At 71.0% G+C, this 115,343-nt stretch carries 92 protein-coding genes and 1 pseudogene (1 of these 93 running past the window's edge); 41 read left to right on the forward strand and 52 right to left on the reverse strand.

What is annotated here, in order from left to right; genetic code table 11:
* Window positions 1-107: 107 nt before the first annotated feature.
* Genes ACFW5B_RS17095 through ACFW5B_RS17115 form a run of 5 tightly spaced genes read right to left on the reverse strand, consistent with a single transcriptional unit; the run spans window position 108 to window position 13,890 of the window.
* Complete coding sequence (locus ACFW5B_RS17095) at window positions 108-1,034, reverse strand: ornithine carbamoyltransferase (RefSeq protein WP_386439650.1); 927 nt, start codon at window positions 1,032-1,034, stop codon at window positions 108-110.
* Between the two features lie 5 nt (window positions 1,035-1,039).
* The gene (locus tag ACFW5B_RS17100) at window positions 1,040-8,275 is read right to left on the reverse strand and encodes an amino acid adenylation domain-containing protein (protein ID WP_386439652.1); all 7,236 of its coding nucleotides are present in this window, start codon (window positions 8,273-8,275) and stop codon (window positions 1,040-1,042) included.
* Between the two features lie 17 nt (window positions 8,276-8,292).
* A complete protein-coding gene (locus ACFW5B_RS17105) occupies window positions 8,293-13,284 on the reverse strand; it encodes an amino acid adenylation domain-containing protein (RefSeq protein WP_386439654.1) in 4,992 nt (1,663 codons plus the stop codon).
* A gap of 23 nt (window positions 13,285-13,307) precedes the next feature.
* The gene (locus ACFW5B_RS17110; protein ID WP_386439656.1) at window positions 13,308-13,511 is read right to left on the reverse strand and encodes an MbtH family protein; all 204 of its coding nucleotides are present in this window, start codon (window positions 13,509-13,511) and stop codon (window positions 13,308-13,310) included.
* A gap of 31 nt (window positions 13,512-13,542) precedes the next feature.
* The gene (locus tag ACFW5B_RS17115; protein ID WP_386439658.1) at window positions 13,543-13,890 is read right to left on the reverse strand and encodes a hypothetical protein; all 348 of its coding nucleotides are present in this window, start codon (window positions 13,888-13,890) and stop codon (window positions 13,543-13,545) included.
* Between the two features lie 437 nt (window positions 13,891-14,327).
* Between ACFW5B_RS17115 and ACFW5B_RS17120 the strand changes: the two genes are divergently transcribed.
* The 5 genes from ACFW5B_RS17120 to ACFW5B_RS17140 all read left to right on the forward strand — a co-directional run bounded on the left by ACFW5B_RS17120 (window position 14,328) and on the right by ACFW5B_RS17140 (window position 19,150).
* The gene (locus tag ACFW5B_RS17120) at window positions 14,328-14,828 is read left to right on the forward strand and encodes a hypothetical protein (RefSeq protein WP_386439660.1); all 501 of its coding nucleotides are present in this window, start codon (window positions 14,328-14,330) and stop codon (window positions 14,826-14,828) included.
* A gap of 39 nt (window positions 14,829-14,867) precedes the next feature.
* Window positions 14,868-15,977: a DegT/DnrJ/EryC1/StrS family aminotransferase gene (locus ACFW5B_RS17125; protein WP_386439662.1), complete on the forward strand. Its 1,110-nt coding sequence runs from the start codon at window positions 14,868-14,870 to the stop codon at window positions 15,975-15,977.
* Window positions 15,978-16,061: 84 nt separating this feature from the next.
* Entirely contained in the window at window positions 16,062-17,456 is a 1,395-nt protein-coding gene (locus ACFW5B_RS17130) for an NDP-hexose 2,3-dehydratase family protein (RefSeq protein WP_386439664.1), read from the forward strand.
* Window positions 17,457-17,523: 67 nt separating this feature from the next.
* Window positions 17,524-18,108, forward strand: a complete 585-nt coding sequence (locus ACFW5B_RS17135; RefSeq protein WP_386439666.1) for a dTDP-4-dehydrorhamnose 3,5-epimerase family protein — start codon at window positions 17,524-17,526, stop codon at window positions 18,106-18,108.
* A gap of 49 nt (window positions 18,109-18,157) precedes the next feature.
* The gene (locus tag ACFW5B_RS17140; protein WP_386439668.1) at window positions 18,158-19,150 is read left to right on the forward strand and encodes a Gfo/Idh/MocA family protein; all 993 of its coding nucleotides are present in this window, start codon (window positions 18,158-18,160) and stop codon (window positions 19,148-19,150) included.
* A 105-nt stretch (window positions 19,151-19,255) separates the two neighbouring features.
* On the opposite strand, the gene ACFW5B_RS17145 is transcribed toward ACFW5B_RS17140, so the two are convergent.
* Entirely contained in the window at window positions 19,256-20,752 is a 1,497-nt protein-coding gene (locus ACFW5B_RS17145; RefSeq protein ID WP_386439670.1) for an SDR family oxidoreductase, read from the reverse strand.
* Window positions 20,753-20,880: 128 nt separating this feature from the next.
* Between ACFW5B_RS17145 and ACFW5B_RS17150 the strand changes: the two genes are divergently transcribed.
* The 3 genes from ACFW5B_RS17150 to ACFW5B_RS17160 are packed head-to-tail and all read left to right on the forward strand — an operon-like array spanning window position 20,881 to window position 24,209.
* Entirely contained in the window at window positions 20,881-21,594 is a 714-nt protein-coding gene (locus ACFW5B_RS17150; RefSeq protein ID WP_386439671.1) for a class I SAM-dependent DNA methyltransferase, read from the forward strand.
* Window positions 21,595-21,644: 50 nt separating this feature from the next.
* Entirely contained in the window at window positions 21,645-22,955 is a 1,311-nt protein-coding gene (locus ACFW5B_RS17155) for an activator-dependent family glycosyltransferase (RefSeq protein ID WP_386439673.1), read from the forward strand.
* A 9-nt stretch (window positions 22,956-22,964) separates the two neighbouring features.
* Complete coding sequence (locus tag ACFW5B_RS17160; protein ID WP_386439675.1) at window positions 22,965-24,209, forward strand: flavin-dependent oxidoreductase; 1,245 nt, start codon at window positions 22,965-22,967, stop codon at window positions 24,207-24,209.
* A 122-nt stretch (window positions 24,210-24,331) separates the two neighbouring features.
* Here ACFW5B_RS17160 and ACFW5B_RS17165 read toward each other — a convergent pair whose 3' ends face one another.
* From ACFW5B_RS17165 to ACFW5B_RS17180, 4 genes are all read right to left on the reverse strand, one after another.
* Entirely contained in the window at window positions 24,332-26,152 is a 1,821-nt protein-coding gene (locus ACFW5B_RS17165) for an ABC transporter ATP-binding protein (protein ID WP_386439677.1), read from the reverse strand.
* Entirely contained in the window at window positions 26,149-27,693 is a 1,545-nt protein-coding gene (locus tag ACFW5B_RS17170; RefSeq protein ID WP_386439679.1) for an aromatic amino acid lyase, read from the reverse strand. Before ACFW5B_RS17170 ends, ACFW5B_RS17165 begins: the two co-directional genes overlap by 4 nt.
* Complete coding sequence (locus ACFW5B_RS17175) at window positions 27,690-28,823, reverse strand: hypothetical protein (protein ID WP_386439681.1); 1,134 nt, start codon at window positions 28,821-28,823, stop codon at window positions 27,690-27,692. The genes ACFW5B_RS17170 and ACFW5B_RS17175 overlap by 4 nt, the downstream gene beginning before the upstream one ends.
* 247 nt (window positions 28,824-29,070) lie before the next feature.
* Entirely contained in the window at window positions 29,071-29,562 is a 492-nt protein-coding gene (locus ACFW5B_RS17180) for a GNAT family N-acetyltransferase (protein WP_386439683.1), read from the reverse strand.
* Between the two features lie 97 nt (window positions 29,563-29,659).
* On the opposite strand from ACFW5B_RS17180, the gene ACFW5B_RS17185 reads away from it, so the two are divergent.
* Window positions 29,660-30,157 (forward strand): PH domain-containing protein, encoded by a 498-nt coding sequence (locus ACFW5B_RS17185; RefSeq protein ID WP_386439685.1) that lies wholly within the window; start codon window positions 29,660-29,662, stop codon window positions 30,155-30,157.
* A 28-nt stretch (window positions 30,158-30,185) separates the two neighbouring features.
* Here ACFW5B_RS17185 and rfbA read toward each other — a convergent pair whose 3' ends face one another.
* The 11 genes from rfbA to ACFW5B_RS17240 all read right to left on the reverse strand — a co-directional run bounded on the left by rfbA (window position 30,186) and on the right by ACFW5B_RS17240 (window position 44,469).
* Complete coding sequence (gene rfbA, locus ACFW5B_RS17190; RefSeq protein WP_386439687.1) at window positions 30,186-31,058, reverse strand: glucose-1-phosphate thymidylyltransferase RfbA; 873 nt, start codon at window positions 31,056-31,058, stop codon at window positions 30,186-30,188.
* Between the two features lie 21 nt (window positions 31,059-31,079).
* Window positions 31,080-32,456 (reverse strand): cation:proton antiporter, encoded by a 1,377-nt coding sequence (locus ACFW5B_RS17195; RefSeq protein WP_386439689.1) that lies wholly within the window; start codon window positions 32,454-32,456, stop codon window positions 31,080-31,082.
* Window positions 32,453-33,031: a flavin reductase family protein gene (locus tag ACFW5B_RS17200; protein WP_386439691.1), complete on the reverse strand. Its 579-nt coding sequence runs from the start codon at window positions 33,029-33,031 to the stop codon at window positions 32,453-32,455. The genes ACFW5B_RS17195 and ACFW5B_RS17200 overlap by 4 nt, the downstream gene beginning before the upstream one ends.
* Before the next feature lie 44 nt (window positions 33,032-33,075).
* A complete protein-coding gene (locus tag ACFW5B_RS17205) occupies window positions 33,076-34,614 on the reverse strand; it encodes a tryptophan halogenase family protein (protein WP_386439693.1) in 1,539 nt (512 codons plus the stop codon).
* Between the two features lie 103 nt (window positions 34,615-34,717).
* Entirely contained in the window at window positions 34,718-35,947 is a 1,230-nt protein-coding gene (locus tag ACFW5B_RS17210; RefSeq protein ID WP_386439695.1) for a methyltransferase domain-containing protein, read from the reverse strand.
* A 165-nt stretch (window positions 35,948-36,112) separates the two neighbouring features.
* Complete coding sequence (locus ACFW5B_RS17215) at window positions 36,113-36,724, reverse strand: dTDP-4-dehydrorhamnose 3,5-epimerase family protein (RefSeq protein ID WP_386439697.1); 612 nt, start codon at window positions 36,722-36,724, stop codon at window positions 36,113-36,115.
* 208 nt (window positions 36,725-36,932) lie between these two features.
* The gene (locus ACFW5B_RS17220; protein WP_386439699.1) at window positions 36,933-38,774 is read right to left on the reverse strand and encodes a BTAD domain-containing putative transcriptional regulator; all 1,842 of its coding nucleotides are present in this window, start codon (window positions 38,772-38,774) and stop codon (window positions 36,933-36,935) included.
* 405 nt (window positions 38,775-39,179) lie between these two features.
* A complete protein-coding gene (locus ACFW5B_RS17225) occupies window positions 39,180-39,695 on the reverse strand; it encodes an O-acetyl-ADP-ribose deacetylase (protein WP_386439701.1) in 516 nt (171 codons plus the stop codon).
* 193 nt (window positions 39,696-39,888) lie between these two features.
* A complete protein-coding gene (locus tag ACFW5B_RS17230) occupies window positions 39,889-41,301 on the reverse strand; it encodes a phytoene desaturase family protein (protein ID WP_386439703.1) in 1,413 nt (470 codons plus the stop codon).
* A 49-nt stretch (window positions 41,302-41,350) separates the two neighbouring features.
* On the reverse strand, window positions 41,351-42,295 hold the full coding sequence (locus ACFW5B_RS17235) for an inositol monophosphatase family protein (RefSeq protein WP_386439705.1): 945 nt from the start codon (window positions 42,293-42,295) through the stop codon (window positions 41,351-41,353).
* 254 nt (window positions 42,296-42,549) lie between these two features.
* Entirely contained in the window at window positions 42,550-44,469 is a 1,920-nt protein-coding gene (locus tag ACFW5B_RS17240; protein WP_386439707.1) for a gamma-glutamyltransferase family protein, read from the reverse strand.
* Between the two features lie 325 nt (window positions 44,470-44,794).
* Here ACFW5B_RS17240 and ACFW5B_RS17245 point away from each other — a divergent pair, with 325 nt between their 5' ends.
* On the forward strand, window positions 44,795-45,565 hold the full coding sequence (locus ACFW5B_RS17245) for an NAD-dependent deacetylase (protein ID WP_386439709.1): 771 nt from the start codon (window positions 44,795-44,797) through the stop codon (window positions 45,563-45,565).
* A 56-nt stretch (window positions 45,566-45,621) separates the two neighbouring features.
* Here the strand turns inward: ACFW5B_RS17245 and ACFW5B_RS17250 are convergent, their stop codons facing one another.
* On the reverse strand, window positions 45,622-46,797 hold the full coding sequence (locus ACFW5B_RS17250; RefSeq protein ID WP_386439711.1) for a protein-L-isoaspartate(D-aspartate) O-methyltransferase: 1,176 nt from the start codon (window positions 46,795-46,797) through the stop codon (window positions 45,622-45,624).
* A 1,011-nt stretch (window positions 46,798-47,808) separates the two neighbouring features.
* Between ACFW5B_RS17250 and ACFW5B_RS17255 the strand changes: the two genes are divergently transcribed.
* Together ACFW5B_RS17255 and ACFW5B_RS17260 are read left to right on the forward strand one after the other, a co-directional pair.
* A complete protein-coding gene (locus ACFW5B_RS17255; RefSeq protein WP_386439713.1) occupies window positions 47,809-48,489 on the forward strand; it encodes a DUF5753 domain-containing protein in 681 nt (226 codons plus the stop codon).
* Window positions 48,486-48,695: a DUF397 domain-containing protein gene (locus tag ACFW5B_RS17260; protein WP_386439715.1), complete on the forward strand. Its 210-nt coding sequence runs from the start codon at window positions 48,486-48,488 to the stop codon at window positions 48,693-48,695. Before ACFW5B_RS17255 ends, ACFW5B_RS17260 begins: the two co-directional genes overlap by 4 nt.
* 101 nt (window positions 48,696-48,796) lie before the next feature.
* On the opposite strand, the gene ACFW5B_RS17265 is transcribed toward ACFW5B_RS17260, so the two are convergent.
* Window positions 48,797-49,798 (reverse strand): TIGR03842 family LLM class F420-dependent oxidoreductase, encoded by a 1,002-nt coding sequence (locus ACFW5B_RS17265; RefSeq protein ID WP_386439717.1) that lies wholly within the window; start codon window positions 49,796-49,798, stop codon window positions 48,797-48,799.
* A 676-nt stretch (window positions 49,799-50,474) separates the two neighbouring features.
* Window positions 50,475-51,329 carry a LysR family transcriptional regulator gene (locus tag ACFW5B_RS17270; RefSeq protein WP_386439719.1) on the reverse strand — a complete coding sequence of 285 codons (855 nt, stop codon included), beginning with the start codon at window positions 51,327-51,329 and terminating at the stop codon, window positions 50,475-50,477.
* A gap of 560 nt (window positions 51,330-51,889) precedes the next feature.
* Here ACFW5B_RS17270 and ACFW5B_RS17275 point away from each other — a divergent pair.
* The 10 genes from ACFW5B_RS17275 to ACFW5B_RS17320 all read left to right on the forward strand — a co-directional run bounded on the left by ACFW5B_RS17275 (window position 51,890) and on the right by ACFW5B_RS17320 (window position 60,633).
* Window positions 51,890-52,663 carry an alpha/beta fold hydrolase gene (locus tag ACFW5B_RS17275; RefSeq protein WP_386439722.1) on the forward strand — a complete coding sequence of 258 codons (774 nt, stop codon included), beginning with the start codon at window positions 51,890-51,892 and terminating at the stop codon, window positions 52,661-52,663.
* Window positions 52,660-54,222 (forward strand): amino acid adenylation domain-containing protein, encoded by a 1,563-nt coding sequence (locus ACFW5B_RS17280; RefSeq protein ID WP_386439724.1) that lies wholly within the window; start codon window positions 52,660-52,662, stop codon window positions 54,220-54,222. The genes ACFW5B_RS17275 and ACFW5B_RS17280 overlap by 4 nt, the downstream gene beginning before the upstream one ends.
* Window positions 54,219-54,491, forward strand: a complete 273-nt coding sequence (locus ACFW5B_RS17285) for an acyl carrier protein (RefSeq protein ID WP_386439726.1) — start codon at window positions 54,219-54,221, stop codon at window positions 54,489-54,491. Before ACFW5B_RS17280 ends, ACFW5B_RS17285 begins: the two co-directional genes overlap by 4 nt.
* Window positions 54,488-55,648, forward strand: a complete 1,161-nt coding sequence (locus tag ACFW5B_RS17290) for an acyl-CoA dehydrogenase family protein (protein WP_386439728.1) — start codon at window positions 54,488-54,490, stop codon at window positions 55,646-55,648. The genes ACFW5B_RS17285 and ACFW5B_RS17290 overlap by 4 nt, the downstream gene beginning before the upstream one ends.
* A gap of 43 nt (window positions 55,649-55,691) precedes the next feature.
* Window positions 55,692-56,882 carry an acyl-CoA dehydrogenase family protein gene (locus ACFW5B_RS17295; protein ID WP_386439730.1) on the forward strand — a complete coding sequence of 397 codons (1,191 nt, stop codon included), beginning with the start codon at window positions 55,692-55,694 and terminating at the stop codon, window positions 56,880-56,882.
* Window positions 56,876-57,394, forward strand: a complete 519-nt coding sequence (locus tag ACFW5B_RS17300) for a flavin reductase family protein (protein WP_386439732.1) — start codon at window positions 56,876-56,878, stop codon at window positions 57,392-57,394. Before ACFW5B_RS17295 ends, ACFW5B_RS17300 begins: the two co-directional genes overlap by 7 nt.
* Before the next feature lie 67 nt (window positions 57,395-57,461).
* Window positions 57,462-57,878 carry an aspartate 1-decarboxylase gene (gene panD / locus ACFW5B_RS17305; RefSeq protein ID WP_386439734.1) on the forward strand — a complete coding sequence of 139 codons (417 nt, stop codon included), beginning with the start codon at window positions 57,462-57,464 and terminating at the stop codon, window positions 57,876-57,878.
* Window positions 57,879-57,909: 31 nt separating this feature from the next.
* Window positions 57,910-58,644 (forward strand): SDR family NAD(P)-dependent oxidoreductase, encoded by a 735-nt coding sequence (locus ACFW5B_RS17310; protein WP_386439736.1) that lies wholly within the window; start codon window positions 57,910-57,912, stop codon window positions 58,642-58,644.
* A gap of 70 nt (window positions 58,645-58,714) precedes the next feature.
* On the forward strand, window positions 58,715-59,527 hold the full coding sequence (locus ACFW5B_RS17315) for a phytanoyl-CoA dioxygenase family protein (protein WP_386439738.1): 813 nt from the start codon (window positions 58,715-58,717) through the stop codon (window positions 59,525-59,527).
* Window positions 59,524-60,633, forward strand: coding sequence for a zinc-binding dehydrogenase (locus ACFW5B_RS17320; RefSeq protein WP_386439740.1), 1,110 nt, complete (start codon window positions 59,524-59,526; stop codon window positions 60,631-60,633). Before ACFW5B_RS17315 ends, ACFW5B_RS17320 begins: the two co-directional genes overlap by 4 nt.
* 186 nt (window positions 60,634-60,819) lie before the next feature.
* On the opposite strand, the gene ACFW5B_RS17325 is transcribed toward ACFW5B_RS17320, so the two are convergent.
* Entirely contained in the window at window positions 60,820-61,641 is an 822-nt protein-coding gene (locus ACFW5B_RS17325) for a helix-turn-helix domain-containing protein (RefSeq protein ID WP_386439742.1), read from the reverse strand.
* A gap of 158 nt (window positions 61,642-61,799) precedes the next feature.
* On the opposite strand from ACFW5B_RS17325, the gene ACFW5B_RS17330 reads away from it, so the two are divergent.
* Window positions 61,800-63,014 (forward strand): MFS transporter, encoded by a 1,215-nt coding sequence (locus ACFW5B_RS17330; RefSeq protein ID WP_386439744.1) that lies wholly within the window; start codon window positions 61,800-61,802, stop codon window positions 63,012-63,014.
* A 39-nt stretch (window positions 63,015-63,053) separates the two neighbouring features.
* Here the strand turns inward: ACFW5B_RS17330 and ACFW5B_RS17335 are convergent, their stop codons facing one another.
* Both ACFW5B_RS17335 and hydA read right to left on the reverse strand, forming a co-directional pair.
* Window positions 63,054-64,139: a TIGR03842 family LLM class F420-dependent oxidoreductase gene (locus ACFW5B_RS17335; protein ID WP_386439746.1), complete on the reverse strand. Its 1,086-nt coding sequence runs from the start codon at window positions 64,137-64,139 to the stop codon at window positions 63,054-63,056.
* Between the two features lie 21 nt (window positions 64,140-64,160).
* Window positions 64,161-65,552, reverse strand: a complete 1,392-nt coding sequence (gene hydA, locus ACFW5B_RS17340) for a dihydropyrimidinase (protein WP_386439748.1) — start codon at window positions 65,550-65,552, stop codon at window positions 64,161-64,163.
* A 422-nt stretch (window positions 65,553-65,974) separates the two neighbouring features.
* On the opposite strand from hydA, the gene ACFW5B_RS17345 reads away from it, so the two are divergent.
* A complete protein-coding gene (locus ACFW5B_RS17345; protein ID WP_386439750.1) occupies window positions 65,975-66,859 on the forward strand; it encodes an ABC transporter substrate-binding protein in 885 nt (294 codons plus the stop codon).
* A 70-nt stretch (window positions 66,860-66,929) separates the two neighbouring features.
* Here ACFW5B_RS17345 and ACFW5B_RS17350 read toward each other — a convergent pair whose 3' ends face one another.
* Together ACFW5B_RS17350 and ACFW5B_RS17355 are read right to left on the reverse strand one after the other, a co-directional pair.
* A complete protein-coding gene (locus tag ACFW5B_RS17350; RefSeq protein ID WP_386439752.1) occupies window positions 66,930-68,243 on the reverse strand; it encodes an aspartate aminotransferase family protein in 1,314 nt (437 codons plus the stop codon).
* The gene (locus ACFW5B_RS17355; protein WP_386439754.1) at window positions 68,240-69,082 is read right to left on the reverse strand and encodes a nitrilase-related carbon-nitrogen hydrolase; all 843 of its coding nucleotides are present in this window, start codon (window positions 69,080-69,082) and stop codon (window positions 68,240-68,242) included. Before ACFW5B_RS17355 ends, ACFW5B_RS17350 begins: the two co-directional genes overlap by 4 nt.
* A gap of 181 nt (window positions 69,083-69,263) precedes the next feature.
* Between ACFW5B_RS17355 and ACFW5B_RS17360 the strand changes: the two are divergent.
* Together ACFW5B_RS17360 and ACFW5B_RS17365 are read left to right on the forward strand one after the other, a co-directional pair.
* Window positions 69,264-69,588, forward strand: a pseudogene (locus ACFW5B_RS17360) (MFS transporter); the annotation flags it as partial.
* Window positions 69,589-69,693: 105 nt separating this feature from the next.
* Entirely contained in the window at window positions 69,694-70,248 is a 555-nt protein-coding gene (locus tag ACFW5B_RS17365; protein ID WP_386439756.1) for an isochorismatase family protein, read from the forward strand.
* Between the two features lie 7 nt (window positions 70,249-70,255).
* Here the strand turns inward: ACFW5B_RS17365 and ACFW5B_RS17370 are convergent, their stop codons facing one another.
* A complete protein-coding gene (locus ACFW5B_RS17370; RefSeq protein ID WP_386439758.1) occupies window positions 70,256-71,740 on the reverse strand; it encodes an amidase in 1,485 nt (494 codons plus the stop codon).
* 172 nt (window positions 71,741-71,912) lie between these two features.
* The gene (ggt, locus tag ACFW5B_RS17375) at window positions 71,913-73,748 is read right to left on the reverse strand and encodes a gamma-glutamyltransferase (protein WP_386439760.1); all 1,836 of its coding nucleotides are present in this window, start codon (window positions 73,746-73,748) and stop codon (window positions 71,913-71,915) included.
* 231 nt (window positions 73,749-73,979) lie between these two features.
* Between ggt and ACFW5B_RS17380 the strand changes: the two genes are divergently transcribed.
* On the forward strand, window positions 73,980-74,723 hold the full coding sequence (locus ACFW5B_RS17380; RefSeq protein WP_386439762.1) for a hypothetical protein: 744 nt from the start codon (window positions 73,980-73,982) through the stop codon (window positions 74,721-74,723).
* A 310-nt stretch (window positions 74,724-75,033) separates the two neighbouring features.
* On the opposite strand, the gene ACFW5B_RS17385 is transcribed toward ACFW5B_RS17380, so the two are convergent.
* On the reverse strand, window positions 75,034-75,771 hold the full coding sequence (locus ACFW5B_RS17385; protein WP_386439764.1) for an SDR family NAD(P)-dependent oxidoreductase: 738 nt from the start codon (window positions 75,769-75,771) through the stop codon (window positions 75,034-75,036).
* 249 nt (window positions 75,772-76,020) lie between these two features.
* The gene (locus ACFW5B_RS17390) at window positions 76,021-77,331 is read right to left on the reverse strand and encodes an alpha/beta hydrolase family protein (RefSeq protein WP_386439766.1); all 1,311 of its coding nucleotides are present in this window, start codon (window positions 77,329-77,331) and stop codon (window positions 76,021-76,023) included.
* A gap of 636 nt (window positions 77,332-77,967) precedes the next feature.
* Here ACFW5B_RS17390 and ACFW5B_RS17395 point away from each other — a divergent pair.
* The 5 genes from ACFW5B_RS17395 (at window position 77,968) to ACFW5B_RS17415 (ending at window position 84,596) form a co-directional block, all read left to right on the forward strand.
* Entirely contained in the window at window positions 77,968-79,386 is a 1,419-nt protein-coding gene (locus tag ACFW5B_RS17395) for an arylsulfotransferase family protein (protein WP_386439768.1), read from the forward strand.
* A gap of 157 nt (window positions 79,387-79,543) precedes the next feature.
* The gene (locus ACFW5B_RS17400) at window positions 79,544-81,859 is read left to right on the forward strand and encodes an MMPL family transporter (protein WP_386439770.1); all 2,316 of its coding nucleotides are present in this window, start codon (window positions 79,544-79,546) and stop codon (window positions 81,857-81,859) included.
* A 71-nt stretch (window positions 81,860-81,930) separates the two neighbouring features.
* On the forward strand, window positions 81,931-82,902 hold the full coding sequence (ligD, locus tag ACFW5B_RS17405; RefSeq protein ID WP_386439772.1) for a non-homologous end-joining DNA ligase: 972 nt from the start codon (window positions 81,931-81,933) through the stop codon (window positions 82,900-82,902).
* 122 nt (window positions 82,903-83,024) lie between these two features.
* Window positions 83,025-84,173 (forward strand): glutathione S-transferase family protein, encoded by a 1,149-nt coding sequence (locus tag ACFW5B_RS17410; RefSeq protein ID WP_386439774.1) that lies wholly within the window; start codon window positions 83,025-83,027, stop codon window positions 84,171-84,173.
* 123 nt (window positions 84,174-84,296) lie between these two features.
* Window positions 84,297-84,596, forward strand: coding sequence for a hypothetical protein (locus ACFW5B_RS17415; protein WP_386439776.1), 300 nt, complete (start codon window positions 84,297-84,299; stop codon window positions 84,594-84,596).
* A 30-nt stretch (window positions 84,597-84,626) separates the two neighbouring features.
* On the opposite strand, the gene ACFW5B_RS17420 is transcribed toward ACFW5B_RS17415, so the two are convergent.
* Window positions 84,627-85,955: a PLP-dependent aminotransferase family protein gene (locus ACFW5B_RS17420; protein ID WP_386439778.1), complete on the reverse strand. Its 1,329-nt coding sequence runs from the start codon at window positions 85,953-85,955 to the stop codon at window positions 84,627-84,629.
* Between the two features lie 164 nt (window positions 85,956-86,119).
* On the opposite strand from ACFW5B_RS17420, the gene ACFW5B_RS17425 reads away from it, so the two are divergent.
* On the forward strand, window positions 86,120-86,977 hold the full coding sequence (locus ACFW5B_RS17425; RefSeq protein ID WP_386439780.1) for an alpha/beta fold hydrolase: 858 nt from the start codon (window positions 86,120-86,122) through the stop codon (window positions 86,975-86,977).
* On the opposite strand, the gene ACFW5B_RS17430 is transcribed toward ACFW5B_RS17425, so the two are convergent.
* On the reverse strand, window positions 86,955-88,100 hold the full coding sequence (locus ACFW5B_RS17430) for an RNA polymerase sigma factor (protein WP_386439884.1): 1,146 nt from the start codon (window positions 88,098-88,100) through the stop codon (window positions 86,955-86,957). The genes ACFW5B_RS17425 and ACFW5B_RS17430 overlap by 23 nt on opposite strands.
* A 5-nt stretch (window positions 88,101-88,105) precedes the next feature.
* Window positions 88,106-88,525, reverse strand: a complete 420-nt coding sequence (locus ACFW5B_RS17435) for a YciI family protein (protein ID WP_386439782.1) — start codon at window positions 88,523-88,525, stop codon at window positions 88,106-88,108.
* Window positions 88,526-88,891: 366 nt separating this feature from the next.
* Here ACFW5B_RS17435 and ACFW5B_RS17440 point away from each other — a divergent pair, with 366 nt between their 5' ends.
* A complete protein-coding gene (locus tag ACFW5B_RS17440) occupies window positions 88,892-90,499 on the forward strand; it encodes an alpha/beta fold hydrolase (RefSeq protein WP_386439784.1) in 1,608 nt (535 codons plus the stop codon).
* A 76-nt stretch (window positions 90,500-90,575) separates the two neighbouring features.
* Here the strand turns inward: ACFW5B_RS17440 and ACFW5B_RS17445 are convergent, their stop codons facing one another.
* The 5 genes from ACFW5B_RS17445 to ACFW5B_RS17465 form a co-directional block, all read right to left on the reverse strand.
* On the reverse strand, window positions 90,576-91,439 hold the full coding sequence (locus ACFW5B_RS17445) for an amino acid ABC transporter permease (protein ID WP_386439786.1): 864 nt from the start codon (window positions 91,437-91,439) through the stop codon (window positions 90,576-90,578).
* Entirely contained in the window at window positions 91,436-92,080 is a 645-nt protein-coding gene (locus tag ACFW5B_RS17450) for an amino acid ABC transporter permease (RefSeq protein ID WP_386439788.1), read from the reverse strand. Before ACFW5B_RS17450 ends, ACFW5B_RS17445 begins: the two co-directional genes overlap by 4 nt.
* Before the next feature lie 19 nt (window positions 92,081-92,099).
* Complete coding sequence (locus tag ACFW5B_RS17455) at window positions 92,100-93,029, reverse strand: glutamate ABC transporter substrate-binding protein (RefSeq protein WP_386439790.1); 930 nt, start codon at window positions 93,027-93,029, stop codon at window positions 92,100-92,102.
* Window positions 93,030-93,043: 14 nt separating this feature from the next.
* Entirely contained in the window at window positions 93,044-93,787 is a 744-nt protein-coding gene (locus ACFW5B_RS17460) for an amino acid ABC transporter ATP-binding protein (RefSeq protein ID WP_386439792.1), read from the reverse strand.
* A gap of 172 nt (window positions 93,788-93,959) precedes the next feature.
* On the reverse strand, window positions 93,960-94,400 hold the full coding sequence (locus ACFW5B_RS17465) for a DUF6278 family protein (RefSeq protein WP_386439794.1): 441 nt from the start codon (window positions 94,398-94,400) through the stop codon (window positions 93,960-93,962).
* A gap of 215 nt (window positions 94,401-94,615) precedes the next feature.
* Between ACFW5B_RS17465 and ACFW5B_RS17470 the strand changes: the two genes are divergently transcribed.
* On the forward strand, window positions 94,616-96,433 hold the full coding sequence (locus tag ACFW5B_RS17470) for an SGNH/GDSL hydrolase family protein (RefSeq protein ID WP_386439796.1): 1,818 nt from the start codon (window positions 94,616-94,618) through the stop codon (window positions 96,431-96,433).
* A 138-nt stretch (window positions 96,434-96,571) separates the two neighbouring features.
* On the opposite strand, the gene ACFW5B_RS17475 is transcribed toward ACFW5B_RS17470, so the two are convergent.
* The 5 genes from ACFW5B_RS17475 to ACFW5B_RS17495 form a co-directional block, all read right to left on the reverse strand.
* Window positions 96,572-97,357: an exodeoxyribonuclease III gene (locus ACFW5B_RS17475; protein ID WP_386439798.1), complete on the reverse strand. Its 786-nt coding sequence runs from the start codon at window positions 97,355-97,357 to the stop codon at window positions 96,572-96,574.
* 39 nt (window positions 97,358-97,396) lie between these two features.
* Complete coding sequence (locus ACFW5B_RS17480; RefSeq protein WP_386439800.1) at window positions 97,397-98,038, reverse strand: MBL fold metallo-hydrolase; 642 nt, start codon at window positions 98,036-98,038, stop codon at window positions 97,397-97,399.
* Window positions 98,039-98,059: 21 nt separating this feature from the next.
* Window positions 98,060-99,343: a 4-carboxymuconolactone decarboxylase gene (gene pcaC / locus ACFW5B_RS17485; RefSeq protein ID WP_386439802.1), complete on the reverse strand. Its 1,284-nt coding sequence runs from the start codon at window positions 99,341-99,343 to the stop codon at window positions 98,060-98,062.
* A 667-nt stretch (window positions 99,344-100,010) separates the two neighbouring features.
* Window positions 100,011-101,246, reverse strand: a complete 1,236-nt coding sequence (locus tag ACFW5B_RS17490) for a hypothetical protein (RefSeq protein WP_386439804.1) — start codon at window positions 101,244-101,246, stop codon at window positions 100,011-100,013.
* Between the two features lie 555 nt (window positions 101,247-101,801).
* A complete protein-coding gene (locus ACFW5B_RS17495; RefSeq protein WP_386439806.1) occupies window positions 101,802-102,821 on the reverse strand; it encodes an NAD(P)/FAD-dependent oxidoreductase in 1,020 nt (339 codons plus the stop codon).
* 11 nt (window positions 102,822-102,832) lie between these two features.
* Here ACFW5B_RS17495 and ACFW5B_RS17500 point away from each other — a divergent pair, with 11 nt between their 5' ends.
* From ACFW5B_RS17500 to ACFW5B_RS17510, 3 genes are all read left to right on the forward strand, one after another.
* The gene (locus ACFW5B_RS17500) at window positions 102,833-103,204 is read left to right on the forward strand and encodes an amidohydrolase family protein (protein ID WP_386439808.1); all 372 of its coding nucleotides are present in this window, start codon (window positions 102,833-102,835) and stop codon (window positions 103,202-103,204) included.
* Window positions 103,205-103,353: 149 nt separating this feature from the next.
* Window positions 103,354-104,439 (forward strand): CaiB/BaiF CoA transferase family protein, encoded by a 1,086-nt coding sequence (locus ACFW5B_RS17505; protein ID WP_386439810.1) that lies wholly within the window; start codon window positions 103,354-103,356, stop codon window positions 104,437-104,439.
* 627 nt (window positions 104,440-105,066) lie between these two features.
* The gene (locus ACFW5B_RS17510) at window positions 105,067-105,831 is read left to right on the forward strand and encodes a GNAT family N-acetyltransferase (RefSeq protein ID WP_386439886.1); all 765 of its coding nucleotides are present in this window, start codon (window positions 105,067-105,069) and stop codon (window positions 105,829-105,831) included.
* A 48-nt stretch (window positions 105,832-105,879) separates the two neighbouring features.
* Here ACFW5B_RS17510 and ACFW5B_RS17515 read toward each other — a convergent pair whose 3' ends face one another.
* Entirely contained in the window at window positions 105,880-106,047 is a 168-nt protein-coding gene (locus ACFW5B_RS17515) for a hypothetical protein (protein WP_386439812.1), read from the reverse strand.
* A 677-nt stretch (window positions 106,048-106,724) separates the two neighbouring features.
* Complete coding sequence (locus ACFW5B_RS17520; protein WP_386439814.1) at window positions 106,725-107,333, reverse strand: hypothetical protein; 609 nt, start codon at window positions 107,331-107,333, stop codon at window positions 106,725-106,727.
* A 1,186-nt stretch (window positions 107,334-108,519) separates the two neighbouring features.
* On the opposite strand from ACFW5B_RS17520, the gene ACFW5B_RS17525 reads away from it, so the two are divergent.
* The gene (locus ACFW5B_RS17525; protein ID WP_386439817.1) at window positions 108,520-109,362 is read left to right on the forward strand and encodes a MerR family transcriptional regulator; all 843 of its coding nucleotides are present in this window, start codon (window positions 108,520-108,522) and stop codon (window positions 109,360-109,362) included.
* 861 nt (window positions 109,363-110,223) lie between these two features.
* Here ACFW5B_RS17525 and ACFW5B_RS17530 read toward each other — a convergent pair.
* The 3 genes from ACFW5B_RS17530 to ACFW5B_RS17540 all read right to left on the reverse strand — a co-directional run bounded on the left by ACFW5B_RS17530 (window position 110,224) and on the right by ACFW5B_RS17540 (window position 112,981).
* A complete protein-coding gene (locus tag ACFW5B_RS17530; protein WP_386439819.1) occupies window positions 110,224-111,480 on the reverse strand; it encodes a protein-glutamine gamma-glutamyltransferase in 1,257 nt (418 codons plus the stop codon).
* Between the two features lie 244 nt (window positions 111,481-111,724).
* Window positions 111,725-111,982, reverse strand: coding sequence for a hypothetical protein (locus ACFW5B_RS17535; RefSeq protein WP_386439821.1), 258 nt, complete (start codon window positions 111,980-111,982; stop codon window positions 111,725-111,727).
* Between the two features lie 855 nt (window positions 111,983-112,837).
* The gene (locus ACFW5B_RS17540; RefSeq protein ID WP_386439822.1) at window positions 112,838-112,981 is read right to left on the reverse strand and encodes a hypothetical protein; all 144 of its coding nucleotides are present in this window, start codon (window positions 112,979-112,981) and stop codon (window positions 112,838-112,840) included.
* Window positions 112,982-113,118: 137 nt separating this feature from the next.
* On the opposite strand from ACFW5B_RS17540, the gene ACFW5B_RS17545 reads away from it, so the two are divergent.
* Window positions 113,119-113,493, forward strand: a complete 375-nt coding sequence (locus tag ACFW5B_RS17545) for a VOC family protein (RefSeq protein WP_386439824.1) — start codon at window positions 113,119-113,121, stop codon at window positions 113,491-113,493.
* Between the two features lie 454 nt (window positions 113,494-113,947).
* Here the strand turns inward: ACFW5B_RS17545 and ACFW5B_RS17550 are convergent, their stop codons facing one another.
* Window positions 113,948-114,847 (reverse strand): LysR family transcriptional regulator, encoded by a 900-nt coding sequence (locus ACFW5B_RS17550; RefSeq protein WP_386439826.1) that lies wholly within the window; start codon window positions 114,845-114,847, stop codon window positions 113,948-113,950.
* A 243-nt stretch (window positions 114,848-115,090) separates the two neighbouring features.
* On the opposite strand from ACFW5B_RS17550, the gene ACFW5B_RS17555 reads away from it, so the two are divergent.
* On the forward strand, window positions 115,091-115,343 hold the 5' portion of the coding sequence (locus ACFW5B_RS17555) for an ATP-binding protein (protein WP_386439828.1). The gene runs 194 nt beyond the window's last position; only the first 253 of its 447 coding nucleotides appear in the window; its start codon is at window positions 115,091-115,093; its stop codon lies off the right edge, out of view.

The raw sequence follows: 115,343 nt of genomic DNA on the forward strand, positions 1-115,343 counted from the left end.
AACCCGTTCCTCAGGTGTTTGGGGTTGTGTTTTTTTTTTTTTCCCGCCGGGGGGGGGGCGGGCCCCCCCGCCCCCCCCCCCCCGGCCCCCCCCGGCCCCCGCTCGGGTCACTGTCCCAGGCACCACTCCAGCACCGCCGTGGCGCTGTGCAGTTTGTACTGCGCCTGCTCGAAGGCGATGCTCAGCGGCCCGTCCAGGACCTCGGCGGTGACCTCCTGACCACGGTGCGCGGGCAGGTCGTGCATGAACAGTGCGTCCGGACACCGGGCCATCACCGCGGCGTTGACCTGGAACGGCTCGAACACCCGCTGCCAGGCCGGATCGGACTTGCTGGTGCCGGTGGTCTGCCAGCGGGTGGTGTAGACGACGTCCGCCCCCTCGGGCAGCGACTCCATGTCATGCCGCTCGCTGACACGGCTGCCGGAGCGGGCGGCGAGGGCCTGTGCCTCGGCCAGTACGGCCGGTTCCAGGCCGTACCCCGGCGGTGTGCGGAATTCGAGCTCCACGGCGGAGAAGCGCGGCAGTGCCAGCGCCAGCGCCGCCGCCGTGTTGTTGCCCTCCCCGGCGTAGAGCAGTTTCAGGCCGTCGAGCCTGCCCAGCCGGCTCCACAGCGTGGTGAGGTCCGCCAGCGCCTGGGTGGGGTGCTCATCGGCGCTCATCGCGTTGACCACGGCCGGACAGTGTTCGGCGAACCGGCGCAGCTCCTCCGGCGCCCCGGCGGTGCGGATCACCAGCCCGTCCAGCATCCCGCCCAGCACCCGGGCCGTGTCCGCCAGGGTCTCCCCCGTGTTGAGCTGGAGATCCCCCGGCCCGAAGGTGACCACCCGGGCGCCGAGCCGCAGCGCCCCGGCGGTGAACGAGGTCCGGGTGCGCGTGGAGGTCTTGCTGAAGTACACCCCGATCACCCGCCCCCGCAGCGGTTCCTTCCGTACGGCCGGGTCCTCGGCGGCGATCTCCCGGCCACGCCGTACGATCCGGTCGAGGTCGGCATCGGTGAGGTCGCGCAGCGAGATCAGATGACGGGTGTCGGCCATGGTCTTCACTCCTCGGCACTGTCGGGGCGGTCGATGATGGCGGCCAGGCGGGCCGCCAGGGTGGAGACATGGGGCGGGAAGAGCGCGCTGCGGTGGTCGCCCGGGATGCGTGCGGAGCGGACTCCGCCGCGTGCCAGCCGCCGCCATTGATCGAGGTAGCGGTCGAAGTCCTGGCCGACGATGTCCTGGTATCCGCCCTCGGCCAGTTCGTCGCAGACCAGCACATCGACCGGGCCCGGGTACTCGGGGAAGCGGTAGTGCAGCCGCAGTTCGGCCATCTCCCGCCAGGACCGCAGCCGGTCGGTCCAGCCGTGGATGAGGTCGGCGTCCCGGGTGCCGTCCGCCCCGTCCCCGAACACCGCATCGCCGTCGTCGACGATGGTGCCCAGCACGTCCCGCAGCTCGGCCCGTGCCCGGTCGCGCTCCGTACCTTCGGGCAGCTCCCGCAGCATCGTCAGGAGGGCTTCCGCGCGGCGCAGTTGGGCCACGTTCTGCGCGAGCGGGTTGACGTCGGTGGAGGGGTACTCGATCGGGTCGATCAGGATCAGCCGGGTGTCGTCTCCGCCGGCCCGCAGCTCCCGTGCCATCTCCCAGGCGATACCGCTGGAGCCGCACCAGCCGAGGATGTGGTACGGGCCCTGTGGCCGCGCCTGCTTCAGCTCGGCCACATAGACCGCCGCCACCTCCGCCAGACCGGCCGGTGCCGGGGCGTCGCCGTGCAGCCCCGGCCATTCGAAGGCGCCCAGCGGACGTTCCCGGGTGTAGACCTCGGCGAGATGCCGGTACCAGTGGGCGCTGCCGCCGCCGGGGTGCACACAGAACAGCGGTGTGCCCTCGCCGGTCTCCCCGAGCCAGAGCAGCGAGGAGGAGTCCCGGTCCGCCGAGGCCCGGCTCGCCAGCCCGCGGACCGTGCGGTGCCGCAGGAAGTCCTGGAAGGTCAGCTCGATGGCGTGCCGGCGCGCCAGCTGGGCGGTGATCCGCATGGTGAGCAGCGAATGGCCGCCCAGCGCGTAGAAGTCGTCGTCCCGGCCCACCCGGTCGACGCCGAACACCTCGGCCCAGACCCCGGCGATCGCCTCCTCGACCGGGCCCTGTGGCCGCGCGTACTCCGCGAGGCCCATCGAGCGTCCGCCGTCGGGTTCCGGCAGCGCGGTGCGGTCGACCTTTCCGTTGGCCAGCCGGGGGAAGGCGGGCAGGGAGACGAAGTGGGTCGGCACCATGTGGCCGGGCAGGGTGCGCCCGGCGTACTGCGCCAGCTCACGTGCCGGAATGTCTTCCTGACGGGGGATGACATACGCGGCGAGCTGCTTCGCCCCCTGCGGGCCGTCGACCGGATGCACCACCGCGGCCCGGACCCCCGGATGGGAGGTGAGCACCGCCTCGATCTCGCCCGGCTCCACCCGGAAACCTCGGATCTTCAGCTGGTGGTCCCGTCGGCCGAGGATCTCGATCCGGCCGTCTTCCAGCCGCCGTCCGATGTCACCGGTCGCGTACATCCGGCTGCCGGGCGCGGTAGCGAAGGGGTCCGGCAGGAATGTGTGGGCGGTGCCCGCGGGCCGGCCGAGGTAGCCGCGGGCCAGTCCGTCACCGCCGACGTGGATCTCGCCGGTGGTCCCGAACGGCACCGGCTCCAGCCGCTCGTCGAGCAGATACGAGGTGGTGTTGGCCGCGGGGACCCAGGCGGGGGCCGTGTCGGCGGTGTAGCGGCTGCCGAAGCAGAACATGGTGGCCTCCGCCGGGCCGTACATGTCCCACACTCCGGCCTCGGTGGCTCCCAGGCGCCCGGTCATCGTGGCGCCCAGGGCCTCCCCGCCGGACACCCGGTGGAAGCCCGGCGGCGGGGTCCAGCCCGACTCGTCGAGCATCCGCCAGGTCGTCGGCGACGCCTGCATCAGCGAGGCGCCGGAGGAGCGGAGCAGCGCGGCCAGTGCGAGCGGGTCCCGGGCGTCGTCGTTCCCGGCGAGGATCAGCCGGCAGCCGTTGGCCAGCGCGACGAAGACATCCATCTGCCAGACGTCGGTGACCACCGGCACCACGGTGACCACGGCGTCCTCCGTGGTCAGGGCCATGTCCCGGGCCATGGAGCACACCCGGTCCGACAGGGCGGCGTGCCGCACCATCACGCCCTTGGGGCGGCCGCTGGAACCGGAGGTGTGCACCACGTAGATCAGGTCCTCGGGGTGCACCGGCCGGGCCGGCTCCGCGGAATCGGTTTCCGGCAGCTGGTCCGCGAGGACCACCTGGGGCAGTCCGGCCGCGGTCTCCGGGCCGGCGATCACCGCGCGCACCCCGGCCCCGGTCAGGATCGCCGCGTTCCGCTCGGGCGCATGCGCCGGATCGACCGGTGCGTAGGCGGCCCCGAGGTTCACGACGCCGAGGACGGCCGCGACCAGGTCCACCTCTCGGGGCAGGCACACCCCGACCAGGTCTCCGGCCCGGACGCCGAGCCCCCGCAGACGGTCCGACCAGGAGCGGGCGCGCTGCCACAGCGCGTGGTAGGTCAGCCGCTCCCCGGCGGCCTCGACCGCCACCGCCTGCGGGCGCATCCGCGCCTGGTCGGCGATGAGTTGGTGCAGCGCGCGCTCCGGCCGGGCCGCCCCGGTGTCGTTCCCCTCGGCCAGCAGCCGGCGGCGTTCGGCCGGGGGCAGCAGGGAGACCCGGGCGTCGCCGTCCGGGTCGGCGGCCATCCGCTCCAGCACCGACCGGTACATCTCGGCGAGCATCGCGGTGTGCCGTTCCGCGATCCAGGCGGACTTGGCCGCGAGGACCAGGTCCCCGGCCTCGGTCAGCGCACACAGCGGGAACTCGTTGAGGCTGATGTCGGTGGTGTCGGAGGTGTCCACCGCGTCACGGTCGAGCACATGGAAGTCGAGGTAGTTGAAGGCCACGTCGAGCAGCCGGCCGTCCTGGGCGAACTCGTGCTGGAGCTGGGGCATCGGGAACCGGCGGTGCGGCCACAGTTCCACCTCGCGGTCGAAGACGCCCCGGACCAGCTCGCGCCAGGTACGCGCACCCGTGGGGGCCACCAGCGGCACCGGGTTGAGGAACATCCCGCGTACCTGGTCACCGCCTTCGGCCTCGGCGCGGCCGTTGGACACCAGACCGGAGAAGAACAGGTCGCCCTCGGCGAAGGTCCGCCACACGGCGAGATGCGCCGCCAGCAGCACGCTCTTCAGCGAGGCCCCGGCCAGAGCGGCCAGATGCCGCAGTTCCGGCTCCAGATGCCGGTAGGGAACCCGGAGGTGGTAGTCGGCGGGGCCGTCCGGATCGGCCCAGGACGGCGGAATCGTCAGCCGGACCGTGTTCTCCAGGCGGCCGAACCAGAAGGCGCGGTCCTCCGGGCCGTGCAGGCTGCGCTGTTCCTGGGCGATGAAGTCGGCGAAGCGGACCCCGGGCGACGGAGCGGCCGGCGGCCGTCCGTTCGTCCTGATGGCCCGGTAGCCCTGGATCACCTCGGAGATGACCGAGTTGTGGCTCCAGCCGTCCAGCACCGCGTGGTGTTCGGTGAGCGACAGGTAGAAGCGGTCGTCGGCGATGCGGTGGGCGTGCATCCGGATCAGCGGCGCCGCCCCGGGCGGGAACAGCCGCCCGCGCTCCGACTCCCGGAAGGCGTCCATGGCGGACCGGCGTGCGTCGGCGGAGTGGTCCCGCAGATCCGTGTGGCCGAACCCGGCCCGCGCCGCGGCGTGCACGAGCTGGAGCGGCTCGGAGAAGGTTCCCAGGTCGAAGGAGGTCCGCAGCACCTCGTGGCGGGCCACGACCGCGTCCACCGCCGCGGCCAGCGCCGCGGCGTCGAAGGGACCGTCGTCACGGATCAGATAGCTGGTGATGTTGTGGTACAGGTTCCGGCCCGAGTCGGCGAGCATCTCGTAGACCATGCCGGCCTGCACACGGGCGAGCGGGTAGGCGTCCACCACCCCCTCCGGCACCTTCGCCCGGTCCTCGGTACCGATCAGCGCGAACGGACGGGTGCTTGCCTCCTCACCGTGGGAGGCGCCGCGGGTGGCGGCCAGTTCGGCGATGCTCTGATGGCGGAACAGGTCCTGCACGGAGTGGTCGAAGCCCTGAGCGCGCAGCTTTCCGACCAGGCGCACCGCGTGGATCGAGTCCCCTCCGAAGGCGAAGAAGTTGTCGTGCACCCCGACCTGCGGCACCTCCAGCACCTCGGCCCAGATGGCGGCCATGGCCTGCTCGGTGGCCGTCCGCGGTTCCACGAAGGTCTCCGGCCGGTCCCGTTGGGCGCGGTCCGGGGCGGGCAGGGCACGGCGGTCCAGCTTGCCGTTGACGGTGAGCGGGAGCTTCGGGACGACCATGAAGATCCCCGGGACCATGTAGCCGGGCAGCCGTTCGGCCACGTAGGCGCGCAGGTCGGCCACGAGGACGGTGGCGCCGTCCTCCGGCACCACATAGGCGACGAGTTCGCGGGCGCCCGGGGTGGGTTCGTGCACGGTGAGGACGGCGGCCCGGAGGTCCGGGTGGCCGGTCAGGCAGTACTGGATCTCGCTGAGCTCGACCCGGAACCCACGGATCTTCACCTGGTCGTCGAACCGGCCGAGGAATCCGATGTCCCCGTTGGCGAGCAGGCGCGCCTTGTCGCCGGAACGGTAGAGCCGCGCACCCGGCGGACCGAACGGGTCCGGTACGAACCGTTCCGCGGTGAGGGCGGGCCGTCCGAGGTACCCGCGGGTGACCCCCGGCCCACCGACATAGATCTCCCCGGGCACCCCGACCGGCACCGGCCGCATCCACGGGTCGAGGAGGTGCAGGGTGAGGTCGGGCATCGGCGGTCCGATGGGGCTGCGGTCGCCGGAGAGGTCGGACCGTCCCAGCGGCCGGCGGGTGACGTGCACCGTGGTCTCGGTGATGCCGTACATGTTGACCAGCAAGGGAACCCGGTCACCGAACCGGTTCCACCACGGCACGAGCATGTCCAGGTCGAGCATCTCGCCCGCGAAGATCACCAGGCGCAGCCGCAGCTCGTCGAGCGCCGGTTCGCCCCGGGCGGCCAGATCCACCAGGCCCCGGAACGCGGACGGGGTCTGGTTCAGCACCGTCACCCGCTCGTCCGCCAGCAGCCGGGCGAAGTCCCAGGGCGAGCGCGTCACGGCATGCGGGACGACCACGAGCCGCCCGCCGTGCAGGAACGCGCCCCAGATCTCCCAGACCGAGATGTCGAAGGCGGCGGAGTGGAAGAGCGACCAGACGTCGTCGCTGCCGAAGCCGTACAGGTCCTGGTTCGTGCCGAGCAGCCGGACCACGTTGGCGTGGGTGACCTGGACGCCCTTGGGACGGCCGGTCGATCCCGAGGTGTGGATGACGTAGGCGAGATCGTCCGGATGGGCGCCGGTCACCGGGGCGTCGTCCGGGAACGTGGCGAGCAGCTCCCGCTCGGCCGGATCGTCCAGCACGATCAGCCCGCCGGGCGCCCCGGCGGTCGCGAGCTGCCCGGTCAGGGTGCGGTCCGTGACGACCAGGTGTGCGCGGGCGTCGTGGATGAGGAATTCGGTCCGTTCGGCGGGGTGCGCGGGGTCGAGCGGCAGGTAGGCGGCCCCCGCCTTGAGCGTGGCCAGCACCGTGACGATCAGGTCGATTCCGCGGTGCAGACAGATGCCGACCAGGTGTTCACGGCCGGCGCCGGCGGCGCGGAGCCGGTGTGCCAGCCGGTTGGCGCGGGCGTCCAGCTCGGCGTAGGTCAGCTCCTGGCCGTCGGAGGTCAGGGCTACGGCCCCGGGCCGCAGCGCGGCCTGCTCGGCGAACCGCTCGTGCAGGCAGGCTCCGGCGTCGGCCGGCCGGGCGGCGGGGCGGGTCAGCCGGGCGGCCTCGGCCTCGCTCATCAGCGGTAGTGCGCTGATCCGGGTGTCCGGCCCGGTGGCGGCCGCGGTCAGCAGACAGACGAAGTGCTCGCTCATGCGCCGCGCGGTCGCCTCGTCCAGCAGCGCATGGGGGTAGGTCACCGAGCCCGTCACCGAGCCGTCCGGCCGCTCCTCCAGCGACCAGGTGAGGTCGAACTGCGCCTGCCGCTGCTCCACTTGGATCACTTCACCGGTGACCGCACCCGCCTCGAACCGGAACGGCTCGTAGTTCTGGAGGACGAAGTTCACGCCCACCAGCGGGTGGACGGACAGATCGCGGTCGACCGCCAGCGCATCGACGACGCGCTCGAACGGCACCTCCTGGTGCTCGTAGGCGTCGATCGCGGTGCCCTTGGCGCGCCGCAGCAGCTCGGTGAAAACGGGGTCGCCGGACAGGTCGGCGCGCAGCACCAGGGTGTTGAGGAACAGGCCGATCAGGTCCTGGGTGTCGGGGTGGGTCCGGCCCGCTATCGGGGACCCGACGGCGAAGTCGGTCTGTCCGGTGTACCTGTGCAGCAGGGTCCAGAACGCCGCCAGATAGACCATGAACGTCGTGGCCTGGTGCGTCGCGGCCAGTGCGGCGACCCGGCCGGCCACCTCGGCCGGGATGCCGAACGTGACGGTCGCGCCCGCGGGTTCCCAGACCGCGGGGCGGGGCCGGTCGGTCGGCAGTTCCAGCGCGGGCAGTTCGCGCAGCTGCCGCTGCCAGTACTCCAGCTCGTGGGCCAGCCGCTCGTCGGAGGCGTGCGCACGCTGCCAGGCCGCGTAGTCCGCGTACTGCACCTCGGGTTCCGGCAGGCCCTCCCCGGCGCAGAGGGTGGCCAGTTCGTGCGCGAGCCGGCTGCCCGACCAGCCGTCCACCGCGATGTGGTGCATCACGAGCGCGAGGACGTGCTCCTCGGTGGCCAGCCGGATCAGCCGGGCCCGCAGCACCGGGCCGGTGGCCAGGTCGAACGGGCGGCTGTTGTCGGCGTGCAGCAGGGCGTCCAGCTCTTCGGGGCGGGCGCCGGTGAGGTCGGTGCAGCACAGCTCGATGCCGGAGGGCGGGTCGATGGTCTGCACCGGTTCGCCGTCGGCGTCGACGGTGTAGCGGGTGCGGAGGATCTCCTGGCGGCGCACCAGCTCGTTCAGCGCGCGCCGGACGTCCACCCCGGACAGGTCGCCCTTCAGGCGGAACACCAGCGGTACCAGGTACTCGGTGCCGCCGGGGCGGAGCTGGTCCAGCATCCACAGCCGGCGCTGAGCGAAGGAGAGCGGTAACGCTCCGTCCCGTGGAACCACGGGGAGGGCGGGCTTCCGCGAGGCCGGTCCCCCGGAACGCTGACGCAGCCGGTCGCGGAGCAGCTCCGCGCCGCGGCCCGGCGCACGCTTCGGCATGTCAGAGCTCATGATTCTCTTCCCTGGGTTCAAGTGACGGCATGGTGGTCCGCGGCCGGTTCGGCGTCGGCGAGCCGCTCCAGCGCGGCCGCCTGCGCGCGGACGGTGGTCGCCTCGAACAGCACCCGCAGCGGGATCTCGATCCCGAACAGGTCGCGCAGTCCGGCGCCGAGCCGGGTGGCGAGCAGCGAGTGCCCGCCGAGGTCGAAGAACTCGTGCTCCACGCCCACGCGGGCGATCCCGAGCACCTCGGCCCACGCTCCGGCGATGGCCTCCTCGATCTCGTCGCGCGGGGCCACGTAGTTCTCGTCGTTCCCGTCGTTCCCGTCGGCGGTCTCCGCGTCGGGCGCCGGCAGCGCGCCCCGGTCCAGCTTCCGGCCGGCGGCGAGCGGCAGTTCGGCGAGGGTCAGGAAGGCCGCGGGCACCATGTACTCGGGGAGCCGGGCCCGCAGGAACGCCCGCAGCTCGGTGGGCGTCGGGGCCGGCGCGTCCGGCTCCGGCACCACATAGCCGATCAGCCGCGGGTCCCGGCCCGCGACGCTCCGCAGGGCCGCGGCGGCCGTCCGCACCCGCGGGTGCCGCGCCAAAGCCGCCTCGACCTCCCCCAGCTCGACCCGGAAGCCGCGGATCTTCACCTGGGCGTCCAGCCGGCCGAGGAACTCGACGGTCCCGTCGGCGCGGTAGCGGCCCCGGTCCCCGGTCCGGTAGAGGCGCTCACCGGGCCGGTCCCCGTAGGGATCGGGGACGAAGCGGTCGGCGGTGTGGCGCGGCTGCCGCAGATAGCCCCGGGCGAGCCGGAGCCCGCCGAGGTACACCTCGCCGGCCACTCCGACCGGCACCGGCTCCATCCGGTCGTCCAGCACATGGACGCGGGCATCGGGCAGCGGACGGCCGAGGGGGAGGCCGGTGTCCGACGGGCCGGTCCGCAGGTCCTCTTCGGCCACCCGGTGGCTCAGCACCGCGACGGTGGCCTCGGTCGGCCCGTAGACGCAGACGAACCCGGCGTCCAGCCCGGTGGCGAACCAGCGCCGGGCGTCGTCGTGGACGACCACGTCCCCGGCGACGACGAAGGTGCGCACGGTGGCCAGCCGGGGGTCGCGACGGCCGGTACTCCCGGCCATCTCCCGGTAGTAGTGGGGCGTGGTCGCCAGCTGTGTCACCCCGGTCCGGGCGATCAGTGCGGGCAGCTCCGCGGGGGGCAGCAGGCCCGGATCGCTGACCACCACGGTCGCTCCCAGCAGGAGCGGTGCGAGGATCTGCTCCATCGCGGGGTCGAAGTGCGGTGGCGCCAGGAGCAGCACCCGGTCGTCGGCGCGGTAGCCGAGCTGCCGGGCGATCACCCGCGCGTGGTGGGTGAACGACCGATGCGTGATCATGACCGCTTTCGGGCGGCCGGTCGACCCCGAGGTGTGAATGATGTACGCCAGGCGGCCCGGGTCGCCGGGCGGCGGCTCCGCCGGCGGGGCGGTGGCCGGTTCGTCGATCAGTACCGCCGGAGCGGGCAGTTCGCCCAGCCGGGACAGGGTCGCGCGGTCGCTGAGGACGACCGCGGGCCGGAGGTCGTCGATCATCCGGGCCAGGCGCGCGGCCGGCTGGTCGAGGTCCAGCGGGGCGTAGGCGCCGCCGGCCTGAAGTACCGCCAGCAGGACCGGGACCAGGGCCGGGGACCGGTCGAGCAGCACGGCCACCGGGTCCTCCGGGCGGACGCCGGCCGCGATCAGCCGGCGCGCCAAGGCGTCCGCGCGCGCGGCGACTTCGGCGTAGCTGAGCTGTTCCCCGTCGCCGGTCACCGCGAGCGCTCCGGGCGTGCGCACGGCCTGGGCGGCGAAGGCCTCGTGGGCGCACTCGGGTGTGTCCGGCCGGCGGGGCGGGTTCCAGCCGTGCAGCAGCTGTTCCCGCTCCGGCCGCTCCAGCAGGGGCAACCGGCTGACCGGGACCCCGGGCCGGGCCGCCATGACCGTGGCGAGGGTGCGGAAGTGGCCGGCCAGCCGGCGCACCGTCGCCTCGTCGAACAGCTCGGTCGCGTACTCCAGCTCCATCCGGTAACCGCCGTCGGGCTCGGCGGAGAGGATCACGGTCAGGTCGAACTTGGCGGTGGCGGGCCCGGTTTCGACCGGCCGTACGTCGAGTCCGGCCAGCCGCAGCGGGTGCGGCGGCGTCTCGCGCACGCCGAAGGTGACATCGGCCAGCGGGGAGCGGGCGAGGTCCCGTTGCGGGGCCAGTTCCTCCACCACGCGGTCGAACGGGATCCCGTCATGGGCGAAGCCGTCGAGGGCGCAGTCGCGTACCCGGGCGATCAGCTGCTCCGGCGTCGGGTCGTCGGAGAGGTCGACGCGGAGCACGACGGTGTTGACGAAGCAGCCGAGGGCCTCCTCCAGCTTCGGGTGCCCGCGCCCGGCGACCACCGTGCCGACCGCCAGGTCCGCCGCCCCGGTGTAACGGCCGAGGAGCGCGTAGAACACGCTCAGGAAGGTCATGAACGGGGTGGCGCCCCGGTCGCGGCCCAGGCGCAGCAGCGGCTGGGCCACCTCGGCGGGCAGTTTGGCCCGTACGGTCGCGCCGCGCCCGGACCGTACGGGCGGCCGGGGCCGGTCGGTGGGCAGCGCCGGCGGCTCCAGTCCGCTCAACCGCGTGCGCCAGTGGTCGAGTTCGGCGTCCAGGGCCGGGCCGGACCGGTGGGTGCGCTGCCACACCGCGTAGTCCGCGTACTGGAGGGCGGGCGGCTCCAATACGGGCGGGAGCCCGGTGACATGGGCCCGGTAGAGCTCGGACAGTTCGCGCGCCATCACGTCCGTCGACCAGTCGTCCGTGACGATGTGGTGCATCACCAGCAGGAAGACGTGGTCCGCCGCCCCGGTCCGGATCAGATGCGCGGCGAGGGGTCCCCCCGCCGACAGGTCGAACGGCCGGTCCACCAGCGCACGGATCAGCCGTGGCAGCCGCTCTCCGTCGGGGAGTTCGGTCAGCTGGAGGGGGAACGGTCCCGCCGGGGCGATCTCCTGGACAGGAGCGCCGTCCGGGCCGGTCACATAGCGGGTCCGCAGCACCTCGTGGCGGGCGACCAGAGCGTGCAGCGCCGCCTCCAGCGCCCCGGTGTCCAGTGCGCCGGTCAGCCGGAAGGCCCAGCTCACCTGGTAGCCGAGGCCACCGGGGTCGAGCTGGTCGAGGAACCACAGCCGCTGCTGGGTGAAGGAGAGCGGCACCGGCACGGACGGCTCCCGGGCGGGCAGCACCGCCAGGTCGGTCACGGCGTCCTCGGTGAGCGCGGTCAGCCGCGCGGCCAGCCCGGCCACGGTACGGGCCTCGAACACCATCCGTACGGAGACGGCGACGCCGAGGGCGGCGCGGAGCTTGCCCGCGACCCGGATCGCGAGCAGCGAGTGTCCGCCCAGCTCGATGAAGTCGTCGTCGGCACCGACCGCGTCGAGCCCGAGTACCTCCGCCATGACCGCGGCGACGGTCTTCTCCTCCGGGGTCCGCGGCTCCGGGGTACCCGGCGGCAGGGCGCCGGCCGGGCGGGCCCGCGGCGGTTCCGGCAGGGCGGCACGGTCGGTCTTTCCGCTGCTGGTCACCGGCAGCTCGGCCAGGGTGGCGAAGAGCGAGGGCACATACGCCTCGGGCAGTTTGCTCAGCAGATGGGCGCGGAGGTCCTGGTGGGCGGGCGGCTCGGCGCGGGGCACCACATAGCCGACGAGCCACGGCCGGCCGTCCGGCCCCGGACGCGGCACGACCGCCGCGGCGGCCACGCCGGGGTGCTGTGTCAGCACGGTCTCCACCTCGCCCGGTTCGACCCTGATCCCACGGATCTTCACCTGGTGGTCCAGGCGGCCGGCGAACTCCAGCACCCCGTCCTCCCGGCGGCGCACCACGTCTCCGGTGCGGTACGCGCGCGAGCCCGGCGGGCCGTAGGGGTCCGGGACGAAGCGGTCGGCGGTCAGCCGCGGCCGCCCGAGATAGCCGCGCGCCAGGCCCGCGCCGCCGACGTGCAGTTCACCGGTGGCCGTGCGGTCGCCGTCCGGGCCGAGCACCGCCACGCGGGTGTGGTCCAGCGGACGCCCGATCGGAACGGTGCCGGTCGCCGCGCCGTGGAAGTCCCATGCGGTGACATCGATCGAACACTCCGTGGGCCCATAGGTGTTGACCAGCAGAGCGGGGACCCGCGAGGTCAGGCGGACGGCCAGCTCGTCGGTGAGCGGCTCCCCCGCCGAGAAGAGCAGCCGCAGTGCGGTGCATCTGCTCAGGCCGGGTTCCTCGGCCAGGGTCCGCAGGAAGGTCGGCACGCCTTGCAGCACGGTGATCCGCTCGCGGAGCAGCACCTCGGCCATCAGCGCGGGGTCCCGCTCGGTACCGTCCGGCGGGATGACCACGGTGCCACCGGAGATGAGCGGCCCGAAGAACTCCCATACCGAGGCGTCGAAGGTCAGGGCGGTCTTCTGCAGCATCCGGTCGGCCGCGGAGAACCCGTAGGTGCCGACCGCCCAGCGCACCCGGTTACGGATGCCGCGGTGCGGGACCGCCACGCCCTTCGGGCGGCCGGTCGAGCCGGAGGTGTACATGACGTACGCCAGCGCGTCCGGATCGGTGGCGACCGGCGCGGAACCGGCCGGCCGGGCGGCGATCGTGTCCTGCGCGGCGGCCGGGTCCAGCACCGGGACACCCGGCGGCGCGAACGGCACGCCGGATTCCGCCAGCAGCAGCCGCGCCCGCGCGTCCTCCAGGGTCCGGGCCAGCCGCTCCCCCGGGTGAGCCGGGTCCAGCGGCAGGAACGCGGCTCCGGCCCGCAGCACCGCGAGCAGCGCCGTCACCAGGCGAGGGCGCCGCGGCAGACAGACGGCCACGATCTCGTCCCGGCGGACCCCGCGGGCCCGCAGCTCATGGGCCAACTGGTTGGCCGCCCGGTCAAGTTCGCGGTAGGTGAGCCGGCCCGCGCCGGAATCCACCGCGATCGCGTCCGGAGTCAGGGCCGCCTGACGGGCGAAGAGCTCCGGCAGGCCGGCCTCGTCCGGCTGGGGGTGGTTCATGATCACCTCGGCTCGGTCGGTCGTCAGCCGGTCTGGGCGGTCATCCGCTGCCGCAGGCTCAGCGGCCGCATATCGGTCCAGACGCGCTCGATGTGGTCCAGGCATGCGTCGCGGGACCCCGTGGTGCCTTCGGCACGCCAGCCGGCCGGGATCTCGCGGTCCGCGAACCAGACCGAGTACTGCTCCTCGTGATTGACCACGACCAGATACCGGTCATCGGCAGACATGGTGTTTCCCTCCATCCGTCTCGTCTCCTGATCAGGCCGGGGTCGTCCCACCCGTGGGCAGCGGGTCCGTCGCGGCCGGCTGCCGTTCATCGGCGATGCGGCGCATCCGCTCGACGAGACCGTCGAGTTCGCCCTTCTTGTCCGCGATGGTGAGGATATGGACTGCCATATCGCCGAAGGTGGTCCCCTCGAAGTAGCCCAGGTCCTCCAGCAGCATCACCTCGACCGACTTCTCCAGCTCCAGCATCAACTGGACCGAGGAGAAGGAGTCGAGATCGGTGAGCAGCTTCGGCTGCGGCACACCGGGCTGTTCCCCGCAGATCATGTATGCGGTGTCGCGCACCAGATCGGTCAGCGCACCGACCACCGCGGTATCCACGTCCGCGGCCCCTGTCCCGTCCGACACAGTTCTCCCCCACTTCTGGTTTTCTCCGCGCCCGGCCGGGATTCTCCGGGCCGGACACGAACCGCCGGCACATATTCCGGCTGCGAAAGACACTCGAGGATGCCAAGCGGCCAGGCATCCGAATTATTTCGGCGTCACATGGCAGCTGGTCAAAACTCCGACCGGCACATTAGCTTCGCGCTCGGCCGGAGAACAAGGCACCCTCGTTTACGCGATGCCCCGGCCCTGTCCCGCTGGCGGGACAGCAGCGCCGCCCCCCAATCACCGTGCCGGGGCGGGTGCTTGACTCCCGGCGCACTCCATTATTACTTTCACCGAGCTCATTCCCACATTACTGCACCGGGGAAGTCGACCCGGGAAGCGAGGGGCCCTCCATAATGCTGTATCCGCATACTCAGTCCCGGCAGGCCGTGTTACGTCCGGCAAGCGTCACCGACGCACCGGACGCCTATGAGATTCTGTTTCAGCTCGGCTACTGCGGACTTCCCACGATCGACGACTACACCGCGTCGTTCGGACGGGGCGCCTCCGCCGTCTTCCTGGTGCACCGCAAGGACAACGACGCACTGGCCGGCCTGGCCGTGATCTCCGACCTGAACCCGGCCGGACACCTGAAGGTCGAGGTCAATACGGCGGCCGATCAGCCGGCCGAACTGACCCGGGACGCAAACGCCTTGAGCACGAACTTCGCCTTCGCCATGTGGCGTACGCGGAAGGTGTACTTTCACACCACCCGGCCGAGCGCGGAGGCTCTCGCCTTCGGCGAGGAGCACGCCGCGATGGTGCAGGAAGAAGCCGTGTTGCAGGACTACACCTTCTTTCACGGCCGCACCTGGGACATGAATGTCCTCGCGATCCGGCGCGAGGACTGGGACAAACACGGCGTGGCGCTCCTCAAGAAAATCTCCTGAATCGATTCGCAGAAAAATTCACGCTGGAGGTGACGTGCCATGCCCCTTTCCGTCTGGGGATACCTGCCGGAGTACGAAAAGGAGCGGGACGACATCATCGACGCTGTCGATTCGGTGTTCCGTTCCGGGCAGTTGGTGCTCGGTAAGAGCGTCAAATCATTCGAGCGGGAGTTTGCCGCATATCACGGTGTGCCGCACTGTGTCGGGGTCGACAACGGCACCAACGCCATTGTGCTGGGACTCCGGGCCCTCGGGGTCGGTCCGGGTGACGAGGTGATCACGGTCTCGAACACGGCGGCCCCCACGGTGCTGGCGATCGACGCCGTCGGCGCCCGGCCGGTGTTCGTGGATGTCGACCGTGACACCTACCTCATGGAGGTGGACCAGGTCGCGGCGGCGATCACCCCGCGTACGGCGTGCCTGCTGCCGGTCCATCTCTACGGCCAGTGTGTGGAGATGGCGCCTCTGGAGGCGCTCGCGGCGCGGCACGGCCTGCCGATCCTGGAGGACTGCGCCCAGGCGCACGGTGCCACCCACCACGGCCGGATCGCCGGTTCGATGGGCAGGGCGGCGGCGTTCTCCTTCTACCCCACCAAGGTCCTCGGGGCCTACGGGGACGGCGGCGCGACGCTGAGCGGCGATCCCGGGATCGATGCCCGGTTGCGGCGGCTGCGCTACTACGGCATGGAGGACGTGTATCACGTCGTGGAGCGGCCGGGACACAACAGCCGGCTCGACGAGGTACAGGCGGAGATCCTGCGCCGCAAACTGACCCGGCTCGACGACTACATCGCCAGGCGCCGCGCCATCGCCGCGCGCTACGCCGAGGCGTTCCGGGGCACCGATCTGGTCACCCCCGCGGTCGCCCCGGGCAACACCCACGTGTACTACGTGCATGTCGTGCGGCACCCCCGGCGGGACACCATCCTCGCCGAGCTGAAGAAGCACGACATCGTGCTGAACATCAGCTACCCCTGGCCGGTGCACACCCAGAAGGGCTTCGCCGACCTCGGCTACGCCAAGGGCTCGCTGCCGGTCACCGAGGAGGTGGCGGACGAGATCTTCTCGCTGCCCATGTACCCCTCGCTCACCGAGACCGAGCAGGAGCGGGTCATCGACACCCTGCGCGGTGTGCTGGCGACGCTCTGACCGCGACCGCCGCAGCGGCACCATCCGTACCGGCCTCCCACGGTGCCGCGAAGACAGGGGGGACTCATCGTGAGGGAGCCACTCATGGCCGCACCACCTCAGAGCAAGGGCCGGCCGGCGCTTTCCGCGCAGAGTACGGCCGCCTCACTGGCCCCGTTCCACGACTGGTGGGCCGAACGGCACCGGAACGGCCACTTCCGTGTGGAGCGGCTCGCGTTCCGGGACCTGGACTCCTGGTCGTTCGAACCCGGCACCGGCAACCTCGCCCACGCCAGCGGCCGGTTCTTCACCATCGAGGGGCTCCAGGTCCGGGAGAACGGCCTGGACACCTGGTCCCAGCCGATCATCAACCAGCCGGAGATCGGCATCCTGGGCATCGTCGTCAAGGAGTTCGACGGCGTACTCCACTGCCTGATGCAGGCCAAGATGGAGCCGGGCAACATCAACACCCTGCAGCTGTCGCCGACCGTGCAGGCGACCCGCAGCAACTACACCCAGGTCCACCGGGGCATGTCCACGAGGTATCTGGAGCACTTCACCGGCCCCGGTCGCGGCCGGGTCCTCGTGGACGTCCTGCAGTCCGAGCAGGGCGCCTGGTTCTGGCGCAAGCGCAACCGCAACATGGTGGTGCTGGTGACCGGTGAAGTGCCGGTGCACGAGGACTACTGCTGGCTCAGCCTGTCCCAGATCCGGCAGCTGCACCACGTGGACAACCTGGTCAACATGGACGCCCGTACCGTACTGGCGTGTCTGTCCGGCCTGCTGCCGGAGGAGGCCCCGCCGCCGGCCGCGGACGCCTTCCGGGACGCACTGCTCCGCTCCTGCCGGTACCGGGAGGACGGGAACGGCGCCCGGCACACCTCCGGCGAGATCCTGAGCTGGTTCACCGAGGCGAAGACCCGCTGCGACTGGACCGCGCGGCTGACACCGCTGGCGGACGTCAGCGGCTGGGCACGGGACGACGAGGAGATCGCCGACGCGCACCAGCGGCACTTCCGGATCATCGCGATCGGCGTGGAGGCCGGGACCCGCGAAGTCCAGCGCTGGACCCAGCCGTTGCTGCTGCCGCGCGGTGAGGGACGGGCGGTGTTCCTGGTCCGTCCCTTCGACGGCGTGCTCCATGTGCTGGTGCACGCCCGCCAGCAGTACGGCCTGATGGACCTGGTGGAGATGGCGCCGACGGTGCTGCTGCCGCCGGGAGCCGGCGTGACGGCGGTCCGGGAGCGATGGCTGCGCGGTGCCCTGGCCTCCGGAAAGGGCACCGTCCGTTACGACCAGGTGCTCTCCGAGGAGGGCGGGCGGTTCTACAACGCCCTGACGCGCTATCAGATCATTGAGGTCGGTGAGGAGTACGCGACCGATCCGCCGCCCGACTACTGCTGGATGACCGTCCGGCAGCTGTCGGCCCTGCTCCGGCACGGCCACTACCTCACCATCGAGGCCCGCAGCCTGCTGGCCTGCCTTCACAGCCTGTACTGACCCTGTCCGTGCAGCTCGATTCATCAGCGGAGTCCGGCCGGATATGAACACGGTGAAAATTACCGAGATGTCGCTGCCGAATGCCTACCGGATCACCCCGGTACGCCATTTCGACCGGCGGGGTCTCTTCTACGAAGCGTTCCGCAGCACGGCCCTGACCGAGGCCATCGGGTACCCCTTCGAGGTCGCCCAGTTCCACTACTCGCTGAGCCGCCGCAATACCCTCCGCGGCATTCACGGCACCCCGCTGCCGCCCGGCCAGGCGAAACTGGTCACCTGTGTGCGGGGTGAGGTCCTGGACGTGGCCGTGGACCTCCGGCTGGGCTCGCCCACCTTCGGGAAATACGAGACGACCCACCAGAAGGCCGGCACCGGCACGGCCGTCTATCTCGCCGACGGACTCGGCCATGCCTTCCTGGCGCTGACCGACGACGCCTGTGTGACCTTCGTCTGCTCCGAGGAGTACCAGCACGGCACGATGCTGGAAATCAACGCACTCGACCCGGACATCGGCATTCCGTGGAACCTCGGCGGACCGCCGGTCATGTCGGAGAAGGACGCTGCCGCGCCCACCCTGGCCGAGGCCGGGGAGGCGGGTCTGCTGCCCACCTACGAGGAGTGCCTCGCGCACTATGAAGCCCTGCGGACCTGATCCGCACCCTGTTCCGCACCTTCCTGCACCGAGCGGAGTAACTGCCGAAATGAGCGCTGACGACACCGACCTGCTGCGCATGGGGGTCATGGGCTGCGCGGACATCGCCTGGCGACGGACCCTGCCCGCGCTGACCGCCGACCCGGCCATCGAGGTGACCTCGATCGCCAGCCGCAGTCTCCGGCGCGCGACCGAGTTCACCGACCGGTTCGGCGGTGTGCCGCTGGCCGGCTACCCGTCGCTGCTCGCCCGGGACGACGTGGACGCGGTCTACATCCCGCTCCCCGGGCGGCTGCACGCCGAGTGGGTGGAACGGGCGCTGGAGGCGGGCAAGCACGTCCTGGTCGAGAAGCCGATGACCGCCGACCACGCCGAGACCGCCCGGCTCCTCGGGCTGGCCCGGTCCCGCGGGCTGGTGCTGCTGGAGAACTACATGTTCCTGCATCACTCCCAGCACGCCGCGGTGCACCGGCTCCTCGACACCGGCGCGATCGGTGAACTCCGCGGATTCTCCAGCGACTTCACCATCCCGCCCAAGCCGGACGCGGACATCCGGTACCGGCACGAGGTGGGCGGGGGCGCCTTTCTCGACTTCGGCGGCTATCCCGTACGCGCGGCACTCCACTTCCTCGGGCCCGAACTCGACGTCGTCGGCGCGGTGTTCCGCCACGACGGGGCCAGGAACGTGGTGCTGTCCGGCAGTGTGCTGCTGGCCACCCCGCAGGGGGTGCCGGCCCAGCTCACCTTCGGCATGGAGCACTCCTACCGGACCGATTACGAGCTGCGCGGAAGCACCGGACGGCTCTTCCTCGACCGGGCGTTCACCCCACCGGAGAGCTTCCAGCCGGTGCTGCGGATCGAGCGTCAGGACCACCGCGAGGAGTTCGTGCTGCCCGCGGACCACCAGTTCGCCAACATCATCCGTCGCTTCGCCGACGCGGTGCTGGGCGGCGGAGACCTGCGTGCGGAGGAAGCGGGCACGCTGAGGCAGGCGCGGCTGATCGAGCGGATCCAGCGGGCGGCCGTCGTCGTCAAGGTGTGAACGGGCGCTCCGCGGCCGCCGCCGGCCCGGAGTCCCGGGCGGTGCGGCCGACGGTGGCGGTCCCGTCCCCGCCGCCGGCCGCACCGTCGCTCCGTCTCGCCGCGTTCAGGGCGCCACCCACCCCGCCAGGTCCTCCGGTGACAGCACGGTCAACCCCGTTCCGTCGTCCGGGAGGTCGCCGAGCACCCAGCCCACGGCCGCCGACGCCACCTGTGCGGTCGGCACGGTGCCACGACCGCCCAGCGGGCCGTTCGACAGGTCGGTCCACATCTTCGGCGCCCTGGCGAGCAGCACCCGCACCCGGTGCCGGGCGGCGCAGAAGCGGCCCAGCGCCTCCAGGGCCGACTTCGCCACGAAGTACTGCGGATACTGCGCCGGGATGTCCACCACCGCACCGGAGGACAGCAGCACCACCCAGCCGCCTTCCTTGAGCAGCGGCAGCGCGGCGGCGAGCGGACGCAGTGCGACGGTCAGGCTGGTGTCGACGAATTCCCGGAAGGTGTCCACGGTGTCCGGGTGCAGGCCGGCGGCCGGCACCGTGGGGCCCGCGCTCAGCACCAGCCCGTCCAGCCGGACCCCGGCCCCGGCCAGCGCGTCGATCCCGGCCGCGACCTGTCCGGGGTCCGTGGCATCGAGTACGAGCGGACGCACGCGGTCCTCCCCGAACTCGTCCCGCAACGCCTCCACCGGGCCCGGGGCCCGCTGGGTGGCCCAGACCGTGGCGCCCTGGGAAGCGAGCACCGAGACGAGCGCGGCACCGATGCCGCGGCTGCCGCCGACCGCGAGCACCTGCTGCCCCCGCAGCCGGTCGCCCGGCGGGAGCACGCTCGTCGCCGAGGCCCGGTCCGGCACCGGCACCGGACGCCGCTGAAAACCGCGCAGCTCCACTTCGAGGGCGCGTCCGCCGCCGGTGCACTCCCCCCGCACCGCGACGGTTCCGCTGCGCGGGTCGAATGCGGTTACCCGCGCCGTGTAGCGCGGCTCACCGCCGGATTCCCGATCGGTCACCCGCACCCGAAGACCCGAGACGACGGCGTCCCGTCCGGGCACCCGCATACCGGCGAACCAGCTTGCCCAGCCGAGCGCGCCGAGCAGGGCGTCGGGCAGCTCCCCGGCGCCCAGCAGCCCGCCCAGTGCGCGCAGTGCGCCGGGGGACGGCAAGCCATAGGCGCCGTCCCGGCTCTCTCCGGGGGAACGGTCACCGGACGGCTCCGGCTCCGGCGCGGCCGGCTGCCGCCTCGGCACGACGGCGTTCTCCGGCGGCTCTCCGGAGAGCAGATCGAGGTGCAGCACCGGCGTCGTCCCCTCGCGGACGACCAGTGCGGTCGCCGCGTCGTCCCGCTCCTCGACGGCGACCCGGTAGCGACGGCCGGGAAACATGGGGCCGGAGAAGCGGACGCCGAGTTCCGTCGCCGCCCGCAGCCGCCGGCCCGGCACCGCGGCCAGTGCGGCGATCACTGCGAGCACGCCGGGCACCACACAGGCACCCGCGGAGGTACGCCGGGCATAGCCGGGATCGCAGTGCAGCGGATTGCGGTCGCCGGTCGCTGCCGCGAAGGTGTGCACGGCGTCCGGGTCCAGCCGTATCGACAACTCGTTCATGAAAATCCCCCTCAGCATTCCCGGTTGAATTCACACCGGACGATAGGGCATTCATGTGCTGGACCCGGCTAATAGCGAGCGGCTACGCTCACCCGGCGCACAACTCACCACGCAGAGGGGGACTTTACATGTTCACCGAGCATCACGCCGATGTCTTCGAAAGCATCTATCGCAGCCGCGGAAAGGACTGGCGGCAGGAGGCGAAGGATATCTCCGGCCAGATCCTCGCCCGGGTTCCCCGTGCGGGATCGCTGCTGGACGTCGCCTGTGGAACCGGCGCGCACCTCACCCACTTCCGCGAGGACTTCGCGGACACGGCGGGGGTCGAACTGGCCGAGCCCATGCTGGAGTTGGCCAGGAAGCGACTCACCGGCACCCCGCTGCACCACGGCGATATGCGCGCCTTCGACCTGGGCCGCGCCTTCGATGCCGTGGTGTGCATGTTCTGCTCGATCGGATATCTCGACAATGCGTCGGAAATGCGCGACGCCATCGCCGCCATGGCGCGTCATGTCAACCCGGGCGGGGTGCTGGTCATCGAGCCCTGGTGGTTCCCCGAGCAATTCATCGACGGCTATGTCGCCGGGGACCTGAGCCGCGAAAAGGACCGCACCATCACCCGTGTCTCACACTCCATCAGGCAGGGCGACAAAAGCCGGATGGAGCTGCGGTACGTGGTCGGCGAGCCGAGCGGTATCACCGAGTTCACCGAAATCGAACTCCTCAGCCTGTGGCCCAAGGACGCCTATCTCGCGGCCTTCGAGGACGCCGGCTGTCCGGCCGAATACCTGGAGGGCGGCCCGACCGGCCGCGGCCTGTTCATCGGCACCCGGCAGAGCTGACCCCCGGTGACCGTCCCGCCAGCGGGACGCCGACCGACGCTGGAGAAGACATGCGCGTCCTGTTCGCCACGTACTCCGAGAAGACCCACTTCCATGCCATGGTCCCGCTGGCGTGGGCGCTGGCCGCCGCCGGTCACGAGGTGCGCGTGGCGAGCCAGCCCGCCCTCACCGAGGTGATCACCCGGACCGGGCTCACCGCGGTGCCGGTGGGCACCGACCACCACCTCTGGCGGATTTCGGCCCGGCTCCTCACCCCCCGGTTCGCCCAGACGAACCCCGTGGCGTACGACCGGGTCCGCGGGGTCGAGGTGCCGCCCTTCGCCCGGTGCGACGAACCGCTCGACGACGCCGACTGGGAGTACCTGCGCTCCGGCTACGCGGATGTGCTGACGAGCTGGTACAAGATCATCAACGATCCGATGACCGAGGACCTGGTCGCCTTCGCCCGCGCATGGCGACCGGACCTGGTGATCTGGGAGCCGACCACACACGGCGGGCCGATCGCGGCGGAGGCCGTCGGCGCGGCCCACGGCCGTCTGCTGTGGTCCCTGGACATCTTCGCCCGGACCCGGGAGAACTTCCTGCTGCTGCGGGACCGGCAGCCGCCGGAGCGGCGCTCGGACCCGTTCGGCGCGTGGGTGGGCGCACAGGCGGCGGCCCACGGGGTGGAGTTCTCCGAAGCGCTGGTCACCGGCGGCTTCACCCTCGACCAGTACCCCGCCCCGCTGCGGCTGGACACCGCCGTGCACCACCTCCCGGTGCGCTATGTGCCCTACAACGGTGCCTCGGTGCTCCCCCGCTGGCTGCGGGAACCCGCCCCGAAGCCCCGCGTCTGTCTGACCCTCGGCCAGTTCAGCACCGACCGGTTCGGCGGCTATCCGATCAGCGTGCAGGACGTCCTCGACGCGGTGGCCGACCTCGACGTGGAACTCGTCTGCACCCTCCCGGAGGCGGAACAGCGCAAGCTGGAGCGGGTCCCCGGCAACACCCGGCTGGTCGAGTTCGTCCCCCTCCAGGCACTGACGCCTACCTGCCGCGCGGCCATCCACCACGGTGGTTTCGGCACCACCAACACCATCGCTCTCGACGCCGTGCCGCAGCTGGTGATCGCCGAGCAGCACGACACCCCGATGCTCGGCCGACGGCTGCAGGCGTTCGGCGCGGGGCTGTCCGCGTACTACACCGACATCACGGGCAGCTCTGTACGCGACCACCTCGTGCGATTGCTGGACGAGCCCGCGTTCGGCACCGCCGCCGCCGCGCTACGGGAGGAGATGCTCACCATGCCGACACCGCGGGAACTGGTGCCGGTGCTGGAGGAACTGACCGCCGCTCACCACACCCACTCATCCCAGCGCTAAGGAGCGAACATGCGCGTCATCATCGCCGGCGGAGGCATCGGTGGCCTGGCCACCGCGCTGAGCCTGCACGCCGCCGGTGTCGAGGACATCACCGTCGCCGAGGCGGCCGCCGAGATCAGGCAGCTCGGTGTGGGCATCAACCTGCTGCCGCACGCCGTCCGTGAGCTCACCGAACTCGGCCTGGGCGACCGGCTGGCCGAAATAGGCGTGCCGACCCGGGAGTTGGCCTACTTCACCCCGCACGGGCAGTTGATCTGGTCCGAGCCGCGCGGCCTGGACGTGGGGTACCGCTGGCCGCAGTACTCGGTCCACCGCGGACGGTTGCAGCTGATGCTGCTCGATGCGGTGCGCGAGCGACTGGGGGACGGTGCGGTACGGACCGGGCACCAGCTGACCGGCTTCACCACCCAGGCCGACGGAGTCACCGCCCGCTTCGGCACGGCACAGCTCACGGGTGATCTGCTGATCGGCGCCGACGGCATCCGCTCCACCGTCCGCGCCCAGCTGTATCCGGCCGAGGGCGCGCCGCTGTGGAACGGTCTGGTGCTGTGGCGCGGTACGACCCGGGCCCGGCCGTTCCGCGGCGACCGGTCGATGGTCATGGTCGGGAACTCCGAGCAGAAGTTCGTCGCGTACCCGATCTCCGCACCGGACTCCCGCGGCGAGGTCGAGATCAACTGGATCGCGGAGCGCCCGCTCGACCGGGCGGCCGAGAACCGCGGCGACTGGAACCGCCGGGTCCCGGTCGGCAAGTTCCTGCCGTACTTCGAGGACTGGAACTTCGACTGGCTGGACGTGGCGGCAACGATCCGGAACGCGGATGCCGCCTACGAATACCCCATGGTGGACCGGGACCCCCTGCCGCACTGGACCCACGGCCGGGTGACCGTGCTCGGCGACGCGGCCCACCCCATGTACCCCATCGGCTCCAACGGCGCCTCACAGGCCATTCTGGACGCCCGGGTGCTCAGCGATGCGCTGGCCAGGCTGGGCGGGCCCGCCGAGGCATGCCGGGCCTACGAGGCCGAACGGCGCCCGCCGACCAGTGCGATCACCCTGGCGAACCGGAAGATGGGCCCGGAGCTGGTGCTGAAGCTCGCCCATGAGCGGGCGCCCGAGGGGTTCGAGGACATCGAGCAGATCCTTCCGCTGGCCGAGCGCGAGGAGATCGCCACCCGGTACAAGCGGGTGGCCGGTTTCGACCCGGTGCTGCTGAACGACCGGCGCAGCTACGACGCCACCCTGGCGTCCTGATCCCCGGTGTTCCGCTGCCGGACCGGCAGGGGAACACCGGAAAGCGGCTCTCCCGTCTCTGCGGCGGAAGAGCCGCTTTCTCATGAGCCCGGCCGGTGGTGGGCCGGCGCGTCCTGGCCCGCTCAGCGGACCGGGCTGGGCTCGGCCTCCGGTGTGCCGTCCGGCGCGTCCGGGACCAGCAGTTGGGTGGCGGCCAGTTCCCGGTACAGGTCGTCGGTCTCGACCAGTTCCTGGTGTGATCCGGCGGCCCGCACCCGGCCGTTCTCCATCACCAGGATCCGGTCCGCCTTGGTCACCGTCGACAGCCGGTGCGCGACCACCAGCACCGTGAACTCCCTCGACACCTCGACCACCACCTCCCGCAGCGCGGCCTCGTTCACCGCGTCGAGCTGGGAGGTCGCCTCGTCCAGCAGCAGCAGTCCGGGCTTGCGCAGCAGGGCCCTGGCGATCGCGATGCGCTGCCGTTCCCCGCCCGACAGCGCGCTGCCCCGGTGGCCCACGGCGGAGTCGAGCCCGTGGGGCAGCCGGTCGACCATCGCGGTCAGCCGGGTGCGCGCCAGCACCGCCCGGATCTCCTCGTCCGGCACCTCCCCCGGTATGCCGATCACCAGGTTCTCCCGCAGGGTTCCGGCCAGTACGGGGGCGTCCTGTTCCACATAGCCGATCGCCGCACGGAGGTCCGCCAGCGGCCAGTCGCGCACATCGGCCCCGTCGACCTCGATGGCGCCGCGCACCGGGTCGTAGAACCGCTCGATGAGCGAGAAGAGCGTCGACTTGCCGGCTCCCGACGGGCCGACCACCGCGGTCAGTCCGCGCGGCGGAATGGTGAAGTCGACCCCGTGGTGGACCATCGGGCTGTCCGGGGCGGGGTAGTGGAAGTGCACATCGCGGAACCTGAGCCCGGCGGGCGCCGCGCCGCACCGGTCGCCCGCGGGCGCGCTCTCCGGCACCTCCTCGACCTCCAGCTCCCGCACCTCACGGATCCGCCGCACCGCCGCGACCCCGGTGCTGAACGTGGACGCCGCGGTGATCAGCCCCGCCACCGGTTCGATCAGCGAGAACAGATGGAGCAGGAAGGCGATGAGGGTGCCGACGGGAATGGCTCCGGAGGCCACCCGGCCGCCGCCCACCCCGAGCACCACCAGGAACGACACGTGGATGGCGAGCAGTGCGCCGGCGCTGACCACGCCGTTGAGACGCGCCAGCCGCAGTCCGAAGAACCATGCCTGCCGGGTCGCGCTGTGCAGCTTCCCGGCTTCCTGGTGCTCGGCTCCCGAGGCCTTGATGGTGCGGAAACCGCCGAGCATCCGCTCCAGCACCGCGTTGATGTCGCCGATCGCCTCCTGGACCTTGGTGCTGTAGCGCTGGAAGAACGGCACCACGAAGCCGATGAGCGCCGCCGCCGACAGCAGCACGGCGAGCGTCACCAGCAGCAGGAACGGGTCCAGGAATCCCATCGCCACCACGATGGCGACCAGCATCAGCACGCCCTTGAGGGCGTCGACCAGCGTCTGGCTGGCCGCCTGCCGCAGCAGCGTGGTGTCCGAGGTGACCCGGGACATCAGGTCCCCCGGCCGGATGCGGTGGGTCTCCCCGATCCGCATCCGGATGATCCGGGACACCATCTCGCGCCGTGAGGTCAGGACGACCGTCTCCGCCACCCGGCCGAGCAGGTAGTAGCCGACACCGTTCATGACGGCCCCGCCCGTCACCGCCGCCGTCAACAGCAGCAGGGGCCCGGCCAGTCCGCCGTCCCGGCCCAGGACATCGATGATCCACTTGGCGATCACCGGCTGGGTCAGGCCGATCAGCGCACCGCACAGGGTGAGCAGCCCGCCCACCGCCACCGGCTTCCGGTGCGGGGCCAGGTAGGCCAGCATCTCCCGCCAGGCCGAGGCCTTCAGCATCGACGCAGCGGCCGGTTCGGTCTCGGGCGCTGTCACCCCTGTGACTCCCGCTCCGGACGGCCGGCGGACGAACCGTCGTCGGCGGCCAGCAGGTCCCCGGCGACCGCCCGCAGGACGTCCCGGGCGGCCCGCACCTCGGCCGCCAGGGGCCGGTCCGCCTCCAGCGGCGGCGAGATCTCGGCGAGCCGGGCCCAGGGCCCCGGCACCTCGGTGCTCTTGCCCAGCATGGAGGTCAGCTGCGCGACGGTGACACCGAGGGAGCCGATCACCAGCCACCCCAAGTCCAGGGCCTCCGCAACGGAGTTGGCGCCGTTGAGCGCCATCGGCACATGGTCCTGGTTCCAGCCGTTGGTGGGCAGTGTGGTCAGCGACGCGGGGTAGGCGAGCTGACGGATGCGCGAGACGAACGAGGTCGCGCTGAGCTGGACCCCGGCCAGTCCGGCACCGCGGCCCGGCCGCGGGGTGAGCATGGGCGGCAGATCGCCGTTGGTCACGGGGCTCACCAGCAGTCCGAGCTGACGCTCCGACAGGTAGGCCGCGGAGTGCAGCGCCAGACCGGTCTGCTCGGACGCGAACCCGACCGGCATGGCGTGGAAGTTGCCGCCGTGCAGGATCGCGTCCTCGAACACGATCGGGTTGTCGGTGCAGCCGTTGGCCTCCCGGCGCAGCAGCTCGCCGGCGAAGTCCAGCTGGTCGAGCACCGCACCGAGCACCTGCGGCGCACAGCGCAGGCTGTAGGGCTCCTGGAGCGGACGGGCCTGGTCGCGTTCCGCGCCCGCCGGAAGTTCCGCGCGGATCCAGCCGGCCGCACGCAGCTGGCCGGCCTGGCCGCGGGCGATGCCCAGACCCGGCTGGTAGTGCTCCGGGTTGGCGCCCAGCAGGCCGTTGATCCGGCCGGTGAGCAGGGCCGCGGCGCGCACCAGGGCGAGCGCGGACCGCTGGTTCACCAGGGCCAGCGCGAGGCCGACCCCGGTGCCGTTCACGAAGGCGAGCGCCTCCCGGACCGGCCAGACGAAGGGCCGCAGCCCGAGCGCGGCGAGCGCCTCCCCGGCGGGCCTGGTCTCCCACTGCCCGTCCGCGTTCCGCACCCATGCCTCGCCGACTCCGGTGTGGCTCAGCGCGGCGTGGGCGAGCGGCTGGAGGTCCCCACTCGCGCTGACCGTGCCGTGCCGCGGAATCGCCGGGACGAAGCCGGCGTTCCAGGCATCCGCCAGCCGCTGCCAGAACTCCGGTGACACCGCGGAGAAGCCCTTGCGCATGCTGTTCAGCCGCAGCCAGACGACGAGCCGGCACACCTCGGGCGGCAGCGGCTCGCCCTGGGCCGAGCCGAGGTGGGAGATCAGGCTGTCGCCCTGTTCCAGTTCGGACTCGGCCTCGAACAGCACCAGCGGGCCGAACCCCTGGGTGAGGCCGTATATGGGCTTGTCGGCGGCGAGTTCCTTGGCCACGGTGGCGGCACAGGCCTGCATCCGGGCGATGTCCTCGTCGCCCAACGGTGCCAGCCTGGCCTCCCATCCGGCGCTGCGGACGAGGTCAGCGAGCGAGAATTCGGCCCGGAATGCGGCGGAGATGGTCACGATGTGGCTCCTGCGTCAGTCGTTTCGGTTGTCTGTACGCGGCGGAATTTGCCGATCTCGGTGCGGTCGATCCGCTCGACGGCCCGCACCCGCCGGGGCCGCACACCGATCCGTTCGAAGGCCGCGGTCAGGTCGAGGTCCGCGACCTCGGTACCGGGTTCGAGCACCACGAGCAGCTCGATGTGCTCCCCGATCATGGGGTCGGTCACCGGACGCAGAGCGTGGTCCACGCAGTCGAGCACCGGCGCCAGCTGGTCCTCCAGCCGGTCGAGGTTGAATCGGCGGCCGTTGACGTTGACCAGCCGGGTGCGCCGTCCGGTGAACCGGAAGGCGCGGTCGCCCAACCGCTCGACGTGGTCGTCGAGTTCGCAGCTGTCCGGCGCCACGCCGTCGGTCAGGAAGGCCAGCCGGGGGCTGCGGATCTTCAGCGCCACCTCCCCCTCGCCCGCACGGACCGGGTCGGCGAAGGAGACGTCATCGATCAGGGACCAGTCCGGCGGGTCGCCCTCGGACCACTGGCGCGTCCCGACACCACCGGATTCGGTGGCCCCGAAGACCTCCACGATCCGGGCGCGGTCGGCACCCGCCTCGGCGAGGAAGTCCAGTGCGGCATCCGGAATCATGCCGCTGGCGTGCAGCACGGTCAGCTGATCGACGGAGCGGACCCACGGCAGATGGCGCCGCAGCAGCGAGAAGATCCACGGAATGGCCATCACCGCCCACCGCCGGTGCTCACCGACCGGGGGCAGCCGGCCGGTGAACTGCGGCCGGTACCAGACCGGAATGCCCAGCCGGGCCGGGACCAGCACGCTGGTCAGTGCGCCGTAGAGGTGCTGGGAGTGGACGAAGGACAGGACGGCCTCCGGCTGCCGCGGGGCGAGCAGCCGGGCCAGCATGCCGGCCTCGCTCCACATGAACGCCTTGGTGCGGTACCAGGTCTGTCCGGCTCCGGTGGTGCCCGAGGTGCGGAAGGCGACCGTCGACGGCAGTGCGCCCAGCACCAGCTCCTCGATGGCGTCGAGATCGCCGCGGAAGGTGTCCCAGCGCACGACCCAGGGTTCGTCGGTGATTCTCGGCGAGGCGAACCCCTCGGACAACAACTGCTCCGGTGTGAGCTCGAAGTAGGTCACAGGACGCTCCCTCAGGGTCTCGGCCCTTCGATGAAATGCCGTCACGTTCCGGCTGAAAAACGCTCGTCGGCCGCGCTCGGCGGGGAAGCCTTCCGCATCGGATGCACGGAAGGGAGCCGGTGCCGCAGAAAGCACCGGCCACGGTGATGAGGTCACCGGGCCCCGGAACCATAAAGCAGCGGGGTCAATTGGAGCCAGGAATTGCCCCAGGGGCGCACGTCTCGCCGGCGGGACGTGCGGACTGCGGCTATGCCGCTTCCAGCCATTCACTCCGCTCGACCTGGAAACCATAGAGATTCCAGTGGCGGCCACGGAAGTAGAGATGGTCCTTCAGGACGCTGAGCACCCGTTCGTCACCGGGCCGCATACCGAACGCCCCCAGGCTCGCCTCGGTGGTCTCGGTGATCACCCGGTCCACATTGAACATGGCGAACGCGTAGTTGATCGTCAGGGCGATCGCCTCGGACCCGGCGCCGAGCCGGTTGAGTTCCGGATCGAGATAGGTACCGCAGCGGATGTGCCCCGCCTGGTCGAGTGCGAAGAGCAGGCTGAATCCCAGCACCTTCCCGTCGGATTTGTTGACGACCTGAAAGGCCGCGTCGGAGCGGCGGGAAGGCCCCTCCGTCCGGCCGGTCGGCAGCCGGACGCTCTCCACTCCGGTCCGCAGCACCGTACGGAAGAAGTCCGCCTGATCGGCCGCGGTGGCCGGGCGGAGCAGAACCCGCCGTGTAGAAGTCAACGGAAAGATCACTCTGTTCTCGTTCAATTCCTTCACCTCACCCATCCTTCTTACAATGCGAGTTGAACCGGTCACCGGCCCTCGGCAAGGGAGAACCATGACGCAGACCCGGCAAGGTCCACCGGGAAACACTTTCGACCGCGCCACGGTCGCCTGGTGGCGGACCCGGCTGACGGTCTTTTTCGTCGTCCTGCTGGCGGTTCTGGTGCTGCACGCCGTCGTCCCCGGGCTGCTCCGCTTCGGCGGCCCCTGGCTGTTCGGCGTCGCGGCGGTGGTGGCCCTGCTGGCCGTGCCCACGGTGCTGCTGCTGCCGAAATGGTGGTTCGCGGTGCACCGCTGGGAAGTCACCGACACCGCGGTCCATGTGCGTACGGGCTACTTCCGGCAGCGGACACAGGTGGCGCCGCTGTCCCGGGTCCAGACGGTGGCCACGGTCCGCGGTCCGCTGCAGAAGCGCTTCGGCCTGGCCGGTGTCACGGTCACCACGGCCTCTGCGAAGGGCCCGCTGAAGATCGACGGCCTGCGGGAGAGCGTGGCGGAGGACGTGGTCCGGGAGCTCTCCCGGGTCACCGGCGCCGGCTCCCCCACCGGCTGACACGCCCCCACCGGCTGACGCCCCGCCGTCAGCCCACCGTCTGGGCCATCTCCATCAGGTACTTCCCGTACTCCGAGTTCTCCATCCCCGTGCCGAGCCGGTAGCAGTGCTCCGCGTCGATGTAGCCCATCCGCAGCGCGATCTCCTCCAGGCAGGCCACCCGGACGCCTTGGCGGTGCTGGATCACCTGGACGTACTGGCTGGCGGCGAGCAGGGTGTCGTGCGTCCCCGCGTCGAGCCAGGTGTATCCCCGGCCCAGCCGCACCAGGCTCGCCCGGCCCTGCTTCAGATAGACGCGGTTGACATCGGTGATCTCCAGCTCCCCGCGCAGCGACGGCGTCAGGTCCTTGGCGATCTCCACGACGTCGGAGTCGTAGAAGTAGAGCCCGGAGATCGCGTTGTTGGAACGCGGCCGCAGCGGCTTCTCCTCCAGCGAGACCAGATTGCCCTCGGCGTCCGTCTCCCCGATCCCGAACCGTTCCGGATCGGACACCGGATAGCCGAAGAGGGTGCAGCCGTCCAGCTCCTGCCGTGAGGAGCGCAGCAGGTCGGGAAAGCCGGCGCCGTGGAAGACGTTGTCCCCCAGGATCAGCGCCGAGGGCTCGTCGTTGATGTGTTTCTCGCCGATGAGGAGCGCCTCGGCGATCCCCCTCGGCTCTTTCTGGACGGCGAAGCTGAGGTTCAGTCCCAGCTGGGAGCCGTCACGGAGCAGTGCGCGCAGCGCGGGCAGGCTGTCCGGTGCGGAGATCACCAGGATGTCCCGCACCCCTGCCAGCATCAGCACCGACAGCGGGTAATAGACCAGCGGTTTGTCGTAGACCGCCAGTAACTGCTTGGAGGTCGCCAGCGTCAGCGGGTACATCCTCGTTCCACTGCCGCCGGCGAGCACGATCCCCTTCATCGGTCCGGCTCCTTTCTTCGGTCAGGTCGCCACGGGGCGTACGGGCTCCGGCGCCGGCCCGTCCACCGCGGGGTCGTTACGGATGAGCCGGCGCATCAGCGGCCCGGTGGCGGCGGTGGTGACCACCGCGATCAGCACCAGGACGGTGAAGCACAGCTGATTGATCAGTCCGGCCTTGAAGCCGATGGTGGCGATCACCAGTTCCGTGACGCCGCGGCAGTTCATCAGCGTGGCGAGCCGGACGGACTGCTTCCGGGGCAGTCCGGCGAGCCGGGCGGCGCCGCCCGCGCCGAGGAACTTCGTCAGCACGGCCGCCGCCAGTACGACGGCGAAGACCAGCCAGTTCAGCGGAGATCCGCCGATCAGCCCGATCGAGGTGCCGAGGCCCACCCCGGCGAAGAACACCGGCAGCAGCACGATCAGGGTGAAGCCCCGGAGCTGATGGCCGATGCGCTGCACCTTCTCCGAGTCCCTGGGCACGACGACGCCGAAGAGGAACGCCCCGATCACCGGGTGCAGATTGATCGCCTGGGTCATCCCGGAGAACGCGATCGCCCCCGCCAGCAGGACCACGGTGAGCAGCTGCTCGGACCGCATCCGCCGCACCAGCACCGCCAGTGCGGGCCGTACGCAGAGCACGGTGACCGCCATCAGCGCCATCGCCAGGTAGGCGGTCTCGGCCATCGAGGTGCTGCCGCCCTGCCCGGTGCCGGTGAGGATGAAGGTGAGCACGAGCCACGCCACCCCGTCGCCGACGGCCGCCGAGGACATCGACAGGGCACCGACCCTGGTCTGATCGATCCTGAGGTCCACCAGGACCCGGGCGAGGACCGGCAGCGCGGTGACGGACAGCGCCAGGCCGAGAAACAGCGCATAGGACGTCGGGGCCGTGCCGTGCGGCGCCAGCAGGGAACCGAGTCCACAGGCGAGGCCGACGCCCACGACGAACGGCAGCCCCATCCCGCCCAGTACGGTCGCGGCCACCAGGCGGGGGCGCTCGATGCGGTCGGTACGGAGTTCGCAGCCGAGCAGGAACATGAACACGACCAGGCCGAGCTGGCCCACCTTGTCCATGGTGTCCAGCACGGCGGGTGCGGCCAGCCACCGCATGGCCGCCGGCCACACCAGTCCGAGTGCCGACGGCCCGAGCAGCACACCCCCGAGCATCTCGCCCAGGACCGGCGGCTGCCCCAGCCTCCGCATCAGCTCGCCGAGCAGGTGACAGACCATCAGGATCACGGCCAGCACGAGCAGGAAGCGGGTGATCTGGTCGAGGGAGCCGGACGGCGTGCCGGAACTGAGCACATCGGCGGTCCACATCAGGACCGAGCCGATCAGCACCAGCAGGCCCGCACCCAGGCTCAGCCAGGTACGGCGACTCGTCGGGAGCGTCGTCATGGTGCGGTGTGGTGCCACCCCTGGGTGAGCGCCACGTCCTCCTTCCGGTCTTCCGTGGGGCCCCTCCGCGGCGGGGCGCCGGGCGCGTCGAAGAAGGTCCGCCGTCCGTACAGCAGCGGGCCGTACGGGCTGTCCCTCACGGCGGTCACCCCGACCACCTCGCCGTAGACCACTGTGTGGTCACCCACCACATGAATGGTGGTGGCCCGGCATTCGGCGATGGCATGGGTGCCGGCGCTCAGCCAGGGCAGGCCCAGCCGGGGCGACGGCTCCCAGGCGGTCCGCCGGAAGCGGTGCGGGGTGGGTGCGGCGAACAGCTCCGCGGTGGACCGCGCGTGGTCGTGCAGCAGATTCACCACGAATCCCCCGCAGTCCCGGATCGCCGCCAGGGTGCCGCTGTGCTGCTGGAGGCAGACCAGCAGGGTCGGCGGCGCAAGGGACACACTGGTGAGGGAGTTGCAGGTCAGGCCGTGCGGCTCAGCGGCGTCGTCCAGGGCGGTGAGCACCGTGACACCGGTGAAGTAGCTGCTCATGAACCCTCGGAAGGCATCGCCGGGTGGTATGTCCGCGTCCATCGAGGTCACCTTCTGATCGTGAACCGTGCCGAGGCGTACAGCGCTCAGTCGTTGAGGGCGGCCAGGTATTCATGGCAGCTGGGGAGGGCGGCCACCATCTCCGCTGCCTGCGCCTCGATGCGCGCGAACTCCGCCCGTGCCCGGGCCGGATCGAGGTGCTTCAGCGCGGGGTGCGGCGTGCGCGGGCGGTGGCCGAGGCCGAGGGTCATCGCATTCCACGAGTAGCTCTCGAACCCGTGGTAGTGCGGGTAGATGGTCTCCTCGTCGAGCAGCCGGGACTCGGCGAGTGCCAGGCGCTCCCGCAGCCCTTCCGGCATGTCCCGGACCTTGGCCTCCTTCCAGTACGGGGTGTCGTCCCGGCGGGCGGCCTTGTAGTGCAGGACCAGGAACTCCTTGACGCCGTCCACGGCGTTGCCGATCCGCCGGTTGTACGCGGCGATCTGGCCCTCGTCGAAGTGCTCGTCGGGGAAGTGCTTCACCAGCTGCTCGATGGCGTGCTGGATGAAGAAGATCCCGGTGGACTCCAGCGGTTCGACGAAGGCGCTGGAGAGGCCGATCGCCACGCAGTTCTTCACCCAGGAGTCCTGGTGCCGCCCGATCCGCATCCGGATGTGGTTGGCCTCCAGGTCGTCGCGGCCCGGCGCGACCGCGGCCCGCAGCTCGCGCTCGGCCTCCTCGGGGCTGATGAACTGGTCGGAGTAGACATATCCGTTGCCGTTGCGGCGGAACAGCGGGATGGTCCACATCCAGCCCGCCTTCATCGCGGTCGCCGTGGTGTACGGCGCCATGTCCGTCTCGGTCTCCCGCGGCACCCGCAGCGCCACCGCACGGTTGTTGGGCAGGACGTCCTCGAACGACTGGAACGCCGTGCCCAGCGTCTTGCTGATCAGCATGGCGCGGAAGCCGGTGCAGTCGATGAACAGGTCCCCGGAGAGCGCCCCGTGCTCGGCGGTCTGCACCTGGCTGATCCATCCGCGCTCGTCCTGGACCACCTGCTGCACGTTGTCGATGACGTGCTTGACCCCACGGGCGGTGGCGTAGCCGGCCAGGTACTTCGCGACCCGGTCGGCGTCGAAGTGGTAGGCGTACGGGAACTGGGCCCGCTGCTCGTCGAGTGTGGACCGGCCGAGGCTTCCGTCCAGCCCGGAGGCGAACAGCGAGCCGTCGAGCATCCTCGGCGAGCGCTTGGCCTCGCTCAGCGCGGTGGTCAGGAAGACCGAGCGGTCCATCGGCCGGCTCCGGTCGCCCAGCTCCAGCCACCAGTCGGCCAGCGAAAACCCGTCGACCATCCGCAGCCGCTCGAACGGGTGGTAGAAGTGGCCGCCGTCGCCGTGCCAGTTCTCGAACCGGATGCCGAGCTTGTAGCCGCCGGCGCACTTGGGCAGCCAGTCGGCCTCGTCCAGGCCCAGGTAGTCGAAGAAGTGCCGGACCGTGCTGAACGTCGCCTCGCCGACCCCGATCCGGGACACCGCCTCGGACTCCACCAGCGTCACATCGATCCGGTCGGCGAATGCCGCCTTCAAATAGCTGGCCGTCATCCAGCCCGCTGTGCCACCACCCACGATGACCACCGAACGAAGCATTGTCGAAACTCCTTTGGATTCTTCGTTGCCCGACGAAAGGGCAGCCCCGAGAAGCGGGGATTCAGCTGCTGGAACAAGCGGAGGGAGCCGGCACCGGAGGTGCTCACACGATGTGGACGTCAGGGACGTAGAGGATCCACTTGCCGCCGGCGGCGCGGAACGCCTGTTCCTTCGCCATGATTTCTTCGGCGTGGTTCCAGGCGAACAGCAGCGCGTAATCGGGGTACGGATCGGAGAACGCCCCCGGGGCGCGGACCGGGATATGCGTCCCCGGAGTCAGCCGTCCCTGCTTCGCCGGTGTGCTGTCCGAAACGAACGGAACCAGATCGGGTCCGATACCGCAAAGATTGGTGACCGTCGCGCTTTTCGCGGTGGCACCGTAACCCGCCACCGTCCGGCCCGCACTGCGCAGCCCGTCGAGCAGTTCGACCAGATCGGTGCGGATCTTGTTCACCTTCGCCCCGAAAGCCTGCAGTGTGGCGGGTTCCGCGATCCTCTTTTCCCGTTCTTCGGCGAGGAGTTCGGCCACGGCCGCCGACGGAGTCCGGGCACCCGCCGGGGCGAGAGCGTAGCGGACCTCGCCGCCGTGCACACCGAGCCGTTCGACATCGACCAACTCCAGACCATATCCGGCGGCCATCGCCTGAACCGACCTGGCGGTGAAGAAGAAGAAATGCTCGTCGTAGATCTGGTCGAAGGAGGTGCGCTCGAGGATGTCCCCGAGATAGGGGTCCTCGAAAAGGAACACGCCGGTGGGCGCCAGCAGTTCCTTCACACCCGTCAGAATGGATCCCATATAGGGGATGTGGCAGAGGGTGTTGGCCGCGTAGATGACATCCGCGGCACCGTCGTCGTTCCGGATCTCCCGTGCGGTGGATTCCTCGAAGAACGCCTTGCGCACCCGGATTCCCCTGGCGGCGGCCACATCCGCCACGCCGCCGGACGGTTCCACGCCCAGATGCCGGACACCGGCCTCGGCGAGCACCTTCAGCATGATCCCGTCGTTGCAGCCCAGTTCGACCACGAAGGGGTCCTGGCCGGTCAGCTCGGTGGTGAGCAGCCGCTTCGCGAGGCCCTCGAAGTGCGTGCGCATGAAGGCGGATCCGGACGAGTGGTACGGGTACTCCTCGTGGAACATCCGGCCGCGCGGCACCTCCTCCATCAGCTGCACCATCGTGCAGCTCGCACACATTCCCGTGGCGAGCCGGAAGAAGAACTCGTCCCGGTCATCCGCCCCGGGCACCACAAAGGCATCGGACAACGGCTGCCGTCCGAAATCGAAAAACTCATGGACAACGCCCTCGCAGACACGGCACACGGACTCGGTTGTCATCACCACTCCTGAGCAAACGAAGGAAACTGATGGGGGTACCACCTGCCGGGACCCGCAAGAATTTCCTGCGGGCGCCGGCGCACGGTCACATTCCGGGGGCTTCCGGCCTTGACGGAAGCCGGCCTCTCGCCCCTGACGGTGTCCCGCCAGCGAGACGGGGCCCGCTCACACTGCCACGCCCGCCCGGAGCCTCTCGTAGTGCACGAGGCATTCCGCATAGCCGGGCAGCATTCCCCTGGCCACCGCGGTCGCCAGGTCCGGAGCCCCGGCATCCTTGTCGGACATCGTCGGCACACCGTCCAGGGGCCAGGGAATACCGATCTCGGGATCCAGCGGGTTGATTTCAATCATCGTCCCCGGCACATAAGGCTCCGAGCACAGGTAGTTGACGCAGGCGTCCTCGGTCAGCGCGATGAACGCATGCCCCAGGCCGTCGGCCAGATACACCGACACCCCGGTCTCGGCGTCCTGCCGGGTGACCTCGTACGCCCCGAACGTGGGCGACCCCACCCGCAGATCCACCGCCACATCCAGAATCGAACCGCTGATGCAGGTGACGAGTTTGCCCTGGCCCGGGGACAGTTCGGTGGCATGAATACCGCGGACCGTATGGCGGCTGCTCAGCGAGCAGTTGGCCTGGCCGACCCGGAACGGATAACCGATGGCCTCGGAAAGCGCGCCGGACCGGGCCACCTCCGCGAAGACACCCCGTTCGTCATGATGAATTTCCGGGACGATACGGAAGGCGTTCGGTATCGATAATTCAGTGATCTCCATCGCACGAAACCTAGTCCCCCGAACTCCGCCTGTACATCGTGAATTTGCCAGGCACGGCCGGCGCACCCGAAAAACGGTGCGCGGCCCGGAATAATGGAGGAACGGCTTGTCCCGCCGCAACCCCCGGGCAGCAGAACCCGGTTCGCGCGCGCACCACTGCACCCGGCGGCGCGCCCTCGGCACCGGGCCGTTCCGCGGGTTCCCGGTGTCAGCCGGACATCGCCCGCGTCGAATGGAGCACCGTCTTGAGGCGGTGGACATGCCGGGCGTAGGCGAAGATCAGTGGGTTCAGCCGGAAGTTGTCCCGGACCGGCTCCTGCACGAGGTTCGCCTCCACCAGGACGTCCAGCCACCGTCGTGCGAGCCAGGGCGTGGCATCGGCCAGCGTCGCGGCGGACCGCAGCGTGAACCTGGGCTTGGGGCCAGCGCCCAGCATCCGGAACATCCGGCGGGCCTCGTCCGGCAGTGCGCGGTAGGACCAGTCGAAGACCGTTTTCAGCGAGGACTGCTCGTCCCCGAGCACCTCCAGCCACTCCAGCAGATCGCCCTCCCCGCACTGGCTGAGGCCGTGCTCCGGTGAGGGGAACATGCCGATGCGGGTGGCCGCGATGCGCAGGGCCAGCGGGAGGCCTCCGCAGACGTTCACCAGCTGCCGTGCCGCGGGATGGTCCCGGGCCACCAGCGGCCGGCCCACGAGGCGGCCCAGCAGCTCGACACCGTCCTCTTCCGCCATCCCGTCCAGAGTGATGCGCCGGGCACCGTCCCGCACGGTCAGACCGGCGAGACCGTTGCGGCTGGTGACGATCACCAGACAGGACGCGTCCCCCGGCAGCAGCGGCCGGACCTGCTGCACGGACACCGCGTTGTCCAGCAGGATGAGCAGCCTGCGTCCGGCCACCAGGCTGCGGAACAGGGTCCGTTGCCGTTCGAGGTCCCGGTCGGCCGGTGGCACGGCACCCAGCGCCTCCAGGAGATGCTGGAGCGCCTCCTCCGGTTCCGCGGGTCCCGCCTTCTCGCCGTAGCCCCGTAAGTCGAGCTGTAACTGCCCGTCCGGGAACCGCCAGGAGAGCGCATGGGCGAGCCGGACCGCGAGCGCCGTCTTGCCGATCCCGGGCGCGCCGTTGACCAGGATGACGGCGCTCTCCCCCGTGCTCTCGGCCGCCTTCACCATCTCGTGGAGCTGCTGGAGCTCGCCGGCGCGCCCGGTGAAGTCCGGTACATCGCGGGCGAGTTGGGCGGGAGCGATGGGAAGAACGGTGCTCTCGGCCGCCGTCTTCGGGGGCGACGGCCTGACGGACGGCCCGCTGCGCAGGATCTCCTCGTAGAAGCGCTGAATCCGCTCGCCCGGCTCCAGCCCCTGTTCCTCGGCGAGCCGGGTGCGCAGGTCGTGGTACTCCGTGACCGCCTCGGCCTGTCTGCCGAACCGTACGTAGCCGATCATCAGCAGATGGCGCAGCCGCTCCCGCAGCGGGTTCCTTCTCACCAGCGCCGTGAGGTCGGAGAGCTCCCCGCCGATGTCGGAGCCGTGATCCAGCTCGTAGAGCATCTCGATCCGGTCCTCGATGGCGGTGAGCCGCAGCTCGGCGAGGTACCTGCGCTCGGCCTCCGCGAACGGGCCGGACACGCCGCCGTACGGGATGCCGCGCCAGAGCGCCAGCGCGGCATCGAGTTCGGTGAGCGCTTCCCTCGTCGCCTGCGCGCCGCGCAGCGCCCGGGCCTGCTTGAGATGGACCTCGAACCGTTTGACGTCCACCTGGTCGGGCGCCAGCTGGAGCATGTAGCCGCGGCTGTCGGACACCAGCAGATCGGACGGCGCCCGGCGCGGGCGGGCCGGCTCCAGCCGGTGCCGCAGCCGGGCCACATAGGTGTAGACGCTGTTCATCGCGGTGGCCGGAGCCTCCGGTCCCCATACGGCCGCCACCAGTTCCTCGCGGCTGATGACCTGGTTGGCATGCGCGGCCAGTATCGCGAAGAGAGTGCGCTGTCGCGGCGACCCCAGCCCCATTTCCTGTTCGCCCTGGAAGACCGTGACCGGGCCTAAGAGTGTCACTTCGGTTGGCGCGCCCATCGCATGCACTCCCCAGTTCATGCACCCCCCGTTGGGTGCCCCGCCGCTTCTGCTCATCCCTGGTGAAGGGGACGGAAGAATTCCGGTCACGTGCTCCGTACCGGCCCGACATCCCACGTGCTGGCCTCGCCCACATCAGCGAGAAGACCGTCCCCCATACCCGACCAGCCACCCTACTTCTCGGGCCTCCACGGCCCTATGAGCGTATGTCAGAAAAATCTTCGGCGCCGGGGCTGAAACCGGACGGTGCGGGCTCGCGGCAGTGCGGCGGACCGGGACGGGACGGCCGCACAGGGCCGCTGAGTCTGTCTTGAATGGTGCGCCCTCTTGGCAAGAACTCGGGCGGACGCCCGGGGTCCGCCGGCGCCCCCGGCCCCCGCCGCGGTGTCAGCGCGCCTGCGCGGCGAAGGCCTCGTAGGCAGGTGCGTCGAAGAGAACGAAACGCGCCTCCTCGACGGCCGTCTCCGCCGCCCGCACCGCCGCGACGGCGATCCGGGCGGCATCCTCCATCGGCCAGCCGTACACCCCCGTGGAGATGGCCGGGAAGGCGACCGTCCGGGCGCCCAGGTCGTCGGCGACCCGCAGGGATTCGCGGTAGCAGGAGGCCAGCAGGTCGCTGCGGTCCTCGGCGGCGGAGTCCACCGGGCCGACGGTGTGGATGACCCAGCGGGCCGGCAGGCGGCCTGCGGTGGTGGCGACGGCCTGGCCGGTGGGCAGGCCTCGGCCGTACTGCGCGGCGCGCAGGGCGCGGCACTCGCCGAGGATCTCCGGGCCGCCGCGCCGGTGGATCGCACCGTCCACTCCCCCGCCGCCGAGGAGGGACGAGTTGGCGGCGTTGACCACGGCGTCCACGGCCTGCTCGGTGATGTCGCCCTGGACGAGGGTGAGGGAGATGGTGCTCATGGGGCCGAGCCTAGGCGGTGTTCGGCGGATTCCGGGGATTGGCGGACGGCGGGTGCTGGGGCGGTGCAGCGGGCGCCGCCGCGCTGCGCGGGTCGGGCGGGGCGCGGCTCCGCGGCAGGCCGGGCCGTGGCGCTTCGTGGCCGGCCCGGCCCGCGACTGTGACCGGCCGGCCCCGGGGCCAACTACCGCTCGCTCAGCGGCCGTTCGCCCGCAAGCGGCGCCAGACCCTCCTGGCGGCGTAGTGGCCGGACATGCCGTGGACGCCGGGGCCGGGTGGGGTGGCCTGGGAGCAGAGGAAGACGGCGGGGTGGGCGGTTTCGTAGGGGACGCGGGCGAGCTTGGGGCGGATGAGCAGGCGCAGGCCGGCCGCGGAGCCGGTGTTGGTGTCGCCGCCGACGTAGTTGGCGTTGCGGGCGGCGACCTGCGGCGGGCCGGCGACCGCGCGGGCCAGCACCAGGTCGCGGAAGCCGGGGGCGAAGCGCTCGATCTGCCGCTCGATGACCTCCGTGGCGTCGCCCTCCCAGCCGCTGGGGACATGCCCGTACGCCCAGAAGGTGTGCTTGCCCTCGGGGGCGCGGGTGGGGTCGATCAGGCTGGGCTGAGCGGTGATCAGGAAGGGGACGGACGGGTCCGCGCCATGGGTGGCGGCGTTGAGCGAGGCGCCGATCTCGCCGCTGGTGGGGCCGATGTGGACGGTGCCGGCGCGCCGGGCCTCCTCGGCGGTCCACGGCACCGGGGCCGACAGCGCGTAGTCGACCTTGAAGACGCTGGGGCCGTACTTCACCTCGCGGTAGGCGTTGCCCAAACCGGCGATCCGGGCGAGCGCGGTCGGTGAGGTGTCGAAGACATACGCCCGGGCCGGCGGCAGATCGTCCAGGCGCTTGACCTCGAAGTCGGTGTGCACCACGCCGCCATGGGCGCGCAGCAGACCGGCGAGCGCGTCGGAGATGGCCTGGGAGCCGCCGCGCGGCACCGGCCAGCCGTTGTGGTGGGCGGCGAGCGCGAACATCAGGGCCATGCCGGAGGTTCCGAAGCCGCTGAGCGGGGCATTGGCGTGCGCCCCGAGCCCGGCCATCAGTCCGCGGGCCTTCGCGTCGCGGAAGCGGCGGTTGAGGAGGCTGACCGGCTGCATCCCGACCAGGCCGAAGCGGGCGTAGGTCACCGGGTCCTGCGGCAGGCCGAGCCACTGGGTGCGCAGGAAGTCGTGGGCCATGGTGTCCCACTTGCCGATGAAGGGCGCCATCAGCCGGCGGTACGCACCGGCGTCGCGCGGTCCGAAGGACATCGCGGTCTCGCCGACGGAGTGGGCGAGCACGGCGGCCGTGCCGTCCGGGAAGGGGTGCGCCATCGGGAGGTCGGGGTGCAGCCATTCGAGGCCGTAACGGTCCAGCGGCATCGCGGAGAAGGCCGGCGAGCCGGCGCCGGTGGGGTGCACCGCCGAGCAGGGGTCGTGGCGGAAGCCGGGGAGGGTCAGCTCCTCGGTACGGGCGCCGCCACCGATGGTGTCGCGGGCCTCGAAGACCTCCACGGCCATGCCGCGGCGGGCCAGTTCAACGGCCGCCGTGAGGCCGTTGGGCCCCGCCCCGATCACCACGGCATCGAGCATCCTCGCCACCTGCGCCACTCCCCTCACATCCGGCCCTCGTCCTTGAGGGTCAGTTGGCGGCCGCCAGCAGTCCGAGGATACGCCGCGCCGTTTCGGCGTCCCGCGCCGCGGTGAAGGGCAGCGCATTGCCGCCTTCGATACGGAACGGCTGCCCGGCGACCGTGCCGCTGGCACCGCCCGCCTCATGGACCAGCAGCAGCCCGGCCGCGTGATCCCAGGCGTTCTCCCAGCTGAAGGCCGTGGCGTCGATCTCGCCGCGGGCTATGTGCAGATACTCCAGGCCCGCCGAGCCACAGGGGCGCGGGGCGATCCCGCCGGTCTCCAGGGTGGCGAGCACCCGCTTCTGCTCGTCGTCGGTGAAGTCGTAGTGGGAGGTGGCGACGTCGAGGACCGCACCGGAGGACGGGCTGCCGGCCTGGAGCGGTATGCCGTTCAGCCGGGCGCCGGCGCCGCGGCGGGCGATCGCCATCAGGCCGAGCGCGGGGGCGTACGTCCAGGAGGCCAGCACCTCGCCACGGTGGGCGAGCGCGACGAGCGTGCAGAAGCCCGGGTCGCCGTGCACGAACTGGCGGGTGCCGTCGACCGGGTCGACGATCCAGACGGGGGCCTCGCCGTGCAGCGCGTCGAGCACCCGCGGGTCGGCGTGCACCGCCTCCTCGCCGACCACCCGGGAGCCGGGCAGCAGGGCCGTGAGGGAGGCGGTGAGGTGCTCCTCGGCGAGCCGGTCGGCGACCGTGACGAGGTCGTGCGGCCCGTTCTTCTCGACGATGTCCTCGGCGGCGAGCTGCCGGAAACGCGGCATGATCTCGTCGGCCGCGGCGCGGCGAACGGCGGCCTCGACGGCGGCCAGGTCCAGCGCCGCCAGGTCGAGCGACGAGGCGTGCGGGGCGGCGGGCGAGGGCACGGTGGCCGGGGCCGTCGCGGCGGACGGAGCGGGGGTGGTCGGGGTAATCGCGGTCTCTCCCGATTCTTGGGTACGAAGTGCTTCGATCATGCGTCCATCGAAACACGAGCCACTGACACGAGGACTGGACTCCAGGTGAATTCCCGATGCCGCGGGGGGCACGGGCGGGGGTGGGGGCGCGCCGCCAGGTGAGCCCCGGACACTCAGCGCCGGCCACCGGGCCGCCCCGGCCACCTGGCCTCCCGGCGCCCCGGCAGCCCGGCAGCCCGGCCACAACGGAGCGCCCCAGCCCCCCAAGCCCCCAACCCCTCTCCGCCCCGGCCCCTCGCCCCCTCAGCGCCCCCTCAGCGCCCCACCGCGTACCCCTGCATCCCCCGCGGGTTCGCCGCCGCGGACAGCACCCCGGTCTCCGGGTCGCGGGCGACCGCGCACAGCCGCCCCTCGGACCAGGCGTCACCCACCGTGACCCGATGACCACGTCGGCGCAGCCCGTCGATGACCCCGTCGCCGATCCGGGACTCCACGGTCACGCTCCCCGGCCGCATCCCGCGGGGGTAGAAGGAGCCGGGGAAGGAGTCGTTGTGCCAGTTCGGGGCGTCGACGGCGCCCTGGAGGTCGAGGCCGCCGCGGACCGCCCCGCGCAGCGCCACGGCCAGGAAGAAGTGCACCTGCCACTGGTCCTGCTGATCGCCGCCGGGCGTCCCGAAGGCCATCACCGGGACCCCGTCGCGCAGCGCCAGGGACGGGGTGAGGGTGGTCCGGGGGCGGCGCCCGGGGGTGAGCGAGTTGGGCAGGCCCTCCTCCAGCCAGGCCATCTGCAGCCGGGTGCCGAGCGGGAAGCCGAGTTCCGGGACGACGGGGTTGGACTGGAGCCAGCCGCCGGACGGGGTGGCGGAGACCAGGTTCCCCCAGCGGTCGACGACGTCGATATGGCAGGTGTCGCCACGGGTGGCGCCGTTGCGGTCGGTCTCCGGCGCGACATCCGCCGGTACTCCGCCGGGCCCCGCAGTCCCCACCGCCCCGGACACCGCCGCGCCAGGCGCTCCGGGCCCCGCCGTCCCCGGTCCCCCGTGCGCGACGGTCGGCTCGCCCGCCCCGCTCCCGGAGGCGCCCCGCACCTCACAGCCGGCATCGAGGCCGCCGCCGCTCGCCGCCACCGCGTGCTTGCTGATCCGCGGGGTGCGGCCGTCCGGGCTGCCGGGGCGCAGCTCGTACGAGGCGTGCTCGCCGATGAGGTCCCGGCGGGCGGCGTTGTACCCGTCGCTCAGCAGGGCGTCGAGCGGCACCTCGGCGGCATCGCCGTACCAGGCCTCGCGGTCGGCCATCGCCAGCTTGCAGCCCTCGATGAGCAGATGGACGTACTCCGGGCTGCCGTACGCGGGCAACTCCGATGGAAGCAGGGCGAGTTGCTGGAGGAAGGCGGGGCCCTGGGACCAGCCGCCGGCCTTGGCGACGGTCCAGCCGTTCCAGTCGTGGGTGACCGGCGCCTCATAGGCCGCGGAGAAGGCGGCCAGGTCGTCGCCGGTGAGGGTGCCGGCGTGGCGCTCGCCCGATGTGTCCATGGCGGGACGGGCCGCGTAACAAGCGAGCGCCTCGCCGATGAAGCCCTCGCGCCAGATACGGCGGGCCGCCTCGATCTGCGCCGCCCTGCCGCTCGCGGCGGCCTCCGCCTCGGCGGTCAGCCGGCGCCAGGTCGCGGCCAGCGGCCGGTTCCTGAGCAGCCCGCCGGGGGCGACGGGGCGGCCGTCCGGGAGATAGATCTCGGCGGAGGAGGTCCACTCCGTCTCGAAGAGTTCGCGGACCGTTTCGATGGTCGCACCGATCCGCTCGACGGCGGGATGCCCGTGCTCGGCGTAGCCGATGGCGTACCGCAGCACCTCGGCCAGGGACTTGCTGCCGTGGTCGCGCAGCAACAGCATCCAGGCGTCGAAGGCTCCGGGGACCGCCGCGGCGAGCGGTCCGGTGCCGGGCACCAGGTCGAGGCCCAGCGAGGTGTAGTGCGCCACGCTCGCCCCGGCCGGTGCCGGACCCTGGCCGCACAGCACCCGTACGGGCCCGTCCGCGGGCGCCAGGATGATCGGCACCTCACCCGCCGGACCGTTCAGATGCGGCTCGACGACATGCAGCACGAAACCGGCGGCCACTGCTGCGTCATAGGCGTTGCCGCCGTCCTCCAGGACGGCCATCGCGGACTGGGACGCCAGCCAGTGCGTGGTGGAGGCCATGCCGAAGGTGCCTTGGAGGGTCGGGCGGGTGGTGAACACGGTGACTCCTCTGTGGTGCGGTGGGAGCGGTACGGGCGGGCCGCTCGGGCGCGGGGCGACCGTGGCAGTCGGCGGGCCATGACAGTCGGCGGCCGGCCCCGTCGCGATCGTACGGACGGGCCTGGCGGTGGCGGGCGTCGTGGGCGGATCGCGGGGGCGGCGCATGGGGGCGGGGCCACCGCGGGCCGGGCTCCGGACACGGGCGTGGTGCCGGACGGCCACGACCGGCTCCCGGCCGCGCTCGCCCACCGGCACGCCCCCGGCCGGCATCCCGGCACCGATAACTGACAAGACGGCCGGGCCTCGGGCTGCCTACGCTCGCCCCATGACCGGCAACCAGCCCTCCCCCGACCAGCCGCCCCGCCGCCCCCTCGTCGCGATCCTCACCGGAGCGGGGATCTCCACCGACTCCGGGATTCCCGACTACCGCGGGCCGAACGGGCTGTGGCGGCGCGACCCGGAGGCGGAGAAGCTGGTCACCTACGACGCGTACATGGGCGATCCGGAGATCCGGCGGCGCTCGTGGCGGATGCGGCAGGAGAGCCCGGCGTTCCGGGCGCAGCCGAACGCCGCGCACGAGGCGGTGGCCGGGCTGGAGCGGTCCGGCACCCCGGTGCGGGTGATCACCCAGAACGTCGACGGGCTGCATCAGCGCGCGGGCATGCCCGGCCGCAAGGTGCTCGAACTGCACGGCACGGTACGGGCGGTCACCTGCACCCGCTGTCATGCCCGGTCGTCGATGGAGGAGGCACTGGCGCGGGTGTCGGCGGGCGATCCCGATCCGGCGTGTCTGGTGTGCGGCGGGATTCTGAAGTCCGCGACGGTGATGTTCGGTGAGCGGCTGGACCCGCAGGTGCTCGGCACGGCACTGGGCGTGGCGAAGGCGGCGGAGATCTTCCTGGCGGTCGGCACGACACTCCAGGTCCAGCCGGCCGCCTCGCTCGCGGGCGTGGCCGTGGAGCACGGCGCCCGGCTGATCATCGTCAACGCCGAACCGACGCCGTACGACGCGCTCGCCACCGAGGTGATCCGCGAGCCGATCGGCAGCGCACTGCCCCGGCTGCTGACCGAACTGGCGGCGCATTCCGAACGGTGACCGGCGCAAAGGCTCCGCCCATGCACCACGGCGGCAACGCACGGACGGAGCCGGTCTCAAAGAGTCCAAGAGTTGGCCGGGTCGTCCAGCCACACGCTTTCGCCTTCAGTGGTCACGGTCAGACCGAACCGCGAGTGGTCCGGGCGGCCATGGCCGTCCCACCATCGGTACGCACTCTCCACTTCGTCCCAGAGGCGGCGCGGGCCGTCCTGCCACACACGGGCCGGCTTGCCGTCCCGGAACTGCGCACACGCCCATGAGTGGTCACTCAGTCCGTAGAACCAGACCGGCCGGGCGCCGTCCTTCTTGTCCGCCTCGACGTACGAGCACTGAGGGACGCGGAGTCCCATGGCGAATCGCTCCGGGCCGAATCGCTCCCCGACGAACTCCGCTTCGGTGAGCGTCGTGGACGACTCGACACCGTCCATCACGCTCCGCGTGACGTACTCGGAGTGCGCCCGGGGAACGAACCGTTGGGAGCGGAGCTTCATGAACTCCACGGGGCCGGTGAAGGCACCCGATGCGCTCTGACCGTCCGAGGCCACCGTCAGGCGGGCCACCGCGTCGGCGTGGGTGTAGTTCGTCCCCCACGGAGTCACGATGACCCCGCCGGGCCGGCACTGCTCCACCCATGCGAACGGGAGGGAACGGAGACCACACGTAGCGATCACCCGGTCGTACGGCGCTCCCCCCGGGTAGCCCTGGAACCCGTCGCCGTGGACCGCGCGCACGGGGATTCCCAGCCGCTCCACCGTCGCCATGGCAGCCGTGGCCACCGCCCGGTCGACCTCCACCGTGGTCACGCACCCCGGCCCCGCACGGTGAGCCATGAGCAACGCATTCCAGGCTGTGGCGGTGCCGATCTCCAGGACCTTGTGACCGGGCCGGAGGTCCAGGTCTTGGAGCATCCGGAACACCACGGAGGGCATGGACGCGGAGCTGGTCGGCACGTGCCCCGGAGCGGTGCCGGTGTGCTTCCCGTCGTCCCACTGGGTGACGATCGGTACGTCGGAATCCGCGAACTTACGCCACCTGGCTGGGTCTTCCCCTCTGGAAACGGCCACGCTCCGGCCGGCCTCCATGTCGAACGGCCACATGAGGTCCGGCAACACGGAAGAGCGGGGAACGGCCGCGTATGAGGGTGCCCAGTCGGAGGAGAGAGCCCCGGAAGACATGAGGGCACGCCTCGGCCCGTCAAGGCCGGGGCGCCCCTTGTGTGCGTCGGTGGCCATTGCTCAGACAGCCTTGGGCGGGTTGGGGACGCCGGGGCCACCGTCGGGGGTCGGGGGCGTCTGCGGGCCCGGCCACGGCTCACCCGGGACTTTGTCGCCACCGTCGTTCGCACGAATCGTGATCACGTTTCCTCCTGATTGTCTTCTGATGATGGTTCACCCGTCCGACCGGTGTTGCCCGTGGAGTCGCCCGGCGCCTTGGCCGTCCCCACGTCTCCTCTCGCGGGTGGTGACGCACCGATCTCCACAGCCCTCCCGTCATGCTGCGGATGACGCCGGAGCAACACCCGGCAGTCCACCGTCCTCGTCCGGTCGCCGGCCTTTTCGGCCGCCTTCAACTCCCGTGTCAGGTCGGTGCACTTCGTGCAGCTCACGGCATGCCCCGCTGCCGGGCCCGCCGGAACTTCGCCAGGGCCCGGAGCTGTCGCCCCTCGCCCTCCGTCCCCGGCCGCAGACGGCCGTATGGCCCGGATCACGCCCGTACCTCCCTTCCGTGGGGATGGCCCGCGATCACGCCGTTGAGGCTCCGGACCTCCAGCGGACGGCCCGCCCGGCGGGCCGCCTCCCGGTCCCTGCCGCAGGGTTCGCACACGTCGCACCCCGGAACAGGAACCGGCTCCAGCTTCGGGCCGCCCGACACCGGGTCCGCTGATACGCATTGCTCAGCCATCCGAACCTCTCACTGTGTGTGGCTGGTTGGTGACAAGAATGGGGTAAGGATCGGTACTGTGAGGGGCGATTCAACGCCCAACCTGGGCGTTGGGCAGGCCGGCATATGTGCATGCGGTTGACCGGCGCAAATGGCCCGAAGAGCGCACGTGACCAGGTCAATGGTCAGGGGGAGTTATGGACCTTACGGGGGGCACATCAGGGGGCGCCGAGGGCGCAGACGACCCGCGTCGGACGTTCGCCGAAGAGTGTCGGAGCGCGCGGGAACTGCACCCGGACGGGCCTCTCAACCAGACCCAGCTAGCGAAGTTGGCCCGCACGTCCAAGAGCACAATTTCTCGCGTGGAGACGTGCAAAGGGCCCATCCCCCCAGATCTACCGCCTCTGTTGGACCGGGTCTTCTCGACGGACGGGAAGTTCAAGCGTCTCTACGAGGAGGCCGTGGCCCGGTCGTTTCCGTCGCTGTACCGGCAGCGTATGGCGCTGGAACGTAAAGCCCTGGTGATCCGCGAATGGTCCCCAACCATCGTCCCGGGGCTTCTCCAAACGGCCGACTATGCGCGGTTCCTGTTCCAGGGGGGCGCCCCGCTCGCGGGAGACGGTGAGGTGGCGGCGTTCATCACCAACCGGCTCACGCGCCAGGCCCTACTGGACGCGGAGACTCCCCCGGATATCCGTGTTGTGCTCTGCGAGTCGGTTCTTCGGCGTCGATTCTGCCCGCGGGACGTGATGCGTCGCCAACTAGCGGCCTTGCTGGAAGCCGGAGAACGTCCGACTGTCCGCATCCAGATCCTCCCGCTGGATGCGCCGGCACACCTCTTCAGCGACTGGCCAGTGACGCTCCTGACTGGCCCAAGCCACACGGTCACCGTCTGCGTGGAGAGCTATCGGACCGCCGGTATTGTGGAAGAGCCTGCCGATGTGCGGACGGCGCTCCGTAGCTACGATGAACTCACGAGCGACGCACTTTCGGCACGGGACAGCGCGCGCCTGATCGTTGAGCAGATGGAGACACTGTCGTGAAGATCGGTCCGACCCAGTGGGTCAAGTCCAGCTACAGCAGCGCAGAAGGCGGCAACTGCGTGGAGTGGTCCCCGGCGCACGCGAGCGCCCACGGCATCGTTCCCGTCCGGGACAGCAAGGACCCGGAAGGCCCGGCCCTGACGTTCGAGGCGACCACCTGGTCAGCCTTCGTCACCGGCCTGCAGACAGGGAAGCTCCCCGCGTAGGTTCGTGCGCCGCAGCACGCTCGGCCCCCTCCGGATGTCCAGGAGGGGGCCCTTCACACGTCGGGGCCGGGGGCCGTCCGGGGGGCCGTCCCGGGCCCCGTTCAGTCGGCAAACGCGGGCAGGATCTCCGCCCCGTAGGTGTCGATGACGGATTCCCTGGCGTCGTGCATGGCGTAGAGCGCGAACTGGTCCACGCCCAGGGCCTGAAGCTGCCGCAACCGGTCGAGGTGGGCGGCGGGCGGGCCCAGCAGACAGAAGCGGTCGACGATGGCGTCCGGCACGAAGGCGGTGTCGGGGTTGTCGGCCCGGCCGTGGTGCGCGTAGTCGTAGCCCTTACGGGCCGTGATGTAGTCGGTGAGTTCGTCGGGGACCATGCCTGAGTGCTCGCCGTAGCGTGCGACGAGGTCGGCGACGTGGTTGCCGACCATGCCGCCGAACCAGCGGCACTGCTCGCGGGCGTGCGCGAGGTCGTCGCCCACGTAGGCGGGGGCGGCGACACAGATCGTCACCTCAGCCGGATCGCGGCCGGCGTCCACCGCGGCCTTCCGTACGGCCTTGATCATCCACTCGGTGAGGAAGGGGTCGGCGAGCTGGAGAATGAAGCCGTCGGCCAATCGGCCCGCCATGGCGAGGGCCTTGGGGCCGTAGGCGGCCATCCAGACCGGCAGCTTGCCGCCCTTGATCCAGGGGATCTGGACGCGGTGGCCGCCGACCTCCGCCGCCCGCCCCTCGGCGAGATCACGGATGACGCCGATCGACTCGCCCAGCCGGGCCAGGGTGTTGGGCGAGCGCCCGACCACCCGCATCGCGGAGTCGCCGCGCCCGATGCCGCAGACGGTGCGGTTGCCGTACATCTCGTTGAGGGTGGCGAAGGCGGAGGCGGTCACCTCGACGGTGCGGGTGTAGGGGTTGGTCACCATCGGGCCGACGATCAGGCGCTCGGTGTGTTCCAGAACCCGGCTGTAGATGACGAACGGTTCCTGCCACAGCACGGTCGAGTCGAAGGTCCAGCCGTAGCGGAAGCCGTTGCGCTCGGCGCGGCGCATCAGGGACACGACGGCGGAACCGGGTGGGTCGGCCTGCAGAACAACTCCGAAGTCCACGGCGGCGCTCCTTGGATGAGGTACTGGCAGGCGCCACGCGGGATTCACCGGGGAAATTAATCGACCACCGATTCCCCTTGCTCATCACCGGCGGCGGAGACCCCAGGCGCCCGCGGTCGATGAACCATACTGCAAAGGGTCAGCCAGCATTCCACAACATGCCGGGGGCTGCACTCGTGACGTGGAACTCGATATCCACGAGATCCCGTAAATCCGCCTTCTGAGTGGTTTTCATGCCGGTGAGACGCGGCCACGGTCGCGGACGTCGTCCCACGTCAAGCGCCACTTCGAGGGCATCCCTCGACCTTATCCTCACTTCTCCCGAGCCGCGCATTCCGATGACACCCGTCCAAGTGGCCCGCACAGGAAGAGCCTCATAGGAAGCCCCGCACAGGAAGCCTTACTTGGATCATGGATTGATTGCCGACACATGAGGATTCCCTGAATTCCGGCGCGAATGACAGCTGGACGGGACCTCCGGCCCCGGACGAGGCGTGGCCCCGGTCCCGCACACCGAGGCCACGGCGGCGTTGCCGGCCGCCGCCCCGGAGGCACGTCCGGCACCGGACGCTGAACGCAGACCCACGGGCTTCCCCGCCCGCATGCGGTGGAGCGAGCGAGGGCCCCGCCCAGCCACCCGGGCGGGGCCCTCGCTCGTGGCGCGCCGTCCCTGCCCCTACACCTCCAGCTCGTCGACCGCTCGCCAGGCGTGTTCGGCGAAGCGGGCGGCCTGGGGATGGGCGCCGTGGGAGGGGTAGGCGAGATAGGCGCGCACGGTGGGGGCGCCGGTCAGGGGGACGAGGCGGACGGAGGGGTGGGTGTAGCGGCGGGCGGCGGAGACCGGGGCGGTGCCCACGCCGAGGCCGACGGCCACCTGTTCCAGCCACTCGTCCATGTTGCGGCACTCGGCGCCGACCACCGGCCGCCGGCCGTCGGGCCACATGTCAGGGAAGGTGGTGCCACTGACGGTGTTGATGATCAGCGGCAGGCCGGCGAGCTCCGTCCAGTCGAGTTGGGTGCGTTCGGCCAGCTGCCAGCTCGCGGGTACGGCCGCGACGCGGGACTCCTCGTGGAGCAGGACACTGCGCAGCCCCTTCGGGAGCGGCTCGCCGCGCAACAGGCCCAGGTGTGCCTGGCCGGTGTCGAGTCCGGCCTGGGGGGTGTCGCAGCGGATGAATTCGACTCCGACTCCGGCCTCCTCGCCGAAGCGGGAGGCGAGTCGCGACAAACCCTGGGGCAGTCCCCAGCTGAACCCGATGCGCAGTTTCTCCCCTTTCTGCACATCCCCCAGTGCGGAATCGAGTTGGCGCAGCAGGGGGGCGACGGCCTCCCGGAGGCTTTGCCCTTTGGGGGTCAACTCCGTTCTGCGGGTGCTGCGTTCGAAGAGCCGCACTCCTAAGGTCTCTTCGAGGGTCCTGATGTTGCGGGTCAGGGTTGGCTGGGCGAGATGCAGGCGGCGTCCGGCGGCCGTGAAGCCGCCCTCCTCGGCCACGGCAAGAAAGCAGCGCAGATGCCGCAAATCGATATTCATTCGCGGTGTGTATAGATCGTTCAGCAATTTCATTTCTCCAGCCCCTGCCCAGTGTCTAGTGTTCTTGGTGTCGCCGGGCGGACCGGGCACCAGGAAGCATGGACCGGTAGTCGACGCCGCTGGTGAGCAGTCATGCGTACAACGGGGGTTATGTGCAGGGACATTGGTGCGCGCCGTCAATGGTTACGGCGCAAAGATCGGCCAAAGTGAAGGCAAAAGAGTCCATGGCCGGCCGGACCGACCCACGGGTTCCGTGCTCGAAGTTGCTTTGTTCACCGCCTCTGAGAACGTCTCGTAGATAAGTCGCCGACCGCGTCGTCCGCCGACGGCGCGGGGTGCGGTACGAGCGATTCGACGTAATGCGATACGTCGCCCTCACGCCGCCGCTCCATTGACAACCACCGCTTTATTTGAATCTTTTCCTTCAACTATTGCTGCCGTCTTTCCGGCTGCCCATTCACCTTTCTCGCATGCCATGACAACCTGCCATGGCCTGCCGCCGGCCGCGTTCGCCGTAATGCCGCTTTGTGCTGCCGTACCTCACCGATAAGGATTTTGCTGTGCCAGTAATCGATACGCACAACGGTCCCCTGGAACATGTCGTCATCGACGGTGACCGGGACCTGGCGCCCCTGGTCTTCCTGCACGGCGGACTCGGCTGCCTGGCGGCCTGGGGACGCTTCCCCGCCCGGCTGGCCGCCGCCACCGGGCGCCGCGCCCTCGTCTACTCCCGTCACGGCAACGGCGGCAGCGGCCCCGACCCACGGCCGCGCACCCCCCGCTATATGCACGAACACGCCCAGGAGGTGCTGCCCGAACTGCTCGACGCGCTGGGCATCCACCGCCCCGTACTCGTCGGCCACAGCGACGGCGCCTCCATCGCCCTGCTGTACGCCTCGGCACACCCCGTCGAAGCCGTCGTCGGGATGGGCCCGCACATGTACTTCGAGGAGGAGAACCGCATCGGCATCGAGAACGCCCGCGCCTCCTACGAGGCGGGCCCGCTCGCCAAGAAGATGGCCATGGTGCACGACGACCCCCGGGGCGTCTTCGACCGCTGGAGCGGCGTCTGGCTCTCGCCGGCCTTCCGCAGCTGGTCCCTGGAGAACGACCTCGACATCACCGCACCGGTGCTGATGATCCAGGGGGATGCGGACGAATACGGCTCGCTGGCCCAGGTCGACGCCGTCGAGCGCGCCGTCAGCGGCCCCTTCCGGCGGCTGGTCCCCGAGGGCTGCGACCACTACCCGCATCTGGTCCGCCCCGATCTCGTCACTGACACCGTCCGCGACTTCCTCGCCGCGCACCCGCAGTCCGTGGAGGCCACCCGATGACCGCCCCGGGCTCCGTACGCCTCGACGCCCTGCTGGCCCGCTCCGCGAGCGAGCACCCCGACCGCACCGCCCTGGAGGGGGCCGGCGAGAGCTGGACGTACGCCCAACTCGACCGCGCCGTGGATGCGTTGGCGGAGCGACTGGCCGCCAACGGCGTCGCACCGGGCGACCGGGTCGGCGTCTACGCCCCCAAGACACCGGCCACCGTCATCGCCCTCTACGCGGCGCTGCGGGCCGGCGCGGTGACCGCGCCCCTCGACACCGCCGACCCGCCGGAGCGCACCGCCCGCATGATCCGCAACGCGGGTCTGTCGCTGCTGGTGACCGTCGACCGTGCCCTCACCGGGGCACACCACGCCGCCACCCGCGCCCGCGACGGCGCACCGGCCGAGGAGGGCGCCCTCGACCACGGCCTGCACTGGCTGCGGCTCCTCGCCCCCGAGGAGCGGCCCGCGCCGCTGCCCGCGCCCACCGACTCCGGCGGCTACATCCTCTTCACGTCCGGCAGCACCGGCTGGCCCAAGGGCGTACTGCTCTCGCACGAGAACGTCGCCCACTACGCGCTGTGGGCCGCCGGGGAGTTCGGCCTCACCCCGGACGACCGGATCGGCTCGCAGGCCGCCCTCACCTTCGACCTGACCACCTTCGACCTGTTCAGCGCCGCCGCCGCGGGGGCCTGCACGGTCCTGATGCCGGACCTGCTGCGGGCCTTCCCGCGCGATGTCGCCGGCTGGCTGACCGAACAGCGCATCACCGCCTTCATGGCCGTGCCGTCGCTCTACCACAACATGCTCCAGCAGGGCGGGATCGCCGACGCCCCGCCGCCCGCCCTGCGCATCGCGGCCTTCGGCGGGGAGGCGTTCGCGCCCGAACTGCTGGAGCGGTATCTGCGGCTGCTGGACGGGGTGCCCTTCTACAACCTGTACGGCCCCACCGAGACCAACGCCTGCACCTACTACCGGGTCCCGGCCGACTGGACCGCCGACCAGGAAATGCCCATCGGCCGCGGCATCGGCGGCGTCCACATCGACGTGCTCGACGAGGACGGCTCGCCCACCGACGGCGAGGGCGAGATCCATATCGCCGGACCCGTCGTCTTCCAGGGCTATCTGCGCGGCGGCGCACCCGACGACCCCACCACCACCGTCAGCTGCCGTGACGGCGTGGCCCGCCGCGCGTACGCCAGCGGCGACCTCGGCCGGATCACCCCCGACGGCCTGGTCTTCCTGCGCGGGCGGCGCGACAACCAGGTCAAGCGGCGCGGCCACCGCATCGACCTGATGGACGTGGAGAACGCCGTCCTGGAGCTGCCGCAGATCGCCACCGCCGCGGTCGTCGCCAAGGACGGCCCGCACGCCGGCCAGATCTGGGCCTACGCACAGACCGACGCGACCGAACGGGAGGTGCGCTCCGCGCTGCGCGACGTGCTGCCCCGGCGGATGCTGCCCGACCGGATCGTGCCGCTCGCCACTTTGCCCACCACCACCAGCGGGAAGGTCGACCGCCGCGCCCTGCGCGACACCGCCGCCCCCGCACTCCCGGAGGAGATCACCGCATGAAGCGCATGAACAGCGTCGAAGAGCTCTGCACCCTCATCGGCAGCCGTATCACCTGGGGACGCGGCGAGGACGCAAGCTCCCTGACCCCCGACACCCCGCTGCTCGAAAGGGGCCTGGTCGACTCGCTGGCGATCATGGAGATCGTCGCGGCGCTCGACAAGGAAGCCGGTGTCACCCTGCCCGACACCGAGATCGTCGCCGCCAACTTCCGCAGCCCCAAGGCCCTTTGGGTCGCCATCGAGAACCTCTCCGGCGAGGGCCGCAAATGAGCCCGGCGGCCACCGCGGCGCTCCGCACCGGCGCACCGGAGACCGAGGAACTCGTCGACACGTACCGGGACCTGGCCGCGCCGGTGCTGAAGCAGCTCGCGGGCCTGGACTTCCGCGCACAGTGGCAGGCCATGGCCGGCCTCGGTGTGCTCCAGCTTGCCGCGCCGGACGCCACAGCACCCGGCCCGGTGACCCGCTCGCTCGCCATGATCGAGGGCATCGGACTGGCCGGCGTCGACCCGGGCCTGTGCTACGCGCTGGCCTCGCAGATCTTCGGGATGCAGTTCCCGCTGCGGGACGCCCTCGGCGCCGACGCCTGGCGTGCGGTCGCCGACGTCCAGGAGGGCCGGGAGCTGCTGTGCCACGCGCTGACCGAACGCGGCGGCGGCAGCGACCCGTTCTCGATGGCGACCCGCGCCCGGCGCGACGGGGACGGCTTCGTGCTCGACGGCGCCAAGACGTTCATCACCGCCGCGCCGGTGGCCGACCGGGCGATCGTCTTCGCCCGTACCGCCGAGGGCCGCTCGCCGTTCGCGCTGTCCGCGTTCCTCTTCCCGCTCGACCTGCCGGGCATCCGCCGCGGTGAGACCTTCACCAAGACGGCGCTGCCCACCGTGCCCATGGGAGAGCTCCTCTTCGAGGGCGCCCGGCTGCCGGCGGGCGCGCTGCTCGGCGAGGAGGGCTCCGGGCTGGCGGTGATGGCCTCCACCACCGCCTGGGAGCGCTCCCTCGTCCTCGGCTACGCCCTCGGCCCGATGCGGCGCCTCCTGTCCCGTACCGTCGAATGGGCCGCGGAACGCGACCACTTCGGCCGCCGCATGGGCGCCAGCCACCAGGTCGCCGGCCGGGTCAGCGACATGGCCCTGGCGCTGCACCGCTCCCGGGTCCAGCTCTACGCGATGGCCGCGCGGCTCGACGCCGGGACGCCCGCCCGGCAGCTGGCCGCCGCGGCGGCGCTCACCAAGATCTCCGTCTCCGAGGACTACGTCCGGATGACCGAACACGCCACCGCGCTGTCCGGTGTCCGTGCCTTCCTCCCCGGCTTCGACCTCGCCGCCGACCTGGCCGGCCCCATGGCGGCCCTCACCTACGCCGGTCCGAACGACCTGCTGCGCGTGGGCGTCGCCCGGCAACTCGGCCTGCCCGTCGAGAACTGACCGCGGGACCCGAACCGGCCGACCACCGACCCGAAGGACTTCGATGACGCTGCCGACCCACTTGGACGACCTCCGCAAACTCGCGGCGGAGACGGGCGAACGACTCGCCCCGCTCGCCGCCGACACCGATGCCGGCCACGACAACGGCCACGAGGCCTACCGCATCCTGCGCGAGTCCGGTCTGCTCGCCCTGCTCGCCCCTCGCGAAGCGGGCGGCGCCGGCCTCGGCTTCGGCGACTACTGGCGGGTGCTGGCCGAACTCGGCCTGCACCACGGTGCCGCCGCCCTCGGCCTCAACATGCACCACGTCGTCATCGGCGCGCTGGCCGATGCCGCCGGCACCCGGCTGCCCCCGGCCGCCGAGACCTTCCGCGCCTGGATGCTGGACGAGGTCGTCAACGGCCGCAAGCTGTTCGCCTCCGCCACCTCCGAGGCCGGCCGCGGCGCCAAACTCCGCGGGATGCAGACCCGTTACCGCCTCTCCGACGACGGCACGCACTACCTCCTCAGCGGCAAGAAGTCCATGGTGTCGCTCGCCGGCGCCGCCGACTACTACGTCGTCGCGGCCGCCCCCGCAACCGGCGGCGAGGACACCGGCGAGGCCTCGCACTTCGTCGTCGCCGCCGACGACCCCGGGGTCAGCTTCGGCGCCGTGCCGCAGCTGTCCGCGATGTACGGCACCAGCACCGCCCCGATGACGCTGGACGAGGTCCCGGTGCCCCGCTCCCGGCTCTACCTCGGCGTCGAGGGCATGTCCCTGTTCAAGGTCGTACGCGAACCGCACTGGATGATCGCCGGCTACACCGGTGCCTATCTCGGCATCGCCGAGGCGCTCTTCCGGCACACCGTCGACCATGTCACCGCCTCCCCCGCCCGCGCGGACTCGCCCGTGGTGCAGCAGGAGCTGGGCCGGATGTCCGCCCGCCTGCGGGCCGCCCGCGCCCTGGTGCACGAGGCCGGTGACCTGGTCACCGCCGAGCGCGGCAGCCGGGAGGCCAACGCCATGGTGCACGCCGCCAAGTACGTGGTCGGCGAGGTCGGGCCGCAACTCGCCCAGGACGCACTGCGGCTGTGCGGCTCGGCCGCGATCAGCCGCAGCCATCCGCTGGAACGGCTGATCCGCGAGGCCCAGTTCGCCCATGTGATGCCGGCCAAGCCGCAGGAGTGCCTGGAGTACCTGGGCAAGGCCGCCGTCGGTGTCAATCTCCACGACGCCCGGGCCTTCGCATGGTGACCCCCGTCCAGGACGACCTCATGGTGACCCGGGACGCCTTCCGGGCCCTGATGAGTTCGCACCCCAGCGGCGTCGCCGTCATCACCACCGCCGACGCCGAGGGCACGCCGTACGGCTTCACCTGTACCGCCCTGTGTTCGGTCTCCCTCGACCCGCCGCAGCTGCTGGTGTGCGCGGGCAACAACGGCAGCACCCTCCCGGTCCTCGCCGCCCGCGGGGCCTTCACCGTCAACCTGCTGCACGGCGCCGGGCGGCGCGCCGCGGAGGCCTTCGCCGGGCCGGCCGCCGAGCGGTTCCGCACCGTCCCCTGGCGGCCCGCGCCCGCCACCGGTCTGCCGGCGCTGCCCCAGGACGCGCACGCCACCGCCGAGTGCCGGGTCACCCGGCTCACCCCGGCCGGCGATCACACCATCGTGATCGGCGAGGTGCTGAGCATCCAGGCGCACACCCCGGCCGCCGAAGAGGCGCCGCTGCTGTACGGCATGCGCCGCTATGCCACCTGGCCGGCCTGAGCGGGCCGCGCCCCTGTCCCACCCGTATGTCCCACCCCACCCGTCCCAGCACACCTGAGGAATCCGTATGTACCGCACCCTGATGAAGTCGAAGATCCACCGTGCCACCGTCACCCAGGCCGACCTGCACTACGTCGGCTCGGTGACCGTCGACGCCGATCTGATGAAGGCCGCCAACCTGATGGCCGGTGAGAAGGTCGACATCGTCGACATCGACAACGGCGCCCGGCTGTCCACCTACGTCATCGAGGGCCCGGCCGGCTCCGGCGTCCTCGGCATCAACGGCGCCGCGGCCCGGCTGATCAGCCCCGGTGACCTCGTCATCCTCATCGCCTACGCCGCCATGACGGACGACGAGGCCGCCTCGTTCGTCCCCGACGTGGTCTTCGTCGACGCGCACAACGCCATCGCCGGGGTGGGCGGCGACCCGGCCGAGGTGCCCGAGGGCTCGGACCTCCGGCGCGGCGACCTGGTCGCCAACTGACCGTCCGTACCCACCACTTCAGGGAGATGCCATGACGATCGCCGTGGTCAGCGGTGGCACCCGCGGTATCGGACGGGCACTGAGCCTCCGGCTCGCCGCCCTCGGCCACCGGGTGATCGCGCTCTACCGCGGTGACGAGACCGCCGCGGAGCAGACCGCGAAGGCCGGGGACGGCCGGATCGAGACGCTGCGCTGCGACCTCGCCCGGCCCGAGCAGATCCGGGCGGCCGGCGACCGGATCACCACCGAGTACGGCGCACCCGCCGTCCTCGTCAACAACGCCGGCGTCAACCGCGACCGGCCGTTCCTGTCGATGACCGACGAGGACTGGGACACGGTGCTGGCCACCAACCTCTCCGGTCCCTTCCGCCTCACCCGGGCCCTGGCGCCCGCGATGGCGGAGTCCGGTGGCGGCAGCATCGTCAACGTCGCCGCCACCACGGCGATCCGGCCCCGGGCGAACGGCGCCAACTACTGTGCGAGCAAGGCGGGCCTGCTGCAGCTCACCAAGTGCCTGGCCCTCGAACTCGCCCCGCACATCAGGGTGAACGCCCTGCTGCCCGGCTTCACCGACACCGAAGAGGTCACCGAGCGCTACCGCCTCGACGACCCGGAGCGGCTCGCCGCCGTCCTGGACACCGTCCCCGGACGCCGGCTCGGGACGGCCGAGGACATGGCCGACGCCCTCGAATTCCTGGTGTCCGCGCGCAGCGGCTATATCACCGGACAGCAACTCGTCGTCGACGGCGGCCACTTCATGGGATGACCCCCCACACCGGTCAGCACACCCCACCGGTCCGCCCCGACGGATTCCCTCACCTCTCAGGAGAAAGCGCATGCGACTGAGCCAGCAACAGGCCGACCAGTACCACGAACAGGGATTCCTGCTGCTCGAATCCCTCCTCGACCCGCAGGAGGTGGAGACGCTCCGCGCGGCCTTCGAGCGCGATGCGAAGGTACCCGGGCCGCAGGTGGTGACCGAGGACGGCGGCACGGCGGTGCGCGCGGTCTACGCCTCCCACCAGCGGGAGCCCGAGTACGCCGGGCTGATCCGCGACCCGCGCATCCTGGAGCCGGTGCGGCAGCTGCTCACCGACGACGTCTACATCTACCAGTTCAAGATCAACGCCAAGCCGGCGTTCGGCGGCGAGAAGTGGGCCTGGCACCAGGACTTCCTCGCCTGGCGGCTGGCCGACAACCTGCCCGCTGCGCGCCAGGTCAACATCGGTGTCTTCCTCGACGACGTCACCGAGTTCAACGGCCCGGTCATCTTCCTGCCCGGCTCGCACCGGGCCGGACTGGTCCACGAGGGCCGCTCGGCCGCCGCGAAGTCCGCACAGCACCTCGATCCCGACGACATCTCGCTGTCGCCGCAGCAGCTCGCCGAGCACGTCGACCGGCACGGCATGACCAGTCCCAAGGGCCCGGCCGGTTCCGTGGTGCTGTTCTCCCCGGAGATCGTGCACGGCTCGTCCCCCAATATGTCGCCGTTCGCCCGCCGGCTGTTGATCGCCACCTACAACGACACCGCCAACCTGCCGCGGCCGACGGGCGAACCCCGCCCGGCCCATGTCGTGTGCCGCGACACCGAGCCGCTGCGCCCGCTGGCGGCCCCGTTCTCCCGGACCCTGAGCGGGGTGACGGCATGACACAGCGCACCGGACGCGCCGTCGTCCTGGAGGAGTTCGGCACATCGCTGCGGCTGCGGGAGTTCCCGCTGCCGGCGGCCCCCGACGGCGGCATGGTCGTCGCCTGCGGATACGGCGGCATCTGCGGCACCGATCTGCATCTGCAGCAGGGCCATCTGGACATCCCGGTCCCGCTCGTGCTCGGGCACGAAGGGCTGGGTGTCATACGGGAGTTGGGCGCCGGAGCCCTCCCCGCCGACGCCGCCGGGACCCCGCTCGCGGTCGGTGACACGGTGATGTGGGCCTCCTCGATCGCCTGCGGCGTCTGCCCGCCTTGCCGGCTGCACCGCGAACCCACCCTGTGCGAGCGGCGCCGCACCTACGGCGTCAACCGCGCCCTCACCGACGGCCCGGAGCTCTCGGGAGCCTGGGCCGACCACATCGTGCTGCAGCCCGGCACCACCGTGATCAAGGTCCCCGACGGCACCGACCCGCTCGCCGCCATGTCGCTGGCCTGCGCCGGACCCACCGTGGCGCACGCGCTGTACGAGCGGCGGCCGGTGCGGTTGGGGGAGACCGTCGTGGTGCAGGGCAGCGGTCCGGTGGGGCTGGCGGCCGCGGCGTTCGCGCAACTGGCCGGTGCCGCCGAGGTCGTCGTGGTCGGCGGTCCGGCCGGGCGGCTGGAGCGGGCCGCGGCGGCGGGCATCGGTGATGTCCACCTGAACATCGCCGACGCCGCCGACCCCGCGGAGATCCTGCGTGAGGTACGGGCCGCCACCGGAGGGGACGGCGCGGATCTGGTGATCGAGTGCGCCGGAGTGCCGGCCGCCGTCGGCCAGGGCCTCACCCTGGCCCGCCGGGGTGGCAGCTACCTGATCATCGGTCAGTACACGGACGCCGGGGACACCCTGATCAACCCGCACCAGATCGTCCACCGGCAGCTCGACGTCGTCGGCTCCTGGGCCTTCACCGGGGCCCATCTCGTCGAGTACGTCCGCCTGTTGCCGGCCCTCACCGGCCGGTTCGACCTGGCGAGCCTGGTGACGCCGTTCCCGCTGGAGCGGCACGCCGACGCGCTCGCCGCGGTGGCCGACGGTTCGGTGCTGAAGGCGGTCCTCACGTCCTGACGCCGATGTTCTGAGGCCGGCGTCCTGACACCTGATGTCGCGACGCCTCCTCCCCTGACGCCCGCCTTCTGGCGCACCGACCCCCGCGGTGCGCGCCGGCGGTGCGGGTGACGGCCCGACAGCAGCCCACCGCGCTGTCGGGCCGTCGCCATTGCCCGCTCCCCGCCCGCGCGGCGCGGAACCGGCTCACCCGGTGAGCGCCGTCAGCGCCTCCTCCGTCGCCGGGTCGTCGGGGAGGTACGCCAGCAGGTGGTGGCCCGGCTGGTCCACGGCGGCGAGCTTGACGTACCGCAGCCGCAGGTCCCCGGCCACCGGGTGCCGGAAATGGCGTACGGCGGGGTGGAACGCCGAGGTCTCCCGGCGGCCGTACCAGCGGACCGCGTCCGGGTCCGCAAGCAGCTCCTCGGTGATCTCGGCGTACCGGCCGTCCTCCGGGTGCCGGGCCGCCTTCGCCCGGAACTGACCCAGCAGGCTCCGCGCCTCCGGCTCCCAACTGGCCAGCAGCTCCCGGGCCGGCGGCCAGCGGAACACCAGCCACAGCAGGTTGCGCTGCTTGGGTGCCAGCCGCGCCAGGTCGGTGAGCAGCGCCGAGTACCCCGGATTCCAGGCCAGCAGGTCCCAGTGCGGGTCGAGCACCACGGCCGGGTTCGGCGCCAGCGCCTCCACCAGTGACAGCAGATTCCGCGACACCCACCCCGGCGACCGCCCGGCCGGCGCGGCGTGCTCCACGAACGACAGCACATGCGCGGTCTCGTCCGCGTTCAGCCGCAGCGCCCGCGCCACGGACCGCAGCACCTGCTCCGACGTACGCACCCGCCCCTGCTCCAGCCACGCGTACCAGGAGCTGCTGACCCCGGCCAGCCCGGCGACCTCCTCGCGCCGCAGCCCCGGGGTGCGGCGCCGCGGTGAACCGGGCAGCCCCACGTCGGCGGGCGCCAGCCGCTCGCGGCGGGAGCGCAGGAACGCCCCCAGTTCGCGGCGCGGACCGCCGGACCCGCCGTCGTTCATGCCCCCACTCCCCCCGCACACTCTGCCTGTTCCCGGGCACCGGCCCGTGACCCAGGGTGTGAGCAAGGGTAATCGGCTACGGGGTCACGCCGGCCGGCCGCGGTGATGGGCTGGAGCCGCCGTTCCGACACGACCGGCAGGCACGCACAAGGAGCCCCATGGACACCACCGACTCACCCCGCACCACTCCCCCGCCCCCGACGGCCGCGGCCACCGATCCGGCCGCCCCGCCGATGACCCCCGCCGCGCTGCGCCTGCTGCGCACGGCCGGATTCGTCAGCAATTTCGACCGCTTCTGCATCACCCCGATGCTGCTGCTCATCGGCGCCCAGCTCGGCGTCCCGCTGACCACGGTGATGCTCGCCGCCAGCGGCTACTTCCTCGCGTACGGCCTGATGCAGCCGGTCTGGGGCCTGGCCAGCGACCGGCTGGGCCGGGTGCGCGTCATGCGGATCTCGCTGGCGGGGGCCACCGTCGCCGCGCTCTGCTCGGTGCTCGCACCCGGCGCGACGGTCCTGATCGTGGCGCGCGTCGCGGCCGGCGCGTTCTTCGCCGCGTCCATCGCCGCGTCCATCACCTACGTCGGGGACACCGTGCCCGTCGCCGTCCGCCAGCGCCCGCTGAGTGAGCTGATGACCGCGTTCGCGCTGGGCACCGCCGTGGCCACGGTCGTGGCCGGGGCGCTGGCGCACTACGTCAGCTGGCGGCTGGTCTTCGCGCTGCCCGGCGTGATCGCCGCCTACCTGGTCGTCGCCCTGCGCCGGCTGCCGGAGCCGCCGCGTGCGGCTCCCGGTGCGCTGCTCGCCCCGTTCCGGGTCGTGCTGCGTTCCCGCTGGCAGTGGTACGTCATGGCCGTCGCGGCGCTCGAAGGCGCCGTCCTGCTGGGCTTCTTGACATACCTCGCGCCGGCGCTGGAGGCCCAGGGCGCCTCGGCCACGCTGGCCGGTGCGGTGTCCGCGCTGTACGGCGTGGGCTCGATGGCCGCGGCCCAGCGGGTCAAGCGGCTGGTCGGCCGCTGGACGCCGGTGCGGCTGATCGTGGTCGGCGGGGTGCAGATGGCGGCGGCCTTCGGCCTCGCCACGGCCAGCCAGTCGGTGCCCGCCCTGGTGGGGTGCGCGCTGCTGCTCGGCGGCGGCTGGTCGTTCATGCACTCCACGATCCAGTCCTGGGCCACCGCCCTGTCCCCGGCGGCCCGTGCCACCGGCGTCGCGATGTTCGGCGTGGCCCTCTACGTCGGCAGCGCCCTTGCCAGCGCCCTCGCCGCCGTCCCCGCGGAACACCACGCCTACCGGGGCATGTTCCTGACGGCCGCCCTCCTCACCGTCCCGCTGACACTGGCCGCCGCGGTGGGCCGCGCCCGATACCGGGGTTGACCGGCAGGGGCGCCGCCGCATCCATAGGACAGCACCCAACTACGCAGGCGCGGTGGCCTGTTCCGGCTCTGTCCCGGCCGGCTGGCCCGGGCGGCCCCCCGGCCCTGCGTTCACCAGCGGAATGACGTCCCCCGCGTACGCGTCGATGACCGCTTCCCTCGCGTCGTGCATGGCGTACAGCGCGAACTGGTCGACGCCCAGCGCCCGGAGCCGGTTCAGCTTGTCGATGTGCGCGGACGCCGGGCCGATGAGGCAGAAGCGGTCCACGATCTCGTCGGGGACGAAGGTGGTGTCGGGGTTGCCGACCCGGCCGTGGTGGGCGTAGTCGTAGCCCTCGCGGGCTTCGATGTAGTCCGTCAGCTCCTGCGGGACCATGCCGGAGTCCGCGCCGTACCGGGACACCAGGTCGGCTACGTGGTTGCCGACCATGCCGCCGAACCAGCGGCACTGTTCGCGCGCGTGCGCCAGTGCCTCCGGCGAGTCGTCCTCGGTGACGTACGCGGGGGCCGCGACGCAGATCCTGACGTCCGAGGGGGCGCGGCCGGCCGCCACCGCGGCCTCGCGGACCGCCTTCACCATCCACTCCGTGAGGAACGGGTCGGCGAGCTGGAGGATGAAACCGTCCGCCTCCTCGCCGGTCATCTTGAGCGCCTTGGGGCCGTACGCGGCCATCCAGACCGGGAGTTGGGCACCGTCCCGCACCCAGGGGAACTTCACCACCGTGCCGCCGCCGAGGTCCGCCTCGTCGCCGCGGCCGAGCGCGCGGATGGCCTTCATGGCCTCGCTGATCCGGGCGAGGGTGTTCGGCTTGCGGCCCGCCACGCGCATCGCGGAGTCGCCGCGGCCGATGCCGCAGACGGTGCGGTTGCCGTACATGTCGTTGAGGGTGGCGAAGGCGGAGGCCGTGACCTCCCAGGTGCGGGTGCTCGGGTTCGTGACCATCGGGCCGACCGTGAGGCGGCTCGTCTCGGCCAGGATGCGGCTGTAGATGACGAACGGTTCCTGCCACAGCACGCAGGAGTCGAAGGTCCAGCCGTAGGTGAATCCGCCCGCCTCCGCGCGCTTCATCAGGCCGACGACCTCGGAGGCCGGCGGGTCGGTCTGCAGAACGAGTCCGAAGTCCATGGTGTTCCCCTCCTTGGTTCCTCAGTTCAGGTACTGGCAGGTGCCGCGCGGGGTGTAGGCACCGTGCCCGGCCCGGCCGGTGAACTCCCGCTCGGTGACGACGAGTTCCCCGCGCGAGAGGACCGTCTCCACCCGTCCGGTCACGCGCTTGCCCTCGTACGCCGAGTAGTCGACGTTCATGTGGTGGGTGGCCGCCGAGAGGGTCTGCTCGGCATGCGGGTCGTAGATCACGAGGTCGGCGTCGCAGCCGGGCGCGATCGTGCCCTTCTTCGGGTACAGGCCGAACATCCGGGCCGGGGTCGCGCAGGCGATCTCGATCCAGCGGCGACGGGAGATATGGCCGTCGACGACCGCCTGGTGGAGCAGGTCCATCCGGTTCTCGACGCCGGGCATCCCGTTGGGGATCTTGGAGAAGTCGCCGCGGCCGAGCTCCTTCTGCCCCGAGAAGCAGAACGGGCAGTGGTCCGTCGACACCACCTGGAGATCGTTCGTACGCAGGCCACGCCAGAGCGCCGCCTGGTGCTCGCGCGGGCGCAGCGGCGTGCTGCACACGTACTTCGCGCCCCCGAAGTCCGGTTCGGCGAGGTTGTCCGTCGACAGGAAGAGGTACTGGGGGCAGGTCTCACCGAACACCGGCAGACCGTCGTGGCGGGCGCGCGCCAACTCGGCGAGGGCTTCCTGCGCCGATACGTGCACGACGTACAGCGGCGCCCCGGCCACCTGCGCCAGCTTGATCGCGCGATGTGTCGCCTCGGCCTCCAGGAGGGCCTTCCGGACCTCCCCGTGATACCGCGGGTCGGTCTCGCCGCGCGCCAGCGCCTGCTGGACGAGCACATCGATGGCGATGCCGTTCTCGGCGTGCATCATGATCAGGCCGCCGTTGTCACCGGCCCGCTGCATGGCGCGCAGGATCTGCCCGTCGTCGGAGTAGAAGACCCCCGGATACGCCATGAACAGCTTGAACGAGCTGACACCTTCGGCGACCAGGCCGTCCAGTTCCTTGAGCGTCGACTCGTTCACATCGGACACGATCATGTGGAAGGCGTAGTCGATCGCGCAGTTGCCGTCGGCCTTCGCATGCCAGGCGTCCAGTCCCGCCCGCAGCGCCGCGCCCTTCGACTGCACCGCGAAGTCGATGATGGTCGTCGTCCCGCCCCACGCCGCCGCCTTCGTACCGGTCTCGAAGGTGTCCGAGGCGAAGGTGCCGCCGAACGGCAACTCCATGTGCGTGTGCGCGTCGACCCCGCCCGGGATCACGTACTTCTGCGAGGCGTCGATGACGCGGTCGGCGGTCCACCGCTGACTGCCCGGGGTCGCCACCGCCTCCACCCGGCCGTTCTCGACCAGCACATCCGCATGCATCTCCTCGGCGGCAGTGATCACCAGGCCGCCGGTAATGAGAGTCCGAGTCATTCGCGAGAAGTCCCTTCACATCGCATTCGAAGGAGAACAGGACTGCCGGACAGCCCCTCACCGTCAGACCGTCCGAGCGGCGGGGCGGGTGCACGGGCAGCCACGGACCGCTGCCCCGGCCGGTCCGCTGACGCCACGTCACGCCACACCACAACCGGTCTACACCCGTAGATCACGGTTGAGAAAGAGACCGTAGAAGCATGTCACCCACCGTGGCAATACCGTGACCGTTCCCCGGCGGTGCCGTTCGTGTTGCGCCGGTGATCAGCTGGACGGTTCAACGCGGGGCGCGGCGGCGGTGGGCGCGGCACCCGCGGGAGGGGTGCGGGAGTGAGGCGATGGGCAGGTATCGGCCGTCGCCGGCGGGCGAACCCCGCGGGCGGACCGGCATTCTGACGGACGATCGGGAAGGCGGCGGGTTGATGGAACACAGCACACCGTGGGAGTTCTCCGACGACCGGGGGCGCCTGGCGGTGGCCGGTCACCGGCCGCTACGGATCGTGGCGTACATACAGGCGGGCGCGACGCTGTGGGACCACGGCATACGCCCGGTGGGGCTCTTCGGGTCCCAGCACGACGGCGCCGCCCCCGACCCCGCCAAGGGCGGTGAACTGCCGCTCGCGGAGATCCCGTATCTCGGTTCGGGCGGCGCGCTGCACCCGGACACCCTGCTGGAGGCGGAGCCCGACCTCGTGGTGGCCGTGACGTACGACGGCGAGCAGGTCTACGGGCTGGAGCAGAAGACCGCGGTGGAGCTGGAGAGGCATGTCCCGGTCGCCACGGTCGCGGTGGGGCCCGGCCGGAGCCTGGCCGGGGTGCGCGAGCGGTTCGCGGCGCTCGCCGGTTCGCTCGGTCACGGTGAACCCCTCGTCCGGGCACGGGAGTTGGACGCCGCGGAGGACGCCCTGCGGCAGGCGGCGGGCGGGGCGGTACGGCCGCGGGTGCTGGCGCTGTCACCCGCGGGCCCGGAGCGGGTGCATCTGGCGCGGCCCGGTTCCTGGCCGGATCTGCGGGCGCTGACCGAACACGGTGTGGGACTGCTGGAGCCGCCCGCGGGCCCCGGGGTGAACTGGTCCACCGTCGGCTGGGCGGAGGCGGCGGCGATGGAGCCGGACATCGTGCTGAGGGACGTACGGATCAACGCCGCCCCGCCCGAGCGGCTGCGGGCCGACCCCCACTGGCGGGCGATCGAGGCCCGGTCCCGGCTGCTGCCGTGGAATCCGGAGGCACCGTGCAGCCGCCGCGCGTACACGCGCTTCTTCACCCTGGTGGCCGACACGGTGCGCGAGACCGCCGGGTCCGCATGAGACGTGGCGGGGCCGGCCGCGGCGGGCGGGGGCCGCACGTCCGATACAGCCCCCGCCCCGGGCGGGTCCCCTACTCCGGGGCCAGCTCCCGCTGCGCGGCCCGCAGCGCGTCCGCGAGCAGGTCCGCGCCCTCCTCCGCCTCGGCGACGGTCAGCGTCATCGGCGGTGCGATGCGCAGCGAGGCGCCGCCCTGACCGCCCTTGCCGATCAGCAGACCGCGTTCCCGGGCGGCTTCCAGGACCAGTGAGGCGGCCTCCGGTGAACGGGTGTCGGTGCCGGGGCGGACCAGTTCGACGCCGATCATCAGGCCGCGGCCGCGCACCTCCCGTACGACACCGAGGCCGGCCGCGACCGCCCGCAGCCGCTCGATGAGCAGCCCGCCGACCCGCCGGGCGTTGCCCTGAAGGTCGTGTTCCAGGAGGTAGTTGAGGTTGGCCAGACCCGCGGCCATGGTGACCGGGCTGCCGCCGAAGGTGGAGATGGAGTTCGCCGAGAGCGAGTTCATCACCTCGGCGCGGGCCACCACTCCGCCGATGGACATGCCGTTGCCGATGCCCTTGGCGAAGGTGAGCAGGTCGGGCGGGCCGTTGTCGGCGTGCGCCTGCCAGCCCCAGAAGTGGTCGCCGGTGCGGCCCCAGCCGGTCTGCACCTCGTCGCTGATCCAGAGGATGCCGTGCCGGGCGAGCACCTCGCGGAAGGCGGCGTACAGGCCGTCCGGCGGCAGGGTGAAGCCGCCGACGCCCTGCACCGGTTCGGCGATCAGTGCGGCGACCCCGCCCGCGGTCTGCTGGAGCATGTCCTCCAGGTCGGCGACGCAGGCCGCGATGTAGTCACGGTCGCTCAGGTCCGCGTACGGGCCGCGGCTGCGCACCCCGCCGTGGACGTACAGCGTCTGGAGGGGCGAGAGGCTGGTGGGCGACCAGCTCTGGTTGCCGGTGATGCCGACGGTGGAGAAGGACCGGCCGTGGTAGCTGTTGCGCATCGCCAGGACCTGGTTGGAGCGGCGGTGCACGGTGGCCAGGAGGAGGGCCGCGTCATTGGCTTCCGTGCCGGAGGTGGTGAAGAAGACCCGGGCGTCGGGGATGCCGGAGAGCGCCGCGATCCGCTCCGCCAGCTCGACCATGGGGCGGGAGAGGTAGAGCGTCGAGGTGTGGATGATCCGGCCGGCCTGTTCGGCGACGGCCTTGGTCACCTCGGGCAGCGCGTGCGCCGTCATGGTGGTGAGGATGCCGCCGAAGAAGTCGAGGTAGCGGTTGCCCTCGGCGTCCCAGACGTGGCGGCCCTCGCCGTGGGTGAGTTCGAGCGGCCGCTCGTAGTAGAGGCTCAGCCAGGCGGGGAGGACGGATTGGTGGCGGGCGTGCAGGTTCGGGGGCTCGTGGGTCACGGCTGCACCAGCCCGTCGTACGCGTCGGGGCGGCGGTCACGGTAGAAGGCCCACTGCTGGCGGACCTCATCGATCATTGCGAAGTCGAGGTCGCGGATGACCAGTTCCTCCTTGGAGTCGCTGGCGACCTCGCCGACGAACTGGCCGCGGGGGTCGACGAAGTAGCTGGTGCCGTAGAAGTCGTTGTCGCCGTACTCCTCGACGCCGACCCGGTTGATCGCCGCGATGAAGTACTCGTTGGCGACCGCGGCCGCGGGCTGCTCCAGCTGCCAGAGGTAGGCGGACAGACCGCGGGAGGTGGCGGAGGGGTTGTAGACCAGCTGGGCGCCGTTGAGGCCCAACTGCCGCCAGCCCTCGGGGAAGTGGCGGTCGTAGCAGATGTAGACGCCGACCTTGCCGACGGCGGTGTCGAAGACCGGCCAGCCGGCGTTCCCCGGCTTGAAGTAGTACTTCTCCCAGAAGCCCTTGACCTGCGGGATGTGGTGCTTGCGGTAGGTGCCCAGGACCGTGCCGTCGGCGTCGATGACGGCCGCGGTGTTGTAGTAGAAGCCGGACTGTTCGACCTCGAAGACGGGGACGACGATGACCATGCCGGTCTCGCGGGCCAGGTCCTGCATCCGCCGGACGGTCGGGCCGTCGGGCACCGGCTCGGCCCAGCGGTAGTGCTCGGGCTCCTGGACCTGGCAGAAGTACGGGGCGTTGAAGACTTCCTGGAAGCCGATCACCTTCGCGCCCTGCGCGGCCGCCGCTCTGGCGTACTCCTCATGCTTCGCGATCATCGATTCGGTGTCGCCGGTCCAGGTGGCCTGGACCAGTGCGGCACGCACAACATCGGCCATGAGCTGCTCCTTTGTCGATGCGTCAGCCTGCAGCCCGCGCATGATCCACTCCGCGATCTACGCGTGTGGAGGTGACCGTAAGCCCCGCTACGGACCGTGGCAAGACCATCTCCCCTGTGGCGCGTCCGCCGCGGCCGCGCGACTTGGACAGGAAAACTTGTAAGTTTGCCTGTCGACCTCGCTCCAGGGCAGCAGCCCGCTGGTCGCGCTGCTGTGCGCCGGGACACTCCTCGGCATCCCGCAGGGGCTGGCCTCCACCGGCAACCAGGCCGCGCGCCCAGGCGCCCGCCGACGGCGTGGGCGCGGCCGCCGGGCTCCAGCGCACCGCCCAGTACCTCGGCGCGATCACCGCGGCCGGTCTCATCGGGCTGCTGTACGGGACGCGCGCCTCGGATGCCGGGCTGCACGGGATCGCCGTGACCGGCGTCGTCCTCGGCCTGCTGCTGCTCGCCCTGACCCTCACCGACCGCGGCCTGCGGCCCGGCGGCCCCCGGACCGGGGGCTGACACCGGCCCGCGCTCCCCGGGCCGCGGCGGCCGGCGGCCGGCGGCCATTCCGGCCGTCCCCGGCCCCCGCCCCCGATCCCCGTCACCACCACACAAGGAGACCCCGTGCCCGTCACCACTCTCGACCCCACGACTGCCCTCGTCCTGATCGACCTCCAGAAAGGCATCGCGGGTCTGCCCACCGCGCCCCGGCCGGCCGCCGAGGTCATCGAGCGCGGTGCACGGCTGGCCGCCGCGTTCCGGGCGCGCGGGCTGCCCGTCGTGCTGGTGAACGTCACCGGCGGCGCCCCGGGCCGCACGGAATCCGTACGGCCCGCCGGGGACCCGCCCGCCGACTGGGCGGAGCGGGTGCCCGGACTCGGCCGACAGCCCGGCGACCTCACCGTCACCAAGCAGCGGTGGGGCGCCTTCCACGGCACGGACCTGGACCGGGAGCTGCGCGGCCGCGGTGTGACCCACCTCGTCCTCGGCGGCATCGCCACCAGCATCGGGGTGGAGTCCACCGCCCGTGCCGCGTACGAGCACGGCTACCACGTCACGCTCGCCATCGACGCGATGACCGACCTGGACGCCGGTGCGCACCGCAACAGCCTGGAGAAGATCTTCCCGCGGCTGGGAGAGACCGGCACCACGGAGGCGGTGCTCGCACTGCCGGGCTGACCGCGGCTCAGCGGCGGACGCCGTCGTACACCGCCGGATGGCCGGGCGGCCGCCGCTCGTGCCAGCGCAGATCGTCCTGGAGCTGGGCGGCCAGCGAGATCAGCCGCGGCTCACCGTGGGCCGGGCCGAGCAGCTGGGCGCCCAGCGGCAGACCGTCCGTGCTGAACCCGGCGGGCACGCTCACCCCCGGCCAGCCGAGGACGTTCCACGGCCAGGCGTACGGGCAGGCGGCGATCATGGCCTGATCCGTACGCCAGCCGCTGAGCTTGGCGAGGGTGCCGATGCGCGGCGGCGGAGTGGCCGTGGTGGGCGTCAGCAAGACATCGTAGGGGCCGAACAGCGCGCCGATCCGCCGCTGTTGGCGCCGCTCGACGGCGCGCGCCCGGCGCAGGACGGGCCCGCCGAGCAGCCGCCCCATCCGGGCCGCCTCCCGGGTCCGGCGGTCCAGGAGCGAGCGGTCGGGGACCCGGCCCGCCCACTCCCCCACCCCGGCCGTGGCCCGCGGCACGAACGCCAGCCCGACCAGCCCGTAGTCCGGTTCCGCCTCCTCGACGAAGTGCCCGAGGCGGGCCAGTGTGCGGGCCACACCGGTCACCGCGGCCCGGACGTCGGGGTGCAGCGGCTTGGGCGTGAAGGTGAAGGCCGCCTTCCAGGACAGCGCGATCCGCAGCCGTCCCGGGTCCCGGCCGGCGGCCTCGCGGGCCGCGATGGCGGGCGGGCGGTGCAGATCGCCGTCGTGGTTGCCGCTGGCCACGTCCAGCAGCAGCGCCGCGTCCTCCACCGAACGGGCCAGCGGTCCGATACCGGTGATCCCCTGGAAGGCCTCGGGGTCCGGCCAGGTGGAGATCCGGCCGCGCTGGGGTTTGATGCCGACGAGATGGGACCAGGCGGCGGGGATACGGACCGAGCCGGCGCCGTCGGTGCCGAGCGCGGCGGGGACCAGCCCGGCCGCGACCGCGGCGGCCGAACCGCCGGACGAGCCGCCCGGGGTGTGCGCGAGGTTCCACGGGTTGCAGGTGTTGCCGAAGGCCGGGCCCTCGGTGAACGGCCACTGGCCCAGCTCGCAGGCGTTGGTCTTGCCGACGATGACGGCGCCGGCCGCGCGCAGCCGCCGGACGACCTCGGCGTCGCGCTCCTTGGGCGGGAACTCCCCGGCGCAGCCGAACGCGGTCGGCTCGCCCGCCACATCGGTGTCGTCCTTGACCGCGACCGGCACCCCGAGCAGCGGCAGCCGTTCCCCGGCCGCGAGCCGGCGGTCGGCCTCCGCGGCCTCCGCCATCGCCGCCTCGGCCCGCACCCGCCGGAAGGCGTTGACGGTGTCCTGGGTGGCCTCGATGCGCTCCAGCGACCGCCGGACCAGCGCGGTCGAGGTCACCCGGCCCTCGGCGAGCGCCCGCGCCTGCTCGGCGAGGCCTTCCAGCTCACCCGCCGTGGCACCGAAGTGGGCCGGGACCTGCCCGGTTCCGCTGTCCTGGCTCTCGTCAACGCTCACGCTGCGTGCCCTCCCTGGGACCGCTCATTCGAACGAACGGTCCCAGGAGGCTAGTCGCCACCGCCGTGACCAACAACGACGCCGCGCGGGGCGGTACACCGACGACACACGGACGGCACACAGCGGTCCGTGCGTGTCGGCGGTGTGACATCCGGCGGCCGTCCCGCGGGTGTTACGAGCGGTGCACGACCCGTGCCGAGCCGCCGCCGCGCCGTACCTTTTCGGCCGCGGCCAGCCAGCGGCCGTCCGGCAGCCGCTGGACGCCGGTGGCCGCGCCGATCTCCGGGTTCTCCTTGAAGGCATGGCCGAGCGCTTCGAGTTGCCGGCGGAGCGGGCTGTTCCACAGGCCGGGTTCCAGCTCGGTCCGGGCCGCGTTGCGCTGGCTGGCCCGCGGCGCGGCGATGGCGTCGACCAGCGGCATGCCCCGGTCGAGGTGGTTGACCAGGGTCTGCAGCACGGTGGTGATGATGGTCGCGCCGCCGGGCGAGCCGAGCGCCAGCACCGGCCGGCCGTGCCGCAGCACGATCGTCGGCGACATCGACGAGCGCGGCCGCTTGCCGGGACCGGGCAGGTTGGGGTCATGGACTGCCGGGTCGGCGGGCGCGAAGGAGAAGTCCGTCAGCTCGTTGTTGAGCAGGAAGCCGCGGTGCGGGACGACGATGCCGCTGCCGCCGGTCTGCTCGATGGTCAGGGTGTAGGCGACGACATCGCCCCACTTGTCGGCGACGGTCAGATGGGTGGTGTTCTCCCCCTCGTACGTCGTCGGCGCGCCCCGGCCGGCGGCGGCGCAGCGCCCGGGGTGGCGCGGGTCTCCGGGCGCGAGCGGGCTGGTCAGGGCCTTGTCGTCGTGGATGAGACAGGCGCGGGCATCGGCGAACCGCTGTGAGGTCAGGCCCTTGACCGGGACGTCCTCCTGGGTGGGGTCGCCGACCCAGCGGCCGCGGTCGGCGAAGGCGATCCGGGCCGCCTCGATGTAGCGGTGGAGGTACTGCCGCTCGCTCAGCCGGGAGAGATCACTCCGCTCCAGGATGTTGAGCGCCTCGGCGACGCTGGTGCCGCCCGACGAGGACGGGGCCATGCCGTAGACGTCGAGGCCGCGGTAGCGGGTGCGGGTGGGTGCCTGGCTGCGGACGCGGTAGCCGCGCAGGTCGTCCGCGGTCAGGTCGCCGGGCCGTACGTGGCGCGGGGCGCCGGTGCGCACCGGTGGTGTGCGGACGGTGCGGACGATGTCCCGGCCCAGCGCGCCGTCGTAGAGCGCACCGACGCCATGATCCGCCAACTCCCCGTACGTACGGGCCAGATCGGGGTTCTTCATCGTCGAGCCGACCACCGGCAGCTTGCCGCCGGGCAGGTAGAGGCGGGCGGTCGCCGGGAAGTCACGGAAGCGTGCCTCGTTGTCCGCGGTCTGCTGCCGGAAGGTCCGGTCGACCGTGAAGCCGTCCGCGGCCAGCCGCTGCGCGGGCCGCAGTACCTGGCGCAGGGGCCGGCTGCCCCACTTGCGCAGGGCGGTGTCCCAGGTGGCGGCGGTGCCCGGGGTGCCGACGCTCAGCCCGCTGGTGACGGCGTCCTCGAACGGGAGGGGTTTGCCGTTCTCCAGGAAGAGGTCCTTCCCGGCGGAGCGCGGGGCGGTCTCCCGGCCGTCGAGAGTGCGGACGGTCCTGGTCCGGGCGTCGTACGAGACGAGGTATCCGCCGCCGCCGATGCCCGCGGAGTAGGGCTCGGTGACGCCGAGGGCGGCGGCGGTGGCGACCGCGGCGTCGACGGCGTTGCCGCCGTTCCTGAGCACCGCGATACCGGCGGCCGAGGCGTCCGGGTCGACGCTGGAGACGGCCCCGCCGTGGCCGACGGCGACCGGGGTCTTCTCCTGGGTGGCGGTGATGGTGCGGTCCCGGTCCACGGGGCCGGGCCGGGCGGTCGCGGCGGAACCGGCGGCGGCCGGGGCCGCCAGCAGGGAACCGGCCAGCGCGGCGGCCGCTCCCAGAACGATGAGGCGTCGGACTCTGGTCATACCGGGGTTTCCTCCCAGTGGCTGCGCGGGGGGCGACAGGGGCCCGGAGCCTACTCGCGGCAACAGCCCGCCAACAGGGGGCAATTCGGGCGCGGAGCACCCCGTGGCGTCAGGGACCAGCCGCCCGTTTTCCGCACGGATCAGATATGCCTCCACGGACCGGGACAAGCCGTCCCAGCTGCCCGCCCCGCCCTCGAACGGACAACCGGACTGCCGCTACGCTCCCCGCCCATGGACGACACCCTGCTGCTCCTGACCGTGACGGCCGCGGCCCTGATCGTGGGCCTGGCGGCCGGCTGGGCCGTGCAATCGGCGGTGGCCCGCCGGAAGCTGGCCCGTGAGCAAGCCTTCTTCGGGCTGCCGGACGGTTCGGAGTGTGTGCTGGTCACCCACCGGGACAGCACCTCGGCCCACTGGAGCATCCCGCGCCATGACGCGCTGGCCCTGCTGGGGCTGGCCGGGATGATCGAGACCTGCGGTGCGCACCCCGAGGTCGCGCCGCACGACACCGGCCTCCAGGGCTTCGGGGCACGGACCGAGTTCTGTGTCGGCGACCCGACCGCGCACCGCCGGCTGGCGGCCCATCTGGCGAATCTGCTGCCGGGCGTCGCGGTGCATCCCGGTGACGAGTCCGGCGCGGGCCGCGGCACCTTCACCATCGGCGGCTCGGCCTACCGGATGGAGCCCGGCGCCGTGGAGTACGTCCTGCTGGCCCGGCTGACCGCCGGTGAGGGCGACCGCCCGGTGTTCCTGGCGGCCGGCCAGCGCCCGGTCACCCACCGGGCCGCGGTCCGCCACCTGGTCCGCAACCGGGCCCGGCTGGCCCGTAAACACGGCACCGACGGCCAGTTCTGCCTGCTGCTGAAGGTGATCAATTCACAGGCGTACGGGCCCGATGTCGTCGAGCTGGTCGCGGATGTCACCAAGGCCGCGCTGACCGCCCCGGAGCCGAAGGGGCACCGCGCGGCGGCCTGAGCCACGTACTTCGGCCCCAGAATTGCCCCATAGCAGGACAATCCATGGGCCACCCGGCAAGGGAAGAGGGAGGCTCGCAGCCCCCCGCGCACCGGAAGCCAGGCCAATGGTTTACTGTTCAATCGGAAGCGGGTGCCGACCCGACGCCGGTGCCCCAGGGCCCGACGCCGGGGAAGCCGGCCACCGCCGCACGGCAGCAGGGCCACCGGCCGCCGCCGTCGCCACCCGCACCCTCGAAACCGCCCCGGCCGAAACCCCCCGTTCGGCCGGGGCTTCCCCGTTCTCAGCGTTCCCGGCGTCTTGCGCGTTTTCAGCGCAGATACGACGCGCCGTTGACGTCCAGCACCGTCCCCGAGGACCACTGCGCCTCGGGTGACGCGAGGTAGTGGACCGCGGACGCCACATCCCCGGGCACGGCGACCCGGCCGAACGGGCTCTGCTGCCGCACGTCCTCCGTGAGGCGGTCCGCGACCCGCTCGGTCTCCACGAACCCCGGCGCCACGGAGGCCACGCCGATGCCGTACGGCGCCAGGTGGACCGCCAGCGACTGCCCCATCGCATGCAGCGCCGCCTTGGACGCGCCATACGCCGGGTGATCGGGCTCGCCGCGGAAGGCGCCCCGCGACCCGATGTTGACGATCCGCCCCGCCACCTCCCGCTCGATCATGTTCCGCGCCGCGCAGTAGCTGACATGCGCCGCGCCCAGCAGATTCACGTCCACGACCTGCCGCCAGGCGTGCTGCCAGTCCTCGAAGGAGGTGCGGTCCAGCGGGTGGGCCACATTCGCGGCGGCGTTGTTGACCAGCACATCGACGCCGCCCAGACCGGCCACCGCCGCGTCGACCAGCGCCGCCGCCCCGTCGGGCGTCCCCACATCGCCCTGCACCAGCACATGCCCGCCGCCCGCCAGCCCCGCGAACGCCTCCTCCGCGGCCGCCCGCCGCGAGGCGTAGTGCAGCGCGACCCGGTCCCCGTGCGCGGCAAAGCGCTCGGCCACCGCCCGCCCGATCCCCCGTGACGCCCCGGTCACCAGCACCGCCCGGCTCACCGGGCGCCCTCCGCCCGCGCACCCGGACAGCCGCAGCAGGACGAACGACTGCGGGACATACAGGGCGCACCGGACGCCCGGGGACGGTTCATCAACAGCTCAGTCCTTACCTCGTGCCGTGCCGTGCCGCAATGACCGTAAGGAATCGTACGAGGAATGCGGAGCCGTACGAGGAATCAGGAACGGCCGGGTGATGGCCCGGCCCGGAGGCCATGGATGGCACCGGCGGCGCGGGTCATGTCTGTGCGCTCATGGCTGCACCGGAAAGAGCTGCCTCAGGCGTGCCTGAATCAGCGGGAGGCCGGCCGTGGGGACGTCATAGTGGCCGGCCCCCTCGAAAACGGCGAGGTTGATGTCGTTCGCGTTGGCCAGCATCTTGTTGACGACGTGGTAGGTGACAGCGGCCGGGCTGGTGATGTCATCGGCTCCGTAGAGCCAGAGGACCGACCCCGGAAGTGTCGAGTTCTCCAGCTTCCCCTGGTTCCGTTCGAAGAATCGCCTGTTCTCCGGCAGCGAGTTCGGACTGTCTCCGTGGATTCCCGGATAGGACGCCAAGCTGTGCGAAGGCGAGGAATTCAGATAGTTTTTGATATCACGCTTGACCATGGCATTCAGATCGTCCAGACACGTCCGCCAGTTCTGCTGATAGAACTTCAGCATATGCTGGCCGTAGATCCGTTCGGGGTCGACGCGATAGCCCGCTTGGCGTTGGGTTTTCGTGAAGTAGATGGTTTCCGCGTTGGCGAAGACCAGTTGGTCGAGCTGACGGTCCGTGGGCCGGGTCCCGGGTTTGGAGGCGTTGGCGATGTCCCGCCAGAGGAGCTTGTTCATGGCGGGGACGTCCGGGACGGGAGCGAGGGCAATCGTGCCCCGGTAGTCCAGAGCGGGCTCGGCCTTCTTGGACAACCGGGAATAGTATGCGGCGGCGAGCGCGGCGAACCCTCCCTCGGACCAGCCGGCCGGCACCCATTTCCCGGAGGCTTTGCCGCCGAGATACCGTTTCGCGGCAACCGCGGCGAAGACCATGGATTTACCCTCGCTGGAGAGATGGTAATAGCCGTGCCCGGTCGTGACGCCGGCCGCCGTCGGACCCAGCCCCTCGTAGTCCGGGGCCACGACAGCAATTCCCATCTTCAGGACGGCCGCCAACAACGCGGCGTTCGGCCCGTCAGCCCATTTCTTGTGTTCCTGGAGCTGGACGCTCGGTGCGCACTCCGGGGCCCATCCGACGGTCCCGTGCCCCCATACGAAAAGCGGCCAGCCGCCGGCCGGCGGAGTTTTCCGGGGAGTGAACAGCATGGCGGTTGCCTTGATCCGGTTTCCCTGCATACCCGGCATGCGGTAGACGACCAGTTTCCCGTCGGCCACGGTGGACAGTTCGCGGGGCACGTTGCGCAGCGGCGTGGGAGTGCCCACCACGTCGCCGTTGCCCGTGCTCGCCCCGGAGCCGTCGGAGTCCGCCGAGGGCGTGACGAGTCCGCACCCGGTGAGGGCCGTCGCCAGCAGCACAGCAGCCGCCGGCCTGCTCGCCCGTCCGACGCGTCCCATGAGGCTGCCCATCGCCGGACTCCTTCCTGTCGTCCTCCGCCCGGCCATGCACCCGGGAATGCTCCGGGAGCCGTGCTCTGTGACGGTAGACACCGACCGCCCGTTCGCGCCTGCCCAGGCGCCGGTCCGATGACCCGTTCGGGATCTCCCGGCCACGAATGCCGCCGCTCTGACGGCCCGTTGGGACGAACTGGCCACGCCTGCCTCCGTCATCGGGGCGGGTTCCGAGAACAGCCGACGGGAGTGGCGGGGCCGGGTGAACGCTCCACGGACGGAGTCTCCAGCGGGCGGTGGCGGACCGTAGTGCTTAGCGTCACCAGCACGTGCAGGTCTCCCGGCGCCGAATCCTGCTGACGGACTTCCCGGGCGCCTCAGAAGGTGACACACCGTGATGGAGAGATGATGGCAGAGCGAATGCCGTGGGCCTGCCGGGCCGTGCGGAGGACGGGCCGCACCGCGGGGACCGGCGCACTTGCCGCGGGGCTCGCCTTCGCGGGCTGTGCGGTTCCCGCCGAGGCGAGTTCACCGCCGGAGCCCCGCTTGTGCGCGACCGAGCCGGCGCCTCCGACAGGGAGCCCCCCTGCACCGGAGCTGATCACTTCGGGCCCCGGCGTATGGAGCTTCGTTTCCGCGCCGAGCCTTCATCCCATGCGGGTCAGTGTGACGGCGCGGCGTCCGGGGACGGCACCCGGGAACATCTTCGTCGGCCCGTACACCATCAGCAGCCCGATGATCGGCCAGACCGGAGCGCTGATCTCCGACAACTCCGGTGCGCCGGTCTGGTTCCGGCCGCTGCCCTCGACGAGCCTCCAGAACGCCGACTTCAAGGTGCAGACGTACCACAACCCCCGGACCCACCGGGCGGAGCCCGTGCTGACCTGGTGGCAGGGGTCCATCGCGATTCCGCCCGCGTACACCAACCTGCCGGGCGGTGCCCCCGAACCGGGCGGGTGCTACTACATCTACGACAGCCACTACCGCCTGGTCCGAACGGTTTTCGCCCGTCACGGCTTCCATCCGGACGAGCACGAATTCATCCTGACCCGCAGAGGAACCGCACTGTTCATCGCGACCAAGCCGGTCCCCATGGACCTCAGGCCCTACGGCGGTCCGGAGAACGGCGCCATCCTGGACAGCGAGGTGCAGGAGGTCGACCTCGCCACGGGGGAACTCGTCTTCTCGTGGGACATTCTCGATCACGTCAATCCGGCCGACTCCGAGGTGTCCGCCTCCGATGCGTCGTCGTCCGGAGGGGTGTGGGACGCCTACCACATGAACTCGATCGACGAGGGACCCAACGGTGAGGTGCTGATCTCGGCACGCAACATGTGGGCGGTCTACGACGTCTCCCGAAGGGACGGCCGCATCCGCTGGCAACTCGGCGGGAAGAAAAGCGACTTCACCTTCGGTCCGAACGCGGACTTCTTCTGGCAGCACGACGCCAGGTTCCGGCCGGGAAGCCGGATCAGCATGTTCGACGACGGCTGCTGCAACCAGCCGGACGGCACACCGGAGCAGGAGTCGCACGGCCTGATCCTCAACCTCGACTTCGCGCACCGCCGGGCGACCGTCGACCGGACCTATTACCACGCACCGCCCCTGTTCTCCGCCTCCCAGGGGAACACCCAGGCCCTTCCGCACGGGAACCAGTTCATCGGGTGGGGGCAGAACTCCTACTACTCGGAGTACGCCGCCCCGGGAAACTCCCAGAACAACGGCGAGCAAAACCTGCTCTACGACGCGAAGATGCCGGGCTCCGACATCTCGTACCGTGCCTTCCGCAACCGATGGGTCGGCAAGCCGTACTATCCGCCGAGTGCAGCGGCACGAGCCTCGGGCGGACGCAACGTCGTCTACGCCACGTGGAACGGATCCACCGAGACCAGAGGGTGGCACCTGCTGGCCGGGCCCCGCCCCCACTCCCTGCGGGTCGTCGGACGCGCCGCCCGCACCGGGTTCGAGACGGCGCTCACGACAGCGGACCGGGGCCCGTACTTCCAGGTCAGGGCCCTTGACGCCCGGGGGCGGGTGCTCGGTGCGTCGAGCGTCGTGACGCCGGCCGGATAACCGCGAGCACGGGAGACGGGCGCACGTCGGGGCGCAGCCGCCTGCACCCGTCCGGCCGACACCCGCTTCCCCGGTGGACGTGCCGCGGCGGCCGGACCGCCGTTGAATGCTGACTGTCCGCAGGTGCCAGGAGGGCCGGCCCTCATCGGGAGCACGCATGTCATTGCCGAAGACCCCGGACGTCCCCGCGTCCGGCGCCCCCCGTACCCGGGGGGCGCTGCGCCGCATCGGTGAGTGGTGCGCCCGGCACTTCATCGTCGTCATCGTGCTGTGGCTGGTCGCCCTGGCGGGGCTTCAGTTCCTGCAGCGCACCTACGGCGGGGAGTACTCCGACGACTTCGCGCTGCCCGGGGTCCAGTCGACGCAGGGCCGCGATGTGCTCAAGGCGCACGACCCGAAGGCCGGCGGCTACAGCAGCCAGGTGGTGCTGCACGACGCCGGCAAGCCGCTGACGGACTTCCGCGGCGACATCGACGGCGCCGTCACCGCGCTCGGCAAGCTGCCGGATGTGCTGTCCGCGCAGAACCCGCTTCCGGCGCCCGGCGCACCGCCCCCCAAGCGGCCGCCCGGGACGCCGGACGTCGGGCCGCTGTCCACCGACGGGCGGACCGCGTACATCACGATGCGGTTCAGCGTGCAGCCGTCCACCCTGAAGCCGGACTATCTCCACGGTGTCGACGCGGCCGTTCGGCCGCTGCGCTCGGCCGGTGTGGAGGTGGAGTACGGCGGGCCGCTGGGCGAGCTGGCCCGGCCGGAACCCGACGACCGGACCAGTGAGGTGATCGGCTTCGGGGTGGCGGTCCTGGTGCTGCTGATCGGCTTCGGGAGCGTCCTGGCGGCCGGTATCCCACTGCTGACCGCGCTGATCGGCGCGCTCTGCGGGCTGGGGTGCCTGGGGCTGCTCGCCGCCGTCTTCGTCTTCGCCACCGTCTCCCCCACCCTGGCCACGATGATCGGCCTCGGCGTCGGCATCGACTACGCGCTCTTCCTGCTCACCCGGCACCGCCAGAACCTCATGAACGGGGCCGACCCGGTGACCGGCGCGGGCCGGGCGGTGGCCACCAGCGGCCGGGCGGTGCTGGTGTCCGGCTGCACGGTGATCATCGCGCTGATGGGCCTGTGGGTCTCGGGCGTCTCCTTCATCGGCAAGCTGGGCGTGGCGGCCGCCATCACCGTGGTCTCGGCGGTGCTCGGCGCCCTCACCCTGGTACCGGCGCTGCTCGGGCTGATCGGCCGCCGTATCGACCGGCTACGGGTCCGCCGCCCGATCGCCGAGACGGACGCCGGGCCGGGCGAGGAGGCACGCGGCACCTGGCACCGGTACGCGCAGCGGGTGGAGCGCCGCCCGTGGTGGTACCTGGCGGGCGGGGTGCTGGTCGTGGTCGTGCTGGCCCTGCCGGTCTTCTCGATCCGGCTGGGGCACATCGGCGACGGCGCGGACCCCAAGTCGTTCACCGACCGGCGCGCCTTCGACCTGATGTCCTCGGCGTTCGGCCCAGGTTCCAACGGCCCGCTCACCCTCGTCATCGACCAGTCCGCGGTACCGCAGGCGGATCGCCCGATGCTGGCGCAACAGGCCGGGAAGACGCTGGCGGACGTCCCGGGCGCGGCCTACATCACGCCGCTGAAGGCCACCCCGGACGGCGCGGTGCTGACCGGGACCGCCTACTCCACCCAGGCCCCGCAGAACGCGGACACCACGGATCTGGTCAACCGCCTCAAGCACGGCCTGCTGCCGGACGCGGTGAGGGGGACCGACGCGCACGGCTATGTGACCGGCACGACCGCGGGCCAGGTGGACTTCCTCGACATCGTCGCCAGCCGGCTGCCGCTGATCATCGCCGTGGTCGTCGCGCTCGCCTTCGTCATCATCCTGGCCGTCTTCCGGGGCGTGCTGGTCGCGGTGAAGGCGGCGGTGCTCAACGTGCTGTCGATCGCCGCCTCGTACGGGGTGGTGGTGGCGGTCTTCCAGTGGGGCTGGGGCGGGCCGGCGCTCGGGGTCTCGGGCACGGTGCCGATCGAGAGCTACGTCCCGATGATGATGTTCGCCATCGTCTTCGGGCTGAGCATGGACTACGAGATCTTCCTGCTGTCGCGGGTGCACGAGGCCTGGCTGCGCACCGGCGACGCCAAGGCGAGCGTGGCGCACGCCCTGGAGATCACCGCCCGGGTGATCACCTGCGCCGCGCTGATCATGGTGAGCGTGTTCGCCGCGTTCATCATCAGCGACAACATCGTGGTGAAGATGCTGGGCCTGGGCCTGGCGGTGAGCGTGCTGATCGACGCCACCGTGGTCAGACTGCTGCTGGTGCCCGCGGTGATGACACTGCTGGGTCCGGCGGCCTGGTGGACGCCCCGGTGGCTGGACAAGGTCCTGCCGCATGTCCGCACGGAGGGCGAGGAGCAGCTGCCCTCCGAACCGCCCCGCGGGGACGCCCCCCGGAGCCCGGCCCGGCCGGGCGGCGGCGCCTGAGCCCCCGGGGCGGGGCGGCCCCGGCCCCCGTCCGATCTGCGAACGCCCCCGGATCGCCCGATCATCGAACCATGGCGCCGTCCGCCGAGCGTGGCTCGGCCTCGTACCCCGTGATCCGGCCGATGCTGGCCACGCTCGGCCCGCTGCCCGCCGGGCACGAGGAGTCGGCCTGGGCGTTCGAGGCCAAATGGGACGGGGCGCGCTGCATCGTCAACACCCCCGGCGACGGCACCCTCCGGCTGGTCACCCGGGCGGGCAATGACGCCACCGACAGCTACCCGGAGCTGGCGCCGCTGGGTGAGCAGCTGCGCGGGCGGCCCGCGGTGCTCGACGGCGAGGTGGTGGTGCTGGACGCGCGCGGCCGGCCCGACTTCGGGCTGCTGCAGCGCCGGATGGGCGTGGTGAACCCGCGCCGCACGGCCCGGCTGGCCATGGAGCACCCCGTACACCTGGTCCTCTTCGACCTGATGTATCTGGGCGGCTCGCTCCTCGGGTCGCCGTATTACGAGCGCCGGTCACTGCTGACCGGGCTGCGGCTGCGCGGCCCGAACTGGTCGGCGCCCGAGTATGTGGCGGGCCAGGGGCAGCAGGCCTGGGAGGCCTCGCTGCAGGCCGGTCTGGAAGGGGTGGTGGCGAAGCGGCTCAGCTCGGCCTACTTGCCGGGGGTGCGGTCGCCCGAGTGGCGCAAGACCAAGCATCTGCTGACCCTCGACGTGGTCATCGGGGGCTGGCTCGAAGGCCATGGCGGGCTGGCCGGACTCCCCGGTTCGGTCCTGGCGGGCGTGGCGGAACCCGCGGGGCTGCGCTATGTCGGCTCGGTCGGCTCCGGGCTCTCCGACCGGGAGCGCCATGAGCTGGCGCGGTACCTGGAGGTGATCCCGCTCGACCACTCGCCGTTCGTCAACGCGGTGGACGTGGCGGGTGCGCACTGGGCCGAGCCCCGGCTCGTCGCCGAGATCACGCTCACCGGCTGGACCTCGGCGGGGCGGCTGCGGCACCCGACCTGGCACCGGCTGCGGCCCGATCTCACCCACCTCGGCTGAGGCGGGCGGCGCGGTGGCCCGGACGCCGCGGTGCGCCGGGCGGCTGATGTGAGGGAATTCCCGCCCCGGTCCGGGAAGGCTCGCCCTGGAACCGGAGCAACCACAGACGGAAGGAGCCGGTGATGCCCCAGCCCGACGCCGGCGACAACGGCGGCCCCACGGACGGCACCCCGGATGCCACCACCGCCGGCAATGTCGCGTACGGCAGGAAGCCCTTCAAGCGCTCCAGGAGCCACTTCGCGGACCGCATCACGGCGGACGGCCGCGACGGCTGGCCGGTCGAGGCCGGCCGCTACCGGCTGGTGGCCAGCCGCGCCTGCCCCTGGGCGAGCCGCGCCGTGATCTCCCGGCGGCTGCTCGGCCTGGAGGAGGCGATCTCGCTCGCCGTCACCGACCCGATCCAGGACGACCGCAGCTGGCGCTTCACCCTCGACCCGGACGGCCGCGACCCGGTCCTCGGCATCCGCTTCCTGAGCGAGGCCTACGACGCCCGCGAGCGCGGCTACCCCGGCGGGGTCAGTGTGCCCGCCGTCGTCGACGTGCCCAGCGGGCAGCTGGTCACCAACGACTTCCAGCAGATCACCCTGGACTTCGCGACGGAGTGGACGGCGCTGCACCGGCCCGGCGCACCCGATCTGTATCCGGAGCCGCTGCGCGAGGAGATCGACGTCGTCATGGCGGGCGTCTACCGTGACGTCAACAACGGCGTCTACCGGGCGGGTTTCGCCACCACCCAGAGCGAGTACGACGCCGCCTTCCGCGATCTGTTCCGCCGCCTGGACCTGCTGTCCGAGCGCCTGCACGACCGCCGCTACCTCGTCGGCGACACCCTCACCGAGGCCGACATCCGGCTGTTCACGACGCTGGTCCGCTTCGACTGCGTCTATCACGGCCACTTCAAGTGCAACCGGTTCAAGCTGGCCGAGGACCCGGTGCTGTGGGGCTACGCCAAGGACCTCTTCCAGACCCCCGGCTTCGGCGACACCGTCGACTTCCACCACATCAAGCAGCACTACTACCAGGTGCACACCGGCATCAACCCGACCGGCATCGTCCCGGGCGGACCGGACCTCTCCGGCTGGCTGACACCGCACCACCGCGAGGAGTTGGGCGGCCGGCCGTTCGGCGACGGCACCCCGCCGGACCCGGTGCCGCAGGCCGAGGAGGTCCCGCCGACCGGACGCCCCGAGCATCTGCTGACCGGCGCGGGACCCGCATCCGCGGCCCGGCCGCCGGAAACCGGCCCCGGCTCCCGGGCCGTGAGACCCTGAGAACAGGACGGACACACACCAGCGGTGCACCGGAGCTTTCCCGGGCAGGCGCCGCGCACCCGGGCTCCCGGTTCGCCGCCGCACTCCACCCGCCCCACGCCCGTCACGCGAGGAGTGAGCCCGATGAGGATGGTCCTGACGGCCCGGATACCGACCGAGACCGGCAACGAAGTGATCCAGAACGGCAGTCTGCCGAAGATCATGGAGACGGCCCTCGCCGCCCTGCAGCCGGAGGCGGCCTACTTCACCCTCGACGGCGGTGAGCGGACCGCCTACTTCTTCTTCGACATGGCCCAGTCGTCGCAGATGCCGACGCTCATCGAATCGTTCTTCATGGACCTGCACGCCAAGGTCTCGCTCAAGCCGGTGATGAACACGGCGGAGCTGCGCACCGGCCTCGGGCACCTGATGAGCGGCACCTGAGCCGCCGCCCGCCCCGGCCGGTCGGTTGCCTCACTCCGCCCCGGTGTCCTCCGGCGCCCCCTGCGCGAGTCCGGCCAGTACGCCCAGCGCCTCGGCCAGCACGTCGACGGGCGGCGAGGCGAGCGCCAGCCGTACGGCGTTGGGCGCGTGGCCGGCGCCGATGGCGAAGGCGCCGGACGGGGTGACGGCGATCCCGCGGCGCGCGGCGGCGGCGACAAAGGTGTCGGCCCGCCACGGGTCCGGCAGTTCCCACCAGCAGTGATACGCCTGCGGATCGGCCCGGACCCGGAAGCCGGCGAGGCGTTCGGCGGCGATCCGCTGACGGGCCGCGGCGTCGCCGCGCTTCTCCTCCTCGGCGGCCGCCGCGGTGCCGTCGGCCATCCAGCGGGTCGCCGCGTCGAGCGCGAAACGGGAGGCGGTCCAGGTCCCCGTCCGCAGCGCGGTCGCGAAATCCGGTGTGCGGCCCTCCGGCACGGTGAGGAAGCCCAGCGACAGTCCGGGCGCCAGCCGTTTGGACAGGCTGTCGATGACCACGGTGCGCTCCGGCGCGAGGGCGGCGAGCGGGGACAGGTCGGCGCGGAGGAATCCGTAGATCGCGTCCTCGATGGCGTACAGGCCCAACTCCCGCAGAATCGCGGCGAGTTCGGCGCGCCGGTGCGCGGGCATGGTGACGCCCAGCGGGTTGTGCAGGGCGGGCTGGACGTAGACGGCGCGCAGGGGCGGGGCGGTGCGCAGCGCCTCGGGGGTCAGACCGTGTTCGTCCATGGCGAGCGGGACGAGCGTGACACCGAGGCGGGCCGCGATGCCCTTCACCACGGGGTAGGTGAGCGTCTCGACGCCGAGCCGCTCACCGGCCGGGACGAGTGCGGCGATCGCCGCGGCCAGCGCCTGCCGGCCGTTGCCCGCGAAGAGCAGCTGCCGGGGGCCGGGGGTCCAGCCGCCACGGGCGAGGTGCGCGGCCGCCGCCTGCCGGGCGACGTCCGTGCCGACCGCGCCCACCGGGCGGAGCGCGGCGGCCAGCGCGTCGGGGCGCAGCAGCTGCCCCAGGCTCTTGGCGAGCAGCGCGGGATGGCCGGGCAGCACCGGAAAGTTCAGCTCCAGGTCGACCCGGGCCGCGGCCGGCTCGGCCAGGGCGGGTTCGGCCGCGGGTGCGGCGGAGCGGACGAAGGTGCCGCGGCCGACCTCGCCCACGGTGAGCCCGCGCCGGCTCAGCTCCCGGTACACCCGGGCCGCGGTGGAGCTCGCGATCCCCCGGTCCCGGGCGAAGCGGCGCAGCGGCGGCAGCCGGTCCCCCGGGCGGAGCCGGCCCGCGGCGATGTCCGCCGCGAGGTCATCCGCGATCCCGCGATAGTCGTCCATCGGTCCTCACTCCCACCACGCACCGGCACTGGCATCGGCCCCGGCCCCGCCGTAGCTTTCCCCACATTGCACCGAGTGCATTTTCGCCATTGCACCGAGAGATTGCCCTCTATAGCATCGAACCGTCAAGTCGCAGCGGCATCACAGCAGAGGGGGCGCACTCCATGGGTTCGGTCAAGTGCCGGGACATCACGGTGGGATACGAGGACGAGGGCGGCGGTGCGCCCCTGGTGCTCGTGCACGGCCACCCCTTCGACCGTTCGATGTGGCGCCCGCAGACCGAGCACTTCAGCCGGGCCGGATGGCGGGTGATCGTCCCGGATCTGCGCGGCTACGGGGAGAGCACGGCCGTTCCCGGGACGACCCCGCTGGAGACCTTCGCCCGCGACCTCCGCGCCCTGCTCGACCGGCTCGGCGTCGACCGCTTCGTCCTCGGCGGGCTGTCCATGGGCGGCCAGATCGTCATGGAGTGCTACCGGCTCTTCCCGGAGCGGATCCGGGGCCTGGTGTTCGCCGACACCTTCGCCGCGGCGGAGACCGAGGAGGGCCGGGCCGGGCGGCAGGCCATGGCGGCCCGGCTGCTCCACGAGGGCATGGCCGGCTACGCGCAGGAGGTGCTGGCCAAGATGGTGTCCGCGCACACCCTCGCCCACCGGCCGGACGTCGCCGCCCATGTCCTGGCGATGATGACGGCCACCGCCCCCGAGGGCGCGGCCGCCGCCCTCCGCGGCCGCGCCGAACGCCCCGACTACCGGGACCTGCTCACCCGGATCGCGGTGCCGGCCCTGGTGGTGGCCGGCACGGAGGACGCCTATACGCCGGTGAGCGACGCCCGCGACATCCACGCACGGGTCCCGGACGCCACCCTGGCCCTCATCGAGCGGACCGCCCATCTGCCGAATCTGGAACGGCCGGAGGAGTTCAACGCCGTGCTGACGGAGTTCCTCCACTCGCTGCCGGATGACGCCGAGGGCGGTTCCGTGCGGACGGACCGTCCCGTCAGCGGCTCCGTCGGGCGTTGAGCCGGGCGGCCTGGCGCGTCAGATGGTCGCGTTCGGCGAGGTCGGGCGCCTTGTGGGCGGCCTCGGCGTAGAGCCGTGCCGCGGTCTCCAGATCGCCGTCGCGCTCATGGAGGTACGCCGCCGCGGCGGTGTACCGCGGCACCCCGTCGTCCAGCTCCGCGAGCGCCGCCAGCCCGGCGCGCGGTCCGTCGGCCTCACCGACGGCGACCGCGCGGTTGAGCCGGACGACCGGGCTGCCGGTCAGGCGCTCCAGCTCGTCGTACCACTCGACGATCTGCACCCAGTCGGTCTCGGCGGCGGTGGGCGCATCGGCGTGCAGCGCCGCGATGGCGGCCTGGGCCTGGAACTCGCCCAGCCGGTCGCGGGCGAGGGCCGCCTGCAGGAGCTCCACGCCCTCGGTGATCAGCTCGGTGTCCCACCGGCCGCGGTCCTGCTCGGCGAGCGGCACCAGGCTGCCGTCGGGCGCGGTCCGGGCGGCCCGCCGGGCGTGGTGGAGCAGCATCAGGGCGAGCAGCCCCGCCACTTCGGGGTGGTCGACCGCGTCCGCGAGCTGCCGGGTGAGCCGGATGGCCTCGGCGGTGAGATCGACGTCGCCGGAGTAGCCCTCGTTGAAGACCAGGTAGAGGACGCGCAGCACGGTCGCGACATCGCCGGGCCGGTCGAAACGTACACCGGCAACGGTCCGCTTGGCCCGGCTGATGCGCTGCGCCATGGTCGCCTCGGGAACCAGGTACGCCTGGGCGATCTGGCGGGTGGTCAGCCCGCCGACGGCGCGCAGCGTGAGGGCGACGGCGGACGACGGCGTCAGCGACGGGTGGGCGCACAGGAAGTACAGCCGCAGCGTGTCGTCCGCCGCGGGCACCGGCCCCGGCTCCGGCTCCTCGCCGACGCGGTCCTCCCGCCGACGCCGGGCGGCGTCCGCCCGGGTCGCGTCCAGGAACCGGCGCCAGGCCACGGTGACCAGCCAGCCCTTCGGATCGCGCGGAGGGTCGGCCGGCCAGGCGCGGACCGCCTCGACCAGCGCGTCCTGCACCGCGTCCTCGGCCGCCGCGAAGTCGGCTCCGCGGTGGACGAGGACGGCGAGGACGCCCGGCGTGAGGCTCCTGAGCAGGGCCTCGTCCATCTGCGTCACGTGTAGGTGCACTCCGTGGTGCTGGGCTTGGCGCTGAGGAACGGACGTACCTCCAGCCACTCGTGGATCGGCCTGCCGCCCGCACCGGGAGCGGCCGACAGCTCCCCGGCCAGCTCGACGGCGCGCTCATGGCTGTCGACGTCGATCACCATCCAGCCGGCGATGAGGTCCTTGGTCTCGGCGAACGGGCCGTCCGTGACGGGCGGACGCCCCTCGCCGTCGTACCGGACCCACGACCCTTCGGGGGCGAGTGCCTGACCGTCGACGAACTCGCCGGTCTTCTCCAGCCGGGCCGCGAAGTCGTTCATGTACTGCACGTGCGCCGAGATCTCCTCGGGCGTCCACTGGTCCATCGGCACGTCGTTCACCGCAGCCGGAGCGCCACGGTAGTGCTTGAGCAGCAAATACTTGGCCATCGTCGTTCTCCTCGGTCCGGTGCGACCCATTGTGGCCGCCTTCACCCCGGGGACGGAGCGGGCCACGGGTTCTCGACATCACCGGCCGAAGTTTTTTGAACGCGTGAGCGGAGGAGTCCGGGAGCGCCGCCCGGGCTCCGGGCCGCACCCTCCGGAGCGTCAACCGCGGGCCCGGCCAACGCGGCACCCCGGAGCCGCAGCGCCCCGACTCCCCCTGGACCCAAGGGCGTTACCCACCCGTAACCTACCGACGGGTTACCAGAGGTAAGGGGTGGACTTTACTCTCCAGTCACATTCGGGACCGCCGCGCGCCCCACCTGTCTCCGGACAGCGTGCGGCGGCCCGCATCGAGATCTGGAGCAGAGAATGACGCCCTCCCGTACGACGCCGCGGCGCGTCGCGATCGGCACCGTCTCCACGGCCGTCCTCGCCGCCACGGTCCTGACCGGCGCACCGGCCACCGCCCAGGCGGCGACACCGGAAGCCGCCCCCACGGCGGCGGCTTCGGGCGGCGCCGCCTCGCTGCGCTTCGTCGACATCGAGGGCGCCGGCGGTATCACCCTCAAGGCGAACGTCTTCACCCCGCCCGGCGCCGACGGCACCCGGCGCCACCCCGTCATCGTGCTGCCCACGAGCTGGTCGATGCCGCAGGTCGAGTATCTGGCGCAGGCCAGGAAGCTGGCCGAGGCGGGCTATGTGGTCGTCGGCTACAACTCCCGCGGGTTCTGGCAGTCCGGCGGGGAGATCGACACGGCCGGCCCGAAGGACGTCGCCGACGCCTCCAAGGTCATCGACTGGACGCTGGCCCACACCCCGGCCGATCCGCAGCGGGTCGGCATGGCCGGGGTCTCGTACGGCGCCGGGATCAGCCTGCTGGCGTCGGCGTTCGACAAGCGGATCAAGGCAGTTGCTGCGCTCAGCGGCTGGGGCGACCTCATCGACTCGATCTACAGCGGCCGGACCCAGCACAAGCAGGCGGGGGCGATGCTCGGCGGCACCGGCGCCCTGACCGGACGTCCCAGCCCCGAACTCCGCACGATCCTCAAGAACTTCCTCTCCGGCGACCTCAGCAAGGAAAAGGAGATGATCGAGTGGGGGCGGAAGCGCTCCCCCAGCACCTATCTCGACAAGATCAACCACAACGGCGCCGCGATCATGCTGGGCAACGCCTGGGGCGACTCCCTCTTCCCGCCGAACGAGTACGCCGACTTCTACGAGAAGCTCAAGGGCCCCAAGCGGCTGGAGTTCCGCCCGGGTGACCACGCCACGGCCGAGGGGCTCGGACTGCTGGGACTGCCCAACGACACCTGGACCAACACCAAACGGTGGTTCGACCACTACCTCCAGGGCGCGGACAACGGCATCGACCGCGAGTCACCGGTGCTGCTCAAGTCCCGTTCCACCGGCGCGTACGAGGGCTACAAGAGCTGGCGGGACGTACCGTCCGCGCACCGGAAGATCGAGCTGGCGGACGGCAAGCGGATCCACACCAACTGGGACTCCGGCGCCAACGGCGGCCTGATCTTCCTCTCCAGCATGATGGACCAGTTCTTCCGGCTGCCGCCGATGGCCTCGATCCCGCTGCTGCCGCGCCCGCTCGCCGCCGTCTGGCAGTCCGAGCGCTACGACACCGGACAGCGGGTCAGGGGAACCACCCGGCTGCACACCACCCTGACCAGCACCGCGGAGAGCGGCACCGCCATCGCCTACCTCTACGACGTGGGTCCGCTCGGCCTCGGCAAGCTGATCACCCACGCCCCGTACACCTTCCACAACAAGACCCCGAACCAGCCGTTCGGCATGGACCTGGACCTTTTCTCCACGGCCTACGACGTACCGGCCGGGCACCGTCTCGCGGTGGTCGTGGACACCGTCGACCCGCTGTACATCGAGCACAACCCGTCCGGCGCCCGGCTGGAGTTCTCCTCCCCGGCGGACGATCCGTCGTATGTGTCGGTGCCGGTGCGCGATTAGGGCGCGCACTGTCCAGCCGTGCCACCGGCGGTCCGGAGATTCCGCGGGCCGCCGGTGCGGCCGGCCGGTCCGGGGGTCACACCGGCGGCTGCTGGCCCCCGGGCAGCAAGGTGCCCGGCTCCGGCGGGGCCACCTCGGCGGCCTCCACCTTGGGATTGCGCTTCTGCCGCTTGGCGACCCAGTTGGCCAGCCAGGACAGCAGCATGCACATCCCGATGTAGATCGGCGAGATGATCATGACGACGGGGATGAACGGCAGGTCGTAGTCGAGGTTGGACGCGATGAGCTTGCCCGCGTGCAGGAACTCCTCGTAGGTGATGAGGAAGCCGAGCGAGGTGTCCTTCAGGGCGACCACCAGCTGGCTGATGATCGCCGGGAGCATCGCCCGGACCGCCTGCGGGACCAGGACATGCGTCATGACCTGGGTCTTGCGCATGCCCAGCGCGTAGGCGGCCTCCCGCTGGCCGCGGTCGACCGAGTTGACACCCGTACGGAACACCTCGGCGAGCACCGAGCCGTTGTAGAGAGTCAGCCCGGCGACCAGGGCGGGCAGCGGCTCCGCCTTCAGGGCGACATAGATGAAGAAGATCATGACCAGGACGGGCATCGCCCGGAAGAACTCCACCAGCAGGGTGCACAGCCAGCGGGCGAGCCGGTGCTCGGAGAGCCGGCCGGTCGCGAGCACCGCGCCGAGCGCCACCGACAGCACCGCCGCGAAGGCGAAGGCCTTCAGGGTGTTGCCCAGACCCCGGAGCAGAAGTTCCTGAATGCCGACGTAGGTGAACGGCGTCCACTTCGCCGCGACGAACTGGCCGGTGGCGAAGAGCAGATAGACGATCCAGGCGATCAGCGCGAGGATCACCGCCGTGCCGGCGATGCCGTAGAGCCGGTGCCGCTGCCGGGTCCGCGGGCCGGGGACGTCGTAGAGGGCGGTGGTCATCGGGCGACTCCGAAGCGCTTCTCCAGCACGTTGAAGATCGCGCTGATGGTCAGGGTCACGAGCAGATAGCCGACGGCGATCCAGACGAAGGTCCAGATGATGCTGTAGCCCATCTCGTTGAGCGGCTTGTAGACCCCGAGGAGTTCGAAGACGCTGAAGGCGCCGGCGATCGCGGAGTTCTTGGCGAGCGCGATCAGCGTGGAGCCGATGGGCGGGATGACGGACCGGAAGGCCTGCGGCAGGACGATGTCGCCGAGGGTCTGCGGGAAGGTCATGCCCAGGCTGCGGGCCGCCTCGCCCTGCCCCACCGGCACGGTGTTGATGCCGGAGCGCACCGCCTCGCAGATGAAGGCGGAGGTGTAGCAGCCCAGCGCCAGGATGGCGAACAGCTTGAAGGGCAGCACCAGGCCGAACCGCGGCAGCCCCAGCACCACGGCGAAGAACAGCAGCGTCAGCGGCGTGTTGCGCAGCACCGTCACCCACGCCGTGCCGAAGGCCCGCAGCGAGCCGACCGGTGCGACCCGGAACGCGGCCATCAGGAAGCCGAGGCCGAGGGCCAGCAGGGAGGCGTAAACGGTGAGTTCGACGGTGCCCAGCAGGCCTTCCCCGTAGAGGGAGAGGTTGTCCAGGAGAACGTTCATCGGTCCGTTCCTTGCCGGCTCAGGTCGCCGGGTAGCGGTCGATCGGGGGCGGCTTGGGGGCGGGCACTCCGGACAGGCCGAGGGTCGCCTCGTACGCCTTGCGCCAGAGGCCGTTCTTCTCGGCCGCGGCGAGGGCGTCGTCGAGCGCGAACCGCAGCGCGTTGTCGCCGCGGGGGACGCCGATGCCGTACGGCTCCTCGGAGAACGGCTTGCCGACCACCTTCAGCTCGTCGGGCACCTTGGCGGCGTAGCCCAGCAGGATCGCGTCATCGGTGGTGACCGCGTCGACCTGATAGGTGAGCAGGTTGTCGACGCACACCGAGTAGGTGTCGTACGAGACCAGGACCGCCTCGGGGTACTCGGTCTGGATGCGCTGGTACGGGGTCGAGCCGGCCGCCGAGCAGACCCGTTTGCCGGCCAGGTCCTGCGGCCCCCTGATGTCCTTCTCGTCGGTGCGCACCAGCAGCGACTGGCCGGCCAGGTAATACGGGCCGGCGAAGCCCACCAGTTTCTTGCGCTTGTCATTGATGGTGTACGTCCCGACGTACATATCGATCTGGCCGTTCTGGAGGGCCGTCTCACGGTTCGCGGAGGCGATCGTCTTGAACTCGATGGTGTCGGGCGGGAAGCCGAGGGCGGCGGACATCATCCGGGCGATCTCGATGTCGAAGCCGGCGTAGCGGCCGGAGGCCGGGTCCCGCTCGCCGAGGTAGGGCTGGTCCTCCTTGACGCCGATGACGAGATGGCCTCGGCGCTTGGCCTTCGCCCAGGTCGGGGACTCGGGCAGGGAGAAGTTTTTGGCGACCGGGTACTGGGGCAGTTCATTGCCCATCGGGCCCTTGACCGGCGGGCTGCCGGCCCGTCCGCAGCCGGCCAGGGCCAGCGCGAGCACGGTGAGCGCGAGCGCCATGAGGGCGCGGCGCAGGGGCGAGGAGTGACGGTGCGGCATCGCGGCGCCCCCGTTCAGTGCTTGAGGATCTTGGAGAGGAAGTCCTTCGCCCGTTCGCTGCGCGGTGCGGTGAAGAACTCCTCGGGGGTGCGGTCCTCGACGATGCGGCCGTCGTCCATGAACACCACACGGTTGGCGGCGGAGCGGGCGAAGCCCATCTCATGGGTGACCACGACCATCGTCATGCCGTCCCGGGCGAGCCGGCGCATCACCTCCAGCACCTCGTTGATCATCTCCGGGTCGAGGGCGGAGGTCGGCTCGTCGAAGAGCAGCGCCTTGGGGTCCATGGCGAGGGCGCGGGCGATGGCGACGCGCTGCTGCTGGCCGCCGGAGAGCTGTGCGGGATATTTGTCGGCCTGGGAGGCCAGCCCGACCCGGTCCAGGAGTTCCCGGGCGTGCCGGGCGGCCTCGTCCTTCTTCTGCTTACGGACCTTGACCGGCGCCAGCATCACATTGGCCAGCACGGTCTTGTGGGCGAAGAGGTTGAAGGACTGGAAGACCATGCCGACTTCGGCACGCAACCGGGCGAGCGCCCGGCCCTCTTCGGGCAGTGGCCGGCCGTCCAGTTCGATGGTGCCCGACTCGACGGTTTCCAGGCGGTTGATGGCCCGGCACAGCGTGGACTTCCCGGACCCGGAGGGCCCGATGACCACGACCACCTCCCCGCGGCCGACGGTGAGGTCGATGTCCCGGAGGACATGAAGTTTTCCGTAGTGCTTGTTGACCCCGCGCAGTTCAATCAGCGCATCACCGGCCATATGCAGACCTGCCCACTCTCATCCGTACAGCGGAGAGCCCGCAACCTACCGGGGCATCTGGGGCACTTCTCCACTGACACGCACGTATGCGCGGAGATGGGCGGATAAATCAGGGTTACCGATGAACGTCGCGCGGGCCGCTGAACGACTCCCCGCTCCCGTGACGCCGGTGTCAGGTCTCCGAGACCTCGGCGTAGACCTGGGAGAGTTCGGGCGCGCCGGTGTCGGCCCAGTCATGGCCCGCCGCCACCACGTCGATCTCCCGGCCGGACGCCAGCCGGACCACCGGCTGCCCGTCGGGCCAGACATGCCAGACGGCGCCGCGGACCGTGCGGACCAGCACCGTGCCCAGGTAGAGACCGGCGTCGTTGCCCAGCCAGGGGAGCACCTCGGTATCGTCCCGCCATACGGGCTGGAGCTGGTCCAGCAGCTCCAACGAGCGGATGGAATCGTCCAGTTCCACGCCCGCGGCGGCGGCCTGGGCCCGCAGCAGCTCGCACTCGGACAGCAGCTCGACGACGCTCTCGGGGTCGGCGCGCACCGACTCCGAGAGCGGGACGGACCGGTGCGCTTGATGACGCTTGCGCCACTTGTCCAGGAAAGACATGTTCATGGTGTGCAGGGTCCCACCCCTCCTGCGGCCCCGGCCACAGGCGCGCGGCGCCCTCGTGCCCCGTTCGTCACCTTGACGCTCCCCCGTCGTCTCCCTAACTTCATGGCGCTCGGATCGGATCTGCAGGATCCCCCACAAGCCCCCGCTCCTCGCGGCCCGGCCCGGATCGCAGCGCACCACCTGCCCGTTGACGCCACCCGGAGGGATACGGACCGATGCGTGTACGACGATGGGGCACCGCCCTGACCCTGCTGCTCACCGCGGCCGCACTGCCGGCCACCGGCCCCGGCACGGCCACCGCCGCACCGGCCGGCGCGGCCCGGCCGCTGCCCCGCTCGCTGCCCCTGGCGCAGCACTTCGACAGCCGGGCGGTGAGCGACAACTCCGCCCCCGGCGCGGCCGACTTCGACGGTACGGGCCATTCGCTGTCCGCCCAGGACCTGGCGGCGGCCGGCTGGTCGCCGGGGAGCGCGCTGACGCTCGACGGCACCCGGCTCGGGCTGCCGCGTACGGCCCCCGGGGCCCCGGACAACGTGGTGGCGAACGGCCAGGCGGTGGCGGTCCGCGGCCGGGGCGAGGCGCTGACCTTCCTGGTCGCCGGGACGGGCGGCACCGCCTCCGGCACCGGGACCGTGCGCTACCGGGACGGTTCGCGCAGCAGCTATGAACTCACCGCACCCGACTGGCGGTCGGGGCCGCTGAGCACCAAGGCGGTGGCGCTGCCGCACCTCAACGGCCCGGACGGACCGACGGCCGGCCCGGCCCGGCTGTACGCGGTGACCGTACCGCTGCGGTCCGGACGGGAGGTGGCCTCGGTGGTGCTGCCCAGGAGGGGCGGGGCGGCGGGTGCGCTGCACGTGTTCGCGGTGTCGGTACGTGACACCGGGCGCCGGACCGGGAGTTGGGCGGCGAGCACCGCGGGCTACCGGGCGGTCGGGCCCTGGACGGACCGGACGCTGCGGCTGGTCGTGCACAGCGGCGCGGGCGGGCCGCGGGCCCGTATCCGGCTGGCCAACACCTTCGCGTCCGCACCGGTGGACATCGGGGCGGCCAGCATCGCGGTACGCGGCGCGGGAGCGGCTGCGGACCGCGCGCCGACACCGCTGACCTTCGGGCGGGGGAAGGCCGGGACGCGTATACCCGCCGGGGCCGAGGCGTTCAGCGACCCGGTGGACTTCACCGTGCCGGCCGGCGCCGATCTGCTGGTGAGCATCCATCTGCCGGGGACGGTGACCGCGGCGCCGGTGCACCAGGAGGCGGCCCAGGTGTCGTATCTGAGCGCGGCGGGCAGCGGGGACCGCACCGCGGACGCCGGGGGTACCGCCTTCCCGGAGACGCTGACCGTCTGGCCGTTCCTGACCGGGGTCGAGGTGGAGGGCGGCCCCGGCTCGATCGTGGCGCTGGGCGATTCGATCACCGACGGGGTGAAGTCGACCAGCGGGACCAACCGGCGCTGGCCGGACGTCCTGGCCCGCCGCTTCCAGGCGCAGCACGCGCTGCCCCGCTACGGCGTGCTCAACCACGGCATCTCGGCGAACCGCATCGTCACCGACCGCTACCCGGGCGACGGGGTCAGCACCGACACCGGCGGGGTCAGCGCCCAGCACCGGCTGGAGCGGGATGTGCTGGCGCAGCCGTCGGCGCGGACGGTGGTGGTGTTCGAGGGCATCAACGACGTGCGCTGGGGGACCTCGTCCGACGAGGTCATCGCCGGGCTGCGGGCCCTGGCGCGGCGGGCGCACGAGCGGGGGCTGCGGGTCGTGGCGGCGACCATCGCGCCCTGTGAGGGCTACCCCGACTGCACCCCGGCCGTGGAGGCCCGCCGCCAGGCCGTGAACGCCTTCATCCGGGACGGCCACGGCGGCGTCTTCGAGGCGACCCTGGACTTCGACGCCGTGGTCCGCGATCCGCAGCGGCCCCAGCGGATGCTGCCCGCCTACGACAGCGGCGACCATCTCCACCCCGGCGACGCGGGCCTGCAGGCGCTCGGGGAATCCGTGGACCTTCGGGCGCTGGTGCCGGGGCGGAGCTGACGTGCCGGTGCCCGCAGGACGGACGACGGGCCCCGGGACGCCTTCAGTTCTAGTGGTCGTTGCAACACCCCAGTTCAAGGGGTGCGATGGACTTCGAGATCCGCAAGGACAGGAAGCAGCGGGGGCCCGCCCTCGGGCTCAGCCCTGGACGTCGAGGTCCACCACGACCGGGGCGTGGTCCGAGGCGCCCTTGCCCTTGCGCTCCTCGCGGTCCACATAGGCGTCCGAGACGGCCTTGGTGAACGGCGCGTTGGCGTAGACGAGGTCGATGCGCATTCCGCGGTTCTTGGGGAACGCGAGCTGGCGGTAGTCCCAGTAGGTGTACGGCCGGTCGTACTTGAGGGGGCGCGGGACGACGTCCGACAGCCCCGCCTCGCGCAGGGCCGTCAGGGCGGCGCGCTCGGCGGGGGTGACATGGGTGGAGTCCACGAACACCGCCGGGTCCCAGACGTCCTCATCCGTCGGTGCGACGTTGTAGTCACCGAGGACCGCGAACGGGCGGGGGCCCGCCGCGTCCTCGGCGACCGCGGTCTTCAGCGCCTCGAACCAGCCGAGCTTGTAGGCGTAATGCGCATGGCCGACCTCGCGGCCGTTGGGGACGTACACCGACCACACCCGGGCCGGACCGCAGGTCGCCGAGACGGCCCGCGGCTCCTGCACCCCGTCGTAGTCCGGGCCGCCGGGAAGGCCCATGACGACGTCCTCCAGGCCCACCCTGGACAGCAGGGCGACACCGTTCCACCGCCCGTTGGCGTTGACCGCCGCCTCATAGCCGAGCTCGCGCAGCTCGTCGTGCGGGAACTGCTCGGCGGTGCACTTGGTCTCCTGGAGGCACAGCACGTCCGTGCCGGAGCTCTCCAGCCAGGCCAGCAGCCTCGGGAGGCGGGCGGTGATCGAATTGACGTTCCAGGTCGCGATGCGCATGTCTGTAAACCTACAGCGAGGGTCTGACAGTCCGGCGCGTCAGCCGAGTGCGGTGCCGGTACCGGGCGCGAGCCGGCCGTGATCGGTGCCGCCCAGCTTGTCGATCATGGAGTCGTAGATCGGGCGGGCGTGGTCCTGGAGCAGACTGTCGTGGATGTCGATGGCCCGCCGGGGCGCGACCTCTCGGACGTAGTCGATGACCTCGGCAACCTTGTTCCAGGGGGCGTGCACGGGCAGCAGGAGGGTGTCGACGGAACGGCCCTCCGGGACGGTGAGGGCGTCGCCCGGGTGGAAGACCGCGCCGCCGTCGATGAGGTAGCCGACATTGGTGATCCGCGGAATGTCGGGGTGGATGACGGCGTGCAGCTGGCCGTGCACCTCCACCTCGAATCCGGCCGCGGTGAAGGTGTCACCCTCCCCGACCGTGTGCACCCGGCCGGGGAACGCCGCCGACAGCTGCTCGGCGACGCTGGCCAGCGTCCAGATCTCGGCCGCCGGGTTGGCCTCCATGCCCGCCCGCAGCCGCTCCTCGTTGAAGTGGTCCATGTGCTCATGGGTGACCAGGATCGCGTCGGCGCCGACGGCCGCGTCCTCCTCGGTGAAGACACCGGGGTCGATGACGAGCGCCCGCCCGTCCTTCTCCAGCCGGACACAGGCGTGGATCTTCTTGGTGAGTTCCATGGGGCCATCTTGCCCCGCCTCTCACGCCTCCGGCGTGGTCTCCTCGCGGATCACCCGCTGGGCGACGGCGAACGCGGAGTTGGCGGCCGGGACACCGCAGTAGACGGCGGTGTGCAGCAGCACTTCCTTGATCTCCATGGGCGTGAGGCCGTTGCGCAGCGCCGCGCGGGTGTGCAGGGCCAGTTCGTCGTGGTGGCCGCGGGCGACCAGCGCGGTGAGCGTGACGATGCTGCGGGTGCGGCGGTCCAGGCCCGGCCGGGTCCAGGTCTCGCCCCAGGCGTAGCGGGTGATGAAGTCGTGGAAGTCGCCGTTGAAGTCATCGGCGTTGGCCTCGACCCGGTCGACATGGGCGTCGCCGAGCACCTCACGGCGGACCTTGATGCCCGCTTCGTAGGTGGCCCCGCCGGCCTGCGCCGGCTGGGCGTGACCGGACTCTATGGCGGCGGGCGGCGCCTGCGGGGGCGGCGGGGGCGTGAGCTGCGGCTTGGGGGCGGCGGCACCGATGGCGGCCTGGCCGCCGGGGCCCGGCTTGTCGTGCCAGGCGGTGCTGAAGTGCCGTATGAGGAGTTCGGTGACGGCCGCGGGCTGCTCGACGGGCACCAGGTGAGAGGTACCGGGGACCAGCGCCAGGCTCGCGTCGGGGATGCCGGCGACCAGGGTGCGGGCGTCGGTGGTCGGGGTGACCTGGTCCTCGGAACCGACGACGACGAGCGTGGGGACGCCCACCCGGCCGAGCGAGGACCGTACGTCATAGGAGGCCAGCGCCTCACAGGCGGCGATGTAGCAGCCCGGGTCGGTGGTCCGCACCATCTGCACGGCCCATTCGACGATCGCGGGCTGCGCACCGGCGAAGCCCTGGGTGAACCAGTGCTCGGGCGCGGTGCGGGCGATCGGGTCGAGCCCGTTGGTACGGATGACCACACCACGCTGGCGCCAGGCGTCCGCGGTGCCGTAGCGCGGCGAGGTGGACACCAGGGCCAGCGAGGTGACCTGGTGGGGCCGCGTGAGCGCGAGCTGCGTCCCGATGGCACCGCCGATGTTGCAGCCGGCGTAGCCGAAGCGGTCCACCCCCAGGGCGTCGAGGGTGGCGATCAGCCGGTCGGCCAACTCGGCGACCGAAGGCGCGGCGTGGGCGGGCGAACCGCCGTGGCCGGGCAGGTCGAAACGGATGACCCGCCAGTGGCGGGTCAGCTCGGGGATCTGCCGGTCCCACATGTGCCATGTGGTACCCAGAGCGGCGCCCAGGACGAGTACGGGGGCATCGTCGGGGCCGTCGATCCGGTGCTGCAGGGTCTTCTCACTCACCGGGCCAAGCTACCGGCTCTCCGACGCGGTCCTGACGCCCGGGTCAGGAGGAGCCGTCAAACCGTGGCCGCCGATCCCGCCTGAAGCGGGATATGCGCAGGTCAGAGCCACATCGTGGAGATGACGTGGACGACCGGGTGCCCCGGCTGCTCGTAGCTCACCGTTGATCCGCCGGTACGGATGCGGTGCCACGCTCGTGACCAGGGCCTGGTGTCCTCCAGCCCGGAGAAGCGGCGTTGCAGGCGCGCGCCGACATCGCACTCACAAGCTCTGCGCTCTCAGATCTCACGACAGCCCCAACGGAAGTGACCTCGGTCACACTCAATCCGCAATGGCCCGTGCTGCACCCGGTGGGTGCCCGAACCAACCGCACCTGACCTGGGGGCGGGTCAGGCGCCGTTCGTTCAGCCTGTCGGATCAGGGCACGGTGCCGGGACTGAACCACATACGTCACGGCCCGTCGGACGTACCGCTCACGGCGGCCCGTCGCCGCGCGTTCGTTGCTGGTGGCGGAGTTCGGGGAGGCCGGGGAGGCGGTCGGGCCCACCTCCGCCTGCGGAGCCGAGCGCGCGCCCGAGTGCTTCCGGGCGCGGCATGCCCTGCCCTCGATGTATTGCGGTGACCCTGGTGCGTCACGCGGATCAGGGCGTCCGCCGCAAACGTCGTTTCAGTGGGAATCCTGCAGGGCGCGGAACGAGTCGAACCAGACGGTGGTCCGCCCGACCTTTCCGTTTTCCTTCCGGACGGTGCGGTTCGCGTACAGAGGGTTGAGAATCCACGGCTTCTTGTGAGCGCCCCAGCCCGTCTGCATGGACTTGATCTGCGTCACCCCGTAGGTCGCCACCGCAAGCTTCCCGGTCTCCCGGAACATCCGCATCTGCTGCGTCAGATAGTCCTTGTGGGGCGCGAACCACGGACTCATCGCGAGGAAGTCGTCCCACCTCTTCTGGGGGAAGGGCTTCTCGATGGCGTTGCCGATCACCTGCCACACGCGGGTGTTCGGGGGCACCTTGTACTTCTCTGCGTAGGCCGCCGGGATCTTGTCGCCCATGTGCTGTTCCCAGAGCTGTACCAGAGAGAACTCCGTGGCGAGAAATTTCTTGTTCTTGTCCAGGCGGGACACGACGTACTGGACGTACTTGCCGGCCGCCTCCAAGGAGTCAACGTGCGGATGGATGTCGAGGCCTTCCAGCTCCGGCTTCCTGTTGACGAAGGTGACCCACCGCTCGGTGGCCGGCGTACGCCCCTCCTTCGTGTCGAGGCGATTAAGAGCACCCATGTACAGGCGGGTCCTGCAGCCGTGCGGGAACTTCTTCCTGCGGTAGTCGATGACGTGCTCGGCGACGTGCTCGTAGAACACATTGAGGCGTGCGTCGCGCTCGTCTTTCCCGGTCTCAAGGAAGGGCTCGTTGCCGATGGTGAGGATGTCCATCTTCCCCATGACAGCGTCCAGCACCCCGTCCACGCGCTTCAGCTGCGTTGCCATCTCCTTGCTGCCCACCTTGGGAAGCGACTGCCCGAGGGTCAGGAAGGGGAACTTCAGGGAGAGGATCGTCCGGAAGTCCTTCCCGCTCGCGTCGAGCAGCCTGGCGATGGATTGCTGCTGGGCCGGGGGGTGCGCGTCGAGGTCGTCCGTCATCGGGACGAAGCCGCGCACCCACTTCGCCGACAGGGCGCTCACCTCGGCGAACTCCATGTCGGAGGGATCTTCGTTGAAGTTCACCCCGAGCGCGCCGTCCGGCGCCTCGCCGACGGGCGCGCTGCCGCTCCGCGCATTCGTCTGCGTATGCGTCTGCGAACTCCCCTCGCCGCTCGCCGCCTTACTGCCCTGGGGATTGCAAGCCGCTGTGAGGAGGGCCGCGCCGGACACTCCCAGCAGCCAACGACGCGAGGTCGGCCTCACGAGGGACGGCGTACCGCGCGTGTCAGGTTGCGCGGACGACTCGTACCGCATTGCTGTTCTCCGATTCTGGTGACGTCATCGCCGGCCGTCTTCCCCTACCGGCGCCGCCTGTGGCGCTGCGGCCGGGCGGGCGTCGCTGAACTGCCCTTGCCGACAGGCAGCCTTGTCCTGCACGCGACGCCCCGGTGCCGGTCCTTGCATGATCAACGTAGTTCATCAGAGACGGACAGCGCACGGACCGGCTCCCAGCGAACACTCAGCAGAGGCGGAACTCCAGCCCCCCCGGGGGCAGAAGGGCTGCCGGTTGCCGCGGAAGGCGAGGTCGGCGAGGGCCAGCGCGCCCCGGCGCAATTCCTGGACCAGGCCCGCGGCCGCAAGATCGAGGCTGGGGCCGGGTCAGCGGTAGGTGCACGAGGTGGTGGAGCCGGTTCGGGGGCAGGCCGGGTAAGAGCGGGCCCTGGGTCGGGCAGGAATGCCGCCCGAGGTAGTGCGACCAGTGTGGTGCGATCCCCGCACACGCGGGGATCTCTTGACGAACTACCGGTAGTTGGCCCGTCAGTTCACCGCCGCGACTACGTTTTCCTGCTGGAGAAGCTGCTCCAGCTTCAGCTTCTGGGCTTCGAACATGGGCAGGAGTGCGGTCCGCTGCTCAGGGGAGATCTCCGGGAGCCGTCGGCCCATGAGCCGGCAGGTGCTGAGCCATTCGACGAGTGCGGGGTCATCGGACCATCGCACGATCCGCTCCTGGATATCGCCGAAGTACTGTATCCAGTCCAGGGCGGAGTCGGGGTGCTGCGAGGGTGCGCACAACGCGTTCTTGGTGTCGTCGTCGGCGTAACTCGCCTCGACGTGGGCGGTGAGTGCGGCGCCGACCACTTGCTGGCAGGGAATCACCGCCTGCAACGTGATGCGCGTCTGGTCGAACACCGGCACCGTCGGCCGTCGCTCCAGGCCGTCGGCGGTGCAGTCGATGTAGAGGGTTCCGGTCTGCGCCGGAATGGTGGCCTGGTCGCATTCGATCGCGTTCTCGTCGATGCGTTTGACCCTGCCGTGGCGGACGATGTCGCCGATGCGCCGCAGCTGCTCCAGTTCGGCGCGGGCAACCGTCGCGCAGCGGTAGGCGGTGGGCTCGATATCAGGTGACAGGCGCAGCAGCAGGCCGCTGTCCTCCAGCCGCGTGAACAGCTCTTGGACCGTATGAGCGCTGGTCACAGCCTCACGACGGGCCGCTTCCCTTTCGAAGTGGGAATCCCCGGGCTGGGTGTGGGCGCGGTCGATCAGCCAGGAATCGCGGGGCATGATCCAGGTGATGTCGGACGGATCGGTGCCGTGGCTGAGCAGCCACAGGCAGGCATCGATGCCCGTCTTTCCCGCGCCGACGACGGTGTAGTGGGACGGCTGGTCCTCCAGGGCGGGCAGCTGGTTGGGGGTTATCAGGCGTACGCCGGGAGCGACCTCGTACTTGGGCGGCACCATGGCCGGCACCGTGACGTTCATGTACGTGGCGTCCACGGTCCGCCGCTTGACGGTCACCTCGAAGCCGGCCCCGCTGACGAGGGAGTGGAAGCGGTGCACGTCGGGCCGCAGTGGATCCGGCCCGTCGTAGAACGACTCCCCACCAGGAACTGCCCTCCTTCACCCCCGCCGACCTGCTCTCCTTCGCCACCATCGAGGGTGCTCGCGCCTCCGGCCTGGATCACCGGACCGGCAGCATCACTCCTGGCAAGGACGCCGACCTCATCGTCATCCGCCTCGATGACGCGAGCCTCATGCCGGCCAACGACATCGCCGGCAGCATCGTCGGCGCCGGCCATCCGGGCAACGTCGAGACGGTCATGGTCGCGGGCCGGGTCGTGAAGCACGACGGCCGCTTGGTCCATGGGGACCTCGACCACGTCCGCGAGCAGGCCGCTGCATCCCGGGACCGGCTGCTGGCCACCCCGGTCACGGCGGAGTAGGGCCGTCGGCCCCCATCGACTGCCCCTCACACCGCACAGAGGAGATCCCCCGTGAACCACATCCCCGACACTCGCCCCCATCGCCAGGGGCCGCTGGCCGGACTCGTCGTCGCCGACTTCTCCCGCATCCTCGCGGGGCCCTACGCACCATGCTGCTCGGCGACCTCGGGGCCGACATCATCAAGGTCGAGAGCCCGGGCGGCGACGACACCCGCACCTGGCTGCCACCCGAGCGTGACGGTGTGTCGACCTACTACCTGGCCATCAACCGCAACAAGCGCTCCGTGAAGCTGGACCTCAAGAACCCCACGGGCCTGTCCGCCGCTCAAGACCTGGCCAGCCGGGCGGACGTCGTCATCGAGAACTTCAAGCCCGGCGGCCTCACCCGCTTCGGCCTTGACTACGGCACGGTCTCCAAACGCAACGAGGCCGTCATCTACGCTTCCATCAGTGGCTTCGGCAGCGGCCAAGGCGCCTCGCTACCCGGCTACGACCTTCTCGTGCAGGCGATGTCCGGCCTGATGAGCCTCACCGGCGACCCGGCCGGCACGCCGTACCGGGCCGGCATATCCGTCTTCGATGTCATGACCGGCATGCACGCAGCCATCGGCATCCTCGCAGCCCTTCACCACCGCGACACCACGGGCGAGGGACAGCACATCGAGGTCAACCTGCTCTCCTCCGCGCTGTCAGGTCTGGTCAACCACACCTCCGCCTACGTCGCCGGCGCAACGGTTCCGCTGCGCATGGGCAACGCCCACCCCAGCCTCTTTCCCTACGAGCCGCTCCCCACCGCCGACAAGGACCTCATCGTCATCGCCGGCAACGACGGACAGTTCCGCAAATTGGCCACCGTCCTCGGCCTCGAAGAATTGCTGGACGACGAGCGCTTCTCCCACAACGAGGACCGCACCCGCAACCGCGAGGAGCTGCGCCCCTACCTGGTGGAGAAGCTCAAGCAGCGGGGCGCCGACGAGTGGTTCGAGATTCTCACCGGCGCCGGCCTGCCCTGCGGCCCCATCAACACCGTCAAAGAAGGCGTCGAGCTTGCCGAAAGGCTCGGCCTGGCACCCGTGGTCCATGTCGGGGAAGGCGACAACACAGTGCCCTCCATCCGCAACCCGATCACCTTCTCCTCAACCCCCAGCAGCTATCTGCTCCCTCCGCCCGCACCAGGCCAGCACACGGACGAGATCCGCGCGTGGCTCATGGGCACAAACCCCGGTCAGCACTGAGTACGCGCGGCCAGTGCCTCCGGCTCCGAGGCACCGACCGGCATCCCGCCCGGCCCAGCCTGCCGATCCCTCGCCGGCCGGCAGCTCAACAAGGACTGCGCCCGGCGCTCTCACCAGAACCCCCATCGACACCAGCGACGGCGATTCCTCACCTCTCACATGCCTCTCACCAACAGCGTCGACACGGTTGAACCACGAGGATCTGATCTGCACTAACGCTCTCCACGTGGCCCACCTGGACCCCGCAGGACGCGATCTACAACCTGTGCCATGTGGTACCCAACGGCGCCCCGTACGAGTACGGGGGCGTCGTCGGGGCCGTCGATCCGGTGCTGCAGGGTCTTCTCACTCGCCACCGACACCACGCTGCCGGACCCGGCCGATACCTTCCTGGCGCTGCTGATGCCCTGGGCCGCCACCTCGACGAACTCGCCGCCCAGTTCGCCCCGCGCCCCGGCTCCCTCCCGCGCACCCCCGCACCACCGCCGCCCCTGTCCAAGGCCGGAGAAGCGCCAGCGCGACACTGTCGGCGGACGATCCAAAACCACGTGCGGCCTTCGCCTGGTCATGCTGGGGTTATTCACCATGAATGCCCAGCTCCTCGATGACGCCGGCTGGATGGACAGGATGGCACCGAACCTGGCGGAACATGCCTGTCACCTGCATCGGAGCATGACCGGTGCGGCCGTCACAGAGACTGGTGACCTCCTGGTCGCCGACAGCGGCCTGGACGACGACACTTTCAATATCGTTGCCGCAGCCCGCTTCACCGCCGCCACCGCACCGGCACGCATCACACAGACCGCTCAGACGCTGGCTCGCACCGGCCGCCGCTTCTCCTGGTGGGTGGGGCCTGCCTCGACACCGTTGGACCTCACCGCCCGCCTGACGGCCGCCGGCCTGCCGGCGTCCGAACGCGAGACGGCCATGTGGGCCGAGCTGGACGACACTCTGCCGCTGCCCGCCGCCCAAGGACTGGACATACAAACGGTGGCCACGCCCGAACAGCTCGCCGACTATGCCGCGGTTCTCGCTGCGAACTGGAACCCGCCTGCTGACACCGTGTGCCGCTTCTTCGCCCAGGCAACCCCACAGGCCCTGGCCGCGCACTGCCCGGCCCGTTACCTGGTCGGCTACGTGGAGGGCCGTCCAGTCTGTTCGGCCGAAGTGTTTCATCACGCGGGGGTTGCCGGGATCTACAACATCTGCACCCTGGCTGCCCACCGCCGACGTGGCTACGGAGGTGCCATCACGCTCGCCGCACTCCGCGCGGCCCGCGACCGAGACCATCGCATCGCGGTCTTGCAGGCGTCAGCCGACGGCGAGCCCGTATATCGCCGCCTGGGTTTCCGTTCCTGTGGCCAGTTCACCGAACACACCATCAGCCCCTGACCTCCCGAACTCCACAAGCCATCTGCCCGCTCTTCACAACGGTGCTGGTCACAGCCGCTCATTGAGGGCCGCTACGCGGACAGTGGCCTCGTAGCGGACCGCGAGTTTGTCGTAGCTCGTGGCCACGGAGCGGTGCCTCTTGAGGCGATTGATGCCGCACTCGACTGCGTGCCGAGCCTTGTAGTCCTCGGCGTCGAACCATGGGCGGACGACCACCACGCGAGCCGAGCTTCTTGCGGTTACGGGCCTGGTCGGCGTTGTCCGTGATGGTGCAGCGGATGCCTCGGCGCCGCAGGTAGGCGCGGTCTCTGCGGGGCGCGTACGCCTTGTCGCCGCGGACCCGGTCAGGCCGGGTCCGCGGCCGACCGGCACCCCGGAGGGCGACGCGGACCTTCTTCAGGACGGGCTCGAAGTGCGGGGAGTCGCCGCGCTGTCCAGCGGTGATCCCTATGGGACAGGGGCCTTTGCCCCTGCTCGACGGCCAGGTGCAGCTTGGTCGCCAGGCCGCCGCGCGAGCGACCGAGGCCGTGGTCGTCCGGCTCGACGGTGAAGCCGCCGTTCGGCGCCCTGCGACGGAACGGCGCGAAGAACATCGCCTCCGGCCGTCGCCGCAATAGCGCGTGACGCCCGCCGACCCCTCACACTCCTCGGCCTCGCCTGAGCAGGAAGCGGACCTCACTCGACTACGCCGAAGCCCTGAAGGCTGTCGCAGAGATAACTTCAGGCTTTGATCTTGGTCAGGCGGGCTGCCTCGAGAGGTCATCGAGTGGAACGGCGCTTCGGCGTCCGTGAGTTATTTTCCAACGGCTCCCTGGGCCCGCTCAGGGGTCGACCGGGGCCGGCGCATGCGTTCTCGGCGTTTTCTCAGGCCGAGAACGAGAGGTAACGCCGCCTCAGATGGTCGGGGTGTCGTCAACCACCGGCCTGTGAAGCTCAACGACCGGCTTCCACCCCGCGGAGAACTCGATGAAGTCCGCACGGGTGGGGTAGGTGTCGACCGCGCGACGGTCACGCTTGGGGCTGTCGCTCCCCTTGCGTCCCCGGGGAATCTGCTCCTCGAAGATGTCGACCTTCACGTCGGGAACCTCCTTGAGGCCCTGGCGCCAGATCTGCACGACGTCGGCGCCGAAGGCTTGCCGAGCCGCAGCGTAAAGGGCCGTGAGGGCCCCCTTGTCCCCGCTTGGGACGAAAAGTGCCAGGTCCAGCACGACACCGGCGGACTGGAGGACCTCGATGGTCGCCGAGCCGTTCTCGTCGGCCAAGTAGATTCCGGCTTCATTCTCGTCGTCGGGAAGGCAGGAGACCTCTTCCTGGAATACGGTCCTCGCCGTGATCGAGCCGCCCTCAAAATGCTCACCGGACTTGGTCAGAAAAGCAGGGACATAACAGCCGGGAAGCTTGAGTTCTGCCGTGTCGGCGGAAATGAAGATCCTGTCTTTCACGCCGAGCTTCGCCACCTCTTCCAGCGAGAGGCGGCGAGCGGCAATCTTCTCCGTGTTCACGTTTTCCCTTTCAGGTTGCATTGTCCCTCCGAACAAGGACGCTACCACGAAACCCTGAGGTCAACTGCCCAGCAATCTTTGGGTAAATGGCCTCCGGTGACCCGCACGGGAGGATACCGAAGCGAGTGGCACTCGGCCGGGAACACGCATCCGCCAGGCAGTGTCCCTCGCCGCGCTGTTGGGGATCAACTGGCGGCTGCATTTCGGTGCGTTGGGCAGTGCGGAGGAACCAAAAGAGAGCTTACGGCAGATATCACCCATATCACCTTCGGGGAGGTGGCGGCGCCGTAAGGCGATCCATTCGTCGCGCATCTCGAAGAGCGCAGCGGAAACCAACCGGATGGTCCGGCAACGCAACAACGGAGCCCCCCACCGGCACCATCTGGACGAAGCGCGAACCGGAAGTCGCGTACTGCCGCGCCCTCTTCGTTCAGGACTCGGCGTAGTCGACTGACGCCCGCTTGCTGACGTCTCGTCATGTCGAGCGGGGTTCGGTACACAGCAGGCACGGACGTCCGCGATCACGGGGCGCGCCGGTGGGGAAGCCGGTCCGTCCGTCCCCGTGCTCTCGCGCCGCGGGCAGGTCCGGCCGCGGGTGGGCGGACTGCCAGGCGTCCGCGGGGCCGGGGCGAAACTGGGGGTAGTTGGGAGGGCCGGCTGACGATGCCACCGCCGTCACCACCGCCCAGCGCCGCGATACCTGTAGACGGCGGTCCGGCAGGGCCACCTCGCGGGCGACGGCGACCGGTCCTCGCCCTATTCGCTCACCCCCCAACGCCCAGCCCCGTCGGGCTGCTTCGGCCAGGACGCGACCCCACTCCTCCAACAGGGCGGTGAACGCCTCGAAGTCGGGCAACCAGCGCGCCGCAGGAACGGCGGCATCCTCGTCAAAGGCCCCGCGCAACCCGTCGAGCCGGGGCCGTACCCTCTCCCATGTCGCGGCCAGTTCCCGCACACCGTCCGGCGACCGTGCTGGGGCTCCTTGAAAATAACCAACCCCTGCTCGGGGTGCCATCAGATCTGCTCGCCGGATCTCCCCACCCATTCCGGGCCTGGCCTGGTACGGGACGCCAATAGCGAGGGACCGCCCGATAGCCCGTCAGGATCTGGGTGGTGTGTAGTTGCATATGCCGCAACGGCATGTGGTGTCGTCGAGGGCACCACAGCACGAAAGGCCCTGTCTGCGATGTACCCCTCCGTCACGTCTCCCCGCGAGGTCAAGATCGGTGATGCTGCCGCCTTCGCCGGGACCACCCCGCGCGCCATTCGCCACTACCACCAGATCGGTCTGCTGCCGGAGCCCGAGCGAGGCGGAGACGGACGCCGCCGCTACGGCTACGACGACATGATCCGCCTGCTGTGGATCCGCAAGATGTCCGAGGCCGGCATCCGCCTGGACGACATGCGGGCCGCCTTCGACGAAGCCCGGGACATTGAGGGCGTCCTGGGCCGGCTGGAGGAGACCCTGGCCGCCCAGGAGACCGACATCAAGCGTCAGCGCGCGGCAGTCCAGCGCCTGCGGGCCGTGGGCAGCCCACTGGGCTTGCTCTCCCCCTTGGTCACGGACCGGCTCAGCCACCTGCCTTCGGGCGCACTGCGCCCCTCCGACCTGGACGCCCTGCTGGTCACGGAACGGATCTTCGGGCCGCTGGGAGCCGCAATTCAGGCCAGCGTGTTCATCACCCTGGCCACCCACCCCGACCTACGGGCCGAAGCAGACCGCCTCGACGCGGCCGACGCCGCCCTCGATGACACCGTCGACCCCCACGACCCGCAGGTCGAAGAACTCGCCGCGCAGCACTGCGCCCACCACAAGGCCCTGCTCCAGGCCATTGAGGCGGCCGGACTGGACGCGGCCGAGGAGAAACTCTTCGAGATCTATGACGCCGAGGCGAGCGGCGAGGAGGACGCCCAGATGAGCGCCTTCGAAGCGGTCACCAAGATGCCCTACGGCTTCTCCGCGGCCCGGACGCGGTGCATGGAACTCACGGCACAGCTCCTTGACGGAAACCTCTCCGCAGGCAGCTGATCGCTGGTGTGGCCGTGCGTGAGGGTCCTGGATTGGCCACCGACACGAAGCCGACGTCTCGACGTCTCGACACGGCCCGCACACTCCACGAGCGGGAGACCCAAGCCGACGCCCCGGGCCACGCCCCCTTTGAAACTCCCCACTTCGTTGAGCACCAGAGCGGGTGATGCGACGAGCATCCCTGGCCGTTTTCAAGAATCCCCGTCAACCGCCCGATCAGGAGGCCGTAGGAGCATCCAAGGTCATCACAGAAGAAGCCCGGATCCGTGTACTCCGCCTCGCCGTCCGGACCATCCCAGATCAGTCCCAAACGTCCCGGTGCGTGTCCACGCCAAGGACCACCTCGCCAACAACGGGCGGACGGTCTGCGGAACTTGGGACACCAGTCAGGGGCGTGCCCCCTGCTCTTCGGGCCCGCCGGCCCTCGCCACCGGGCCGGCAAGGCGGTCAGCGGTGAGACAGTGCCCAGTTCGCGGCATGCATACGCTTGGGACGCGCCTCAGCAGCCCGGTGGCAGTACACCCCGCAGTGGTGATCGGCGAAGGTATGACCGGACACCCGGGTCCGATTTCTCACGAGTCAGAGCCCAGCGTGCGGGCACGTCAACCGGTATACCCAGGCGGCATGGCCTGCGATCACTCGGAGCGCAGTGCAGTTTCAAGGCGTGGTCATCTGATACGGCGGCGCATCTCCGCGAACGCGGAGCAGTCCTCTTCCTCTTCCTCGCCGATGGGCAGGACCTCGGCGCATCTCCGCGGAGGCGGAGCAGACTTGAACTTTGCGCGGAGTCGACGCCATCCGCAACGGACGTGGCGGGCCGGCGGAGAGGGCCGGGTGGCCCGGCCCTCCTGCCCGGCTCTGTTACGGCCAGCCCTGCTTCACCTCGGCGGGGGCGGTGTTCCAGCTCTTGGGTATGAACGTGATGACGTAGGCTCCGCGGTCGAAGTCCGCATACCCTGCAGACCAGTTCCGGAACTTGCTCTCGTATACGTTCATGGGGCCCATGCCGCCATTGGGCGCGTGATAGTGGTTGGCGTGGGTCCATATGGTTTTGTCGGCATCCGATTCCGCCTGAGCCCCGAACCAGCCGTAGTCGAAATTGACCCAACTTTCGCCAGGTTTGGCGGGACTACGCGGTATGTTCCTGTCCCTCGACATGTCTACCAGGCCTGTGCCCTGGTTGGGGCGGAAGGCGTCCGGGTCGCCGTACTTTCTCTTGTCGGAGGAGGCCCGCTGGTCCTGCCCGCTCCAGAAGTGCTTCGAGTAGACCACCGCCTTCATCTTGGATGGGTCGTAGTTACCTCCATCCCTTTCCCTGAAGGACGGCGTATTCCGCAGCGCCGAGTAAAAGCTTGAACGGCTGTCCTCGTAGAGCAGAGCGTCGTTTTTGTTCGCGAGCTCTGTCTTGAGGTGGTCGATGTAAGTCCCCTCGTCGTGCGCGTTGTCCAGGGCCTTGTTCATGACGGACGCCACCTCGCGCGCCCGCTTGAAACCCTTCCCCTCGTCGAAACTGTCCTTGGCGATGCGCCCCTCAAACTCAGCCTGCGTCTCGTTGGGTCGCGGGCTGCTGTTTTCCAGGTCGTTCTTGTACTTGTTCTCGTCGAAGAACGCGAACGCCAGCTTGTTCGTCGGGTAAGGCCCCGTATTGACCCAGGTGACGCCGACGCAGCCATAGGACAGCTGTTCTCGCTGCTCTTCGGTCATTTGCTGTTGGTTGCCGCCGCGTTGACTGTAGACCTGCTGCCACTTGCGTATGTAGTTGTTGACGACCGTAGTGGCCCTGCCTCCGTAGGCCCGGTACGCGTCAGGCATCCGGTTGAGCGGCTCGGCGGGAGGGGTCACTCTGTCGTCGACAGCGTCGGGGGCCCGGAAGAGCGCACTGACCCTCGGCGGCAATTCCGCCAGGGAACTTCCAGGTTGCCCCGCAGCCAGAGCCCTTTTGTTCAGTGCGTTGATGTTCTTGACGTCCTCCGCCGTCAGGTCGTGCGTTTCGGCGTAGGACCCCTCCCATTCCCCGTCGCCACCGCTGGCGGCATGGCTGACCGACGGCATGACTCCGGCGGTGCATATCACCGCGCCCACAGTGGCGAAAGCGAGTAAACTCCGGCGTTTGTACATGAAAATCAGTAACTCCCTTGTTGTGGATTCCAGTGAGACGGGGCATGCGAGCGAACGACGCAATGAGGGGTCTGCGGTACGCAGCCGCGCTGCCCTGGGTCGCTGCGCCGGCGACAGGATGGAACGCCGCCACGAGGCGGAAGGAGATGCGGCAAGGACGGGAGATGGCGGTGGCGGTGCGGTCGTCGCCAGCCATGACCTGGTGGCCGGCGGGCCGCCCGGGTCGGGCGGCACCGGTGCCTCGCTACATCAGCGTCGCCGCCGAGGGGACGACGCGGGGCCGGCCCGAAGGGCCGGGGTCGCCGTAGCGGACCTCGACGCGCGGGTGGGAGCGCATGAAGTCGGTGTCGACCAGGCGGACCTGACTGGGATGGCCGGCAGCGGCGGTCGCCGGGGCGGCGGGGGTCGGGGCGCCCGCCTGGGCTCCCTGCGCGAGGGGCAGGGCGGGGGCCGCGGTGACAGCGGCGGTAGGGAGAGAACGGAAAGCGGTGGGACGTATCACGTATCGGCTCCTGGATGAGTGATCAGGTTGATACGAACAGTGATCATGTCCCCGCACCGGCTCCCCGGCAACATCGCGGTTTGAAAGTCGGCCAATCTGTCGCGCAGGGCCGTATCCGGCCATGCAGGAGCCGGCCCGTGGAGAGCCGATGCGGCGGCGTTTCCCTGCTCGTGGCGTGTGGTTCGCAGCGAGGCCGGTACCGATGTTGTCGAGAATCCCACGGTGCGGTTGAAGCCGTCGTCGCCGCCCGGGACGAAGAGCCCCATCAGCGGGGCGAACCGGCTGTGGGAGCTCCGTCAACTCGCTCCGGGGCCACCGTCGAAGGGTCATCGCCGACCTGAAGTACTGGAAGATCTCCGACCCTCGCTACGGCGAACCCCTCGCTCGTTTGGGGTCATTCGTCGCGCAGTGCTTCGAGCCGGCCCGGAGCAGGGAGATCGGCGGGGTGCGGACCTTCCGGCCTTCGTCTGATGCACTGCGCTGCCGGCCTGCGAGCCGTGCAACAGACGAGCCTCACCTGGCCCGTGCGCATGCTGCGCTGTCTGCCGCGTGACATCCCCCGCCCTCTGCTGCACTTCGGCACCGCACCCACATCGCCACCGCTGCATCGTGGAGGCGATGCAGACCAGCCGATATCCCGGCTGCTCGTGGCTCACCGTGATCCGCCGGTACGGATGCGGTGTCACGCTCGTAACCGGCCTGGTGTCCTCCAGCCCGGAGAGGCGGCGTTGCCGGGTGCGCCCCGACGTCTCACTTGCGCGCTCCGCGGGCTCAGATCTCACGGACGCCCCTATAACGGGGGAACGCTAGGTACCGTCCTGACCAGGTTGAAGATTCCTCGGGCGGCATATCGCTTCAGGCATCGAATGACTCACGTCGCTTCTTGCCCTCCTGGGTGCGGGGATCGAAGCGCAGCCGGCTGAACACGATGCGGTGCAGGGCGGCGTTCGCCTGCCGGTCGCCGCCGGGACACGTCCTGTGGCTCGGTGAGCCCTTCATCGGCCGTCCCGCGAACGACCTCGAACCCCCCGTTCGGTTAAACGGCTGTCCCCAAGTTAGAGAGCGGGCTGCCAGGGAGACACCCCCTAGTACTCCAGCTGTAGATCGTGATCAGGCGTCGTGAGACGCTGCCCTTCATGATCGCCAAGCTGCAGTGTGTGGTGTTGGACTGTGCCGATGTCGTTGAGCTGTCCCGGTTCTACCAGTCGCTTCTCGGCGGCGTAGTGAACCAGCCGGATCCGCGGTGGTCGCTCGGCGACGGATGGGCGACGCTTCACACCGACGGGCTCGTGCTGGCCTTCCAGCGAGTGGAGGACCATCAGCCGCCACGGTGGCCGGGTCCCGCTCGGCCCCAGCAGTTCCACCTCGACCTGGGTGTCAAGGACCTGGACCGAGCTCAGGACGACGTCCTCAACCTGGGCGCCTCACTGCTCGATGAGGGGGATGGGAAGCGGAGTTGGCGCATCTTCGCGGATCCGGCAGGTCACCCGTTCTGTCTCGTCCGCGACTGACAGGAGACACCGCAGGGGTACGGCCACCGTTGATCATCGTGAGTTGTGTGGACTAACGACAAGACGGTGGCCGCAGGCCACAGCATAGATCCCGCCCGATGGCCGGGGGGCGTTCGAGGTGGCCATGAGCCGGATCGCGGGCCGGATCGCCCGGTACGAACCCCGCCTGCGGGCCGGGCGTTGGTACTGGGTCCAGCAGCGATCACGCACCAGCCATTACCAGCGACAAGCCGCACCCCAGACATGAAGATCACGATCTACAGCTGGAGTACCAGCAGTTCGGCAAGAGCCGTCACCCAGCCAGAAGTCGCGCACCTGGCGTCCTATAACTCGTCAGTTCCCAGTACTGCACTGAACTTCCCTGAGCACCAGGACATGGCGTCACACGTTGGCGCGCGGCTGCCCTGCGCCGCGCGTACCCATAAGGGCGGATGCAGCCTCCCAGGCGTCGGTACTACACCTCGGTTTCTCCGAGCTGGCGGATGAGGTGGTCGGCGAATTCCTGTACCACCGCGGCGAGTTGGCGGCCGACCATGGCCTGGATCTGGATGGTACGGAGGTGCATTTCGGGGTTGAGGATGGCGATGGCCTTCAGACCCTCGATGCGCAGGCGTTCATGGACGCTGATGTGACCGATCAGGGACACGGCGTTGGCCTCTCTCACGAAGGCCGACAGGGCGCTGGAGCTGGAACTGACCAGCAGGGGTTCGAAGCTGATTCCCTCGATCGCGCAGCACAGGTCGAAAAGACGCCGGTTCGTGGCACCTTCCTCCATGAGTACGACCGGATAGGGGAGGAGGTCGCGCAGATGGATTTCGTTGCGCTCGGCGAGAGGGTGGTCGGAGCGGACCAGGGCCTGGATCGGGGCGCGCTGGGCGTGTATCACGCGGACATCGGGAATGGGTGCGAGGCTGAACGTCATGGCGAGGTCGGCCGTACCGTCCTGCACCATTTGGGTGGCCTGCGAGGGGGCCACCACGGGAAGCTGGAAGGTGGTGCCCGGATGGTCCCTTCGGAAGGAGGCCATGGCGTGCGGGAGGAATTCCTGCGCGATGCCCTGTGAACTGGCCACCCGGACAATGGTCCCCAGCCGGCCGCGGCCGCGGATGTCCGCGAGCACCTGATCGGTTTCCAGTGCGGCGCGGCGCGCATAAGCAGCCAAGAGGGCGCCGGCCTCACTCGGCACCATTCCGCGCGGACGGCGCTCGAAGAGCGGCACCCCGATCTCCTGCTCCAGTTTTCCGATCTGCCGGCTGATGGCCGAGCCCGCGACCAGCAGTCGCCGGGATGCCTCATTGACCGAGCCGGTGCGGACCACTTCAAGGAAGTACTCAAGAGCCGGACTGTTCAGCATGTCGCCAGCGTATAAGGGCATTGCCTTTTGGGCAACGAATTGTTCGATAAATTGCGATTGTGCGAATGCTGGGGCTGTGTCTACCTTCGTCCTATGCCCTGCGGGCTCACCTGGCCGGGCGGACCGTAAGACGAGAAACGTCTCTCGTGCGGCTGGCTCGTCGATCAGTCAGCGGTCCACCCTAAATTCCCTTCACCGCCCGGGTGTGCACCCTCCCGCAGGCGGCCGCGGCAGGGGAAAACGATGAATGCGACAGCTCCCACCGAATACTCCGGCTCGTATGCGATGCCGGGTCAGGTCCCCGAATTCCGCATTCCGCTGCCGCATATTCCGGAGGCCGTCGGCCTGGTGCGCCGACGGACGCAGACCGTGCTGACCGGCTGGAATCTGCCTCCCACCACCATTGAGGACGCGGTCCTGGTGATCTCGGAACTGGTCACCAACGCGGTCACCCATGCCCTCCCGCCGGCCGTGCTCCAGCTGTCGCGGACGGCGG

This window comes from Streptomyces sp. NPDC058773 (assembly GCF_042746015.1).
In the GTDB taxonomy this organism is placed as follows: Bacteria; Actinomycetota; Actinomycetes; order Streptomycetales; family Streptomycetaceae; genus Streptomyces.

What these genes read in the sequence shown, in the direction of transcription:
- ACFW5B_RS17465 (WP_386439794.1), bottom strand. Translation starts at nt 94,400, where the DNA reads ATGAACATGTCTTTCCTGGACAAGTGGCGCAAGCGTCATCAAGCGCAC.
- ACFW5B_RS17415 (WP_386439776.1), top strand. Translation starts at nt 84,297, where the DNA reads ATGAGGATGGTCCTGACGGCCCGGATACCGACCGAGACCGGCAACGAA.
- ACFW5B_RS17325 (WP_386439742.1), bottom strand. Translation starts at nt 61,641, where the DNA reads ATGAACGACGGCGGGTCCGGCGGTCCGCGCCGCGAACTGGGGGCGTTC.
- rfbA (WP_386439687.1), bottom strand. Translation starts at nt 31,058, where the DNA reads ATGAAGGGGATCGTGCTCGCCGGCGGCAGTGGAACGAGGATGTACCCG.
- ACFW5B_RS17160 (WP_386439675.1), top strand. Translation starts at nt 22,965, where the DNA reads ATGCGCGTCATCATCGCCGGCGGAGGCATCGGTGGCCTGGCCACCGCG.
- ACFW5B_RS17525 (WP_386439817.1), top strand. Translation starts at nt 108,520, where the DNA reads ATGTACCCCTCCGTCACGTCTCCCCGCGAGGTCAAGATCGGTGATGCT.
- panD (WP_386439734.1), top strand. Translation starts at nt 57,462, where the DNA reads ATGTACCGCACCCTGATGAAGTCGAAGATCCACCGTGCCACCGTCACC.
- ACFW5B_RS17320 (WP_386439740.1), top strand. Translation starts at nt 59,524, where the DNA reads ATGACACAGCGCACCGGACGCGCCGTCGTCCTGGAGGAGTTCGGCACA.
- ACFW5B_RS17310 (WP_386439736.1), top strand. Translation starts at nt 57,910, where the DNA reads ATGACGATCGCCGTGGTCAGCGGTGGCACCCGCGGTATCGGACGGGCA.
- ACFW5B_RS17110 (WP_386439656.1), bottom strand. Translation starts at nt 13,511, where the DNA reads ATGTCTGCCGATGACCGGTATCTGGTCGTGGTCAATCACGAGGAGCAG.
- ACFW5B_RS17250 (WP_386439711.1), bottom strand. Translation starts at nt 46,797, where the DNA reads ATGGCCACCGACGCACACAAGGGGCGCCCCGGCCTTGACGGGCCGAGG.
- ACFW5B_RS17545 (WP_386439824.1), top strand. Translation starts at nt 113,119, where the DNA reads ATGATCGCCAAGCTGCAGTGTGTGGTGTTGGACTGTGCCGATGTCGTT.
- ACFW5B_RS17205 (WP_386439693.1), bottom strand. Translation starts at nt 34,614, where the DNA reads ATGCTTCGTTCGGTGGTCATCGTGGGTGGTGGCACAGCGGGCTGGATG.
- ACFW5B_RS17300 (WP_386439732.1), top strand. Translation starts at nt 56,876, where the DNA reads ATGGTGACCCCCGTCCAGGACGACCTCATGGTGACCCGGGACGCCTTC.
- ACFW5B_RS17105 (WP_386439654.1), bottom strand. Translation starts at nt 13,284, where the DNA reads ATGAACCACCCCCAGCCGGACGAGGCCGGCCTGCCGGAGCTCTTCGCC.
- ACFW5B_RS17390 (WP_386439766.1), bottom strand. Translation starts at nt 77,331, where the DNA reads ATGGGCAGCCTCATGGGACGCGTCGGACGGGCGAGCAGGCCGGCGGCT.
- ACFW5B_RS17435 (WP_386439782.1), bottom strand. Translation starts at nt 88,525, where the DNA reads ATGGCCAAGTATTTGCTGCTCAAGCACTACCGTGGCGCTCCGGCTGCG.
- ACFW5B_RS17210 (WP_386439695.1), bottom strand. Translation starts at nt 35,947, where the DNA reads ATGACAACCGAGTCCGTGTGCCGTGTCTGCGAGGGCGTTGTCCATGAG.
- ACFW5B_RS17280 (WP_386439724.1), top strand. Translation starts at nt 52,660, where the DNA reads ATGACCGCCCCGGGCTCCGTACGCCTCGACGCCCTGCTGGCCCGCTCC.
- ACFW5B_RS17130 (WP_386439664.1), top strand. Translation starts at nt 16,062, where the DNA reads ATGGCCGCACCACCTCAGAGCAAGGGCCGGCCGGCGCTTTCCGCGCAG.
- ACFW5B_RS17135 (WP_386439666.1), top strand. Translation starts at nt 17,524, where the DNA reads ATGTCGCTGCCGAATGCCTACCGGATCACCCCGGTACGCCATTTCGAC.
- ACFW5B_RS17410 (WP_386439774.1), top strand. Translation starts at nt 83,025, where the DNA reads ATGCCCCAGCCCGACGCCGGCGACAACGGCGGCCCCACGGACGGCACC.
- ACFW5B_RS17540 (WP_386439822.1), bottom strand. Translation starts at nt 112,981, where the DNA reads ATGAAGGGCTCACCGAGCCACAGGACGTGTCCCGGCGGCGACCGGCAG.
- hydA (WP_386439748.1), bottom strand. Translation starts at nt 65,552, where the DNA reads ATGACTCGGACTCTCATTACCGGCGGCCTGGTGATCACTGCCGCCGAG.
- ACFW5B_RS17270 (WP_386439719.1), bottom strand. Translation starts at nt 51,329, where the DNA reads ATGAATATCGATTTGCGGCATCTGCGCTGCTTTCTTGCCGTGGCCGAG.
- ACFW5B_RS17150 (WP_386439671.1), top strand. Translation starts at nt 20,881, where the DNA reads ATGTTCACCGAGCATCACGCCGATGTCTTCGAAAGCATCTATCGCAGC.
- ACFW5B_RS17195 (WP_386439689.1), bottom strand. Translation starts at nt 32,456, where the DNA reads ATGACGACGCTCCCGACGAGTCGCCGTACCTGGCTGAGCCTGGGTGCG.
- ACFW5B_RS17315 (WP_386439738.1), top strand. Translation starts at nt 58,715, where the DNA reads ATGCGACTGAGCCAGCAACAGGCCGACCAGTACCACGAACAGGGATTC.
- ACFW5B_RS17290 (WP_386439728.1), top strand. Translation starts at nt 54,488, where the DNA reads ATGAGCCCGGCGGCCACCGCGGCGCTCCGCACCGGCGCACCGGAGACC.
- ACFW5B_RS17395 (WP_386439768.1), top strand. Translation starts at nt 77,968, where the DNA reads ATGCGGGTCAGTGTGACGGCGCGGCGTCCGGGGACGGCACCCGGGAAC.
- ACFW5B_RS17185 (WP_386439685.1), top strand. Translation starts at nt 29,660, where the DNA reads ATGACGCAGACCCGGCAAGGTCCACCGGGAAACACTTTCGACCGCGCC.
- ACFW5B_RS17235 (WP_386439705.1), bottom strand. Translation starts at nt 42,295, where the DNA reads ATGATCGAAGCACTTCGTACCCAAGAATCGGGAGAGACCGCGATTACC.
- ACFW5B_RS17450 (WP_386439788.1), bottom strand. Translation starts at nt 92,080, where the DNA reads ATGAACGTTCTCCTGGACAACCTCTCCCTCTACGGGGAAGGCCTGCTG.
- ACFW5B_RS17335 (WP_386439746.1), bottom strand. Translation starts at nt 64,139, where the DNA reads ATGGACTTCGGACTCGTTCTGCAGACCGACCCGCCGGCCTCCGAGGTC.
- ACFW5B_RS17145 (WP_386439670.1), bottom strand. Translation starts at nt 20,752, where the DNA reads ATGAACGAGTTGTCGATACGGCTGGACCCGGACGCCGTGCACACCTTC.
- ACFW5B_RS17445 (WP_386439786.1), bottom strand. Translation starts at nt 91,439, where the DNA reads ATGACCACCGCCCTCTACGACGTCCCCGGCCCGCGGACCCGGCAGCGG.
- ACFW5B_RS17285 (WP_386439726.1), top strand. Translation starts at nt 54,219, where the DNA reads ATGAAGCGCATGAACAGCGTCGAAGAGCTCTGCACCCTCATCGGCAGC.
- ACFW5B_RS17425 (WP_386439780.1), top strand. Translation starts at nt 86,120, where the DNA reads ATGGGTTCGGTCAAGTGCCGGGACATCACGGTGGGATACGAGGACGAG.
- ACFW5B_RS17225 (WP_386439701.1), bottom strand. Translation starts at nt 39,695, where the DNA reads ATGAGCACCATCTCCCTCACCCTCGTCCAGGGCGACATCACCGAGCAG.
- ACFW5B_RS17470 (WP_386439796.1), top strand. Translation starts at nt 94,616, where the DNA reads ATGCGTGTACGACGATGGGGCACCGCCCTGACCCTGCTGCTCACCGCG.
- ACFW5B_RS17455 (WP_386439790.1), bottom strand. Translation starts at nt 93,029, where the DNA reads ATGCCGCACCGTCACTCCTCGCCCCTGCGCCGCGCCCTCATGGCGCTC.
- ACFW5B_RS17140 (WP_386439668.1), top strand. Translation starts at nt 18,158, where the DNA reads ATGAGCGCTGACGACACCGACCTGCTGCGCATGGGGGTCATGGGCTGC.
- ACFW5B_RS17330 (WP_386439744.1), top strand. Translation starts at nt 61,800, where the DNA reads ATGGACACCACCGACTCACCCCGCACCACTCCCCCGCCCCCGACGGCC.
- ACFW5B_RS17530 (WP_386439819.1), bottom strand. Translation starts at nt 111,480, where the DNA reads ATGTACAAACGCCGGAGTTTACTCGCTTTCGCCACTGTGGGCGCGGTG.
- ggt (WP_386439760.1), bottom strand. Translation starts at nt 73,748, where the DNA reads ATGACCAGAGTCCGACGCCTCATCGTTCTGGGAGCGGCCGCCGCGCTG.
- ACFW5B_RS17440 (WP_386439784.1), top strand. Translation starts at nt 88,892, where the DNA reads ATGACGCCCTCCCGTACGACGCCGCGGCGCGTCGCGATCGGCACCGTC.
- ACFW5B_RS17345 (WP_386439750.1), top strand. Translation starts at nt 65,975, where the DNA reads ATGGAACACAGCACACCGTGGGAGTTCTCCGACGACCGGGGGCGCCTG.
- ACFW5B_RS17155 (WP_386439673.1), top strand. Translation starts at nt 21,645, where the DNA reads ATGCGCGTCCTGTTCGCCACGTACTCCGAGAAGACCCACTTCCATGCC.
- ACFW5B_RS17355 (WP_386439754.1), bottom strand. Translation starts at nt 69,082, where the DNA reads ATGGCCGATGTTGTGCGTGCCGCACTGGTCCAGGCCACCTGGACCGGC.
- ACFW5B_RS17420 (WP_386439778.1), bottom strand. Translation starts at nt 85,955, where the DNA reads ATGGACGACTATCGCGGGATCGCGGATGACCTCGCGGCGGACATCGCC.
- ACFW5B_RS17550 (WP_386439826.1), bottom strand. Translation starts at nt 114,847, where the DNA reads ATGCTGAACAGTCCGGCTCTTGAGTACTTCCTTGAAGTGGTCCGCACC.
- ACFW5B_RS17215 (WP_386439697.1), bottom strand. Translation starts at nt 36,724, where the DNA reads ATGGAGATCACTGAATTATCGATACCGAACGCCTTCCGTATCGTCCCG.
- ACFW5B_RS17100 (WP_386439652.1), bottom strand. Translation starts at nt 8,275, where the DNA reads ATGAGCTCTGACATGCCGAAGCGTGCGCCGGGCCGCGGCGCGGAGCTG.
- ACFW5B_RS17400 (WP_386439770.1), top strand. Translation starts at nt 79,544, where the DNA reads ATGTCATTGCCGAAGACCCCGGACGTCCCCGCGTCCGGCGCCCCCCGT.
- ACFW5B_RS17295 (WP_386439730.1), top strand. Translation starts at nt 55,692, where the DNA reads ATGACGCTGCCGACCCACTTGGACGACCTCCGCAAACTCGCGGCGGAG.
- ACFW5B_RS17245 (WP_386439709.1), top strand. Translation starts at nt 44,795, where the DNA reads ATGACCGGCAACCAGCCCTCCCCCGACCAGCCGCCCCGCCGCCCCCTC.
- ACFW5B_RS17230 (WP_386439703.1), bottom strand. Translation starts at nt 41,301, where the DNA reads ATGCTCGATGCCGTGGTGATCGGGGCGGGGCCCAACGGCCTCACGGCG.
- ACFW5B_RS17510 (WP_386439886.1), top strand. Translation starts at nt 105,067, where the DNA reads ATGGCACCGAACCTGGCGGAACATGCCTGTCACCTGCATCGGAGCATG.
- ACFW5B_RS17430 (WP_386439884.1), bottom strand. Translation starts at nt 88,100, where the DNA reads ATGGACGAGGCCCTGCTCAGGAGCCTCACGCCGGGCGTCCTCGCCGTC.
- ACFW5B_RS17380 (WP_386439762.1), top strand. Translation starts at nt 73,980, where the DNA reads ATGGACGACACCCTGCTGCTCCTGACCGTGACGGCCGCGGCCCTGATC.
- ACFW5B_RS17480 (WP_386439800.1), bottom strand. Translation starts at nt 98,038, where the DNA reads ATGGAACTCACCAAGAAGATCCACGCCTGTGTCCGGCTGGAGAAGGAC.
- ACFW5B_RS17125 (WP_386439662.1), top strand. Translation starts at nt 14,868, where the DNA reads ATGCCCCTTTCCGTCTGGGGATACCTGCCGGAGTACGAAAAGGAGCGG.
- ACFW5B_RS17505 (WP_386439810.1), top strand. Translation starts at nt 103,354, where the DNA reads ATGCTGCTCGGCGACCTCGGGGCCGACATCATCAAGGTCGAGAGCCCG.
- ACFW5B_RS17460 (WP_386439792.1), bottom strand. Translation starts at nt 93,787, where the DNA reads ATGGCCGGTGATGCGCTGATTGAACTGCGCGGGGTCAACAAGCACTAC.
- ACFW5B_RS17095 (WP_386439650.1), bottom strand. Translation starts at nt 1,034, where the DNA reads ATGGCCGACACCCGTCATCTGATCTCGCTGCGCGACCTCACCGATGCC.
- ligD (WP_386439772.1), top strand. Translation starts at nt 81,931, where the DNA reads ATGGCGCCGTCCGCCGAGCGTGGCTCGGCCTCGTACCCCGTGATCCGG.
- ACFW5B_RS17475 (WP_386439798.1), bottom strand. Translation starts at nt 97,357, where the DNA reads ATGCGCATCGCGACCTGGAACGTCAATTCGATCACCGCCCGCCTCCCG.
- ACFW5B_RS17200 (WP_386439691.1), bottom strand. Translation starts at nt 33,031, where the DNA reads ATGGACGCGGACATACCACCCGGCGATGCCTTCCGAGGGTTCATGAGC.